Origin of the sequence: Rhodococcus sp. T7, from assembly GCF_009872365.1 — a bacterium.
GTDB lineage: Bacteria > Actinomycetota > Actinomycetes > Mycobacteriales > Mycobacteriaceae > Rhodococcus_F.
On sequence record NZ_WXYH01000209.1, the window covers coordinates 1 to 88,394 of the forward strand.

At 67.7% G+C, this 88,394-nt stretch carries 76 protein-coding genes, 3 tRNA genes and 1 pseudogene; 33 read left to right on the forward strand and 47 right to left on the reverse strand.

The genetic code is table 11. The features are described 5' to 3' along the window. The 4 genes from MLGJGCBP_RS19495 to MLGJGCBP_RS19510 form a co-directional block, all read right to left on the reverse strand. Positions 1-507, reverse strand: a 507-nt coding sequence (locus MLGJGCBP_RS19495) for a cutinase family protein (protein WP_160097675.1), incomplete at its 3' end; no start/stop codon positions are given. A gap of 181 nt (positions 508-688) precedes the next feature. Next, positions 689-2,140, reverse strand: a complete 1,452-nt coding sequence (locus MLGJGCBP_RS19500) for a glutamate synthase subunit beta (protein ID WP_087554979.1) — start codon at positions 2,138-2,140, stop codon at positions 689-691. Then, positions 2,133-6,731, reverse strand: a complete 4,599-nt coding sequence (gene gltB, locus MLGJGCBP_RS19505) for a glutamate synthase large subunit (RefSeq protein ID WP_160097632.1) — start codon at positions 6,729-6,731, stop codon at positions 2,133-2,135. Before gltB ends, MLGJGCBP_RS19500 begins: the two co-directional genes overlap by 8 nt. 306 nt (positions 6,732-7,037) lie before the next feature. After that, entirely contained in the window at positions 7,038-7,586 is a 549-nt protein-coding gene (locus tag MLGJGCBP_RS19510) for a TetR/AcrR family transcriptional regulator (RefSeq protein ID WP_160097633.1), read from the reverse strand. Positions 7,587-7,641: 55 nt separating this feature from the next. Here MLGJGCBP_RS19510 and MLGJGCBP_RS19515 point away from each other — a divergent pair, with 55 nt between their 5' ends. The 4 genes from MLGJGCBP_RS19515 to MLGJGCBP_RS19530 all read left to right on the forward strand — a co-directional run bounded on the left by MLGJGCBP_RS19515 (position 7,642) and on the right by MLGJGCBP_RS19530 (position 11,347). After that, positions 7,642-8,664 (forward strand): FAD-dependent monooxygenase, encoded by a 1,023-nt coding sequence (locus MLGJGCBP_RS19515; RefSeq protein ID WP_160097634.1) that lies wholly within the window; start codon positions 7,642-7,644, stop codon positions 8,662-8,664. A 289-nt stretch (positions 8,665-8,953) separates the two neighbouring features. After that, the gene (locus tag MLGJGCBP_RS19520) at positions 8,954-9,832 is read left to right on the forward strand and encodes a glycoprotein (RefSeq protein WP_236581212.1); all 879 of its coding nucleotides are present in this window, start codon (positions 8,954-8,956) and stop codon (positions 9,830-9,832) included. 70 nt (positions 9,833-9,902) lie between these two features. Continuing rightward, positions 9,903-10,574, forward strand: a complete 672-nt coding sequence (locus MLGJGCBP_RS19525) for a hypothetical protein (RefSeq protein ID WP_160097635.1) — start codon at positions 9,903-9,905, stop codon at positions 10,572-10,574. Further along, positions 10,571-11,347 (forward strand): hypothetical protein, encoded by a 777-nt coding sequence (locus tag MLGJGCBP_RS19530; protein WP_160097636.1) that lies wholly within the window; start codon positions 10,571-10,573, stop codon positions 11,345-11,347. Before MLGJGCBP_RS19525 ends, MLGJGCBP_RS19530 begins: the two co-directional genes overlap by 4 nt. Positions 11,348-11,465: 118 nt before the next feature. On the opposite strand, the gene MLGJGCBP_RS19535 is transcribed toward MLGJGCBP_RS19530, so the two are convergent. Then, the gene (locus tag MLGJGCBP_RS19535; RefSeq protein WP_179220063.1) at positions 11,466-11,861 is read right to left on the reverse strand and encodes an SRPBCC family protein; all 396 of its coding nucleotides are present in this window, start codon (positions 11,859-11,861) and stop codon (positions 11,466-11,468) included. Positions 11,862-11,974: 113 nt separating this feature from the next. On the opposite strand from MLGJGCBP_RS19535, the gene MLGJGCBP_RS19540 reads away from it, so the two are divergent. After that, the gene (locus MLGJGCBP_RS19540) at positions 11,975-12,370 is read left to right on the forward strand and encodes a VOC family protein (RefSeq protein WP_160097637.1); all 396 of its coding nucleotides are present in this window, start codon (positions 11,975-11,977) and stop codon (positions 12,368-12,370) included. Here the strand turns inward: MLGJGCBP_RS19540 and MLGJGCBP_RS19545 are convergent. From MLGJGCBP_RS19545 to MLGJGCBP_RS19565, 5 genes are all read right to left on the reverse strand, one after another. Continuing rightward, positions 12,360-13,043, reverse strand: coding sequence for a helix-turn-helix domain-containing protein (locus tag MLGJGCBP_RS19545; protein WP_087554970.1), 684 nt, complete (start codon positions 13,041-13,043; stop codon positions 12,360-12,362). The genes MLGJGCBP_RS19540 and MLGJGCBP_RS19545 overlap by 11 nt on opposite strands. Positions 13,044-13,082: 39 nt before the next feature. Continuing rightward, entirely contained in the window at positions 13,083-13,544 is a 462-nt protein-coding gene (locus tag MLGJGCBP_RS19550) for an RDD family protein (protein WP_087554969.1), read from the reverse strand. Beyond that, positions 13,541-14,194 carry a hypothetical protein gene (locus MLGJGCBP_RS19555; protein WP_160097638.1) on the reverse strand — a complete coding sequence of 218 codons (654 nt, stop codon included), beginning with the start codon at positions 14,192-14,194 and terminating at the stop codon, positions 13,541-13,543. The genes MLGJGCBP_RS19550 and MLGJGCBP_RS19555 overlap by 4 nt, the downstream gene beginning before the upstream one ends. A gap of 54 nt (positions 14,195-14,248) precedes the next feature. After that, a complete protein-coding gene (locus MLGJGCBP_RS19560; RefSeq protein ID WP_087554967.1) occupies positions 14,249-14,644 on the reverse strand; it encodes a DUF6292 family protein in 396 nt (131 codons plus the stop codon). Positions 14,645-15,027: 383 nt separating this feature from the next. Beyond that, positions 15,028-15,113, reverse strand: a tRNA-Leu gene (locus MLGJGCBP_RS19565). Between the two features lie 254 nt (positions 15,114-15,367). On the opposite strand from MLGJGCBP_RS19565, the gene MLGJGCBP_RS19570 reads away from it, so the two are divergent. The 7 genes from MLGJGCBP_RS19570 to pknB all read left to right on the forward strand — a co-directional run bounded on the left by MLGJGCBP_RS19570 (position 15,368) and on the right by pknB (position 25,122). Further along, the gene (locus MLGJGCBP_RS19570) at positions 15,368-16,666 is read left to right on the forward strand and encodes a DUF3662 and FHA domain-containing protein (RefSeq protein WP_087554965.1); all 1,299 of its coding nucleotides are present in this window, start codon (positions 15,368-15,370) and stop codon (positions 16,664-16,666) included. A gap of 256 nt (positions 16,667-16,922) precedes the next feature. Further along, entirely contained in the window at positions 16,923-17,387 is a 465-nt protein-coding gene (locus MLGJGCBP_RS19575) for an FHA domain-containing protein FhaB/FipA (protein WP_087554963.1), read from the forward strand. Further along, positions 17,384-18,874 (forward strand): PP2C family protein-serine/threonine phosphatase, encoded by a 1,491-nt coding sequence (locus tag MLGJGCBP_RS19580; RefSeq protein ID WP_087554962.1) that lies wholly within the window; start codon positions 17,384-17,386, stop codon positions 18,872-18,874. The genes MLGJGCBP_RS19575 and MLGJGCBP_RS19580 overlap by 4 nt, the downstream gene beginning before the upstream one ends. After that, on the forward strand, positions 18,874-20,328 hold the full coding sequence (locus MLGJGCBP_RS19585) for an FtsW/RodA/SpoVE family cell cycle protein (protein ID WP_087554961.1): 1,455 nt from the start codon (positions 18,874-18,876) through the stop codon (positions 20,326-20,328). Before MLGJGCBP_RS19580 ends, MLGJGCBP_RS19585 begins: the two co-directional genes overlap by 1 nt. After that, positions 20,325-21,812 carry a penicillin-binding transpeptidase domain-containing protein gene (locus MLGJGCBP_RS19590; RefSeq protein WP_160097639.1) on the forward strand — a complete coding sequence of 496 codons (1,488 nt, stop codon included), beginning with the start codon at positions 20,325-20,327 and terminating at the stop codon, positions 21,810-21,812. The genes MLGJGCBP_RS19585 and MLGJGCBP_RS19590 overlap by 4 nt, the downstream gene beginning before the upstream one ends. A gap of 2 nt (positions 21,813-21,814) precedes the next feature. After that, positions 21,815-23,203 carry a serine/threonine-protein kinase gene (locus MLGJGCBP_RS19595; protein WP_160097640.1) on the forward strand — a complete coding sequence of 463 codons (1,389 nt, stop codon included), beginning with the start codon at positions 21,815-21,817 and terminating at the stop codon, positions 23,201-23,203. Then, positions 23,200-25,122 (forward strand): Stk1 family PASTA domain-containing Ser/Thr kinase, encoded by a 1,923-nt coding sequence (gene pknB, locus MLGJGCBP_RS19600; protein WP_160097641.1) that lies wholly within the window; start codon positions 23,200-23,202, stop codon positions 25,120-25,122. Before MLGJGCBP_RS19595 ends, pknB begins: the two co-directional genes overlap by 4 nt. Positions 25,123-25,181: 59 nt before the next feature. Here pknB and MLGJGCBP_RS19605 read toward each other — a convergent pair whose 3' ends face one another. Both MLGJGCBP_RS19605 and MLGJGCBP_RS19610 read right to left on the reverse strand, forming a co-directional pair. Next, positions 25,182-25,835 carry an aminodeoxychorismate/anthranilate synthase component II gene (locus MLGJGCBP_RS19605; RefSeq protein WP_160097642.1) on the reverse strand — a complete coding sequence of 218 codons (654 nt, stop codon included), beginning with the start codon at positions 25,833-25,835 and terminating at the stop codon, positions 25,182-25,184. A 54-nt stretch (positions 25,836-25,889) separates the two neighbouring features. Beyond that, positions 25,890-26,591, reverse strand: coding sequence for a DUF881 domain-containing protein (locus MLGJGCBP_RS19610; protein ID WP_160097643.1), 702 nt, complete (start codon positions 26,589-26,591; stop codon positions 25,890-25,892). A gap of 119 nt (positions 26,592-26,710) precedes the next feature. Here MLGJGCBP_RS19610 and crgA point away from each other — a divergent pair, with 119 nt between their 5' ends. Next, positions 26,711-26,974, forward strand: a complete 264-nt coding sequence (crgA, locus tag MLGJGCBP_RS19615; RefSeq protein WP_005249082.1) for a cell division protein CrgA — start codon at positions 26,711-26,713, stop codon at positions 26,972-26,974. Between the two features lie 67 nt (positions 26,975-27,041). Further along, on the forward strand, positions 27,042-27,500 hold the full coding sequence (locus MLGJGCBP_RS19620; protein WP_087554955.1) for a PH domain-containing protein: 459 nt from the start codon (positions 27,042-27,044) through the stop codon (positions 27,498-27,500). Here the strand turns inward: MLGJGCBP_RS19620 and MLGJGCBP_RS19625 are convergent. Together MLGJGCBP_RS19625 and MLGJGCBP_RS19630 are read right to left on the reverse strand one after the other, a co-directional pair. Continuing rightward, positions 27,494-28,411, reverse strand: a complete 918-nt coding sequence (locus MLGJGCBP_RS19625; RefSeq protein WP_160097644.1) for a rhomboid family intramembrane serine protease — start codon at positions 28,409-28,411, stop codon at positions 27,494-27,496. The two genes, MLGJGCBP_RS19620 and MLGJGCBP_RS19625, sit on opposite strands and share 7 nt — an antisense overlap. Positions 28,412-28,424: 13 nt before the next feature. Continuing rightward, complete coding sequence (locus MLGJGCBP_RS19630; protein ID WP_087554953.1) at positions 28,425-28,952, reverse strand: peptidylprolyl isomerase; 528 nt, start codon at positions 28,950-28,952, stop codon at positions 28,425-28,427. Positions 28,953-29,052: 100 nt separating this feature from the next. Here MLGJGCBP_RS19630 and MLGJGCBP_RS19635 point away from each other — a divergent pair, with 100 nt between their 5' ends. Next, positions 29,053-29,592, forward strand: coding sequence for a hypothetical protein (locus MLGJGCBP_RS19635; protein ID WP_160097645.1), 540 nt, complete (start codon positions 29,053-29,055; stop codon positions 29,590-29,592). A 127-nt stretch (positions 29,593-29,719) separates the two neighbouring features. After that, complete coding sequence (locus tag MLGJGCBP_RS19640) at positions 29,720-30,184, forward strand: hypothetical protein (protein ID WP_087554951.1); 465 nt, start codon at positions 29,720-29,722, stop codon at positions 30,182-30,184. Here the strand turns inward: MLGJGCBP_RS19640 and MLGJGCBP_RS19645 are convergent. The 21 genes and pseudogenes from MLGJGCBP_RS19645 to dnaA all read right to left on the reverse strand — a co-directional run bounded on the left by MLGJGCBP_RS19645 (position 30,174) and on the right by dnaA (position 54,232). Then, positions 30,174-31,145 carry a helix-turn-helix domain-containing protein gene (locus MLGJGCBP_RS19645; protein ID WP_160097646.1) on the reverse strand — a complete coding sequence of 324 codons (972 nt, stop codon included), beginning with the start codon at positions 31,143-31,145 and terminating at the stop codon, positions 30,174-30,176. The genes MLGJGCBP_RS19640 and MLGJGCBP_RS19645 overlap by 11 nt on opposite strands. A gap of 50 nt (positions 31,146-31,195) precedes the next feature. After that, positions 31,196-31,786 (reverse strand): chorismate mutase, encoded by a 591-nt coding sequence (locus MLGJGCBP_RS19650; protein ID WP_160097647.1) that lies wholly within the window; start codon positions 31,784-31,786, stop codon positions 31,196-31,198. Positions 31,787-31,805: 19 nt separating this feature from the next. Further along, positions 31,806-32,639 (reverse strand): siderophore-interacting protein, encoded by an 834-nt coding sequence (locus MLGJGCBP_RS19655; RefSeq protein WP_160097648.1) that lies wholly within the window; start codon positions 32,637-32,639, stop codon positions 31,806-31,808. 93 nt (positions 32,640-32,732) lie between these two features. Further along, positions 32,733-32,805 (reverse strand) — tRNA-Ala (locus tag MLGJGCBP_RS19660). Between the two features lie 120 nt (positions 32,806-32,925). Then, a tRNA-Ile gene (locus MLGJGCBP_RS19665) sits at positions 32,926-32,999 on the reverse strand. Positions 33,000-33,130: 131 nt separating this feature from the next. Continuing rightward, a complete protein-coding gene (locus MLGJGCBP_RS19670) occupies positions 33,131-34,528 on the reverse strand; it encodes a DUF3566 domain-containing protein (RefSeq protein ID WP_160097649.1) in 1,398 nt (465 codons plus the stop codon). Continuing rightward, a complete protein-coding gene (gyrA, locus tag MLGJGCBP_RS19675; protein ID WP_087554946.1) occupies positions 34,528-37,050 on the reverse strand; it encodes a DNA gyrase subunit A in 2,523 nt (840 codons plus the stop codon). The genes MLGJGCBP_RS19670 and gyrA overlap by 1 nt, the downstream gene beginning before the upstream one ends. A 151-nt stretch (positions 37,051-37,201) precedes the next feature. Beyond that, entirely contained in the window at positions 37,202-38,059 is an 858-nt protein-coding gene (locus MLGJGCBP_RS19680) for an MHYT domain-containing protein (RefSeq protein ID WP_160097650.1), read from the reverse strand. 11 nt (positions 38,060-38,070) lie between these two features. Beyond that, complete coding sequence (locus tag MLGJGCBP_RS19685; RefSeq protein WP_087555308.1) at positions 38,071-38,622, reverse strand: GTP-binding protein; 552 nt, start codon at positions 38,620-38,622, stop codon at positions 38,071-38,073. A 13-nt stretch (positions 38,623-38,635) separates the two neighbouring features. After that, positions 38,636-39,010: a DUF742 domain-containing protein gene (locus tag MLGJGCBP_RS19690; RefSeq protein ID WP_160097651.1), complete on the reverse strand. Its 375-nt coding sequence runs from the start codon at positions 39,008-39,010 to the stop codon at positions 38,636-38,638. A 7-nt stretch (positions 39,011-39,017) separates the two neighbouring features. Continuing rightward, entirely contained in the window at positions 39,018-39,434 is a 417-nt protein-coding gene (locus MLGJGCBP_RS19695) for a roadblock/LC7 domain-containing protein (protein ID WP_005249096.1), read from the reverse strand. After that, positions 39,431-42,247: a sensor histidine kinase gene (locus MLGJGCBP_RS19700; protein ID WP_160097652.1), complete on the reverse strand. Its 2,817-nt coding sequence runs from the start codon at positions 42,245-42,247 to the stop codon at positions 39,431-39,433. Before MLGJGCBP_RS19700 ends, MLGJGCBP_RS19695 begins: the two co-directional genes overlap by 4 nt. A 425-nt stretch (positions 42,248-42,672) precedes the next feature. Next, a complete protein-coding gene (gene gyrB / locus MLGJGCBP_RS19705; protein WP_160097653.1) occupies positions 42,673-44,715 on the reverse strand; it encodes a DNA topoisomerase (ATP-hydrolyzing) subunit B in 2,043 nt (680 codons plus the stop codon). 197 nt (positions 44,716-44,912) lie between these two features. Next, positions 44,913-45,851: an alpha/beta fold hydrolase gene (locus MLGJGCBP_RS19710; protein WP_160097654.1), complete on the reverse strand. Its 939-nt coding sequence runs from the start codon at positions 45,849-45,851 to the stop codon at positions 44,913-44,915. Positions 45,852-45,892: 41 nt separating this feature from the next. Further along, entirely contained in the window at positions 45,893-47,011 is a 1,119-nt protein-coding gene (locus MLGJGCBP_RS19715; protein WP_160097655.1) for a PDR/VanB family oxidoreductase, read from the reverse strand. Continuing rightward, a complete protein-coding gene (locus MLGJGCBP_RS19720) occupies positions 47,008-47,916 on the reverse strand; it encodes a metal-dependent hydrolase (protein ID WP_160097656.1) in 909 nt (302 codons plus the stop codon). Before MLGJGCBP_RS19720 ends, MLGJGCBP_RS19715 begins: the two co-directional genes overlap by 4 nt. Before the next feature lie 125 nt (positions 47,917-48,041). Further along, positions 48,042-48,605, reverse strand: coding sequence for a DUF721 family protein (locus MLGJGCBP_RS19725; protein ID WP_160097657.1), 564 nt, complete (start codon positions 48,603-48,605; stop codon positions 48,042-48,044). Then, on the reverse strand, positions 48,595-49,827 hold the full coding sequence (recF, locus tag MLGJGCBP_RS19730; RefSeq protein WP_160097658.1) for a DNA replication/repair protein RecF: 1,233 nt from the start codon (positions 49,825-49,827) through the stop codon (positions 48,595-48,597). Before recF ends, MLGJGCBP_RS19725 begins: the two co-directional genes overlap by 11 nt. Then, positions 49,828-50,760: pseudogene (gene gnd, locus MLGJGCBP_RS19735) on the reverse strand (phosphogluconate dehydrogenase (NAD(+)-dependent, decarboxylating)); the annotation flags it as partial. 40 nt (positions 50,761-50,800) lie between these two features. Further along, entirely contained in the window at positions 50,801-51,985 is a 1,185-nt protein-coding gene (gene dnaN / locus MLGJGCBP_RS19740; RefSeq protein WP_087554935.1) for a DNA polymerase III subunit beta, read from the reverse strand. Positions 51,986-52,645: 660 nt separating this feature from the next. Continuing rightward, positions 52,646-54,232 (reverse strand): chromosomal replication initiator protein DnaA, encoded by a 1,587-nt coding sequence (dnaA, locus tag MLGJGCBP_RS19745; RefSeq protein WP_087554934.1) that lies wholly within the window; start codon positions 54,230-54,232, stop codon positions 52,646-52,648. A gap of 738 nt (positions 54,233-54,970) precedes the next feature. Here dnaA and rpmH point away from each other — a divergent pair. The 6 genes from rpmH to MLGJGCBP_RS19775 all read left to right on the forward strand — a co-directional run bounded on the left by rpmH (position 54,971) and on the right by MLGJGCBP_RS19775 (position 59,166). After that, a complete protein-coding gene (rpmH, locus tag MLGJGCBP_RS19750) occupies positions 54,971-55,114 on the forward strand; it encodes a 50S ribosomal protein L34 (RefSeq protein ID WP_005263481.1) in 144 nt (47 codons plus the stop codon). Positions 55,115-55,141: 27 nt separating this feature from the next. Beyond that, on the forward strand, positions 55,142-55,519 hold the full coding sequence (rnpA, locus tag MLGJGCBP_RS19755; RefSeq protein WP_087554933.1) for a ribonuclease P protein component: 378 nt from the start codon (positions 55,142-55,144) through the stop codon (positions 55,517-55,519). After that, a complete protein-coding gene (yidD, locus tag MLGJGCBP_RS19760) occupies positions 55,516-55,881 on the forward strand; it encodes a membrane protein insertion efficiency factor YidD (protein WP_160097659.1) in 366 nt (121 codons plus the stop codon). The genes rnpA and yidD overlap by 4 nt, the downstream gene beginning before the upstream one ends. 4 nt (positions 55,882-55,885) lie before the next feature. Further along, positions 55,886-56,989: a membrane protein insertase YidC gene (gene yidC / locus MLGJGCBP_RS19765; protein ID WP_087554931.1), complete on the forward strand. Its 1,104-nt coding sequence runs from the start codon at positions 55,886-55,888 to the stop codon at positions 56,987-56,989. A 19-nt stretch (positions 56,990-57,008) separates the two neighbouring features. Then, complete coding sequence (locus MLGJGCBP_RS19770; RefSeq protein WP_037234922.1) at positions 57,009-57,563, forward strand: Jag family protein; 555 nt, start codon at positions 57,009-57,011, stop codon at positions 57,561-57,563. A 1,198-nt stretch (positions 57,564-58,761) separates the two neighbouring features. Next, positions 58,762-59,166 carry a YybH family protein gene (locus MLGJGCBP_RS19775; protein ID WP_160097677.1) on the forward strand — a complete coding sequence of 135 codons (405 nt, stop codon included), beginning with the start codon at positions 58,762-58,764 and terminating at the stop codon, positions 59,164-59,166. Positions 59,167-59,534: 368 nt separating this feature from the next. On the opposite strand, the gene MLGJGCBP_RS19780 is transcribed toward MLGJGCBP_RS19775, so the two are convergent. Continuing rightward, complete coding sequence (locus MLGJGCBP_RS19780) at positions 59,535-59,801, reverse strand: hypothetical protein (RefSeq protein ID WP_160097660.1); 267 nt, start codon at positions 59,799-59,801, stop codon at positions 59,535-59,537. Positions 59,802-59,963: 162 nt separating this feature from the next. On the opposite strand from MLGJGCBP_RS19780, the gene rsmG reads away from it, so the two are divergent. From rsmG to MLGJGCBP_RS19800, 4 genes are all read left to right on the forward strand, one after another. Further along, entirely contained in the window at positions 59,964-60,647 is a 684-nt protein-coding gene (gene rsmG / locus MLGJGCBP_RS19785; protein ID WP_012690670.1) for a 16S rRNA (guanine(527)-N(7))-methyltransferase RsmG, read from the forward strand. A gap of 69 nt (positions 60,648-60,716) precedes the next feature. After that, a complete protein-coding gene (locus MLGJGCBP_RS19790; protein ID WP_087554928.1) occupies positions 60,717-61,730 on the forward strand; it encodes a ParA family protein in 1,014 nt (337 codons plus the stop codon). Further along, positions 61,727-62,821: a ParB/RepB/Spo0J family partition protein gene (locus MLGJGCBP_RS19795; protein ID WP_160097661.1), complete on the forward strand. Its 1,095-nt coding sequence runs from the start codon at positions 61,727-61,729 to the stop codon at positions 62,819-62,821. Before MLGJGCBP_RS19790 ends, MLGJGCBP_RS19795 begins: the two co-directional genes overlap by 4 nt. Positions 62,822-62,978: 157 nt before the next feature. Then, positions 62,979-63,677 (forward strand): GNAT family N-acetyltransferase, encoded by a 699-nt coding sequence (locus tag MLGJGCBP_RS19800; protein ID WP_160097662.1) that lies wholly within the window; start codon positions 62,979-62,981, stop codon positions 63,675-63,677. A 16-nt stretch (positions 63,678-63,693) separates the two neighbouring features. Here MLGJGCBP_RS19800 and MLGJGCBP_RS19805 read toward each other — a convergent pair whose 3' ends face one another. The 5 genes from MLGJGCBP_RS19805 to MLGJGCBP_RS19825 form a co-directional block, all read right to left on the reverse strand. Further along, positions 63,694-64,893, reverse strand: a complete 1,200-nt coding sequence (locus MLGJGCBP_RS19805) for an N-acetylmuramoyl-L-alanine amidase (RefSeq protein ID WP_160097663.1) — start codon at positions 64,891-64,893, stop codon at positions 63,694-63,696. Positions 64,894-65,056: 163 nt separating this feature from the next. Then, positions 65,057-65,380, reverse strand: coding sequence for a thioredoxin (trxA, locus tag MLGJGCBP_RS19810; protein WP_005249122.1), 324 nt, complete (start codon positions 65,378-65,380; stop codon positions 65,057-65,059). Between the two features lie 44 nt (positions 65,381-65,424). Then, complete coding sequence (gene trxB, locus MLGJGCBP_RS19815; RefSeq protein ID WP_087554923.1) at positions 65,425-66,408, reverse strand: thioredoxin-disulfide reductase; 984 nt, start codon at positions 66,406-66,408, stop codon at positions 65,425-65,427. Between the two features lie 111 nt (positions 66,409-66,519). Next, on the reverse strand, positions 66,520-67,707 hold the full coding sequence (gene nox, locus MLGJGCBP_RS19820) for a 4,4'-dithiodibutanoate disulfide reductase (RefSeq protein ID WP_160097664.1): 1,188 nt from the start codon (positions 67,705-67,707) through the stop codon (positions 66,520-66,522). A 32-nt stretch (positions 67,708-67,739) separates the two neighbouring features. Next, positions 67,740-68,711, reverse strand: a complete 972-nt coding sequence (locus MLGJGCBP_RS19825) for an NAD-dependent epimerase/dehydratase family protein (protein ID WP_160097665.1) — start codon at positions 68,709-68,711, stop codon at positions 67,740-67,742. 89 nt (positions 68,712-68,800) lie between these two features. Here MLGJGCBP_RS19825 and MLGJGCBP_RS19830 point away from each other — a divergent pair, with 89 nt between their 5' ends. Next, positions 68,801-69,370, forward strand: coding sequence for a TetR/AcrR family transcriptional regulator (locus MLGJGCBP_RS19830; protein WP_160097666.1), 570 nt, complete (start codon positions 68,801-68,803; stop codon positions 69,368-69,370). 3 nt (positions 69,371-69,373) lie between these two features. Here MLGJGCBP_RS19830 and MLGJGCBP_RS19835 read toward each other — a convergent pair whose 3' ends face one another. The 5 genes from MLGJGCBP_RS19835 to MLGJGCBP_RS19855 form a co-directional block, all read right to left on the reverse strand. Then, positions 69,374-70,123: a hypothetical protein gene (locus MLGJGCBP_RS19835; protein ID WP_160097667.1), complete on the reverse strand. Its 750-nt coding sequence runs from the start codon at positions 70,121-70,123 to the stop codon at positions 69,374-69,376. Positions 70,124-70,213: 90 nt separating this feature from the next. Next, complete coding sequence (gene sigM / locus MLGJGCBP_RS19840; RefSeq protein WP_005263510.1) at positions 70,214-70,795, reverse strand: RNA polymerase sigma factor SigM; 582 nt, start codon at positions 70,793-70,795, stop codon at positions 70,214-70,216. A 47-nt stretch (positions 70,796-70,842) separates the two neighbouring features. Beyond that, the gene (gene murJ, locus MLGJGCBP_RS19845) at positions 70,843-74,754 is read right to left on the reverse strand and encodes a murein biosynthesis integral membrane protein MurJ (protein ID WP_160097678.1); all 3,912 of its coding nucleotides are present in this window, start codon (positions 74,752-74,754) and stop codon (positions 70,843-70,845) included. Positions 74,755-74,867: 113 nt separating this feature from the next. Further along, complete coding sequence (locus MLGJGCBP_RS19850) at positions 74,868-77,264, reverse strand: DUF6049 family protein (protein ID WP_160097668.1); 2,397 nt, start codon at positions 77,262-77,264, stop codon at positions 74,868-74,870. A 2-nt stretch (positions 77,265-77,266) separates the two neighbouring features. Then, positions 77,267-77,842 carry an NUDIX hydrolase gene (locus MLGJGCBP_RS19855; protein ID WP_143542956.1) on the reverse strand — a complete coding sequence of 192 codons (576 nt, stop codon included), beginning with the start codon at positions 77,840-77,842 and terminating at the stop codon, positions 77,267-77,269. A 149-nt stretch (positions 77,843-77,991) separates the two neighbouring features. Between MLGJGCBP_RS19855 and MLGJGCBP_RS19860 the strand changes: the two genes are divergently transcribed. Further along, the gene (locus MLGJGCBP_RS19860; RefSeq protein WP_160097669.1) at positions 77,992-79,443 is read left to right on the forward strand and encodes a CCA tRNA nucleotidyltransferase; all 1,452 of its coding nucleotides are present in this window, start codon (positions 77,992-77,994) and stop codon (positions 79,441-79,443) included. A gap of 234 nt (positions 79,444-79,677) precedes the next feature. After that, positions 79,678-83,814, forward strand: a complete 4,137-nt coding sequence (locus MLGJGCBP_RS19865; RefSeq protein WP_160097670.1) for a bifunctional nitrate reductase/sulfite reductase flavoprotein subunit alpha — start codon at positions 79,678-79,680, stop codon at positions 83,812-83,814. An 18-nt stretch (positions 83,815-83,832) separates the two neighbouring features. Here the strand turns inward: MLGJGCBP_RS19865 and MLGJGCBP_RS19870 are convergent, their stop codons facing one another. Beyond that, the gene (locus MLGJGCBP_RS19870) at positions 83,833-84,975 is read right to left on the reverse strand and encodes a DUF3089 domain-containing protein (protein WP_236581214.1); all 1,143 of its coding nucleotides are present in this window, start codon (positions 84,973-84,975) and stop codon (positions 83,833-83,835) included. A 239-nt stretch (positions 84,976-85,214) separates the two neighbouring features. Here MLGJGCBP_RS19870 and MLGJGCBP_RS19875 point away from each other — a divergent pair, with 239 nt between their 5' ends. Genes MLGJGCBP_RS19875 through MLGJGCBP_RS19890 form a run of 4 tightly spaced genes read left to right on the forward strand, consistent with a single transcriptional unit; the run spans position 85,215 to position 88,310 of the window. Next, entirely contained in the window at positions 85,215-85,619 is a 405-nt protein-coding gene (locus MLGJGCBP_RS19875) for a TOBE domain-containing protein (protein ID WP_072942706.1), read from the forward strand. Beyond that, positions 85,616-86,431, forward strand: a complete 816-nt coding sequence (gene modA / locus MLGJGCBP_RS19880; RefSeq protein ID WP_160097672.1) for a molybdate ABC transporter substrate-binding protein — start codon at positions 85,616-85,618, stop codon at positions 86,429-86,431. The genes MLGJGCBP_RS19875 and modA overlap by 4 nt, the downstream gene beginning before the upstream one ends. Further along, positions 86,428-87,234: an ABC transporter permease gene (locus tag MLGJGCBP_RS19885; protein WP_160097673.1), complete on the forward strand. Its 807-nt coding sequence runs from the start codon at positions 86,428-86,430 to the stop codon at positions 87,232-87,234. Before modA ends, MLGJGCBP_RS19885 begins: the two co-directional genes overlap by 4 nt. Further along, complete coding sequence (locus MLGJGCBP_RS19890; RefSeq protein WP_160097674.1) at positions 87,231-88,310, forward strand: sulfate/molybdate ABC transporter ATP-binding protein; 1,080 nt, start codon at positions 87,231-87,233, stop codon at positions 88,308-88,310. Before MLGJGCBP_RS19885 ends, MLGJGCBP_RS19890 begins: the two co-directional genes overlap by 4 nt. Positions 88,311-88,394: the final 84 nt, after the last annotated feature.

Below are 88,394 nucleotides of genomic sequence, written 5' to 3' on the forward strand. Positions count from 1 at the left end.
GCCGACGAGGGCGTCGGTCGGCGACCGCCGCGGATCGGAGACGAGTCCGACGGCCGCGATCTTGTCGGCGGGGACGACGCCGAGGCCGGTGCCGATCTCCGAGGCGAGATCACCTGCGGCGTCGGCGCCCTGGCTGTAACCGATGATCGACAGCTTCGTGTCGGGACATTGCTGCGACATCGACGACAGCATGCCCTTGGCGTTGGTGACCGCCTGCGCCTTCGAGCGCCCGTACACCTCGGACTCCCACGGGAAGGCCGTGGCGGCGTACGTGACGTAGTCGGTGCGGATCGACGACGGCAGACCGTTCGTCACCGCGGACAGCAGACCCGGCGTCGGCCGGACGTTGTCCTTGGTGGACGTTTCCCACGTCCCCGGAATGGCGACGACGTACAGGCTCGGGCAGGGGTCCGCGTTCGCTACCGCGCTCGTACCCACCACCCCCGACGCCACCGGGATGGCCGCGGCAGCGGCCACTGCGGTCAAGAATGCGATAACCCGTCTCATTGCCATGGCATCAACCTGTTCTCCCCTTCGTCGTCCAGCAGACGGGATGCTGCCAGGACGACGTGACCTAAAGATGCACGATCGGTAAATGAACGTTACCGACCGAACGTGACCCCCGCACGATAAACCGACACCCCGGTAGGAAAACCTACCGGGGTGCGGGTTGAACTGGCGGTTACAGCTACCGCTGCGGGGCGGTGGTGGTCTCGATCGGAGACGGCAGCGCCGTCTTGCCCTCGAGGTACGCATCGACCGCGGCGGCCGCGGAACGACCCTCGGCGATGGCCCACACGATGAGCGACTGTCCGCGTCCCATGTCACCGGCCACGAAGACGCCGTCGACGTTGGTGGCCCACTTCGCGGAGCGGGCGACGTTGCCGCGCTCGTTGAGGTCGACGCCGAGATCGGTGAGCAGGCCCGGCTTCTCGGGTCCGACGAAGCCCATCGCCAGCAGCACGAGGTCGGCCTCGAGCTCGAAGTCCGAGCCCTCGACCTTCTCGAAGCGACCCGACTTCATCTCGACCTCGTGGGCCTTCAGCGCGGTCACCTTGCCGTCGGCACCGACGAACCGTTCCGTGTTCACGGAGAAGAGGCGTTCGCCGCCTTCTTCGTGAGCGGACGCGACGCGGTACATCAACGGGTACGTCGGCCACGGGGTGTGCTCGGCCCGGGTCTCGGGCGGTCGCGGCATGATCTCGAACTGGTAAACGCTCTCGGCACCTTGACGGTGCGAGGTGCCCAGGCAGTCCGCGCCGGTGTCGCCGCCACCGATGATGACGACCTTCTTGCCCTCCGCGGTGATCGTCGGCTGCTCCAGGTCGCCGAGCTGCACGCGGTTGGCGATCGGCAGGAACTCCATCGCCTGGTGGATGCCGTCCAGCTCGCGGCCGGGGATCGGCAGGTCGCGGGCCTCGGTCGCACCGCCGGCCAGGACCACGGCGTCGAACTGCTCGCGCAGTGCGTCCGCGGTGATGTCGACACCCACGTTGACACCCGTCTTGAAGACGGTGCCCTCGGAGTTCATCTGGTCGAGACGGCGGTCGATGTGCCGCTTCTCCATCTTGAACTCGGGGATCCCGTACCGCAGGAGCCCGCCGATGCGATCGGCCCGCTCGAACACGGTGACCATGTGCCCGGCGCGCGTCAGCTGCTGCGCTGCAGCGAGCCCCGCGGGTCCGGAACCGACGACGGCGACCTTCTTGCCCGTCGAACGCGTCGGGTGCACCGGCTTGACCCAGCCCTCGTCGAAGGCGCGGTCGATGAGCTCGACCTCGACCTGCTTGATGGTGACGGGGTCCTGGTTGATGCCCAGGACGCACGACGCCTCACAGGGTGCGGGGCACAGCCGCCCGGTGAACTCCGGGAAGTTGTTGGTCGCGTGCAGACGCTCGATACCGTCGTGCCACCGGTCCTTGTACACCAGGTCGTTCCACTCGGGAATCAGGTTCCCCAGCGGACAACCGTTGTGGCAGAACGGGATACCGCAGTCCATGCACCGGCTGGCCTGAGTCTTCAGGGTGTCCGACGAGAACTCCTCGTAGACCTCGTTCCAGTCGAGCAGACGCAACGGCACCGGCCTGCGAACCGGAAGTTCGCGTGACGTGTGCTTCAGGAAGCCGCTTGGATCACCCACGAGCTGCCTCCATCACTGCCTCGTCCACGTTCTTTCCATCCTTCTTCGCGGCCTCGATGGCCAAGAGCACCTTCTTGTAATCGCGGGGCATGACCTTCGCGAAATGATTGACCTGCTGCGACCAGTCGGAGAGGATGCGCGCGGCAACCTCGGAGCCCGTCTCGTCGCGGTGACGCTCGATCGCGGACTTCAGCCAGGTGAAGTCGTCACCCGTCAGGTCCTCGAGATCCACCAGTTCGGTGTTGAGGTTGTCCTCGAACGCCTTGTTCGGGTTGTAGACGTACGCGACGCCACCGGACATGCCGGCACCGAAGTTGCGTCCCGTCGCACCGAGGATCACGACCTTTCCGCCGGTCATGTACTCGCAACCGTGGTCGCCGACACCTTCGACGACGGCGGTGGCGCCGGAGTTGCGGACCGCGAATCGCTCGCCCACGACACCGCGGAGCAGAGCCTCACCGCTCGTGGCACCGAACAGGATCACGTTGCCGCCGATGATGTTGTCCTCGGCGACGAACCCGGGCGCGGTCTCCAGCGGCGGGCGCACCACGAGGCGTCCACCGGACAGGCCCTTGCCGACGAAGTCGTTGGCATCGCCGTGCAGGCGCAGGGTCATGCCCTTGGGGACGAACGCACCGAAGCTGTTACCGGCCGAACCGGTGAACGTGATGTCGATCGTGTTGTCCGGCAGTCCGTCGCCACCGTACGCCTTCGTCACCTCGTGGCCGAGCATGGTGCCGACCGTCCGGTTGACGTTGGTGATCGGCGACTCGAACGACACCTTCTCGCCCTTGTCGAGAGCGTTGCGGCTCTGGACGATCAGCTGCTGGTCGAGCGCCTTGTCGAGGCCGTGGTCCTGGGTGCCCGTGCAGTACAGGTCCTGGTCCATGAACGCCGACTCGGTCTCGTGCAGGATCGGCGACAGGTCGAGGTTGCCGGCCTTGCTGCCCTTCCAGTGCTCGAGCGCCTTCGTGGTGTCGAGGGCGTCGACCTGGCCGACGGCCTCGTCGAGGGTGCGGAAGCCGAGTTCCGCGAGAAGCTCGCGCACCTCTTCGGCGATGAAGAGGAAGAAATTCTCTACGAACTCCGGCTTGCCGTTGAACCGCTTGCGCAGCACCGGGTTCTGCGTCGCGACACCCACGGGGCAGGTGTCGAGGTGGCAGACCCGCATCATGATGCAGCCCGACACGACCAGCGGCGCGGTAGCGAAACCGAACTCCTCGCCACCGAGCAGCGCGGCGACCATGACGTCGCGGCCCGTCTTCAGCTGGCCGTCGACCTGCACGACGATGCGGTCGCGCAGACCGTTGAGCAACAGCGTCTGCTGGGTCTCGGCGAGGCCGAGTTCCCACGGGGCGCCCGCGTGCTTCATCGACGTCAACGGGGTGGCACCGGTGCCACCGTCGTGACCGGAGATCAGCACGACGTCCGCGTGCGCCTTGGACACACCCGCGGCGACGGTGCCGACACCGACCTCGGACACCAGCTTCACGTGGATCCGGGCCTGCGGGTTGGCGTTCTTCAGGTCGTGGATCAGCTGCGCGAGATCCTCGATCGAGTAGATGTCGTGGTGCGGCGGCGGCGAGATCAGCCCGACGCCGGGCGTGGAGTGCCGGACCTCGGCCACCCACGGGTACACCTTGTGCGCGGGCAGCTGGCCGCCCTCACCGGGCTTCGCTCCCTGCGCCATCTTGATCTGGATGTCGGTGCAGTTGGTCAGGTAGTGCGACGTGACACCGAAGCGTCCCGATGCGACCTGCTTGATCGCGGACCGGCGCCAGTCACCGTTCTCGTCCGGCGTGAAGCGGGCAGGGTTCTCGCCGCCCTCACCGGAGTTGGAACGGCCGCCGAGGCGGTTCATGGCGATGGCGAGAGTCTCGTGCGCCTCGGCGGAGATGGAGCCGTAGCTCATCGCACCGGTCGAGAAGCGCTTGACGATCTCGGTGGCGGGCTCGACCTCGTCCAGCGGGACCGGCTCGCGCACGCCCTTCTTGAACTCGAAGAGGCCACGCAGCGCAGCGAGGCGCTCGGACTGGTCGTCGACCAGCTTCGTGTACTCCTTGAACACCTCGTACTGGCCGGTGCGCGTGGAGTGCTGCAGCTTGAACACCGTGTCCGGGTTGAACAGGTGGTATTCACCCTCACGACGCCACTGGTACTCGCCGCCCACCTCGAGCTCGCGGTGCGCGCGCTCCTCGGGACGGTCCAGGTACGCGTTGGCGTGGCGGACCGCGACGTCGGCGGCGATCTGGTCGAGGCCGATGCCGCCGAGGCTCGAGTTGAGACCGGTGAAGTACTCGTCGACCAGGTCCTGCGACAGGCCGATGACCTGGAACAGCTGGGCACCGGTGTAGGACGCCAGGGTGGAGATGCCCATCTTGGACATCACCTTGAGCACACCCTTGCCCGCGGCCTTGATGTAGTTCTGGATGGCCTTGTCGAGAGAGACGCCCTGCAACTCGTTGTTGCGGACGGCCTCGTCGACGGTCTCGAACGCCATGTACGGGTTGACCGCCGCAGCACCGAAGCCGATGAGGAGCGCCATGTGGTGCACCTCGCGGGCGTCGCCGGCCTCGACGATGAGACCGACCTTGGTGCGGGTCTTCTCGCGCACCAGGTGGTGGTGCACGGCCGACGTCAGCAGCAGCGACGGGATGGGCGCGTACGTCTCGTTCGACTCACGGTCGGACAGGACGACGAGGCGCGCACCGCCGGCGATGGCCTCCGACACCTGGTAGCGGACGTCGTCGAGGGCCTTGCGCAGACCCGCTCCGCCCTCGGCCACCGGGTACAGACCGCGGACGATGACGCTGCGGAAGTTCGGGAATTCACCGTCGTCGTTGACGTGAATGAGCTTCGACAGGTCGTCGTTGTGCAGGATCGGCTGCGGCAGGAAGATCTGCCGGCAGGATTCCGCGGTGGGGTGCAGCAGGTCGTGCTCGGGGCCGATGGTGCCGCCGAGGCTGGTGACGACCTCCTCGCGGATGGCGTCGAGCGGCGGGTTCGTGACCTGCGCGAACAGCTGCGAGAAGTAGTCGAACAGCATCCGCGACCGCGAAGACAGCACGGCGATCGGGGTGTCGGTACCCATGGAGCCGAGAGCCTCGGCACCGGAGATCGCCATCGGCTTGACGAGGAGGTTGACCTCTTCGTTGGTGTACCCGAACATCTGCTGACGCAGAACGACGCGCTCGTGCGACATGTAGGTGTACGGGCGGTCCGGCAGGTCGTTCATGTGGGTCAGACCCTGGTCGAGCCACTCCTGGTACGGGTGCTCGGCGGCCAGTTCCGACTTGATCTCGTCGTCGCTGATGATGCGGCCCTCGGCGGTGTCGACGAGGAACATGCGGCCGGGCTGCAGCCTGATCTTCCTCACGACGGTGGCCGGGTCGATCGGCAGGACGCCGACCTCGGAGGCCATGACGACGAGGCCGTCGTCGGTCACCCAGAGCCGGGAGGGGCGCAGACCGTTGCGGTCCAGGACGGCGCCGATGACGGTGCCGTCGGTGAAGCACACCGACGCCGGTCCGTCCCACGGCTCCATGAGCGACGAGTGGTACTGGTAGAACGCCCGGCGTGCGGGGTCCATGCTCTCGTGCCGCTCCCAGGCTTCCGGGATCATCATCAGCACGGCGTGCGGCAGGCTGCGGCCACCGAGGTGCAGCATCTCCAGCACCTCGTCGAAGCGCGCGGTGTCGCTGGCGCCGTTCGTACAGACCGGGAAGATCTTCTCGAGCTGCTCGCGACCTCCGAAGATGTCGCTGTCGATGAGCGCCTCACGGGCACGCATCCAGTTCTCGTTGCCGGTGACGGTGTTGATCTCACCGTTGTGGGCCACGCGCCGGAACGGGTGGGCCAGCGGCCACGACGGGAACGTGTTGGTGGAGAAGCGCGAGTGCACGAGGCCGAGGGCCGACTCGACGCGCTCGTCCTGCAGGTCCAGGTAGAAACCCTTGAGCTGCGGGGTGGTGAGCATGCCCTTGTAGACGAACGTCTGGCTCGACAGGCTCGGGAAGTACACGGTCTCGCGACCGGGACCGTCCTTGCCTGCGCCTTCGCTGCCCAGCTCGTGCTCGGTGCGCTTACGGACGACGTAGGCGCGGCGCTCGAGATCGAGGCCGGTGAGGGCGTCGTTCTCGCTGCCGATGAAGATCTGCCGGAACGTCGGCATGGCGTCGCGGGCCAGGGCGCCGAGCGAAGAGTCGTCGGTCGCGACCTCACGCCAGCCGAGGACCTTCAGGCCCTCGCTCTCGACGATCTTCTCGACGGCGTCGGCGGCGCGCTGCGCGTCGGCCTTGCTCTGCGGCAGGAAGGCGATGCCGGTGGCATACGTGCCTTCCGCGGGCAGCGGAAAGTCGACCACGGCGCGGAAGAACTTGTCCGGGACCTGGAGGAGGATGCCGGCGCCGTCACCCGTGTTGGGTTCGGAGCCCGCGGCACCACGGTGCTCGAGGTTCACCAGCGCGGTGATCGCCTTTTCGACGATGTCCCTGCTGCGGCGGCCCTTCATGTCCACGACGAATGCGACACCACAGGAGTCGTGCTCGTTCGACGGGTGATACAGCCCCTGGGGGCCTGGAAGTTGCTTCATACCTAGCCTTCGTATGCCAAAAGATGCACCGACGACCAGCAGCGCTGATGGCCATCAACTTGCAATGCAGGTGCCGTCACGACGTGCTCGGCACCACCGATCGGCTATCGCCCTTTTGCAGCACGCTGGGTGTGGTCCTCGCACCAGGCGACGTGGCTTTTCGGTCGGGTCGGACTTTCGTGGGTCCAACGTGTAACGAAAACGATAATTCAGAACCCCTGACGAAACACAACTTAGGTTGGCCTATTAACCCTCTGAACTGGGCATTGTCGAGGGCGGACCTCGTCCGACTGCACTGAGTACATGTTAAGTGAGCGCGCGGAGGACCGCTCTAATTCCCGCAGTCGGATCGAAATCGAGATCCGGGACGGTCAGTTGGTGAAGGATCAGACCGTCCAGGTAGTCGGTGATCACGACGGCGTCCGAGGCGGGGTTTTTCGAACCCACACGTTCCAGCATGTCCGCGCCCCATTCCACGAGCGCGCGCCGTGCCGATCCGATCTTCGCGTCCAGCCCCGGCGTGACGGAGGCCTCCACGAACAGCGCGTAGCGCGCGCTCGTGCGGACCCGGTCCGGACCGGTGGAAAATCTCACGAACGCGACCAGCGCGTCGACCAGAGCATGTTTGCTGTCCGGGCGCAGGTGCGCGAACTTCACCCAGTCCTCCCGGTCACGTTCGACGAGCCGTGTGACGATCCCCTCGAGCAGTGCCCCCCGGCTGCGGAAGTAGTTGGACGTCGACCCCTGCGGCATTCCGGCCAGCTCGTCGACGCCGCGGTGCGTGAGGGCCCGGACCCCCTTCGTGCCGAGAAGCGCGATGGCGGCGTCGAGCACCTGCTCCCGTTTCTCTGCCATGACCCCGACACTACATCGGTAGTAAATTCACTACACCCGTAGTAGCGTGGTGGCCATGACGCACTCCGCAGCAGTCCTCGGCGGCGGCATCGGCGGACTCGCCGTCGCCGGCTACCTGCACCGCGCCGGCTGGCACGTCGACGTGTTCGAGCGGGCCGACGCCCTGCCCGCGTCGGGCACCGCGCTCGGCATGTGGCCGCAGGCCCTCGACGCGCTGGACGCGATCGGCGCGGGCGATCGGGTCCGCACCCTCGGGTCACCCCAGCACCGCGGCTCGCTCCTGCGCCCCGACGGATCCGTGATCGGCACCATCGACAACCGCGACCGCATCGCCTACCTGCTGTCGCGGCCCGCCCTGCTGGCCACGCTCGCCGGGACACTGCCCGACGGCATGATCTCGTTCGGCACCCCCGCTCCCGCCCTCGACGCGCTGACGGACCACGACGTCGTGATCGGCGCGGACGGTCTGCGCAGCCCGACCCGCACGCAACTGTTCGGCGACAAGTTCGAGCCACGGTATGTAGGAGCCACTGCCTGGCGCGGCTGGGTGCCCGGACACCGCGACAGCGTCAGCGAAACCTGGGACGCAGACGCACTTTTCGGCATCACGCCGCGCGACGGCGACCTCGTCAACTGGTTCGCGTGCATCCGCACCGACGCCGGGCAGCCCGGCGGCCTCGACTTCCTCCGGTCCCGGTTCGGGGGCTGGCACGCCGACGTCCGGGCCGTCCTGGAGGCAGCAACCCCCGACGCGATGCTCCACCACGACCTGTACGAGTCGCCGGCCCTCCCGTCGTACGTGTCGGGCACCACGGCGCTGCTCGGCGACGCCGCCCACGCGATGGCGCCGAACCTCGGCCGCGGCGCGTGCGAGGCCCTCGTCGACGCCGTCACACTCGGTCGATTCCTCGCCGCCGACACCGACATTCAGACGGCGCTGCGCCGCTACGACCGCACGCGACGGCCCGCCACCCGGCGGCTGATGCGCGGATCGCGCGCCATGTCCGCCGTCGCGATGACCGGCCGTCTCCGCCCACTCCGCGATCTGACGGTGAAGCTGGCCGCGGGCCTGGCCTGACCGGAATCCGGGAACGCGGGAACGGTTGCCCGTCTGGTACTTTGCCGCGGTAGGGGGAAGAGAAAGAACCGGGGGCGGTCATGGGGGCGATGAACGACGGCTGCGGCAGTGCGCCGGCAGCACGGACGGATCTCATCGGGGAAACAACACATCCACCGTGTCGGTGGAGGCATTCTGCTGTGCTCGCATCCCTCTTTCGGTGCCTCTGATCTGCATCTCTCTTGCGTTTGCTTCGTCAGCACCAGTCCGTTCGATCAACCATGTCCGTTCGACTTCAGGAGTCAAAGACTTGAGAATCCGCATGCACGCTCTGGCCGCCGCGATCTCGGTGTCCGCCGCCGCACTGCTCGGGGCCGCGACGGCACACGCCGCTCCGGCCACCCCGCCGTCGACGTCGCAGCCGGGCGTCACCGATCCCTCGACGGCGCCCACCACGTCGCAGCCCGGCGTGGCGGTCCCGTCCACGCCGCCGAGCACGTCCCAGCCGGGTGTCACCGACCCGGCCGCCCCGACCACGACGACGCCCGCTCCGCCGCAGGCGCCGCTGGCCGTCCCGGGCGCCGAGACGGCCGCACCCGCCGCGCCCGATCTGGCGAAGGACGAGGCTCCGGCGGAACCGGCACCCGCGGCGCAGTCCGTCCCCGCCGAGCAGGCCGCCCAGCCCGCGACCGTGTGGATCGACCCCGACGACATGCCGAAGTCGCACCAGGCGCCCGTCGCCCCCGCCCTGCCCGTGCCGAAGCCGGTGGTCGAGGTGAACGCGGCCGCCGACACGCTGGTCGGCGCGGTGCCGGTCGCCGTCAACGGCCGCCAGTACGGCAACCCCGAGGGGTACGTCGGGACCATCGGCTGGCGCGTCGGTGACGCCACCGGCACCGCGGGCATCGCCGTCGACCCGTCCTCGCCGACCGCCGCCACCGTCTCCGCGTTCTCGGCCGACTCCAACGCCGAGCACCCGACGAACTGGTCGGCGCCCGTCGACGTCACGCCCGTCGCCGCCGCGATCGCGGATGCCGCCGACCGGTACCCGGCGTTCGGGCAGCTGGTGCAGACGATCGCGTCCCTGCCCGCACCGCAGCTCCCGCAGCTGCAGTCGACCGACAGCGGTCCGGCGACCACGACGATCGCCGGCGTGAACGTGCGCAGCCAGGCGACGCTGCACGTGTGATCCGATTCCCCCGCGCGAGCCCGTCCGGGGTGGGCTCCGCGCGGGGGAATGAGGTGTGGAGGATTCAACTGTGACAGAACCGCCGAACCGGGCACCCCTCGACCGCTTCTCGCACTGGTACCCGCCCTTCCCGTCGGCCGCGGCACCGACGGTTCCCGTCGTGGAGCCCGAACAGCTGCCCCCTCCCCCCGCGCCGACGTGGCTGACGCCGGGCGACGAACCCGATCCCACCCCGCCCGTCCGGGACGGTCGCGGCAAGCGGAAACTCGCGCTCGCCGGAGCCGCCACAGCGGTGGTCGCCGTCGTCGTCGGTGTTGTCGCCGTATTCACCTCGACTTCCGGTGATGCGAGCGGAAACCCGGTCGCCGCAGGATGGTGCGCCGCGTCCCGCGACGGTTCGACGGTCGTCGGCAACGGTCCCGGCGGGACCTCCGACGGCGTCGCCGCGATCCTGGCCTTCGACCACGCCTACTACGTCGAACGAAGCGGCGCGAAGGCCCGCGAGGTGGTCGCCCCCGACGCGCCGCTCGGGTCCGCCGAGACCATCCAGGGCGGCATCGACTCGCTGTTGCCCGAAGGCACCGAGCACTGCCTCGCCATCACCGAAACCGAACCCGGCCGCTACGCGGTGACACTGTCGGAACTGCGACCGGACGGGTCGACGAAACGGTACGAGCAGGTCGTGACCACCGCGGACCGCGACAGTCGCACGTACATCACATCCATTGGAGACGCGAAGTGACCGACCAACTGCAGCAAGCACTTCCGGTGTCGACCCTGGTCCTCGGGGCGTGCGGAGGAGCAGGCGCCACCACGACGGCGCTGGGGCTCGCCAACACCGAGGCGGCGCGCGGCGGTGCGGTCGTCGCCGTCGACGCGACTCCCGCGGGCGGCGATGTCGCCGAACGCGGGGCCGACGCCGTGCTGTCCGTGAGCGGCCTGGAGCAGTTGGTGGCGTCCGCGGTCACGGGCCCGGTCGCGGACGACGTGTTCGACGGATACTGCTCCCGCACCAGTGCCGGGACTCGCATCCTGAACCGCATCGGGAACCAGACCGCGTCGGACCGTGAATTCCGCACTCTCACAGGCTCACTGCGCGCACGCCAGGTCAACACCGTCCACGACCTCGGCCACCGATTGCGCGCCGCGTACCTCGCGCCACTGCTGGCCACGCCGACCCCCATCGTCCTCGTCGTCCCATGCCGCGCCGATGCGTTCAACCGCCTCCGCTCCGCACTGCAGTCGATCGGTGACACGCTCGGCGAACCCGGACTCGCCCGCACCGTCGTCACCGTGTCCAACCAGGACGCCACCGGCTGGCAGGTCGACCTCGACCTGCTCCGCGAATACCTCGGCGGACAGGTGTGGGGCGTCGAGACCATCCCCTACGACGAACACCTCGGCATGGGAATCGTCATCGAACACGGCAAGTTGGCACCCGAAACCCGGGCGGCGTACCAACGTCTCGCCGTGGCCGCATCCGCCGTGGCCGAAGGTCGTGCGGAACGGGTCTGAGGACTCACTCCTCCTTCGGTGAGGACAGCGCACAACCACAGCCGCGCACGGATTTGCCACCTGCGCACGCAATTGCGTGAGCGTCTGACCAATCGGTGCGCGGATGTGCCCGCGCACCTCACGCCTCCAGCAACCCCTTCAACCGCTGGAGGTCGGCGGTGACGGCTGCGGCGTCCTGCGCGAATTCTTCGGCGCTCACGCCGTCGCGTCGGCGGATGGTGAAGAGGACTTCGCTGTCATCGCCGTCGGGGATGACGCGCACGGGGTTGTAGACGGTGTCGCCGTTCGGGAGGGTGACGTCGTGGTCGAGGATGCCGTAGTCGTTGGCGGGTGCGAAGGTCACGGCTACCTGGCCCATGGGGGAGTCGGCGAGCCAGCGGTCGCCGTCGCGGGTGATGGTGCTGCTGAGGCCGGCCGCCCATGCGGGGAGGTTGGCGGGGTCGCTCGCGTAGGCGTACACGTCGGCGGCGGTCCGGGCGATGAACACACTGACGTGGGTTGATTCGGTGGTCATGACTCCCAGCATTCCTGCTGCACGGCCCGGGTGATTGAAGAAATCGGACCCGCGTGCGCCCGATGTCCGAAACCTTCAATGCGGGTCCGCCCCAAATCGTTAGCGTTCTGGACATGACCGCAACATTCAGTGCCATCGAACTGGTCGTCCGCGACCTGCCCGCGTCGCTCGCGTTCTACCGGCGACTCGGACTCGACATTCCGGCCGACGCCGATCAGGCGCCGCACGTCGAATTCGAACTCCCGGGTGGGGTTCGCCTGCTGTGGGACACGATCGAGACCATCCGCTCGTTCACGCCCGACTGGGCCGAACCAACCGGCGGGCATCGCATCGCGCTCGCCTTCGACTGCGGAACCGCTGCCGGTGTCGACACACTCTTCGACGAGATCACGGACGCCGGCTACAACGGCAAGAAGAAGCCGTGGGACGCACCGTGGGGGCAGCGCTACGCCACCGTCGACGACCCCGACGGCAACTCCGTCGACCTCTTCGCCGCACTCACGCCGTGACCAGCTGACCGAAGGTGCGGCCCGTCAACTCCTGGGCCTCCCGGATCAGGTGGGCCTGGTCGGCGAACCCGGCCATGCCGGCCGCCTGCGCAGCGGGAATGGCCGAACCCACCAGCCCGACCGCCGACTGCAACCGAAGGATCCTGGCCAGCATCTTCGGCCCGTAACCGAACTGCCGTCGGCACAGGCGGTGCAGTTGGCGCTCGCCGACACCGATCCCGTCCGCGACATCGCGGACGGACGCCTGCTGCTCCAGAAGTCGCACGACCGCGGGGATCCTGCCGTCCGGTGGCGGCCCGAGGAGCCTGCGTGACCGCGCGAACTCCTCGAGTGCCCGGCCGGGGTCTGCGGCGTCGGCGATCCTGCCGAGGAATTCTGCGGTGGCGCGGTCGCTCAGCACATCGGCGAGCGGCACCCGCTGATTGATCAACACCTCCGCCGGGGTTCCGAGGAGGTCCGGCAGAGTGCCCGGGGAACAACGCAATCCGACGTAGCGGTCGCCCGCCCTACTGCGAGTGAGATACGGGCGGGAGTCGGGACCGGCCACGACGACGTCACCGTTCATCCAGATGAGGTCCATGCAGCCGTCGGGCAGGATTGCGGCCTCACCGCCGGACGTGGTCTTCTGCCACACGACGGCGCCGGGGAACACCGACCGCCGCTCCGTGTACATGACCCCATGCTAGGCAGCCGGCACGACATTCCGCAGCGGTCAGGCGCCCGGTTCACCGATGTGCAGATCCGGCTCCCAGTCGTAGACGACGGTGGTCCGCAGCAGGATGTCCTGCAGGGACCGGCGCCGGCCGTCGACCGCGGCCCACAGCAACCCGAACCCGAACATCACGCACAGCAGCGCCCGGAGAAGGGCGCGGAGCCAGCCGATCAGTTCACCGTTGCGGCTGACGACCCGCAGCCCCATGGTCACGGCGCCGACGGTGCGGCCGCTCACGGCCCAGCACGCCGTCAGGTACAGCACCGACACGCCGATGAACATGCTGACGGAGAGCAGGGCACTGGCGTCGGGAAACGTGAACTCCTGCGGGGAGAACAGCAACCGCACGAACAGTGCGCCCACGTAGATGCCGCCCATCACGGCCATGACGATCGCCAGGTCGATGCTGCTCGCCAGACCCCGGGTGACGATCCCGGCGGCACGATGCGCCGGCGCGCTCATGCATCGTCCGGTTCGTGCCCGCGCCCGAACAACTTGCCCACGAACCCGGCGACGGCGTCGTCGGCCTGCATGCCCTGGGTGCGCACCCCGCGGACCGCCTCATTCGACATCGAGTCGGTCGATTCACGGATGATGCGCGGGAGGTCGACGCCCTCGATCACGGTGTCGGCGAGCACCACCAGGTCGACGCGTCCGATGACGGAATCCACATCGACGCGGTCGACGATCGCGTCCACGTCGATCCGCGCGGCGACGGCGTCGATGTCCACGCGGTCGAGGATCAGCGGGATGTCGACCCGGGCGGCGATCGCGTCCACGTCCACCCGGTCGATGATCCGCTGGATGTCGATGCCCTCGGCGACGACGTCGAGGTCGACGTGATCACGCACGATCGCGGTGAGGTCCACCTCCTGAAGAGCGACCTGCACGACCTTCCGCAGCACCGCGTGCAGGACCCGATCGGCAAGTTCGTCGGCGCCGCGGAGTGTCTCGGTGCCGCGTTCCTCGAGGGTGACCAGTACAGGGTCGACTCCCGGCAGGCGTCGCGCCGTGTCGATGCCGAATCCGATCACGCGCTGCAACGCACTGCCTGCGGTCGCGGCGGCGCCGGCCGCGAGGCGCAGCGGATCGGGGGCTCTCCTGCCGTCCATATTCGCTATCCAAGCCGGTCGGCGCCGGGGCCGCACGGGTTCCCGCGAACTGGGTCACCCGCGAGGAGCGCCGGGGCCGTGCACGATTCGCAGGGCGGGCTTTCCGGTCGCTCGCTGAGGGGCCCAGTCGGCGAGTTCGGTGAGCATCTCGGCGACCCGATCCGAACACTGCGCGGGATCCGGTGCCGGTCCCAGCCCGAGTGCCTCGACCACCAGAACGTTTCCCTGAGAGAGTCCGTGGACTCCGAGCGACCACCCGAAGTGGCGGTTCCAGGCCAGGACCGCTTTCCGGCCGCGGTAGTAGGGGATCTCGCTGGAAAGGGTCACGACCACGTCGAACGCTGGGGTCAACCACCAGTCGACCGACAGGGCGTCCACTGTCGTCGCGACGGAACCGACGTATTCACCGACATTCGCCGAGCTGGTGGCCCGGACCTGACTGATGCTCATCTACAACCCACTCTCGACGTTCGCAGTAACCGAGCGGAAGAAGCCGGACGGCAGGTTCACACTCGAGTCATTCGTCACGAACCGCCGAGGGGACGGGTTCCGGTCCGGAGGGGCCGGAGGTTCGCGACGAGGCTTCCACTTCATCGTCGGCCCGCGCGGGCTGCCCGGGTAGGCACCCTGGGGTGGGGATGACGCCACCCCGGCGGGTCTTCGGCTAACGGAATCCGTACACGACCTGCGGACTGCAGGAGGGGATCGTCACGTACGTCAGCGTCGGCTGCAATCCGATCCGCCCCCAGTAGGCGCTGGGACCGCCGACGAAACGAGGCCACGAACTCGGTGGAGTTCGTGGCCTCGTTGTCGCGATTCCGGAGAATCGCTTGTGGTGGGCGAAGGGGGACTTGAACCCCCACGTCCCGAAGGACACTGGCACCTGAAGCCAGCGCGTCTGCCATTCCGCCACTCGCCCGAGCGACCCGGAAACATTAACACGAGGTCGCCAGAAATCACGATTCGTACAGGTCAGGCCCCGAAACGGCGACAAAAACACCCGTCCAGGCAAAGACCGATATCATGCAAGGGCGTGGACCCGTGTCTTGGCTCGAGGCAATGACAGTACCGTGGGATACGCGTACGGCAGCGGCGCGACACGGACATGTCTTGTCACAGCCACCACGCACGAGGACAGAAGGCCCGACCGACAGGCACCGTGAGGAGGTTCCGATGGGGATAGTTCAACGTTTCGAGCGGAAGCTCCAGGGAGCCGTGGGTGATGCGTTCGCCCGGGTCTTCGGCGGTGGTGTGGTGCCGCAGGAGGTGGAGGCCGCGCTTCAGCAGGAAGCCTCCGACCGGATCCAGCAACTGGACGGTGGGCACCTGCTCGCGCCGAACAGCTATGTCATCGCCATCAACAACTCGGACCACGAAGGACTTGCCGCCGACCGCGAGTTGACGGTCAAGGCCTTCGCCCGACACCTCGAAGACTTCATTCGCGACCAGGGCTGGCAGACGTATGGTCCCATTCATGTCGCGTTCGAACCGTCGCCTTCACTGCACACCGGGCAGTTCCGCACCCGGGGTTCGGTGGATCCGGACGCAGGCCGCCAGGGTGCGGCCACGCCGGGGCGACCCGAACCGCCACGCGGTCCCGCACCGCGACCACAGGCACCGTTTGTACCCGTCACGTCGAATCCAGGAGCTGGCCCCATGACGCAGAACTCAGGCTACGACCCCAGCCGCGAACCAGCGGGCAACCGCAATCCCGACCCGCAGTACGCGCGCAACGGTCATGCCCATGCAGGTCAGGACCAGCGGTATCCGCAGGGCTACCAGAACGGTTACGACCGCGGCGGCTACCAGCAGGGCGGCTACGACCAGCAGCAGTACCCCGACGACCAGCGCGGCGCGTACCCCCAGGATCAGGCCTACGGTCAGGCGTACGACCAGGGCGCGCAGGCTCCCGGCTACGAGCAGCCCGCGGACGCCGGCTACGACTACCAGCAGGGCGGCTACCAGCAGGACTACCAGGGCGGCTACGACCAGCAGGCTCCCGCGCGCTACCCGGACGGTTCCTACGCCGACGCCGGCTACCAGCAGCCGCAGGGCTACGACCAGGGTTACGACCGCGGCGGCTACCAGCAGGGCGGCTACGACCAGCAGCAGTACGACCAGCAGGGCTACGCCGACTACGACCAGGGCGGCTACGGCCAGCAGGCCTACGCAGCCGACGGTCACACGTTCACGGCGACTCTGCAGCTCGAGGACGGCAGCGGACGCCACTTCCAGCTGCGCGAGGGCAACAACATCATCGGTCGCGGCCAGGAGGCACAGTTCCGCCTGCCCGACACCGGTGTGTCGCGCCGCCACATCGACATTCGCTGGGACGGTCAGGTCGCGATGCTGTCCGACCTGGGTTCCACCAACGGCACTACCGTCAACGGTGCGCCGGTGCAGGACTGGCAGCTGGCCGACGGAGACATCATCCGGGCCGGTCATTCGGAGATCCTGGTCCGAATCCTCTGAGGCTCCACCGAGTTGGGACCCCGAGGACACATCGCCGATACCCGAACCCGAGCTCCCTCGCCGAGACACAACCGAGACGGCTTCGATACTGGACCGACATCGCGTCGGAGCCCGTGTCGGACGTAACACGGTGGGGACTCCGTATCGTTGTGGGCTGTCCGTATCCTGATCGCAGGGTGCGGGTTGCCCCTATGATGCTGCGAGAAAAAGACGCCGGAATCTCGACTGGTCCGGCCACAGAAGGAGGTGGACTGCCGTGCAAGGTTTGATTCTGCAACTCACACGAGCAGGTTTCCTGCTTCTGCTGTGGCTGTTCGTCTGGACCGTTCTGCGGGCGTTGCGCGGCGACATCTACGCCGGCTCCGGCGTCCGTGTGCCGCCCCGATATTCGCGCAGCGGCAATGTTCTGCCGTCGCTGGGCAAGACGAAGACGGCCAAGTATCTGGTGGTGACGCAGGGCGGCCTCGCCGGCACGCGCATCACGCTCAGCACCCAGCCCGTCCTCATCGGCCGGGCCGACGACTCCACGCTCGTCCTCACCGACGACTACGCGTCCACCCGCCACGCTCGGCTCTCCCCGCGGGGCGCCGACTGGTACGTCGAAGACCTCGGCTCGACCAACGGCACGTACCTCGACCGCGCCAAGGTCACCACATCTGTCCGCGTGCCGCTCGGTACCCCCGTACGGGTCGGCAAAACGGTAATCGAGTTGCGCCCGTGACCCTCGTACTCCGCTATGCCGCCCGCAGCGATCGTGGCCTCGTCCGTTCCAACAACGAAGATTCGGTGTACGCCGGGGCCCGACTGCTGGCGCTGGCGGACGGCATGGGCGGTCACGCGGCCGGTGAGGTCGCGTCGCAGTTGATGATCGCGGCCCTCGCGCATCTCGACGACGACGAGCCCGGCGAAGACCTGCTCGGCAAGCTGGAGGCCGCCACCCGCGAGGGCAACGACACCATCGCCGATCACGTCGAGGAAGACCCGGAACTCGACGGCATGGGCACCACGCTCACCGCAATCCTGTTCTCCGGCAACAAGCTCGGGCTGGTCCACATCGGCGACTCCCGCGCCTACCTGCTCCGCGACGACTCGCTCGCGCAGATCACCCGGGACGACACGTTCGTGCAGTCGCTGGTAGACGAGGGCCGGATCACCGCCGAGCAGGCGCACACCCACCCGCAGCGCTCGCTCATCATGCGCGCCCTCACCGGCAACGAGATCGAACCGACGCTGACGGTCCGCGAGGCCCGCGCCGGCGACCGTTATCTGCTGTGCTCCGACGGACTGTCGGACGTGGTCAGCGACGAAACCATCGAGAACACGATGCGGGAGGGCTCGCAGGACGAGTGCGCCGACCGGCTCATCGAACTGGCGCTGCGCAGTGGCGGCCCGGACAACGTGACGGTCGTCGTCGCCGACGTCATCGACCTCGATTACGGGCAGAGTCATCCCATCGTGGCCGGGGCCGCGTCCGCCGACGACGAGGAGGACACGCCGCCGCCCAACACGGCCGCGGGACGTGCCGCGGCGATGCGTCCGCCGCGTGCCACGCCGAAGCGGGTGGTCCCGCAGGTCGAGGAACCGCCGACGAAGAAGAAGCGTCACCGCATGTGGTGGGCTGCACTCGCGCTCGGTCTGATCGTCGTGGTCGCCGTCGCTGCCTTCGTGGGGCGGGCTCTGGTCCGCAACAACTACTACGTCGGCGCCGACGGCGAACGCGTCACCGTGCTGCGTGGAGTTCCCGGCTCGGTGCTCGGGTACTCGCTGCAGGAGGCGAATCTCGTCGGCTGTGTCAGCGATACCGGCGACCTGACGTTGATGTCGCCGACCGAGTCGCAGAACGGGTGCACCATCCTCGAGGTCGACGACCTCCAGCCGTCCGCCCGTGAGCAGGTGCGTGCCGGGCTGCCCTCGGGCAAGCTCGACGACGTCCGCAACCAGATGACGCGGCTCGCCCAGAACGATCTGCTTCCGGTCTGCGAGTCGGAATCGGCCACCACCACGACGACCACCCCGGCACCGAGTCCTGCGCCGACCCCGGCACCCGCGCCCGTCCCGGAGACCACGCCGCCGCCCGCTCCCGCACCCGCTCCCGCTCCCCCGGCAGCGTTGCCGGCACCGGAGACGCCTGCACCTCAGACCCCGACCGCCACCCCGGCGCCGACCGTGACCCAGGTTCCCGGTCAGAACTGCAGGACGGCTAGCTGATGTCGGTCGCAAGTGCATCACCGGGGGCGCAGTTTCCCAGTCCACCCGGCGGGTTCGCGCCAGCCCCCGTCCAGTCGACGCGCCGGGGCACCGAGCTGATCCTGATCGGTTTCGCGATCCTGATCACGACGATCTCGCTGGTGCTGGTCGAGGCCAGCCAGGAACAGAGCATCACCTGGGACCTCGCCAAGTACGCCGCCGCCTATTCGGCGCTGTTCCTGATCGCGCATCTCGCGGTGCGCCGGTTCGCGCCGTACGCCGACCCCCTGATCCTGCCGATCGTCGCGCTGCTCAACGGCCTCGGCCTGGTGCTGATCCACCGGCTCGACCTCGCCGACGCACAGTCCGCCGCCTACTTCGGGTTGCCCGTCCCGTCGCCGGACGCCAACCAGCAGGTGCTGTGGACGACGCTGGCCATCGCCGGTTTCGTGGCCGTGCTGGTGCTGCTCAAGGACTACCGCCTGCTCGCCCGCTACAGCTACACCCTGGGACTCGCCGGACTGGTGTTCCTCGCCATCCCGGCGATCCTGCCGTCGAGCTTCTCCGAGGTGAACGGCGCGAAGATCTGGATCCGCCTCCCCGGCTTCAGCATTCAGCCCGGCGAGTTCGCGAAGATCCTCCTGATCATCTTCTTCGCCTCCGTCCTCGTCGCGAAGCGCGACCTGTTCACCACCGCAGGCAAGCACGTGTTCGGCATCGACCTTCCACGCGCCCGCGACCTCGGGCCCATCCTCGTCGCGTGGATGGTGTCGGTGGGCGTGCTGGTGCTGGAGAAGGACCTCGGCACGTCGCTGCTGCTGTTCAGCACCGTGCTCGTGATGCTCTACATCGCCACCGAACGCGTCGGATGGCTGCTGATCGGCGTCGGGCTGCTCGGCATCGGTTTTTTCTTCGCGTACCAGCTGTTCGGCCACGTCCGGGTCCGGGTCAGCACGTGGCTCGACCCGCTGGGCGACTACAACAACACCGGCTACCAGATCTCGCAGTCGCTGTTCGGACTCGCGACCGGCGGCGTCGCGGGGACAGGGCTCGGCAGCGGCAGGCCCGCCCAGGTGCCGTTCGCGAAGACCGACTTCATCGTCGCGACGATCGGTGAAGAACTCGGACTCATCGGTCTCGCCGCCGTCCTGATGCTGTTCCTGATCCTCGTCATCCGCGGCCTGCGCACCGCGCTCGCCGTCCGCGACAGCTTCGGCAAGCTGCTCGCCGCCGGTCTGTCGTTCACGATCGCGGTGCAGGTGTTCGTGGTGGTCGGCGGCGTCACCAAGCTGATCCCCCTCACCGGTCTGACCACGCCGTTCATGTCGTACGGTGGGTCGTCCCTGCTCGCCAACTACCTCCTCCTCGCGATCCTCATCAAGATCTCCGACGCTGCCCGTGAGCCGGCCGTCCCGAAGAAGAAGGGGCCCGCACCCATCGCCGACGCCCCGACGGAGATGGTGCCGCGCTCATGAACACACCTCTGCGTCGCGTCGCGATCGCCGTCATGGTGATGGTCGTCGCCCTCCTCGCCAACGCCACCTACGTCCAGGTCATCAAGGCGGACAACCTGCGGGCCGATCCGCGGAACTCGCGTGTGCTGCTCGACGAGTACTCGCGGCAGCGCGGCCAGATCTCGGCGGCCGGGCAGGTGCTCGCGGCATCCGTTCCGACCGACGACCGCTACAAATACCTGCGCACGTACCCGCCGAACCCGGCGGCGCCGTCGAGCCCGCTGGCCAACGCACCGGTCACCGGTTTCTACTCCATGCAGTACGGCAGCACCGGACTCGAGCGGTCCGAGGACCCCGTCCTCAACGGCTCCGACAACCGGCTGTTCGGGCGTCGCTTCTTCGACCTCGTGTCCGGACGCGACCCGCGCGGCGGCAACGTGGTGACCACCATCAACCCGGTCATGCAGCAGGTGGCGTACGACCAGCTGACCGCGAAGGGCTACACCGGTTCGGTCGTGGCGATCGAGCCGAGCACCGGGCGCATCCTCACGATGGTGAGCACCCCGAGCTACGACCCCAACTCGCTCGCCAGCCACGACGGCACCGAGACCACGCAGGCATGGGAGGCGCTGAACGCCGACCCGGAGAAGCCGCTGATCAACCGCGCGGTGTCGCAGACGTACCCGCCCGGCTCCACGTTCAAGGTGGTGGTCACCGCCGCCGCTCTCGCCGCCGGAACCACCCCCGACACCCAGCTGACCGCGGCCCCGCAGATCACCCTCCCCGGCACGTCGACGACGCTCGAGAACTACAACGGCTCCACGTGCGGCGCCGCACCCACCGCGTCGCTGCGGGAGGCGTTCGCGCGGTCCTGCAACACGGCATTCGTCGAACTCGGCGTCAAGACCGGCGCCGACGCCGTCGGCGACGAGGCCAGTGCACTCGGCATCGGCGGGCAGATGCCCGGCGTCCCGTTCCCCGTCGCCGACAGCACCATCGGATCGATCCCCGACGACGCCGCGCTCGGCCAGAGCAGCATCGGCCAGCGGGACGTGGCGCTCACCCCGCTGCAGAACGCGATGATCGCGGCTACCGTCGCCAACGGTGGAGTGCGCATGCAACCACAGCTGGTATCGGAACTGCAGAGCCCGGACCTGTCCAACCTCGCGACCACCAACCCGGTGTCCGAAGGCCAGGCGATGTCGTCCCAGGTGGCGGCTACCCTGACCGATCTGATGATCGGTTCCGAGAACAACACCAGCGGCGAGGGCAAGATCCCGGGCGTCCAGATCGCGTCCAAGACGGGCACCGCCGAGCACGGAACCGACCCACGGAACACCCCGCCCCACGCCTGGTACATCGGATTCGCACCCGCCCAGAACCCGACCGTGGCCATCGCGGTCATCGTCGAGGACGGCGGAGATCGGGCACTGGCCGCAACCGGCGGCTCGGTGGCTGCACCTATCGGCCGTGCCGTCATCGCAGCCGGACTACAAGGGGGCTGATTGTGGCACTGAACAACGGCGCGCTGATCGCCAATCGATACCGCCTGATCCGGCTCATTGCCACGGGCGGAATGGGACAGGTCTGGGAAGCGACGGACAACCGGCTCAACCGTCGTGTCGCGGTGAAGGTGCTGAAGTCCGAGTTCTCGTCCGACCCGGAGTTCGTCGAACGGTTCCGCTTCGAGGCGCGCACCACCGCGCAGCTGAACCACTCCGGCATCGCCGGGATCTACGACTACGGCGAGGTCCGCGACGCCACCGGCGACTCCACCGCCTACCTGGTGATGGAACTCGTCAACGGTGAGCCGCTGAACGCCGTCCTCGCCCGGGTGGGCCGTCTCGCGGTGCCGCACGCACTGGACATGCTCGAGCAGACCGGGCGGGCGCTGCAGGTGGCGCACGACGCCGGAGTCGTGCACCGCGACGTGAAGCCGGGCAACATCCTGATCACCCCCACCGGTCAGGTGAAGATCACCGACTTCGGCATCGCCAAGGCCGTGGAGAACTCGCCGGTCACGCGCACGGGCATGGTGATGGGCACCGCCCAGTACATCGCCCCCGAGCAGGCGCTCGGCCAGGACGCGACCGCGGCCAGCGACGTGTACTCTCTCGGCATCGTCGGCTACGAGGCGCTGTCGGGGCGACGCCCGTTCATCGGCGACGGTGCCATCACGGTGGCGATGAAGCACGTGCAGGAGGCGCCGGCACCGTTGCCGAACGACCTGCCGCCGAACATCCGCGAGCTCATCGACATCACGATCGCGAAGGATCCGAGCACCCGCTACGCCAGCGGCGGAGAGTTCGCCGACGCGGTCGCCGCGGTCCGGGCGGGCAGGCGTCCGCCGCCGCCGGGTGTGTCGGGAACCGGGGCGGGGCGGGTGCTGCCCCCGCCGATGACCGGTGCAACCCAGATGATGCCGCCCTCACAGACCGCGTACGCGGGACCGGTCACCGGGCAGGTGCCGCCGGACGACCCGAACGGTGACGACAAGAAGGGCGGGTTGACCAGCGGCCAGAAGGCCGTGGCCTGGGGTGCGGGTGGTTTGATCCTGCTGGCGGCGATCATCGCGCTCGCACTCGTCCTGTTCGACGGTGGTGACACGAAGGAACCGACGTCGCCGGCGGTGACCTCGTCGCTGCGGACGATCACGACGACGCCGCGGCCGACGACCACGACGACGACCGAGGAAGAGACGACCACCACCGAGCCGACGTACACGACGACCACCACTACCGAGCCGCCGTACACGACGACCACCACCGCAGCACCCACCACGACGACGACAGAGCCGACGACGACTACCACCACGACCACCACCGCACCCACGACGACGACCACGACGACCACGTCGGAGAAGTCAGCTACTCCGACCTCACAAGGACTGCCATGACGACACCGCGCAACCTCTCCTCACGCTACGAGCTGGGTGAGATTCTCGGCTTCGGTGGCATGTCCGAGGTCCACCTCGCCCGGGACGTCCGACTCAGCCGCGATGTCGCGATCAAGGTCCTGCGTGCCGACCTGGCCCGCGACCCCACGTTCTACCTGCGGTTTCGCCGCGAGGCGCAGAACGCGGCGGCGCTGAACCATCCGGCGATCGTGGCCGTCTACGACACCGGCGAGGCGGAAACCGACGCGGGACCGCTGCCGTACATCGTGATGGAGTACGTCGACGGCGACACGTTGCGCGACATCGTGCGCGGCGAGGGCCCGATGGCGCCGCGCCGGGCGATGGAAGTCATCTCGGACGTGTGCGCGGCGCTCGACTTCAGCCACCGCAACGGCATCGTGCACCGCGACGTGAAGCCTGCCAACGTGATGATCAACCGTGCCGGTGCGGTGAAGGTGATGGACTTCGGCATCGCGCGGGCGATCTCCGACGCGTCCAGCCCCATGACGCAGACGGCCGCCGTCATCGGCACCGCCCAGTACCTCTCGCCCGAGCAGGCTCGCGGCGAGCAGGTCGACGCCCGGTCCGACGTGTACTCGCTCGGTTGCGTGCTGTTCGAGATCCTCACCGGCGAACCCCCGTTCAAGGGTGATTCGCCGGTCGCGGTCGCGTACCAGCACGTGCGGGAGGACCCGCAGACGCCGTCCGTCGTCAACCCGGACATTCCGCGTGAGCTCGACTCGGTGATCCTCAAGGCGATGAGCAAGAACCCCGCCAACCGCTACCAGACCGCCGCAGACATGCGCAGCGACCTGGTCCGGGTTCTCGGTGGGCAGCGCCCCAGCGCGCCGATGGTCATGAGCGACGAGGACCGCACCACGATCCTCGGTGCCGTCGACTCCGGCGCCGGGAACTACCGGCGCCAGCAGACCGCCACCCAGACCACGGCGTCGAAGACGGACGGTGGCGGCGAGCCCGACAAGAAGAAGAACCCGATGCGGTTGGCGCTGATGGCGCTGGGCGCCCTCATCGTCGTCGGCATCGTCGGCGCGTTCCTGTGGTCCGTTGGCCCGGGTTCGAAGGCCGATCAGGTGACCATGCCGGACGTCACGAACCAGGCGGCCGACGACGCCGAGACGACGCTGCAGAACCTCGGCTTCCGCGTCTCCCGGCAGCAGAAACCCGACGCCGTCGTGGCGACCGGCAACGTCATCACCACCCGGCCCGTCGGCGGAGTGCAGGTGGACGAGGGCAGCACGATCACTCTCGAGGTGTCGACGGGCCCCGAACAGGTGAAGGTCCCGCGGCTCGCGGGCCTGACCCAGCAGGAAGCCCAGCAGGAACTGAACGCGGTCGGTCTGCGGCTCGACACCGCCGTCGCCCGCGCACCGTCCGACGCGTCCGACGTCGACAAGGTGATCCAGCAGGACCCGTCCTCAGGGGCGAGCATCTCCCTCGACTCCGAGGTTGCCGTCACGCTCGGCACCGGGCCGGAGCAGATCCGCATCCCCGACGTCACCGGCCAGAAGGTCGAGGTCGCGCAGGCGAACATCGAGGGCGCCGGCTTCAAGGTGCAGATCCAGAACATCGATTCCGGTGTGCCGAAGGGCCAGGTCGTCTCCACCGATCCCGTCGGCGGCTCCACCGCCGCCAAGGGCGACACCATCCAGATCCGGGTGTCGAACGGCAACAACATCGAGATGCCCGACCTGAAGGGCAAGACGGTGTCGCAGGCGCTCGCGGAACTGCGCAGCGCCGGCTGGAGCGGGTCGTCGGCCTCGCTGAATCAGACGCAGACGTCCACGCTGGACCCGGAGATGGTCGGCAAGATCATCAGCCAGGAACAGCCGCCGGGATCGGAGATCACCAAGAACGCGGTCGTCTCGGTCGGTGTCGGCGCGCTCGGCATCCCGCGGTAGGCGCTCCGCGCCCGTGCGCCTTTTTGGTTGCTGTAGCGACCAGAAAGGCGCACGGGGGGTTACGCCCCCAATGCCTGCGCGACCTCGGCTTCGAGGGTGGCGACGAGGGATTCCTTCGGGGCGTCGCCGCAGACGGTGAGCCAGTTGGCGAGCATGCGGTGCCCACCCTCGGTGAGCACGGACTCCGGATGGAACTGGACGCCGTGGATCGGCAGTTCGCGGTGCCGCACCGCCATGACGATGCCGCTGTCGGTGTGCGCGGTGACCTCGAGTTCCTCCGGGATGGTGTCTTCCAGGACGGTCAGCGAGTGGTAGCGGGTGGCGGTGAACGGGTCGGGTAGACCCGCGAGAACACCCTTGCCGGTGTGGTGGACGACGCTGGTCTTGCCGTGCAGGAGTTCGGGGGCCCGGTCGACGGTCGCGCCGAACGCGGCGCCGATCGCCTGGTGTCCGAGGCACACGCCGAGGAGCGGCGTCCCGGCCGCGGCGCATGCCGTGACCAGGTCCATCGTCGCGCCTGCGCGCTGCGGTGTGCCGGGGCCGGGGCTGAGGAGAATGCCGTCGAACTCGGCCGCCGCGGCCGCGATCGCGTCGGGCCCGGTGAGGTTCGGGTCGTCGTTGCGCCAGACCACGGCCCGGGTTCCCAGCTGTCCGAGGTACTGGACCAGGTTGAACACGAAGCTGTCGTAGTTGTCGACGACGAGAATCCTCATGGGAGCAGGGTATTCTGCCCGCCCCGACCCCCGCACGGCCGGGGACCGTTCACATCAGTGGCCCGCGTAACCGGGCACGGACAATTGGCCGGACGCGGCCTCCGAGTAGCCGAGGCCGAACCGTGTCGCGTACTGCTTGAAGACCCGGATTCCTGGTTCGTTGGCGAGTGCCGCCTCCAGTCGCGCCGGATCCCCGATCGCCGACATCACGTAGGGCGGGCTGTACGTGCGGCCGTGCAGCAGCAGGGTGTTGCCGATGCAGCGCGGCGCGGACGTGTTGACGATCCGCTGGTCCTGCATGCCGACGGCCTCGGCGCCGCCCACCCACAGCGCGTTCAGCACACTCTGGACGTCCTGCTGGTGGACGACGAGATCGTCCGGGGACGCGTCGACGGGGTACTTGCCGTCGGCGTCGCGGGGGGCGTCGGTGAGCGTGACGGTAACGCCGGGACCGGTCATCGGCGTGAGTCCGGCGTCCGTGGCGAGCGCCTTGCTGTCGGCGAGCGCCTGCGCGACGCCGCTGTCGGACGCCGCGGCGTCCTGCTGCAGCGACTCGACCTGCGCCGCCAGATCGTCGCGGGTCTGGGCCACCTGGTCGGTCTCGGACTGCGCGTTCCGCACGAGGTCGGACAACCGGGTGGAATCACCGGCCCGGATCTCGTTGCCGTGCGACACCTGGCGGGTGGTGGCCACCAGCAGGCCGGCCACGAGACACACCACCAGCACCGCGATCCGCCAGAAGATCGACCTGGTCACCGGTGTTTCCGTCCCCTCGTCCTCGCCGCGCGAATCGCGGCTACGTTAGCGTGTACACACGCAGGTATTTCCGAATCTACCTGCCCACATTCCCGCAGAGCCGCACGAACGAGGACGTCATGCCGAAGTCGAAGGTCCGAAAGAAGACCGATTACACGATCAACCCTGCGAGCCGCACCCCGGTGAAGGTGAAGGCCGGCCCCTCGAGCACCCTGTACGTCTCGGTGATGCTCGGGTTCATGCTGGTCGGGCTCGTGTGGCTGCTCGTCTACTACCTGGCCGCCGACCAGCTCGAGTGGATGAACAACCTCGGTGCCTACAACTTCCTCATCGGGTTCGGCTTCATGGTGGTCGGGCTGATCATGACGATGCGCTGGCGTTGACGATCACAATTACACGCATGTCATTCATCCCCAATGTGGACAACCCCTGTGGATAGCCGCAGGTCGAGTGCCGATGTCTGCTGACGAGGCACCGCTGGAGTGGTCGACGCCGCTCGGGGCGGTGATCGCTCTGGCCGTGGGCGGGCTCGCATTGGGGGTCGCGGGACTTTCGGTGTCGATCGAGCCGGCGGGCCGTGTCCTCGTGTGTGTCGCCGCCCTCGGGCTGCTGCTGACCGCCGCGTCCGCTCTCCGGCAGCGCCCGCGCCTGGCCGTCGACAAGGAGGGCGGCGGGATCGTGGTGCACCGGCTGACGGGCCGCCACGAGTACTCCCGCTCGCAGATCGACCGGGCGCGTCTGGTCCGGTATCCCCGGCTGGGCCGCCGGGTGCCGATGCTCGAGATCGACGTCCGCACCGAGGACGGCACCGAACGCCTCCTGATCTTCGGCCGCTGGGATCTCGGCACCACTCCGGAGGACGTGTTCGATGCCCTCGCGGTGCACCGTCTGGTGGGCCGGGGTCAGTAACCGAAGCTCGCGCGGAGTTGCAGGGCGCGGACCGCGATGACGGCCAGCGGCACCAGCACCACGACGCCGAGGCAGATCCAGCCGACGGTGACGGCCTTCTCCCGGTTGTTCCCGGCGCCCAGCAGCTGAGGCCCGTAGAGGATGGCCGCGGTGGCCGCGGCTCCGGCGACCAGTCCGCCGAGATGCCCCCACAGCGAGATGCCGGGGATGGTGATGCTGATGATCACGTTGATGGCGATCACCGAGATCACCGGTGCCGGGCTGCGCTTCAGCCTCAGGAGGATGACCGCCTGCGCGCCCATCAGTCCGAAGACGGCGCCCGACGCACCCGCGGTGACCGCGTGCAGCTGGAACAGCATCACCGCGGCGGAACCGCCGAGGATCGACGCGAAGTACACCAACGCGTAGCGGGCACGGCCGAGGACCAGTTCGGTGTCGCGGCCGATGATCCACAGCGCGAACATGTTGACGGCCAGGTGGATGAGACCGAAGTGCAGGAATCCGCTGCCGATCACGCGGACGAGCTGACCGTCCACGACAGCGGGTGGGAACAGCGCCCAGTCCGCGAAGAGCGTCGATCCCGCCTGGTTCTGCATGATGCTGCGGGACTGCGCCGCGGTGATCAGGAAGATACCGACGTTCGCGGCCATCAGGATGTACGTCACCAGCGGCACCGCACGCTGCGTGGTCACGGCGCCGGCGACGTTGCGGACCGCGCGGACGTCACGCTGTCCGGCGGCGACGCAGTCGACGCACTGGTAGCCGACGGCGGCTTCGCGCAGGCATTCGGGGCATGCGGGGCGACCGCACCGATTGCACGACAGTGCGGTGGAGCGATCGGGGTGGCGGACGCACCGCGGCTGGGGCGGAGTGCCCTCGTTCGCGGCACCGCCCCAGCCGGGGTTGGTCATGTGCTGCGGTTCCCTACGCGATGGTGACGCTGTTGATCACGACCGGCTCGAGCGGACGGTCCGCGCGATCGGTGGCCGTGGTCGAGATGGCGTCGACGACCTTCTTCGACTCCTCGTCGACGACCTCACCGAAGATGGTGTGGCGACGGTTGAGGTGCGGCGTCGGGCCGGTGGTGATGAAGAACTGCGAACCGTTGGTTCCCGGGCCCGCGTTGGCCATGGCCAGGATGTAGGCGCGGTCGAACTGCAGTTCCGGGTGGAACTCGTCGCCGAACTTGTAGCCCGGGCCGCCGGCGCCGGTGCCGGTGGGGTCGCCGCCCTGGATCATGAATCCGTCGATGACGCGGTGGAAGACGGCGCCGTCGTAGAACGGTCCGGAGTTGGTGCCACCAGCGTTGGCGGTGCTGTAGTCCTTCGAACCGTCGGCCAGGCCGACGAAGTTCTCGACGGTCTTGGGCGCGTGGTTGCCGAACAGCGCGATCTTGATGTCGCCGCGGTTGGTGTGCAGCGTTGCGGTTGCGGTCTGATGAGGTGAAGTCACACCACCATGTTGCCATTGTGCGGTTCCGCGTGGTTCCGCCGCCGTGACTCGAGTACTTGGGATCGGTTCGTGCTGCCGGTTCTTGTGACAAAGTGGGGTCATGACACGAGCGACGGAGTCCCTCACGAATCTGCTTCCGACCGAACGCGCCGAGCACCTGCAGGAGCAGGTGTCCGAACGAGTCGAGACCGCGCTGGCCCACGTCGAGGATTCGGCTGTTCGGGTCAAAGAATCCGAGGCCGTGGATCAGGCCCTGCGCTGCGCGCGCTCCGCTGCGCTCGCCGCGGCCCGCGGCGCCGGGCAGGTCAGTGTGTTCCTCGGCAGGCAGGGGGCGTCGCTGGCGAAGAAGGGCTACGAACGCGCCCGTACCGTTCCGGTGAAAGAGGTCGCCCAGGACGTCATCCGTCCCCTGACCTCGGCTGTCGCGCCGGTCGAGGAGAAGAAGTCGCGGAAGGGCCGTCGCATCGCGATCGTCGTGCTGGTCGGTGCCGCCGTCGCCGGGGGCGCGGTGTTCTTCAAGAGCCGCCGCCGGGAGCAGCCGCGGGTGGCGTCCGCTCCCCCGAACCTGCGCGACCTCGACAGCGCAGACGCGAAGGATGCCACGCCGCCGACGGCGACGAAGCCCCTCACCGCCAACTGATCCGTCACTCCCCGGCCGGCACGCGGTGTCGTCCGGCGGGCGGTCATGTCTTCGTTTCACGGCTTGTACCACGGGTATCCCGCTGGCAGATGCGCACCAGCGCGAGGATCCGTTCCGAGGAGCAGACATGACCGCCACACGTATCGCCCACCGCATCGCCGTTGTCGCGTTTCCGGTCGCCGCCACCGCGGCCCTGCTGACGGCCGGGCCCGCCGGCGCCGACCCACCCCACCCCTTCGGTGGACCGGCCCTCACCATCGGATGTCCGAACCAGGGCAGTCTGATGTCGTTGACAGCGCTCACCGGGCAGTCCGGGCCGGAGGCGGTCCCGCCGATCGCCGACGGCGACATCCGGTTCGAGTCACACCCCGCCGCGCCACCGATCCCGGCAGCCGCACAGGTCACCGTCGCCTGGGTCAACACCGACAGCGGACGCTCGGGGATCGTGAACCTCGGCGGCGTCTACCCGTTCCTGTCCGCGACGGTGAACACCGGTGTCGGGAACGTGGTGGCCACGGCGTTCGGGTCGATCAACTTCGGCAGCAGCCCGATCTGCCAGGCGAATCCGGCCATCGGAACGTTCATTGCGTGAGTTCGGCTGTGTGGCAGCCGAACCGGCGCCGGTAGTCGCCGGGCGCGACGCCGACCACCCGGTTGAAGTGGTGGCGCAGTAGCGCACCGGATCCGAATCCGGTGCGTCTCGAGATGGCCTCGAGACCGAGGTCGGTGCCCTCGAGCAGCTGCCGGGCGTAGAGGACCCGCTGCGTCGTCAGCCATTTCACCGGGGTGGTACCCGTCTCGGCCGCGAACTTGCGCGCGAACGTCCGCGTCGACATCGACGAGCGGGCCGCGAGCTCGTCGACCGTGTGCGGCAAGTCGAGGTTTTCGCTCATCCACGCCATCGTCACGCTCAGGCTGTCCGACGTGCACGCGACCACCGGCTGCTCGATGAACTGCCGCTGACCGCCGTCGCGTTGCGGCGGCACCACCATTCGGCGGGCGATCGTGTTGGCCACCGCGGAACCGAGTTCCCGGCGGACCACGTGCAGGCAGGCGTCGATGCCGGCCGCGGTGCCTGCGCTGGTGACGAGGTTGCCCTCGTCGACGAACAGGACGTCGGGGTCGACCACCGCGGTCGGGAACCGGGCAGCCAGTTCCTCGACGTACCCCCAGTGGGTGGTGCACTTGCGCCCGTCGAGTAGTCCCGCCTCGCCGAGCAGGAACGCACCCGAGCACAGGCTGAGGACCGTGGCACCGGCCTCCGCGGCCGCGCGCACGGCGTCGAGCGCCTCCTCCGGGAAGCCGGACTGCGCCCCCAGCGGCGGGACCACGACGAGATCCGCGTCGCGCAGCGCGTCCAGCCCGTATCCGGCGGAGAGCGTCAGTCCCGGGGTGACCGACGTGAGTGGTTCGCCGGGGCGGATTCCGCAGATCCGGAAGTCGAATGCCGGCACGCCGTATTCGGTGCGGTCGATTCCGAACACCTCGCACACCACACCGAACTCGAACATGGACACCCGATCGAGGAGGAGTGTCGCGACCCTGGAGATCATGCCCCGAGTCTAGTTGGCGAAATTTTGCCGGACCATGTCGAAACGGCCAGTCATTCGCGGACGGCGCCGCAGATCGACACGAGCGCCCGGGCCAGCGTCGCCTGATGCGGCGCGTCGAGACGCTGTTCGGCCGCCACCGCGACCGCGGCGTCGACGAGAGCGGGCACGCAGCCCGGACCCGCGAGCACGTCCTCCTGTTCACGCAACTGCAGCAGGATGTCCGTGTTCTGGCGGTCGATGACCGGGCGGACCTGCGTCAGGTCGGGTCGGACCGTCGGCGCCGCACCGGGTGCGACGCTCCACCAGGAGAACAGCGCGCGCTGCACCGCCTTGTTGGCCTCGATCTGATCCCGGAAGATCTGCTGCACCCGCGGCGCGCTGAGGCCCTCGTCTGCTGCCTGGGTGGCGACCGTGCCGAGGACCTGCGCCTCGCGCGCGGGATCGTCGATCGGCGACGGCGTGCCCCATTTGGCGGACGCCACCGTGTCCGCCGTGGCGAGGCGCAGCGACACCGCCAGGGCGATCGGTTGCAGCGGGCGGGTCTGCGCACTCGCGGGCGCGGTACCGGCCGCCGTCAGCATTCCGAGCATCGTCGCGGCGACGACCGCTCGGCGGGCGAGTGCGGGCCGGACCGTCGTCATGGTGCGAGTGTAGGGCCGGTCAGTCGTCCAGACCGGCGACTCCGCGTTTCCAGTAGCCCGTAAACAGCGACTCCATCCGGTCCTTGCTCCACGCGCGCAGCGGCTTGATGTCGTTCGCCTCGCCGGCCGCGAACAGGAAGGTGCGGCCGCCCGGCAGCGTGAGCGCCTGCACCGTCGACGCCAGCGCGGACCCGCTGCCGTCGCGAACGAGCCACGTCACGCCCACGTTGGCGCGCGCGGCCAGCGGGTAGCCGTGCTCGACGGCGTCGTCGGTCTCGATCACGACGTGCGCCGACACGTCGGCCGGGGACTCGTCGAGCCACCGCGCGACCGCGGGCAGCGCGGTGGAATCGACCGCGAACACGTAGTGGTCGAAGTTGTGGGCGAACGCCTTCGCGCCGGGCGGGCCGGCGATGGTCACGTCGTCGCCGATCTCGACCGTCGTCACCCAGGACGACGCCAGCCCGCCCTCGTGCAGCACGAAGTCCAGGTCGAGTTCGCGGGCGTCTGAGTCGTAGCGCCGGACGGTGTACTTCCGGCTGGTCGGGAGCGGTCGCGGCCAGTCGAGCATCATGGCGTCGTTCACCACCGGGATGCGGCGGGTGCCGTCCGCGTCGGGGAACACGATCTTGACGTGATCGTCGGCCTGATAGGTGTGGAACCCGTCGAGTCCGGGACCCCCGATCGTCAGGCGCACCATGCGGGGCGTGACGTACTCGCGCGCGCGGACCGTGACCGTGCGGACTCCGATCGGGTAACCGATGCGCGCGGTTCCCTCCCCCGTCCGGTGGTGGGACGCCACGCGGCTGCGCGGGTCGAGGCGGTCACGGGCTCCGGGATCGAGTGCGGTCATGAAGTAAGGGTAACCTCACCCATTCCGGGTCCGCACAGCAGTGTGCCCCGGACTCTTCCGAATCCGGGGCACACCGTTACTTCTATTTTCTTGTGGAGCCTAGGAGATTCGAACTCCTGACATCTGCCTTGCAAAGGCAGCGCTCTACCAACTGAGCTAAGGCCCCGTTACCTCGTGCCACACCTCGTTGCCGCGGAGCAACTTGGTCAGTCCGATTGCCACCAGCACTCCGGCTCCCACGAACAGGAGGACCTTCATGCGACTGACCTTTCACCGGCACCAGGAGTGGGCCTAGGAGGACTTGAACCTCCGACCTCTTCGTTATCAGCGAAGCGCTCTAACCGCCTGAGCTATAGGCCCCTGAAGTCCGGAAACTCATCTCGCACAGTTCCCTGAACCGAGTCGGAAGATTACCCCACCGGACCGGCAAGTACCAAAACCGGTCCGGCGAGACGCTCTTTTCCCAGCTCAGTCCCTATCGGTTTTCGCGTTCAGTCCCGGTCCGCGAGCGTCACTTCGACGCCCCCGACGAGGTCCGAACACAGGTTGTAGATGAACGCGCCGATCGTCGCCAGCGCGGTGAACAACACCATGTTGGCGAGGCCGATGACGGCGGCGTATCCGAAGACCTGCCCGGCCGTCACGAGCCCGTCAGAGCTCGACTCCGCGACGATGTCGGTGAACGCGTTGTTCAGCCTGTCCCACACGCCCATCCCGTCCAGGACGACGTACAGCAGACCGACGGCCACCATCCACACGAAGAACAGTGACACCGAAATGACGGACGAGATCTTCAGCGTCGACCACGGGTCGATCTTGCGGACCTGCACCGTCGCACGGAGAGCCTCACCCTCCTCGACCCGTTGCGGGGCAACGGCGATCTTCGGCTGCTGACCGGTGGCCGCCGCCCCCGGCAGGGGGTGCTTGGCCTCGGACAGGTCCGGCATGTCCTTGGGGAGCACGTCCCGGTTGATGTGCCGGGTGGGTCCGTCGATCGCGGACGCCTTCGCCTTCGCGGACTCCCGCTGGGTCACGGCCCCGGCCGCGGCTGCACCGGACACCGCACCGACCGCCGCGGTGGCGGCCGTCGGGGAGGCTGTGCGCTTGGTCTCCTGCTTCTGCGCGGGCTGACCGTTGGCCGGCGCCGACGAGTTCGCTGCAGGCGACTTCTGAGTGGGGACGGCCTGCGTGGGCACTGCCTGGGTGGGAGCACCCGGATTCTGTCCGCCCTGCGGTCGCTGTCCCTGGGGCGCACCCTCGGGCTGCGACTTCTGCGGCGAGGTGGTCTGCGAACCGCCCGCAGCCTTCGCGGCCGCGGCACCCGCAGCCGCTGTTCCCGCGGCGGCCGGGTTCTGCCCCTCGGGGCGCGAGGCCTGCTTGGCTCCCGCCCCGCCCTGCAGGGGCCGCTTCAGGTTGGTCTGCGGCTCACGCTGCATTCCCCGCTGCCACGGCGGCGCCTGATTCCCCCGGATCGACTCGGTGGGCGCACCACCCGCGGGCGCCCGGTTGCCGGGAGCCTGCTGCGGCGGGGCCTGATGGCCGGGAGCCTGCTGGCTCGGAGCCTGACCCTGCTGCGGCGGCACGGACCGGCCCTGCGGGGTCTGCGTACGCGGACCCTGATGCTGGGGCGTCGACGGCGACCGGGCCGGATCGACCGGGGCCTGTCGATCCGGTCTCGCGTCGGGAGCACCGCCCGGCCGGGCAGCCGGCCCCGCCTGAGCGGGACCACGACCGGCTGACGCCTGCGGCCCCTGCGGCGCGGAACCCTGCTGCGGGTTCGGTCGCGCCGACCCGTTCTCGGGAGTGCGGGAGGCCTGCTGCTCGGATCGCGCCTGATTGGCGGAACCCGGGTTCTGCCGGTCACTGCCTGGCTGGTTGGGAGTGCTCACTAGGACTCCTTAGCTCCTTTGCCGCTGCTCTCGGCGTTGTCGTCGGGTTCGTCGGGTTCGTCGGCATTGCGCGCGATCGCGAGCAGGGTGTCGCCTTCCCCGAGGTTCATCAAACGAACACCCTTGGTCTGCCGACCGGCCTTGCGGACCTGCTTGGCGGCGGTGCGGATGACGCCACCGCCCGACGTGATCGCGTAGAGCTCGTCGTCGTCGTTCACGATGAGCGCTCCGACCAGGGTGCCACGTTTCTTGTCGTATTGAATCGTGAGTACACCCTTTCCGCCGCGACCCTGGACCGGGTAGTCCTCCATGCCGGTGCGCTTCGAGTAGCCGCCCGACGTCGCCACCAGCAGGTAGGTCCCTTCGCGCACCACATTGAGCGACAGCAGTTCGTCGTCGCCGTTGAACCGCATTCCCTGGACGCCGGACGTGGCGCGTCCCATCGGGCGCAGCGCCTCGTCGGTGGCGGAGAACCGGATCGACTGTCCCTGCGCGGAGACGAGCAGCAGGTCGTCGTCGGAGGAGCAGAGGACCGCGCCGACCAGTTCGTCCTCGCCGCGCAGATTGATCGCGACGATGCCGCCGCTGCGGTTCGAGTCGAAGTCGGTGAGCTTGGACTTCTTCACCAGACCGTTGCGGGTGGCGAGAACCAGGTAGGGCGCGTCCTCGTACGTCTTGATCTGGATGACGCTCTGGATGCGCTCGTCGGGCTGGAACGCGAGCAGGTTGGCCACGTGCTGTCCGCGGGCCGTGCGGCTCGCCTCCGGCAGCTCGTACGCCTTCGCCCGGTATACGCGGCCCTTCGTGGTGAAGAACAGCAGCCAGTCGTGGGTGGAGCTGACGAAGAAGTGCGAGACGATGTCGTCCTGCTTCAGCCCGGCGCCCTGCACGCCCTTGCCGCCGCGCTTCTGCGAGCGGTACAGGTCGGTCTTGGTGCGCTTGGCGTAGCCGGTCTCGGTGATCGTGACGACGACGTCCTCGCGGGCGATCAGATCCTCGTCGGCCACGTCGCCGTCGGCCGCGATGATGCGGGTGCGGCGGTCGTCGCCGTGCTTGTCGACGATCTCCTTCAGCTCGTCCCGGACGATGCGGCGCTGGCGCTCGGGCTTCTCGAGGATGTCCTTGAGGTCGGCGATCTCCCGCTCGATCTCGGCGAGTTCGTCGATGATCTTCTGACGCTCGAGGGCGGCGAGGCGACGCAGCTGCATCGCGAGGATCGCGTCGGCCTGGATCTCGTCGACGGTGAGCAGCTCGATGAGGCCGGCGCGCGCGATGTCGACGGTCTGCGACGCCCGGATCAGCGCGATGACCTCGTCGAGGGCGTCGAGGGCCTTCACCAGTCCGCGCAGGATGTGAGCGCGTTCCTCGGCCTTGCGGAGCAGGTACTCGGTGCGCCTGCGGATGACCTCGACCTGGTGGGCGACGTACAGCCGGATCATCTGGTCGAGGCGCAGGGTGCGCGGCACGCCGTCGACGATGGACAGCATGTTGCAGCCGAAGCTGGTCTGCAGTTGCGTGTGCTTGTACAGGTTGTTGAGCACGACCTTCGCGACCGCGTCACGCTTGACGGTGACGACGATGCGCATACCCGCACGGTCCGAGGACTCGTCGTGGATGTCGGAGATGCCTGCGATCTTCGCGTCGCGCACCTGCTCGGCGATTGACGTGATCAGGTTGTCCGGGTTCACCTGGTACGGCAGTTCGGTGATGACGATCGTGGTGCGCCCCTTGGCGTCCTCCTCGATCTCCACGACACCGCGCATGCGGACCGAGCCGCGGCCGGTGGTGTAGGCGTCGTGGATGCCCTGGCCGCCGACGATCAGCCCGTGCGTCGGGAAGTCGGGACCCTTCACGCGTTCCATGACCGCGGTGAGCGTGGACTCCTCGTCGGCTTCCCAGTTCTCCAGGGCCCAGTAGATGGCCTCGGCGACCTCACGCAGGTTGTGCGGCGGGATGTTGGTGGCCATACCGACGGCGATGCCGCCGGAACCATTGATCAACAGGTTGGGGATACGGCTGGGGAGAACTGACGGTTCCTGTGTACGACCGTCGTAGTTCGGGGTGAAGTCGACCGTCTCGTGGTCGATCTCCCGGAGCATTTCCATGGCCAGCGGAGTCAGCCGGCACTCGGTGTACCGCATCGCGGCGGCGCCGTCGTTGCCGCGGGAACCGAAGTTGCCCTGGCCGTCGACGAGCGGGTAGCGCAGCGACCACGGCTGGGCCATGCGGACGAGCGTGTCGTAGATCGAGGAGTCGCCGTGGGGGTGGTAGTTACCCATCGTCTCGGCGACCGGTCGCGCAGACTTCACATAACCGCGATCGGGCCGGTAACCGTTGTCGTACATCGCGTACAGAACGCGGCGGTGCACCGGCTTGAGGCCGTCCCGCACGTCGGGCAGCGCACGACCCACGATCACGCTCATCGCGTAATCGATGTAGCTGCTCTGCATCTCCTGCTGAATGTCGACGGGCTCGATGCGGTCGTGCCCCGGTCCCTCCGGCGGCAACGTTGTGTCGGTCATGAGCTCCTTCTTCTACTCGGCTTGACGTCTCCTCGCGGACTCGCGGTCCAGCACGACGTCGCGCAACCACCCGAGTCTATAGGTGCAGGTCAGCTATGAGGGTGAAGGACTCGGGTGCGCCCGGGAATCGTTGCCGCAGCAGTCGCCTCGACTACTGGAGTTCGAGCTCCCTGCCCTGCGTTTCGGCGGCGAGGGATTCGGCGGCGAGGGATTCGGCGGCGAGCATGTCGGCCTCGAGTTCGAGCTCGGCGGCGACACGGTCGGGCGCCATCAGCAGGGCGGTGATCGGGATGGTGACCACCAGCATGCCCAGCACGAATACGGGGAACAGGATCGAGAACACCTCGAGCCCGTCCGGGCGCGCCACGGACTGGTCGACGGTGACGCTGAGCCCGAACACGCCGGTGTAGTGCATGGCCACCAGTCCGACCGCCACGACCACCGACGCCACGAGACGCAGGGTGCGCGACTCGAGGGCGGAGATTGACCACATGATTCCGGCGCCGACGACGAGGCCGATCGCGGCCGAAGCCGTGGTCAGCACGATGTCGGAGTTCACCGCACCCTGGATTTCGAGGGAGGCGACGATCGCGAGGTCCATTCCGGTGAATCCGATGCCGAGGAGCACCGCACCGCCTGCGAGCCGGCTGATCTCCACCGACGTGCTCGGCCGCCGGTGTTTCGTCGGCGGCGGGCTGATGATCAGCAATGCCACCGCGGCGGCCGCGACGGGCACCACGAACGAGATCGCGATCCACAGGACGTCGTAGCGCACCACGCTGCCGTAGACCTCGAACCCGACCATCGCGATGTAGTGCGGCAGCCAGGCGCCGAAACCGCCGATGGACAGCGCGCCCCACGCCAGCCACAGGTACCGCTGCCTCGGGTTCGGAGCGGTCATCGCCTTGCGGGCGCTGGCGATGCCGACGAAGACGCCGATGAACGACGTGACCGCGGCGAGGGCGACGATCCAGGTGCCCATGGAGAAGTGCTGCAACTCGTCCGACATGTTTCGAATCCTCAGTACGCGGCCGTGTGGAGCTTGGTCAGTGCGTATTCGGTGATCGCGACCAGGGCGCGTTTCGCCGATTCCCGGTCACGCGCGTCGATCGGGATGATCGGCACGTCCTCGGAGATCGCGAGGGCCGCCCGAATGTCCTCGATGGGGTAACGCGGGGCGTCGTCGAACTCGTTGATCGCGACGAGGAACGGCAGCTGCCGGGCCTCGAAGAAGTCGACCGCCGCGAAACTCTCGTCCAGCCTGCGGGTGTCGATCAGGACGATCGCCCCGATCGCACCGCGGATCAGGTCGTCCCACATGAACCAGAACCGGTGCTGACCGGGGGTTCCGAACAGATACAGCACCAGGTCGTCGGCCAGGCTGATGCGACCGAAGTCCATGGCGACGGTGGTCGTGGCCTTCTGCGGCGTTGCAGCCAGGTTGTCGACGCCGTCGCTGGCGTTGGTCACGAGCGCTTCGGTGCGCAGCGGGACGATCTCGGAGACAGCTCCCACCAGCGTGGTCTTGCCGACGCCGAACCCGCCGGCGATCACGATCTTGGTCGAGGTCACCCGATTGCGGGGATCAGATTTCGCGAAGTCCACTGAGGACCCTTTCGATGAGTTCACGACGTTCGGAGTCGGTCGAGTCTTCCTTCAGGGTGGCCAGGATCTGAAGATGACCGGTCTCGACCAGGTCTGCGACCAGGACGCGTGCCACTCCGAGGGGCACACCCACCCGGGCGGCGATCTCGGCGACCGAAGGCGACTGCTGACACAACGCGACGATGGCCGCGTTGACGTCGTCGAGTTCCCACTGCCGGTCCACCGACTGCGGCAGTGCCTGAATCAACGCTTCGAGCGCGAGCTCGACCGCGGGCCGGGTCCGGCCCGACGTCAGCGAGTACGGGCGCACGATGTTCGGGCCCGGCCGCTCCGAGTGGTGGTCGTTCATGGGCATGGGCTGGTCAGAGACCCTGCGGGGTGCGGGCCGTGGCCTGCACCGATGCGCCGACGCGGTCGACCAGGATCGCCATCTCGTAGCCGACCTGCCCGATGTCGCACTCGGCGTCCGTCAGCGTCGCGAGGTGTGAACCGTCGCCGACGCTCATGAGCAGCAGGTACCCGTGCTGCATCTCGACCACCGACTGCAGCACGCCGCCGCCTTCGAACAGCCGGGACACACCGGCCGACAGGCTGGCGAGCCCCGACGTGACCGCGGCGAGCTGCTCGGCCCGGTCGATGGGGAGGTGGGCGCTGGCCGCCATCAGGAGACCGTCCGCGGACACCAGCACGGCATGCGAGACACCGGGCACGTCACTGGCGAAGTTCGACACCAACCAGTCGAGAGGTCGCGTGACGTCGGATCCATGAGCGGTGTTCATCGGTCTCCTTCAATGCTGCTGCGTTCCGCGAGCCTCGTGGCCCTGCCGTTTCGGACGCCCTGCTGGTGACGACTGAGATTGGCGCGAATTGTCTCAGGGTCGCGCACCCGGCGCAGTGTCCCCGTATTGTGCGCGCCCTCGACCGTGCCGGGAACCAGCCGGTCGCCGGGACGCCGCTTCGGCAGTCCGATCTCCGGGTCGACCTCGACGGGGGTCTCGTTGATCCGTTCCGCGGCGGACCATCCGGCGTCGCCGGCGGAATGCCAGACGCCGGGTGCGCCCTCGGTGCCGGTCGGATCGGTCAGCCAGTCGGACACCATGTCGGAGAAGATCGGGGTGCCGCCGCCGGGCCGCGGGGTGGCCTCGGCCGGGGGCGGATCGATCCGCGACTGGAAGAACGACGCGGTCTTCGCCGAGTTGGTGCGGTAGCGGTGCCGGACCGGGCTCTGATCGTCGCCGTTCGACGACGGGGGCGCCTCGATGCGGTTCTCGCCGCGTGGTGCGTGCGGTGCGTGCTGCGGCTGCGATTCCGCCGGTGCCGTCTCCGACTGGGATTCCGGGGTCGCGGCCTGCGGCCGCCGCACGGGCAGCTTCGGCATCGCTCCGGATCCGCGGACGTTGACGGTGTCCCGGGACTGTGCGGCCGGGGCAACGGCCGACGATCCCGCGCCGGCCGCGATGCCACTGGCACCGGGCTGCCGTCGGGGCAGGCTGGTGCCCGACGCCGTCGCCACGAGACCTGCGGGAGCCGGGCTCGGCGGCGTGGACGGGGTGCGGGTCGGCAGTCCGTTGCGGGTGGCCGGCAGCTGCGGGTTGTCCTTGCGCGGCGCGGGGGCAGCAGGCGCCGGGATGGCGGTCCGGACCGGTGCCGCGGGAATCTTCCGCTGCGATCCGGTGTCCTGCCGCGCCGCCTGCGACACGATCAGCGCATTCGGGATGTGGATGCTGACGGTCACACCCGGGTTGCGGGCGGTGTCGAACGTCGACCGCAGGCGCACGGTCAGACCGTGCCGCTTCGCGAGCCGGCTGACGACGAACAGGCCCATGTGACGGGCGGTCTCGGGACCGACCTCGCCACCCGACGCCAGGCGTTCGTTGACGGCGCGCATGTCGTCGGCGGGGATACCGATGCCGCGGTCCGCGATCTCGAGCAGCACTCCGCCGTCCACGGCGCGGGCGAAGCTGAACGTCACCGACGTGTCCGGCGGCGAGGCGCGCAGCGAGTTGTCGACGAGTTCGGCGAGCAGGTGCACGACGTCGGTGACGACGGTGCCGCTGAGTGCGCCTTCGGGGGTCGCACCCATCTGGACGCGCTGATAGTCCTCGACCTCGGAGATCGCGGCACGCAGCACGTCGCCGAGCGGGATCGGTGCCGCCTGCGACCGACGCACGCGGGTGCCGGCCAGAATCAGCAGGTTCTCACCGTTCCGGCGCATACGCGCGGCCAGGTGGTCGAGGCGGAACAGGCTCTCGAGCCGCTTCGGATCCTTCTCCTCGAACTCGAGGTTCTCGATCAGGCCGAGCTGCTGGTCGACGAGCGACTTGCTTCGGCGGGCGAGCGTTTCGAACATGTCGTTGATCTGCAGGCGCAGTTGGGCCTGCTCACCGGCGAGCTTGAGTGCCTGTCCGTGGATGTCGTCCACGGCGCGGGCGAGCTGCCCGATCTCCTCGGAGGAGTGCACGGCCACCGGCTCGAACGACAGTGCCCTCGGATCGTCGCTGGCCTTGATCTGCTCGATCGCGTCCGGAAGGTCGCGGCGGGCGGCCTTCAGGGCGCCGTACCGCAGTCGGCGGATCGGGCCGATCAGCGACCGCGACACGAGGAGCGCGAGGACGAGCGCGGCGAGCAGCGTTCCGAGGACGATCGCCGTGTCGCGCAGCGCGGCGGACCGGGTCTCGGCGGCGCGAACCTGCACGGTGGACGCGATGTCCTTCGCCGCCTCGCTGGTCAGTTCCTGGTAGACGTCGCGGCTCGCGATGAGGGAGGAACGCAGCTGCAGGATGGGCAGCACCCCGCCGCGCGCCGCGTCCGCCAGGCCCTTGTCGATGAGAGCGTTGCGGTCGTTGATGTTGTTCCGCAGCGTCTGGAGCCGCTCGTCGCCCTTCGGGTAGTACCGGTCGAGGACGTCGAGGAGGCTCGATTCGGCGCCGGCGGCCGCGACGACTGCGGAGGTGGGAATGTTGCCCGTACGGGCCTTCTCCCGTCCTTCGGGACTGGCGTACACGTCCTTCACGATGACGAGACCCATGGCCTGTTCGAATAGGCGGCGCTGCGCCTGCCAGGCGTTGGTCAGCTGGTAACCCTTGTCGACGACCTCGCTGTCCTCGATGGGACGGACGATGTCGTCGACTTCGCGGATGAAGTCCGCGGCGAACGCGCGCTGGCGTTCCGCGAGCAGATCGGTGGCGACACCCGGAGAATCCATCAGATTCAGGAGGGCCCGGCCGTCCGAGACGGTCTGGTTGATGGAACTCGCGACAGCGGGATCCAGTTCGGGGTTCCGGGCCTGTTCGGCCACGTCGTTCATCAGGGATTCCGCGGTCGCCCGGTCCTCCTTGGTGAGGGTGCCCGAGGCGTAACCACTGGTCACGGTACCCATCGAGGCCTCGAGGGCCACGATGTCCGGGACGACGACGATCTGGTCGGCGGCCTCGGTGAAGTGGACGGCGTTGCTCAGCTCGCCCTGCACGCGGAGCCCGCCGAGCACCATGGCGACGGTGACGGGAACTGCGAGTACCGCAGTGACCTTCCACCGCAGGCCCCAGCCCTCGATATCCCAGAACTTTGCCCGGGGCGGCGAATCGTCGCTCATCCCACGCTTCCTTTCCAACCACTCATAGCTTGTCGCTCTGTGCTCGTGACCCCGCCCGCGAGAGGGCAGCCGTACCGGATCGGACGACACGCGTCGACAGAGGAAAGTGATCGATCAGTTGCGCTGTGCGCAGCGCTGCCCGACGCACCGATTTCCGAATGTAACGAGTTCATCACATCCCCATGGGGAACGTTCTTACCACAGAAATTCCCCGATCCTTACTTCCAAGTAACATGCGCACCACTGATCCCAGACGTTGCCGCCACGGGGTGGATCAGCCGACCAGGCTACACAGAATCGCCGTTCACAGTCGAGGACGGATTTCTGCGTCACCCGGTCCCGCAAGCGGCCCACACGGGTGCAGCCACCGGGGTCTTTCGACCACCGGTGGCTGCAGCAGATCCGTATTCTCTTGTGCCCGATACCTAGACGTCGAGGAAGCGGACATCCTTGGCGTTACGGGTGATGAAGCTTCGCCGGGCCTCGACGTCCTCACCCATGAGGACGCTGAACAACTCGTCGGCCGCGGCCGCGTCGTCGAGCGTCACCAGACGCAGGACGCGCACCGCCGGATCCATCGTGGTCTCCCACAGTTCCTTGGCGTTCATCTCGCCGAGACCTTTGTAGCGCTGGATGCCGTCGTCCTTGTTGATCTTCTTGCCCGACTCGAGGCCGGCCTTGACCAGCGCGTCGCGCTCGCGATCGGAGTACGCGAACTCCGGGTCGGCGCGCTGCCACTTGAGCTTGTACAGCGGCGGCTGCGCCAGGTACACGTGGCCGTGCTCGACGAGCGGCCGCATGAAGCGGAACAGCAGCGTGAGCAGCAGCGTTGCGATGTGCTGGCCGTCGACGTCGGCGTCGGCCATCAGCACGATCTTGTGGTACCGCAACTTCGCGATGTCGAACTCGTCGTGGATGCCGGTGCCGAACGCGGTGATGATCGACTGGACTTCGGTGTTCTTCAGCACACGGTCGATGCGTGCCTTCTCGACGTTGATGATCTTGCCTCGCAGCGGCAGGATCGCCTGGTACATCGAGTCACGGCCGGACTTGGCGGAGCCACCTGCGGAGTCGCCCTCCACGATGTAGATCTCGGACTTGCTCGGGTCGTTGGACCGGCAGTCGGCCAGCTTGCCCGGCAGCCCGCCGAGGTCGGTGGCGCTCTTGCGGCGAACCAGTTCGCGGGCCTTGCGGGCGGCGACGCGGGCCTGCGCCGACGACACCGCCTTGTTCACGATGGTCTTCGCGTCCGCCGGGTTCGCCTCGAACCAGTGCGACAGGTGCTCGTTGCTCGCCTTCTGCACGAACGACCGGACCTCGGTGTTGCCGAGCTTCGTCTTCGTCTGACCCTCGAACTGCGGTTCACCTACCTTGACGGAGATGATCGCGGCGAGGCCCTCACGGATGTCGTCACCGGTGAGTTTCGGGTCCTTCTCCTTGAGGAGCTTCTTGTCCAGCGCGTACTTGTTGACCGTCGCCGTCAGAGCCGACCGGAACCCCTCTTCGTGGGTGCCGCCCTCGTGGGTGTTGATGGTGTTCGCGAACGTGTGGACCGACTCCGAGTAGCCGGAGTTCCACTGCATCGCGATCTCGAGTTCGTGACCGGTGCCCTTCGCGGTGAACCCGACGACGGAGTTGTGGATCGGCTGCTTCGTGCGGTTGATGTGCCGCACGTAGTCCTCGAGTCCGCCCGGGTAGTGGTAGACGCGGGTCTTGACCTTGTGGACGGCGGGCGCGTCGGCTTCGGCGTGCTCGTCCTCGGCGGTCTTCGGGGCGTCCGCGACCTGGCTGACGACCTCTTCGGTGACCTCGGCGTCGCTGACGCGTTCGTCGGTGAGGGTGATCGTGAGGCCCTTGTTGAGGAAGGCCATCTCCTGGAGGCGGCGCGCGACCGTCTCGAAGCTGTAGACCGTGGTCTCGAAGATGTTCGGGTCGGCCCAGAACGTGACCGTGGTGCCCGTCTCCTTGGTGGGCTCACCCTTGACGAGCTCACCCGGCTTGGAGTCGGTGTACGTCTGGTTCCAGCGGAAGCCGTCGCGCTTGATGTCGACGTCGAGCCGGGTGGACAGCGCGTTGACGACGGAGATACCGACACCGTGCAGACCGCCGGACACGGCGTAGGAGTCGGAGTCGAACTTGCCGCCGGCGTGCAGCTGGGTGAGGACGACCTCGACGGTGGGGACACCGGAGGCGTGCATCCCGACGGGGATGCCTCGGCCGTCGTCGACAACCTGGACGCCACCGTCTTCGAGAAGGGTGATCTCGACCTTGCTGGCGTAGCCGGCCATGGCCTCGTCGACGGAGTTGTCGACGACTTCCCAGATCAGGTGGTGGAGACCGCGTTCACCGGTGGAACCGATGTACATACCCGGTCGCTTACGGACGGCTTCGAGTCCCTCGAGGACGGTGATGGAAGAAGCGCCGTAGTCCTTGCTGGAGGTGCTTTTGTCTGACTTCTGGGCAGCCACGGGTGGGTAGCTCTCCTTCTCCGTCCAATGCCCGACGCAGGCGCCCACCGCCCTGGTCGGGCACGCGGGAGACGAGAATCGGGAATCTTGCCGCTAGTTACCTCGGCCATCTTACTGGTACGTCTGGCCCAGGAGCGGGCTATGACACCCCTGAGCGCCCCGTAGACGAATTTTCAGGGCGCTTCGGGAGTGAAAACCTAGGCCGACGCGCTCTCGGACGGCCCGTCCGGGACATTTCCCCGCTGCCGGTCCTCGACGTCCAGCACGAACTCCGCGGCGAGTTGCGCGATGTCCTCGGCGTGGGAGATCGGCGACCAGTGACCGGCGTCGACCCCTCGACGTCGCAGGTCGGGTGCCCACTTCTCGGTGTCCTCATAGCCGACGGGCCGCACCGCCTTGTCGTTCTTGTTCAGGATCAGCTGGACGGGAACGTCGGTGTACCGCTCACGCGGCCTGAACAGGCTGGTCCGGATGTTGGCCCGGTACAGCTTGAGACCGTTCACCATGTCGTCCGCGAGCGTCGGCGCCGGACGCACCAGCGCGGGGTCGAGGCGGTCGAAGAACTTCAGGAACGCCGGCCAGTGCCGGGAGAACCACAGCCGCAGCGGCAGCGTCGCCAGGCCCGGAATCTGGAACAGGACGGTGTAGCCGGACGCGACTGCCTGTGCGAGCGGCCCGCCGAACCGGCGGTCCGAGATGCGGCGGCGCATCCACTTGCCGAGGTGGTCGAGGTTCGGCCCGGAGACGGAGGTGAACGACGCGATCCGCGTGCGGGCGCCCGGTTCGCAGACCGCCTCCCACGCCTCCACCGACCCCCAGTCGTGCGCGAGCACGTGCACCGGCCTGCCGGGGCTGACGGCGTCGATCACCGCGAACAGGTCGCTCGCCAGTGCGGACAGCCGGTAGTCCTCGACCCGGGTGGGCACGGTGCTCTCGCCTGCGCCGCGGCTGTCGTAGCTGATCACCCGGAACCGTTCCTTCAGGAACGGCACGACCCGGCTCCACAGTTCGTGGGTGTCGGGCCAGCCGTGGACGAGCACCATCGTCTCGCCTGCGGGGTTGCCGTCCTCGAACACGGCGAGGTCGACGGAACCGTTGGCGATCCGCCGGGCGGTGCCGGACGTGGATGAAGTCATGGGTGTCCTCTGGTCGTCGTTCGGGTTCGGGAAGTTGTGGGTTACAGGTCGAGGACGAGACGGCCGCTGTCGGCGCGGGACACGCAGATCAGCATCTCGCTCTCCTGCTCGGTGTCGGTGAGCCGGGTCTCGCGGTGGTCCGGGGTGCCGGACAGCACCTTGACCCTGCACGTCCCGCAGAAGCCCTGCTGGCACGAATACCCGACTCCGGGCATCGTCTTCTTGATGACCGTGAGCGCGGATTCGTCGGCGGGCACCGTGAGTACTTCACCGGTGCTGACGAGCTGCACCTCGAATTCGGTTCCGCCCAGGACCGGCGGCGCCCCGAATCGCTCGAAATGCAATGCGGTGGCCGGGCTTCCGGGAAAGGCGCGGCGTACCGACTCGAGCATCGGGGTCGGCCCGCAGCAGTACACGGCGCCGCCGGGCGCGGCACGCCCCAGCAACTCCTCGGCGGTCGGCAGGCCGAACTCGTCGTCGGGACGGATGAAAACCCGTGACCGATCAAATGTTTCGATCTCGTCGAGGAACGGCATCGACTGCCGCGACCGGCCCGAATACACGAACTGCCAGTCCATCCCGAGTTCACGCGCGGCGCGCACCATCGCCAGGATCGGCGTGATGCCGATACCACCGGCGACGAAGAGGGCACTCCCCTCGCCCACGAAAGGAAATCCGTTGCGGGGACCGCGAACCGTCACCGACGCCCCCGGCTCGAGGGCGTGCATCTCGAGGGATCCGCCACCGCCGTCGGGGATCCGCCGGACGGCGACGCTGTAGCCCGTGCGGTCGGACGGGTCGCCGCACAGCGAGTACTGGCGTCGCAGCCCGGACGGCAGGTGGAAGTCGAGGTGCGAACCCGGCTGCCACGCAGGAAGTTCCGCGCCGTCCTCGGCCTCGAACCGCAATTGCACGACGTTGTCGTCCAATGCGACGACGTCCCGCTGGGAGACAACCACTGTCATCGCCACGTCAGGGTTGTGACCGGCCACGCCGGGGTCGTACTCGTACGCGGTGAGAACGCGGAGATACTTGGCGGCCATCGCCTCGGTGAGGCGCATGGCGCGGTCGGGGCGCGGACGGCCCTTGATGTCCGGCGGCGCGTCGTAGCGGGGCAGCCCCTGCCCGGCGAGTACCTCCCGAACCTGGGACAGCTTCATCGCTCGGCCGCCTGAGCCGCCGGCGAGGATGCCAGGTACTTCACGGCCTGCGCCGTCGAACCCTCGTTGCTCGGGTGGTACGCACGCGTGAAATACGTGGACATCCGCTTCCCGAGTTCCCATGCTGTGGGGAGGGTGCCGCGCTTGCCCGCCCCGAAGAAATCGGTCAGGTGCGGCTTGCGGCGGTGCGCTGACCACTGCGCGAGCTCCGGATCGTTCCGCATGAGGAATCGGGTGCCACGCACCCACAGCCACACGATGACCGGGGTCACGATCAGCTGGGTGCGGATCCGCCGGGACTCCCGCTTGTCGAAGTACCGCATCACGTCGTACGCCACCGACCGGTGCTCGACCTCCTCGGCGCCGTGCCAGCGCAGCAGGTCGAGCATCGTCGGATGCATTCCCACCCGGTCGAGGCCGTCGGCGTTGAGGACCCAGTCGCCGAGGAACGCGGTGATGTGTTCGATGGCGGCGATGACCGCCAGCCGCTCGATCAGGTAGTTCTTTTCACGCAGCCCGGTCAGCGGTCGCGGTCCGAGGATCTTGGAGAAGGTCCATTCCATCTGCTCGGTGAAGGGCGTCGGATCGAGACCCTTCTCCTTCAGGTGCACCAGCACGCCGGTGTGCGCGTTGGCGTGCATCGCTTCCTGGCCGATGAATCCGACGACGTCGTCGCGAAGCTGCTCGTCCTCGATCAGCGGCAGGGCCTCTTTGAACGTCTCGACGAACCACTCCTCGCCCGCGGGCAGAAGGAGGTGCAGGACGTTGAGGACGTGCGTGCTGAACGGGTCGCCCGGGATCCAGTGCATCGGGAGATTCGACCAGTCGAACTCCACGTTCCTGGCCTGCAACAGGATGTGGTCCGGTTCGGGGATCGTGGTCCGGGGTGCAGTCGGGGCGGACATCTCATTACTCCTTCGTGCCGGCGGCTGCGCCACGACGAAGGCTTGTGGCACAGTTCACTCGATGACTTGGAGTAACTGTAACACTGGGTAATAGACAAAACTAGGGACCGAACGCCCGCTCCGGCCTACCCGTAGGTGTCCCGCGGGCCGCGCCCCCGGATGTGCCGATCGCCTTTTCGCCAGCTCGGCGCGGTCGGACCGGTGATCCGGAGCGACTTCACGACGCCGTCGCCGACGGCCGCGGCGATCTTCGCGAGAATCTGCGACTGCATCATCCGGAGCTGGGTCGCCCAGGCCGTCGACTCCGCGGAGACGCTCAGAATCCCGTCCCGCAGCCCGGTCGGCTCGGCGTGCGCGGCGATATCCTCACCGACCACCTGCGCCCACCGTCCGAGGACCGTCCCCTCGGACACCTTGGGAGACCAGCCGCGTTGTTTCGCGAGCGCACTGGTCAGCGCACCGAACGGCTGGGGATCGCGGTCGTCGGGCCCCGGACCGGACCAGCCTCGCCGGCGCCGGGCGCGCAACGCCCGCACACCGGTCCCGGACCGGCGACCCTGCCCGACGGATTTTCCACTCGCCTTCGCAGCGGCCCGCGCCTCCTCGAGAGCACGCCGCGCGAGATCGATTCCCTTCACCTCCGGTTCGGGAGCCGCCGCGGACGCGGTGGGTTCGGCATCATCCGTCACGGCGGTCCTCCGTCTCTTCCAGGATGTGTGAAATACGTCCTCGATCGGTGTCGCGGGCCTCCACGCCGAATCGGACGGCGTCGAGTTCCTCTGGTACATCTTCCGGCACGGCGGCCGTGATCAGCACCTGTTCGGCGTCCAACGCCACCTTGGCGAGGGCGCTGCGTCGCTTGCGGTCGAGTTCGGCGAACACGTCGTCGAGCATGAGGACCGGATCGCTGCCGTCCGACCGCAGCAGGGCGAATCCCGCGAGGCGCAGCGACAAGGCGAACGACCACGACTCGCCGTGACTCGCGAACCCCTTCGCCGGGGTGTCGCCGAGTTGCAGTTCGAGATCGTCACGATGCGGTCCGACGAGGCACACACCCCGCTCGATCTCCTTCGAGCGCATCACGGACAGCTCCTGGAGGAACCGCTCCTCGAGGAACGCGATGTCGCCCGCCTCGGGTACTCGCGCCGGCTCGGTGAACTCCGGCGGCAGCGAGGACCCCAGACTGGAGCGGTAGCGGATGCTCGCGGGCCTCGACTCGGGCGCCAGCGACTGGTACGACTCGGCCAGGTGCGGCGCGAGATCGTGGACGAGGTGCAGCCGCCCGGCCAGCAGTTCCGCGCCGTGCGCGGCGAGATGTCCGTCCCAGACCTCCAGTGTGGCAAGGGCACTCGCGCCGTCCTCGCTCGGCTGACCGCTGCCGCGCGAAGACCGCCGCAACGCGCCGCCCGCGGTCTTGAGCAACGCCGACCGCTGTCGCAGCACCCGTTCGTAGTCGGCGCGGACCGCCGCCATCCGGGGGATCCGGGACGTGAGGAGTTCGTCGAGGTACCGCCGTCGATCCCCCGGGTCCCCGCGGACCAGCGACAGATCCTCCGGCGCGAACAGCACCGTCTGCAGAATTCCGAGAATCTCCCGCGGCCGCCGGGTGGGCGACTGGTTGATCCGCGCCCGGTTGGACTTGCCCTCGTTCAACTCGAGATCGACCGTCAGTTCCCGGCCGGCGTTGACGACGGTGGCCCCCGCGAACGCCTGAGCCGTGCCCGTCCGGATCAGCGGGGCGTCCGAACTGACCCGATGCGACGAGAGCGTCGACAGGTAGCCGAGCGCCTCGAGCACATTCGTCTTGCCGTGCCCGTTGGGTCCGACGAAAACGGTGCAGCCCGGACGCAGGGCGAGACCGAGAGCGTCCCAGGAACGGAAATCTCTGAGCGAGAGTGCGCGAACGAACACCTACGTTCCAGAACCGGCTTCTGCCTCGCCTGCCGCCTTCTTCACGGCGTGACCACCGAACTGGTTGCGCAGCGCCGAGACGGCCTTCATCGCGGGGGAATCGTCCTGACGGGACGCGAACCGCGCGAACAGCGCGGCCGAGATCACCGGCGCGGGCACAGCGTGGTCGATCGCCTCCAGTACGGTCCAGCGGCCCTCACCGGAATCGTCTGTGTAACCGGAGATCTCGGCGAAATCGGGATCCTCACCCAGCGCCTTGACGAGCAGTTCCAGCAGCCACGACCGGACGACGGTGCCGTTGGTCCACGCGCGCAGCACACCGTGGACGTCGGTGACGAGGTCTTCGGCCTCGAGCAGTTCGTAGCCCTCGGCGTACGCCTGCATCAGTCCGTACTCGATGCCGTTGTGGATCATCTTCGCGTAGTGGCCTGCGCCGATCGGACCTGCGTGCACGAAGCCGTCCGCACGCTCACCCTCGGGGCGGAGTGCGTCGAAGATCGGCAGCGCCCGCTCGATGTCCGCATCCGACCCGCCGGCCATCAGCCCGTAGCCGTTCTCGAGTCCCCAGACCCCGCCGGACACACCGCAGTCGAGGTAGCCGATGCCGTGGGAACCGAGCAGCTCACCGTGAATCTTGTCGTCGGTGTATCTCGAGTTGCCGCCGTCGATCACCAGGTCGCCGCTCTCGAGCACCGACGCCAGCCCGGTCACTGTGTCCTGGGTGATCTTCCCTGCCGGAACCATCACCCACACGACGCGCGGAGGCTCGAGTCGCTGGGCGAGTTCCTCCAGCGACGCCACATCCGTGACCTCGGGGCGGGGGTCGTAGCCGACCACCTCGTGCCCGTGCGCGCGCAACCGCTCGCGCATGTTGAATCCCATTTTTCCGAGCCCGACCAACCCGATCTGCATCGTGATCTCCGTCCACTCGTGAGATTTCTTTCGGCAGTACTGGTTTCGCTTCCGCGAATCGTCAGCCCGGCAGACGCACCGGCATCAGCAGGTACGTGTACGCGCTCTCCGGCGCCGCGAAGTTGCCGGAATCGTCGGGCTCGATCTCGTCCTCGGTGGCCGGACGCAGCACCGCGGGGCGGCTGGGGGTCGTGAAACCGAACAGCACCTGCTCGCTGTGCAGCGACGACAGCCCGTCGATCAGGTAGCCGGGGTTGAAGGCGATCGTGAGCGGCTCACCCTGGAAGACGGCATTCAAGCCTTCCTCGGCGCGACCGGCATCGTCGCCACCGGCGGAGAGCAGCAGGCCCTCGGTCGAGAACTGCAGACGGACCTGCGCACCGCGCTCGGCGACGAGGGCGACACGCTTGATGGCCTCGACGAGCGGGGCGATCTCCACGGTGGCCAGCGCCGTGTGCTCGGACGGCAGCAGCTGCCGGAACTTCGGGAACTCGGCGTCCAGCAGGCGAGTGGTGGTGCGACGGCCGTCGTGGACGATGCCGAGAAGGCCGTCGTTTCCGACCGCGGAGCCCGAACCGAGAGCCAGCTCGACCGGTGAAGTGGCATCTCCCGCAAGGGTTTTCGCCGACTCGGAGAGCGTCTTCGCGGGGATGAGGACGGCCGCGGTGGTGTCCGGGTTCGCCGGCGACCACTCGAGTTCGCGAACCGCGAGACGGAACCGGTCGGTGGCCGCGAGCACGATCGCGTTGCGTTCGATCTCGACCCGGATGCCGGTGAGCATCGGCAGGGTGTCGTCCTTGCCCGCCGCGACAGCCACCTGACTGATCGCCTCGGAGAACAGGTCCGCGGGAATCGAGCCGGTCTGCTGCGGCAACTGCGGAAGCTGGGGATAGTCCTCGACCGGCATCGTGGGCAGGGAGAACTTGGCACTTCCGCAGGTGATCAGCACGCGGGTGCCCTCGAGTGTCACGTCGACGGGCTTGTTGGGGAGCGACTTCGTGATGTCGGCGAGAAGCTTGCCCGAGACCAGGACCTGACCGACGCTACCGACCTCGGCCCCGACCCTGACCTGGGCCGACACCTCGTAGTCGAATCCGGAAACCGTCAACCCTTGCTCGGTCGCGTCCAGGAGTACTCCGCCGAGGACGGGCACAGGAGGCCGCGACGGCAGACTGCGAGCGACCCATGCCACTGAATCAGCGAATTCTTCCCGGGAGACACGAAACTTCAGGCTTCCAAGCTCCATCGCCGGGTTGTTCCTCTCGGTAGGCACGGTTGTTCGCCACGGTCGGGCCGTGACCACAGCACTGCAGTCTTTCACAGAGCGGCGATGCATAACCGTATGCCCTCGAGGACGAACTTGAAAGCGGAACGCGTCCGTCCTCGAGTCTCCGACGGAGGCCTGTGAACGGACGCGATCCCCAACCCTGTTTTCAAAGAGGTTTTTAGAAGAATTAATGAGAAGTACTATTAGGTCCTGTGGAATCTGTGGACGAACAGCTGTAGACGCTGGTCCCTCCGCTTACTCGTATGGGGAATTCTCGAGGACAAACTCGAGGACCGATTCGACACCCGTGTGGACTACTCGAGGTTGTTCAAAGTTCTGCACGTTCTGTCCACAGAGATTCCACCTCATCCCCACATTTATCCACAGGTGTGCATGCTTTATCGCAGGTCCCGGCGTCGGCGTGTTGCCCCGGTGTGTCGCGCCGACGGGGGTTCGCGCGGGCCTCGAGTAGGCCCTCGAGCGGTACCTCGAGGACCCGCTCGAGCTCACCCTCGAGGACCGGCTCGAGGAGCCCCTCGAGTTGTTCGAGGCGGCGGAGCCGGGCCACAACTCCCGCGATACGACCTGTGCCCCCGGTAGCCGAGCTACCAGGGGCACAGGAGAGGCAGAGGCGGGTGACTACCTCTTGGAACGCTGCTTGATCCGGGCGGTGAGCTCCTGGACCTGGTCGTAAACCTTCCGCCGCTCCGTCATCTCCTTGCGAATCTTCTTGTCCGCGTACATGACGGTGGTGTGGTCGCGGCCGAACGTCTGCCCGATCTTGGGCAGCGACAGATCGGTCAGCTCACGGCACAGGTACATGGAGATCTGGCGGGCGGACGCCAGCGGACGCGCCTTGCCGGGCCCGCACAGGTCGTCGATCGACATGTTGAAGTACTCCGCGGTGACCGCCATGATCGTCGCCGCATTGATCTCGAGACTCGACGAATCCGGCATCAGGTCCCGCAGCACCACCTCGGCGAGCGTGAGGTCCAGGGGTTGCCTGTTCAGGGACGCGAACGCCGTCACCCGGATGAGGGCACCCTCGAGCTCCCGGATGTTGCGTTCGATCCGGGAGGCGATCAACTCGAGGACGTCGTCGGGCACCTCGAGCCGGTCCATTCGGGCCTTCTTGCTGAGGATCGCGATGCGGGTCTCGAGTTCGGGGGGCTGAACGTCGGTGATCAGGCCCCATTCGAACCGGGTGCGCAGGCGTTCCTCGAGTGTCGCCAGTTGCTTCGGCGGCCGGTCGGAGGAGACGACGATCTGCTTGTTCGCGTTGTGCAGGGTGTTGAAGGTGTGGAAGAACTCCTCCTGGATACCTTCCTTGCCCTCGATGAACTGGATGTCGTCCACCAGCAGCACGTCGGTCTCGCGGTAGCGACGCTTGAACGCCACCTTGCGGTCGTCACGGAGGCTGTTGATGAAGTCGTTGGTGAATTCCTCGGTGGAGACGTACTTCACGCGCATCCCCGGGAACAGCCGCTGGGCGTAGTGGCCGGCGGCGTGCAACAGGTGCGTCTTGCCGAGTCCGGACGCGCCCCAGATGAACAACGGGTTGTATGCGCGCGCCGGGGCCTCGGCGATGGCGACCGCCGCGGCGTGGGCGAACCGGTTGGACGAGCCGATCACGAACGTGTCGAACGTGTACTTCGCGTTGAGGCTGTTCCCGCCCGTCGCCGCAGGTGTGGGGCCTGCGGGCGGCTTCGTGAAGTACGACGGCCAGGATTCGTGGACGCTGGCGAGGGCCTCGCTGTCGTCGTCCACCTCCTCGAAGTCCGTGGTGTCGGAGTAGGGCTGGTCTTCACCGGAGCCGAAGCGGCGCCTGCGGAACGTACCGGAACTGGTGACGGAAGACTCGAGGTGGCGGGGGGTGTGCACAGGTTCCGGCTCGGGCCTGCGCTCCCGGCTCGGGGCCTCGGATTCGGGTTCGTCGTCGACCGGGGCGGCGATGCGCACACCGAGGCCCTCGACCTGCTCACCGAGGTGCCGGCCGAGCGCGTGGAGGATCGGCTCACGCAGATCCCGTTCGATCGCTTCCTGCGCGAAGGGCGACGGAACGGACAGGAGCGCGAAGCCCTGTGCGAGTGTCAGCGGTTTGACGAGCGCCAACCACGCCTTCTGTCCCCTCGTCAACGGCGGCAGATCGCCGCCGGGCGAATCGGATGTGAGGTCGGCGACGACGTCGATCCAGATCCGTGCGAGCGCATTCGGATCGTCGTTCACGTGGTTCCTCCCCAGTGTGTTCGCGGACTCGGCGCGTGCGGTGCCGAGTCCAGTGTCGGTGCCGTCGTCGAGGCGGAAATGGGAGCTTCCCCGACCTGAGGATGGACCCCGTACGGACCTACGAATATGCCATCTGAACTGTGTTTCCACACAATTATCCACAGATGTGGACAAACCGCAGACGCCGTTTGTTTGGGCGTTGTGGCGCGGCGAGGAGTCCAGATTGAGCGCGCTGACCTGCGCTTATGCATACGAAATCTGGAAGAGCGGGTGCGGGGACCCGAGAAGTGAAGGGCGTCAGGAACCCTCGGGATGATCCGAAACGGGACACCATCTGTGCCCTGTGGATGAATTGTGGTGAATGTGCAGATGAGAACGGTGAAGTCGAGAGCTGGGCACTCGATCAGGGTTCATCGGCGAGACCATGCATCGACGCTAGCAACAGTGTCGGCAACCTCACAGCGGTTTGGCACATTGGAAGTTGGGGTGCAAGCATTTGTCAATCCTCGGCGTGTCGGTCAGTCGATTCGCGGGGGAATCGCAGGTGAGCGAGTTTGACCTGACCGGGAGTGGTAAGTACTCTCGAACAGTCACCCTGTGGTGAGGTGGCGGTTTCGTGCTGGCTCGAGTCCAGTTTCGGAGTCGTTCCATCCTCACCTGTGGATGAACACCTGAGTTTTCGCCAATGTTAGATCCATGACGCCGGGAGGCGTCGATGAACTTCGAGGAGTGTTGACCGTGGCCAAGGGCAAGCGGACGTTCCAGCCGAACAACCGACGCCGCGCGCGCGTTCACGGCTTCCGTCTTCGTATGCGGACCCGTGCGGGTCGTGCAATCGTTTCGGCGCGTCGCCGTAAGGGCCGCGAATCCCTCACCGCCTGATCCCGACACTGGGTTCGGGAGCTCGGGGTGTTGCCTGAGCCGCACCGATTGCGTCGTCATTCAGATTTTTCGTTGACTGTGCGACGTGGTCGTCGGATGGGTAGACGCGATCTGGTTGTGCACGCTTTCGACCGTGCGCAGGCAGATGAGCTGGTGAGTAGCGGCGGTCCGCGATTCGGACTGGTTGTGAGTAAGGCTGTCGGGCCGGCGGTGATTCGACATCGAGTCGCACGCCGGCTTCGTCATATCTGCATCGACCTCGTGGACGTGGTTCCACAGGGAACCGATGTGGTGATTCGCGCTCTTCCGGGAGCTGCGACTGCAAGTAGCCGGGACCTGGAGAAGCAACTCCGTGCAGGTCTCCTTCGATTGGACCTTCTTGCGCCCGTGAGTAACTCCACATGAAAAGCGCACTCCACGAGTCGCGCGCCGACACGGCCGAGGGAACCTCCTCGGCCTCTTCCGCGTGGCAGTCGGTCCGTGCGTTACCGGCACGCACTCTCATATTCTTCATCGAGCTCTACCGGACGTATGTGTCGCCCCTGCGGTTGCCGACCTGCCGGTTCATGCCGACCTGTAGCGAGTACGCGGTGGAATCCCTGCGTACCCACGGGGCGATCAAAGGCCTTCTTTTGACGGTGGTTCGGTTGGCGAAGTGTGCCCCCTGGCACCCTGGAGGGTGGGACCCGGTCCCTGCCCGTCACGACCGTCATGCGGGTAGCCGTCGTTGCTGTCCGGCGAACGTGGACGAACAGAGGAGTACATAGAGCCGTGCTCGACTTCATTTACTATCCGGTGTCCGGGATCCTGTGGGTCTGGCACAAGGTTTTCGGTGCCATTCCCTTCCTGGGTCCGGACAGCGGCATCACGTGGGCGCTCTCCGTGGTGTTCCTCGTGTTCACGCTGCGTGCCGTGCTGTACAAGCCGTTCGTCAAGCAGGTCCGCACGACGCGCCAGATGCAGGAACTTCAGCCGCAGATCAAGGCTCTGCAGAAGAAGTACTCGGGTGACCGCCAGCGCCAGGCCACCGAGATGCAGAAGCTCCAGAAGGAGCACGGGTTCAACCCGATCATGGGCTGCCTCCCGGTTCTCGCGCAGGCGCCGGTCTTCATCGGCCTGTTTCACGTGCTTCGCTCGTTCAACCGCACCGGCACCGGTATCGGTCAGCTCGGCATGTCGGTCGAGGCCAACGCGAACACCCCGAACTACTTCTTCAGCGTCGAGGACGTGCAGTCCTTCCTGAGTGCCCGCCTGTTCGGTGCCCCCATCTCGGCGTGGATCACGATGCCGAAGGCGCAGCTCGACGCGTTCGCCGCATACGGTCCCATTCCCACCGTGTTGAACATCGCGGTTGTCGCGGTCCCGCTGATGGTCATCGCCAGCATCGCAACGCACTTCAACTCGCGTGCCTCCGTCGGGCGCCAGAGCCCCGAGGCCGCCGCGAACCCCCAGTCGGCGATCATGAACAAGCTCGCGCTGTGGGTCTTCCCGCTCGGTGTGCTCGTCGGTGGTCCGTTCCTCCCCATCGCGATCCTCCTGTACTGGGTGAGTAACAACATCTGGACGTACGGGCAGCAGCACATCGTCTTCCGTCGCATCGACGCGGAAGAGGAAGAGAAGAAGCAGGCTGCCATCGCACGCCGCGCGGACAACGCTCCGAAGCCCGGCGCACGGCCCGATCTCACCAAGAAAAAGAAGAAGTCCGCGACCGCAACGGACGGTTCTCTCTCCGACAACGAACCGGAGATCGTCGAGGGCGTCATCGAAAGCGACGTCTCCGATCAACCGAGTGGTGACGGATCGGCGTCGAAGCCGAAGCCCGGTGCCCGCCCCCAGTCCAACCGCGGAAAGTCCCCCAAGCGCAAGCGGCGCTGATTCAGAAAAGAGAACGAGCATGGCTAGTGAGCCTGACATCGCAGTGGACGGAGATGAGACAGACGTGACTGCACCGACGCAGAACCCGGACACCGAGGTGGATTCCGATTCTGACGACTACTTGATCGAGGAAGGGGAAATCGCCGGCGACTACCTGGAGCAGCTGCTCGACGTACTCGACTTCGACGGCGACATCGACCTGGACGTCGAGGGCGACCGCGCTGTTGTCAGCATCGACGGTGGAGACGATCTCACCAAGTTGGTCGGGCGCAAGGGTGAGGTGCTGGACGCACTTCAGGAGTTGACTCGCCTCGCCGTGCAGCAGGCGACGGGCGAACGCAGTCGACTGATGCTGGACATCGCCGGATGGCGTGCCGGCCGTCGCGCCGAACTGACCGAGCTGGGTTCCTCGGCAGCACGTCGCGTCCTCGAGAGCGGCGAACGCGAGGAGCTTGCTCCGATGACGCCGTTCGAGCGCAAGATCGTTCACGACGCGGTCGCGAAGGTCGACGGCGTATCGAGCGAGAGCGAAGGCGCCGAGCCGTCACGTCGCGTGGTCGTCATCAAGGACTGATCCACACACGCACCACCTAGGCGGGGCTCCTGGATTCACCTCCGGAGCCCCGCCTTTTTCTATGCGTATGTCGCGGGAGTCGATGTCTCGGTTAGTCACTTTGGCGTCGTTTCGTTTCACGTGAAACACAGACCCCTCCCCTCCCCCACCAGGGGTCCGTGCCCGGCCACCGTCGCGCAGCAGATGTAGACGCGGTGGCACCCGAGAACTGAACGTCGTGTGGCATGCGGACTCGAGTATCGGTCGCACGCCCACATTCGGATCCGCATCGTCGACCCTGTTGCCGAACACTCACTTGCAGCGGCCTACGGCTCGTTCGAGTTGATGATCGACCCGGTGCATTCCTCGCGGCTCGAGACGAATCGAAAAGGCGGATTCGCTGCCTCCGCCTCAAACGTGTCGGCGACCCGTGATCTCGAGTTCGATCTCCCGCGCGCTGATCCCGACTCGAGTAGGTCGGGGGGGCGACGGGATGTCATGTGCGAATGGTCGGGCCGAGACTGCGCACCGGCGGACCGGGTCGAGATCGACTGGCACGTGATGCTTGCACTGCCGCCGGTGCCGCCGATCGCGGGACGACGCTGCTTGCCCGCAGTCACTACGCCCCGTCTCGAGTCCCACGACGATTAGGTGCACCCGTCGGTGATCGACCGGCGGATTCGCAGTCACGGCCGTGGCTGGGGTGCGGGTCGGCTGCACCGGCACCCTCGTCGCGGCAGAGGAGGTCGGTCGCCTTGTCCACCACGTCGTCGTTATTTCCCTCGAAGGCGATAGCTACCGCCTCAAGAGTTGCGACTCTGGCCGTGTGGTGGACTCGGCAGACATGTCACCGCGGAGGCGGCGGTCGCGAGCGGTATCCCGCCGACGATCATCCCGACAGGAGACAGAATCGGATCGCGGCCTCGACCGCCAGGTGGGTCTTCCGGTGCGGGGCAGTCAGTGAAGCAGCGCATTGTCTTTCGCGGGTCCCGAGACCGCGCGGCCCTGGCAAGTACTCGAGCCCCGCTCGAGTCCGCGGGCGTCGCCAAAAGTTTGAACTCCTCGAAAGGAAATACGGGCCGGACGTCGCGCCGGCGGACATGCTCTGCGCCGGGTGTCTACCCGACGGGTGCACCGAGTTTGGCGATGAGTTTCGACGCGTTCCGAAGTCCACACCATCCAAGGGGCTGAACCGGGGCCCGTCGAGTGGATGGAGTGACTGATGAGCGAGGACGAACAACAGATCCGGAATCTGATCGACCGCTGGGCCGAGGCCGTGCACAGTGGTGACATGGCTGGGGTTCTCGCGGACCACTCCGACGACATCGTGATGTTCGACGTGCCACCACCCTACGAAGGTGCTCGCGGGATTGATGAGTATCGCGAGACATGGCCACCATTCTTCGAGTGGCAGTCGAGTGGTGCCAGGTTCGAGTTGGTGTCATTGGATGTGACCGCGGGCGAGGATGTTGCATTCGCTCACGCGCTCCTCCGGTGCGGAACGGAAATGGAACTCGCCGACAATCCGGAGAACCGCCTTCGGCTCACCTTCGGGTTGCGGAAGGAGAATGGTCGTTGGCTCGTCGCTCATGAGCATCATTCCTTCCCCGACACCAGTGTCTGACGGACGGCCGATGCGGGTCGGCGATGGTCATCTTTTCGGACTTTTCGGACGAATTTTGGTTGTAGTTTCACCCACCTAACCACACCTGGGAGTTTCGTCACTGTGATGATTGTAAAATCGGGAATCATCGGTGCGACAGGGTGAGTCCGGTGGAAGCGTTGGTGGCAGTCGGAAACAGTATTCGCGCGACGCCTGTTCCACGTGAAACACCGCCCCGATGTTGCACGTGAAACTGCTCGCGACTCAACCGGGTCCTGTGAACCTCTTGTCGTCGAAGGCGAGGCGCGGCGGGACGGGTAGGCATGAGTCCGACGTGTCGCGCGTGTAGCGCCGCGATCTTGTCGCGTCAGGATCGACTGGCTCGTCCGCTATCTGGATGTCATCTCCGTCGCGGCGACAGTGCGAGGGGGCATCGACTTCCCGGCGGCTGCGCGCTCGCCCGGCGGTTCCACGTGAAACATCCCGTGGGCGACGTGGATGCGATGTCCGCGTGTCCCGTCCCATCCGGTCATTGCGAACACGTCACCGGTGAACGCGATCGACGTGGGAACCGCACAGAGGGCCGAGTGTTCGACGACGATCGTCTGTTCTTCGCCGTCCCGCCCGATCGTGGAGTCGACGGGACGGGAGGTCAAGGCCGGGTCGCCTGCGGAACGCCCAACCCCTCCCCTCCCCCACCGGAAGGGGTGCGGCTCGACACTGTCCGGCGTTGCGCGTTCGAGTTGAGGGACATAGTCGCGGGCGAGGGCGGATAATGGAGAGGCTGTGTTTGTTGATTTCGCGTCATTCGCGGGAGGATGTTTCACGTGGAACCGAATGCTGGAGAGCCGGCCGAATGGGACGAACAAGCGGCGGCACGCCAGGTGTTCGGTGAACGATTCGATATTGCGGAGCGCTACTACAAGTCGTTGGCGACCGACGGTGTCGAGCGGGGGTTGATCGGGCCGCGGGAGGTTCCCCGACTCTGGGAGCGTCACCTTCTCAACTGTGCCGTCGTCGGTGAGTTGATCGCTGAGGGTGAGTCGGTCGTCGACGTCGGAAGCGGTGCCGGGTTGCCCGGCATCCCCCTCGCGATCGCCAGGCCCGATCTCCGTATCACGTTGGTCGAGCCCCTGCTGCGCCGGTCGGTGTATCTCGCGGAGTTCGTCGAGTCGAACGGTCTGGACGTGCTCGTCGTCCGGGGGCGTGCCGAGGAGTCCGGCGTGGTGAAGGAAGCAGGCGGCGCGGACGTCGTCACTTCCCGGGCGGTGGCCCCGTTGGAGAAATTGGCCAAGTGGTCGCTGCCGCTTATCCACGAGCATGGGAGAATGCTCGCATTGAAAGGTTCGAGCGCCGCCGAAGAGATTTCCCGTGATCGCGCTTCCCTGACTCGGTTGGGTGCTGGCAAGCTGGATATCGTGGAATGCGGGGTGGGCCTGCTTCCTGTCCCCACCGTTGTCGTTCGGGCAGAACGTTTACCGAAACGCCGTCAGCGTCGATGACGATGAGCACGGTGGACGAGGGAGTGAGTATGTCGAGTAACGAGCGATTCCCAATTGAAGGAGTAGTCAATGTCGGGTGGGCCTGAATCCGCCGTTTCACGTGAAACAGTTTCACGTGAAACCGACCATCAATCCGACCAGGCGACGAGCTCCGGGAACGGAGACGACGGATTCACGGCCCCCTACAACGGAATCTCCGTCGAGGAGACTCCGATCGGTGCCGCCGCGCACCGCGCGAGCCAGGTGCTGCACCCGCACTCGGTATCTCTTCCGAAGCCACCCGAACGGCGAATCCTCACCATCGCGAATCAGAAGGGCGGCGTCGGCAAGACGACGAGTGCCGTCAACCTCGCGTCCGCTCTGGCGGTTCAGGGACTGACCGTTCTGGTGATCGACCTCGACCCTCAGGGCAACGCCAGCACCGCGTTGGGCGTCGCCCACCACTCCGGCGTGCCGTCCAGCTACGAGCTCCTCCTAGGTGAGGTGACGGCCGCGGAAGCGATCCAGAAGAGCCCGCACAACGACCGGCTGTTCTGCATTCCGGCCACGATCGACCTTGCCGGCGCCGAGATCGAACTGGTCTCCATGGTCGCCCGCGAGGGCCGGCTGAAGGGTGCGCTGTCCGAGAAGGCGCTCGGCGAGGTGGATGCCGACTTCATTCTGATCGACTGCCCGCCGTCGCTCGGACTGCTCACGGTGAACGCCATGGTCGCCGCCAAGGAGGTTCTGATCCCGATCCAGTGCGAGTACTACGCACTCGAGGGCGTGGGACAGCTGCTGCGGAATATCGAACTGGTGCAGGCGCATCTCAACCCCGACCTTCACGTGTCGACGGTCCTCCTCACGATGTACGACGGGCGCACCAAGTTGGCGGACCAGGTGGCCGAGGAGGTTCGCAATCACTTCGGGGACGCGGTCCTCCGCGCTGTCATTCCGCGCAGCGTGAAGGTGTCCGAAGCTCCCGGGTACGGGATGACCGTGCTCGATTACGACCCCGGTTCACGGGGGGCCATGAGTTACCTCGATGCGGGACGTGAACTCGCAGCACGCACCGCGCACATCACGAAGCAGGAGCAGCGATGAGTCAGACGCGTAAGGGTGGACTTGGCCGTGGACTGGCTGCGCTCATTCCTACCGGACCGACCACGACCGGCCCGGGGTTGGGGAATGCCGCCGCCGACGTCGTGATCGGGACGGACCGGCGTAGCGTCCTCACCGCTCCAGCGCCGAACTCGTCGGACTCTGCGACCGACGAGAAGACCGCTCCCGCGTCCAAGGGGAACAAGTCCAAGGGAAACAACGCAGGGAGCAACGGGGCCGACGGCGCATCCGGCAACGGTGCCCAACCCCTCCCCTCCCCCACCGGAGCGGTGTACCGGGAAATCGCTCCCGACCTGATCGTGCGGAACCCGAAGCAGCCGCGTCAGGTGTTCGACGACGACGCTCTCGCCGAACTCGTCCACTCGATCCGCGAGTTCGGGCTGATGCAGCCGATCGTGGTGCGCCCGCTCGAGGACGGCAAGTTCCAACTCGTCATGGGCGAGCGTCGGTGGCGTGCCAGCCAGGAAGCCGAGTTGGAGACGATCCCGGCCATCGTCCGTGAGACCGGCGACGACGCCATGCTCCGCGACGCACTGCTGGAGAACATCCACCGCGTCCAGCTGAACCCCCTCGAAGAGGCTGCGGCATACCAGCAGTTGCTCGAAGAGTTCGAGGTGACTCACGAGGAACTGGCGGCGAAGATCGGCCGCTCGCGTCCCGTCGTCACGAACATGATCCGACTATTGAAGTTGCCGATCCCCGTGCAACGACGCGTCGCGGCAGGTGTGCTGTCCGCCGGTCACGCGCGCGCCCTGCTGTCCCTGGAGGCGGGCGCCGACGCGCAGGAAGTGATGGCGGCGCGGATCGTCGCGGAGGGCATGTCGGTTCGCGCGACGGAGGAGGCGGTGACGCTCGCCAACCGCAACGACGACCAGGCGCAGCCCGCCCAGCGGCGCAAGCCGATCCAGATGCCGGGACTGCAGGACGTCGCCGAGCGGTTGTCCGATTCGTTCGACACGAGGGTCACGGTCAGCCTCGGCAAGCGCAAGGGGAAGATTGTGGTCGAGTTCGGTTCGGTGGACGATCTTCAGAGGATCGTTGGGATGATGGAGGCACAGAAGGCCGATTCGTGAGCGCCTGAGAGAGGCAGAAGTACCCGCGGATGATCCGTCACTGTGACAGCGGCCGCCGGCGGACCGAATCCGGCAGAACTATCGGGGGCGAAACACATTGAATACCAGAGGATGTCGAATGATCTGCGGTAGTGACATATGGAGGCTGAGCTAGCCAGTGTCGACTCACGTCACATCGCTCACTCTCGACGGCTTGGACAAACTCTCCGCCCATGCCCGTCGCTGTGTCTTCTGGGAGATGGATCCGGCGGCGATCCACAGTTCGCGCGGATTCTGCGACCAGGACTTCGAGAAGGAAGCCTGGCTGTCGATGGTCATGCTCGAATGGGGATCGTGCGGTCAGGTTGCCGTCATGGACGGGAAGCCGGTCGGCAGCGCCCTCTACGCTCCCCCACGGACCGTGCCCCGCGCGCAGCTACTCCCGACCGCCCCGGTCGGTGCCGACGCCGTCCTCCTCACGAGTCTCCGGCTCGAACCGGCCGGCGAAGAACAGAACCTCGGGACCACGTTGATCCAGGCCGTCGTGGCCGATCTGGTGCGCCGCGGTGTTCGCGCGCTCGAGGCGTTCGGGATCCGCAATACCGAGGGAACCGGGCCGGTCGACACAACGGGACTGGCCTCCGCCACCGCGGCCCGCGAGTGCTCCCCCGAGGAGTGCATGATCCCGGCGGACTTCCTCGAGGACAACGGTTTCGAAATCGTCGCGCCTCATCACCGGTTCCCGCGACTGCGACTCGAATTGAACCGAGACCACGGATGGAAGGAAGACGTGGAGGCTGCGCTGGAGCGTCTCATCCACTCCGCATCTGTGAGCCTGGTCGACATCGGTGAGCGGACACCCGTCGGAGCGCACTGAGCGCTCGGGCGGGAGATTAGAAGCGTTCGGAGGAAGACAGCTCTTCGGCGAGCAACTCTGCGAACGTGAACGTTCCGGTCGGCTGATCGTCCTGACCGAGCAGGTACAGACGCTTCACGGAAATCAGGATCGCCTCGGCGATGGCGTCGCGCGCCCGCGGGTTGGAGAGAACCGTGGCGTCCAATTCGTTGGTGAGGTACCCGAGGTCGATCTGCACGGTCGGCATGTTGGTCAGACGCAGCAGATCCCAGGTGCGGCCGTGGGTGCGGCAGTCCTGCAACGGCGTCCGCGCCACGATCTCCCGCTGGATGAACCCGGTGAGAACCTGACCGATCATCGACGTCGAACCGTGCGAGTTGCCGAAGTGGAAGCTGGCGACACCGTTCGCGGACGGGCTGGTGTTGCTGTCGCAACGCAGCGAGATCATCAGGTCGGCATCGAAGGCGTTCGACGTGGATGCGCGTTCGACGTCAGTCGGGTTCTCGTGGTGCGGGCGGGACAGGAACGTCTCCATCCCCGTGGCGGCCATGCGACCTTCGAGTCGGCTGGCGAGATCCCACAGGATGTCGGATTCCGAGATCGTGCCGTAGGGGGAACGGACGATGGTGCCGTAGGTGTTGCCGCCGAGGCCCGGATCGATGACGATTCGCTTGCCGCTCAGCTGCGGTCCGGAGCTACGGACCATTTCCTCTTCGCTCATCGCGTGCGGCGACCCACCGGTGACGCGGGTGCCGAGCAATTCGAGCGACCGCAGGGTGGCGGGACCACAGATGCCGTCGGCGACGATCCCGATCTCCCGCTGGAACGAGGACAGGGAGTCGTGGGTCTGCGGGCCGAAGAAGCCGTCGACGCGGCCGACGTAGAAACCGAGATCCTGCAGGCGGGTCTGCAGGGTGGCGACGTCGTCGCCGTAGAGCGGTGCGGACAGCTGGTAGATCAGCGTGCGCGCGCCCAGGCGGTACGACGCCTCTTTCATGGACCGGTAGGTGGCAGGACCCACGATTCCGTCGACGAGGAGCCCACGCTGCTGCTGGAAGGCCCGTACGGCGCTGTCCAGGTGATGATCGAACACGGCGTCGGGGGCGATCCAGTGAGATCCGTTGATGCCCTCACGCCGGGTGCCGGGCACACCGTTGTGCAGGAAACCGAGACCGGCCAGAGTGCCCCGAATCTCAGCGACGGCCGGACCATGGTCGCCGTGACGGAGTCGGTGCATGTTTCAGGGCCTCTCAGTCCGAATCAACGAGAAATACGAATCTCGGTACAAACAAAACGATCGATGTGCCCGGTCGGTCTAGCTGATGCGACTGGAGCACATCGATCGATTGTCTCAGAGATTCCCACAAAATCGGGAATCGCGCTGGGTGTTCGGGTGTCGATCAGAGAACGTCGGCGAGCTCTTTCAGCAGCGCAGCCTTGCCCTTGGTGCCGACGATCGTGTTGATCGGCTTGCCGTCCTTGAACAGGATCAGCGTGGGGATCGACATGACCTGGAAGTCGCGGGCAGCGCCCGGGTTGGCGTCGATGTCGAGCTTCGCGATGGTCAGCTTGTCGCTGTGCTCACCGGCGATCTCCTCCAGGACGGGGGCGATCATCTTGCAGGGGCCGCACCAGGTGGCCCAGAAGTCGACGAGGACGGGTTTGTCGCTGGAAATGACGTCCTGCTGGAACGAATCATCGGTGATGGTGACGGTATTCGACACGGGGATTCCCTTACTCGAGGTGGGTAGGTGTGTGGGTGGCCGGCTCAGGCGTCGACCGGTGAGCCGGCGGCGGCGACGGTGTTGGCGGTGATGTCGCCGCGCTCGGCCAGCCAGCGCTCGGCATCCATCGCCGCGGAGCATCCGGTGCCGGCAGCGGTGATCGCCTGCTGGTAGATGTGATCGACGAGGTCGCCTGCGGCGAAGACGCCGTCCACGGAGGTGGCGGTGGTCGGGTTCTGGACGATCACGTAGCCGGCCTCGTCGAGGTCGACCTGACCCTTGACCAGTTCGCTGCGCGGATCGTGACCGATGGCGACGAACATGCCGGTGACGTCCAGCGTGGACGTCTCACCGGTGACGGTGTCGCGGATCACGAGGCCGGTGACGCTGTTCTCCCCCAGCACCTCGACGGGCGCGGCGTTGGTCACGAACCGGATCTTCGCGTTCGCCTTGGCGCGCTCGAGCATGATGCGGGACGCGCGGAACTCCTCGCGGCGGTGCACGACGGTGACGCTGCGCGCGAAGCGGGTGAGGAAGGTGGCCTCCTCCATGGCGGAGTCGCCGCCGCCGACCACGACGATGTCCTGATCCTTGAAGAAGAATCCGTCGCACGTGGCGCAGGCGCTGACGCCGCGGCCGAGCAACTTCTCTTCCCCGGGAATCCCCAGGTAGCGGGCTGCGGCACCCATCGCCAGCACGACCGCGTGGGCCTGGTAGGTCTCGCCGTTCACGACGACCTTCTTGATCGGGCCGGTGAGGTCGAGTTCCTCGACGTCCTCGGTGCGGATGTCGGTGCCGAAGCGCTTGGCCTGCTCGCGCATCTGGTCCATCAGGTCGGGTCCCATGATTCCCTCGCGGAATCCGGGGAAGTTCTCGACCTCGGTGGTCGTCATGAGGGCGCCACCGAACTGGGTCCCCTCGAACTGCAGCGGCTCGAGTTCCGCGCGCGCCGCGTAGACGGCAGCGGTGTATCCGGCAGGTCCCGAACCAACGATGATGAGTTCATGAACCGTCGATGGAGTGGTCATGCGGGCCTTCCAGTAGTGAGGGGTGCTCAGTCGTATGGATCAACACAAGACTAAAGGGTGTTGTTCCCGGACTGCAGGTGATACCGGTCGCTCCCCTCGCAGGCCACGTGATCAGCGCAGAGTCTCCCGGATCACGCAGCGCGTGCCCGAGTAGATCGTGGGCATGCACTTGTTGCAGTGGATGCACAGTCCCTCGGCGACGTGCCGGTCGCGGAACTTGTTCACGAGGTCCGGGTCGCGGAGCAGGGCGCGGGCCATCGCGACGAACTCGAATCCTTCGCCGAGCGCGTTCTCGATGGTGTCGAGCCGATTGATTCCGCCGAGGAGGATGAGTGGCATCGACAGGGCGTCGCGGAACTGCCGGGCCATCGGCAGGAAGAAGGCCTCCTCGAACGGGTAGGTCGGAAAGATGCGCGGCCCGTACACCTTCAGTCCCCAGCCCACCAGTTTCGGCTGTGAGGCAACGAATTCCGCCATCGGAACCTCGCCGCGGAAGAAGTACATCCCGTTGAGCAGCGAGCTGCCGCCGGTGAGCTGCATCGCGTCGAGGTGCCCGTCGGCTTCGAGGAGCTGGGCGATGCGGAGACTGTCGTCGAGCCACAGCCCTTTCGGGACACCGTCCGTCATGTTGAATTTGGCGGTGACGGCCACCGAGTCGCCGACGGCGTGGCGCACTTGCTCGAGCACCCGGCGCGGGAACGCCGCCCGTCGCTCCAGGCTTCCCCCGTACTCGTCTTTGCGCCGGTTGAGGTTGGGGCTCATGAACGAGCTGAGCAGATAGTTGTGGCCGAGGTGGACCTCGATCGCGTCGAATCCGGCGTCGACGGCGTTGCGTGCCGTGTTCTCGAAGTCGCGGGTGACGTCGTCGAGTTCGTCCCGGGTGGCACCCTTCACGAGGCCCATCGCCGGCGGGCTGAGGCGAGTGGACGGCGCGAGGGTCTTGGTGCGGTTGGACAGCGTGTTCGCGACCAGACCGGCATGACCGATCTGGGCTGCGGCCAATCCCCCTTCGGCGTGGACGGCGTCGGTGAGCCGGCGCAGGTCGGGGACGCGGGCGCGGTCGAGCACCAGGGTGTTCGCGTGGACGCGTCCGCCGGGTGAGACGGCGCAGTACGCGACGGTCGTCAGTGCGGCGCCGCCGCGGGCGACCTCGGCGTGGAAGTCGACGAGCCGGTCGGTCACCCGGCCGCGCGGCATGACGCCTTCGAACGTGGCCGCCTTCACGATGCGGTTGCGCAGCGTCAGGGGGCCCAGGCGGGCCGGCTCCCAGATGCCGGGGTTTGGTGGTGGAACGGTCATGGTGGTCTGCCTTCGGGGGAAGTGATGGGTGTTCAGGCGAATGTCGCGGCCAGCGCCGCGCGGGCCGGTCGCCAGGTGAGTCCGAGTTCTTCGCGGGTTCTCGAGTCGTCCGTCGGGGTGGCCGAGGTGAGGAGCCAGGCCGCCTCGTAACCGAGCCCGGGGCTGAGGGGTGTGAGCCTGCCGATCACGTCGGCGATCCGCCCTATGGTGCGAAAGGCGCTGCCCGACAGCGGGATGCGTCGGATACGACGACCCGACGAGTGTTCGAGGACGTCGATGAGCTGATTGAACTCGACGAGTTCGCCGCCGCAGACGTACCGGCGTGGACCGCGGCCCGGGTGCATCGCGGCGGCGTGGACGGCCGCCACGTCCCGCACGTCGATCATCTGCATGCCGCCGTCGAGTCGAGGCGCCACCCCGCCGCCGACGATCGCGCCCCAACCTTGTTCGGTGACTCCCTTCGTGGTTCCGAGGCCGGGGCCGACGACGCTGGTCGGGTAGGTGATGACCACGGGGGCGCCCGCGTCCTGGAGCGCGCGGGCGATGCGGTCGGCGGCGGCCTTGGTGCGGCCGTAGGCGCTGCGGCCCGACGCCGTCGGGCTGTCCGGGCCGATGACGGCGTCGGGCGACGGAAACAGGGCGCTGAAACTCGCGACGTGGACGATCGGATCGAGTCCGAGGAAGGCCGCGCGGGTGAGGATCGCGGCGGTGGCCTGCGTATTGATCTCCCACATCAACTGTTCGCGGCGGTCGTCGGTGCCCACCACCCCGGCGGCGTGGAGGAGTGCGTCGCAGCCGTCGAGCAGGCGAGCCACCGTCTCGGCGTCGCGGATGTCGCCGACCACCGGTTCGATCCGTGCGGCGTCGGCGCCGGCCGCGGCGAGCAGGGCGTCGGGAGATTCGGTGGGGAGGACCAGCAGCCGGACCGTGTGCCCGTCGGCGAGCAGCGCCTGCGTGGTGTGGGCGCCGACGTAGCCGGTGCCGCCGGTGACCGCGATCTTCATGTATCCGCCTCGTTCGAATTACGGTGCCACTGGACTCGTAATTAGTACGATATAGCGCGGACGGCTCTTCTGTCCCACAATTCGAACCAATGAATGCAACCGGAACCGGCCGCCCCCGCGACCCTCGGATCGATACCGACGTCCTCGCGGTCACACGTGCGATGCTCGTGGAGTCGGGCTGGGAACAACTGAGCATGCGCGCCATCGCGACGCGGTCCGGCGTGAGCAGGGCGTCCATCACCAGGCGGTGGCCGTCGAAGGCGCACCTGGTTCTCGACGCCATCCTCGGCGCGACACCGGACCTGACGCCGTTCGAGGGCACCGATCGCGAGGGCTGGATCCGCTGGGTGGTGACCGGCAGCGCCGAACTGTTCTCACGACCGGAGGTGCGGGCGGCCACGCCGGGACTACTGGCCGCGATACGGGACCACGACGATCTCCGGACCGCGCTCTGGCGGGGATTCAGCGGGCCGAGTACTCAACTGTTCGGGGGCGCGGACTCCGGGGAGTCGAGCACCGCGACGGCCGTGCTGGTGCTCGCCGCAGGCGCGGCCCTGTTCACGAGCCTGATCGCGGTGGAGGACGACACTCCGGAACTGCGGGCGAAGATCCTCGAGTTGCTCATGCCGGTCGCCCGCTCGGAACCCGAAAAAGGCTGAGGATCAACCGATGTCGGTGACGGCGATGGTTGCCGGATCGCCCGCACCGCACTCGCGGCCGACCACCAGCGCGGTGATCTGCGGCGGAGGCGGCGCCGCCACCAGCAGCAGTACCCCGGGAACACCGTCGACGCGGACCTCACCGGAGCCGAGAAGGGCACGGTCCGAGTCGATGCCGTTGGCGCGCAGGCAATCTGCCAGCCGATCAGGATCCTCGAGCGGTCCGAGCTGCCGCGAACCGATCACGGTGAGGAGGCGTCCGGAGTCGAGGTCCGAACCCAGGTCGAGGACCGCCGGTGCCTGCGAGGTCTCGGAACCGGGCAGGGCAACGGGCGGCGGCTCGGATCCCCGGCCGTCCGGTATGACGACCGCGACGGCCACCACGACCGCTGCCGCCGCCGCGAACGTTCCCGCAGCCGCGGCAGCCCACTTCCGGCGCCGGGCGAGCGGCACGACGGTGGCCTCGGCGGGGGTGTCCCGTTCCGCGGCGAGCGCGCGGTTGATGCGGTCGGCGATGTCGGCGGGAATCGGGGTCGAGACGGAATGGTCGCGGCCGAGCGCACCGAGCTGATCGGTGACCCGGTCGAGGGCGTCGATGACGGCCATCGCCTGCGGGTCGTTGCGGACGAGCGGCCACAGACGATCGCTCAACGACTCGGGCAGCACCCCGGCGTGCAGATCCGCGAGTAGGTCCTCGGAGTAGGGAGGTTCGGGCAGCGCGGCATCGGACGGATCGGATTCACGGTCGGCCATGGCACCTCCTCACCGAGTCATCGTGATCCGGAACATGGTCCGGGACGTCAGGACACTTCCCCGCTCCTATCAGGGTTTGACGCCGCGGAGTCATGATCGGTTCCCCTCCACCCGAAAATATTCGAGAGAGGCGGCCAGTTTCTTCCGGCCGCGGGCGCAGCGGCTCTTCACGGTGCCCTCCGGGACCCCGAGAAGCGCCGCGGCCTCGCTGGTCGACCGGCCCTCGAGGTCCACGGCCACGATCGCGGTCCGCTGATCCGGCGGGAGCTGCGCCAGAGCGCGCTCGACCACCAGGCTGAGTTCCACCTCGGAGACGTAGTCGCGGGTGTCGCGCGGTTCGTCGTCCTCGTCGGCGGACAGGGACACCGCCGGACGGGCCTTGTTGCGGCGGATGCGGTCGAGGCAGGCGTTGACGACGATCGTGTGCAGCCAGCTCCGGACCGCGGCGTCCCGGCGGAACGAGCCCGCGTTGCGATGCGCCGACAGCAGCGCCTCCTGCAGGGCGTCCGCCGCGTCCTCGGTGGTGTAGCTGGTGCGTTTGGCGACGTGCCACAGGTGGTCGTAGTGCCGTCCGAGCAGGGTCTCGAAGGCGTGCCGATCGCCGGCGACATGCGCAGCCAACAGGTCGACGTCCGAGGGCTCACCCTCGGAATCCCCCCGGAAGATTCGCACCGGCGGATGTTAGCTCAGTTCGCCGGTCCGCGAGCATCTGGTGCCGACTACGTGGAGGCGTTGAAACCGATGTCGGCGATGGACGATTGGTTCGTGCCGCGGGAATTGCTCAGGCCGGTGATCCACACCAGGACGTTCTTGGTGGGTCCCTCCGACTTGACCGGGATCTCGGTGACGCCGTTGCCGAGGACCTTCGAACCGAGCACCTGCGTCTGGTCGAGGGTCGGGTTCTCGGACGGGGCGCTGCGGATCTCGACGTTGGTGCCCGGGGTCGGCGAGTTGATCCACACACTCGACAGGGTCGCCGGTTCGTCCAGCGTGACCATCAGGCCCACACCGTTCTTCAGCGCGGGGAACGGCTGGAAGTACGAGTCGGTGCTCCACACGGTGGACGTGTTGCCGTCGATGGCCAGCCGGGCGTTGGCGGCGGAGTCGGGTGTGCCCTGCGGCGAGAACACCGTCGCGCCCGAAGGCTTGATCGGTGCGACGTTCGCCGCCGGGGCGGGCGCGGCGGCGGGCGACTCCGGGTTCGGTGGGGCCTCGGCCGAGGTGGTGAGTCCGAAGTCCTGCTCGGTGAGCGGCGCGTCGGAACTGCTGCCCGTGAGGAACGTCGCGAGCCAGAAGCCCAGCAGCGCCAGCACGATGATCGTGACGACCGCCAGGCCGACCAGCGCGGCGATCATCCGGTTGGACTTCTTCTTCTCCGCCTCCAGCGCTTCCGGGTCGGCGAGAGCGTGACCGGACGGGCCGGGGGCCCGCTGCCCGAGCCGCAGTACGGGGATGAACTCGGTCTTCTCATTGACGACGGACGCCTGATCGAGGATGTGCTGCACGGTGGCCGCCGTGCGGATTCCACCGTTCGGCTCGAGCGAGCGCAGGGCCACCGCGGAGATCTCGAACGGCACCTCCGGCCGGACCACCCGCGGTCCGATGGGCTGCCCGCTGGAGTCGCGGTCGGCGAGGCGCATACCGCCGACGCTGCCCGGGCGCTGCGAACCCGACGGATCACCCGCGGGAGCGGACGGATCGCCTAGCGGCCAGCGGGCGGTGATGAGGGCGTAGAGCATGGCGCCCAGTCCGCGCACGTCGGAACTCGAGTCGGAGTCGGCGAGCGTGGCCGGGAACGCCAGCACGGCATCGCCGTTGATGCTGATCCGGACGCGGTCGGGATGGTCGATGGACAGTGCCCCGCCGGCCCGGTGCGCGGTCTCGGCGGCCGCGGCGAGTGCGCGGATGGCGCTGGCGGCGCCGATCGGAGACGGCTTGGTGTCGGCCATCTCCCGCAGCGAACGGCCCGGAGTCCACTCGGCGACGACGATGCCGCCGGAGCTTCCGCGGACCACGTCGAGGACGCGGGCGAGACCGGGCGAATTGATCCGGCCCAGTCGCAGGGTGCGCGACAGGATTGCCTGCGGGCCTTCGGGACCGGCCGAGGTGGAGCGCTGTTCGGCATCGACGAACGTCAGGGCGACCTCGCGGTCGAGCTTGACGTCCAGTGCCTGCCAGAACTGCAGTCCCCGCGACCCGCCGTGCGGGGTCAGCAGGCGGTAGCGACCACCGGCGACGGAGGCGCCGGGAATGAGCTTGGGGCCACGGGGAGTACGACGCGGGCCCGCTCCGGGCTCACGACCGGGTGCGGGTGTGATCGGGATCACGCCGGTGTCGTAGCTGAGATCCCGTGCGGGTGCGGAGCCCATGTGACGTGTGTCTCGACGCTCGTCCGCGGGCGACTCGCCCGAGTCCTCGGCGGGGGTCTTCGGCGGAGCCTTTTTCGCGGCGTCCGCCCCGGTCTCCTTGCTCTGCGCCGGTTTCGGAGTGTCGGCAGGGCCCGCGGACGCGTCGGCGGGCTTCTTTTGCGAGGTGTCCGCGTCTTTCCTCTGCGGTGTGTCGGCGCCGGCCTTCTTGTCGGACTTCGCGGAGCCGGTGGAGGCCGACTCGGACGAGATCCGGGTCGTCGGGGCGTCGACGCCGTTGGGTGCGGCGGCCGAATCGCGTTCGGACGCTTGCACCGTAGAACCTCCGGCTCTCTTGCTGCCGGCCACGTCGTCGTCGCTCACCCTCACTCCTTCATTTTCGAATGCCCAACTCCGACCGTTACCGGGCGGCGATCCGACCCGCTCGTGTCCAGGGTACGGGAGTCCACCGGGTCGTTCGATACCACGCGGCTGTCCTCCGACGTCGCGCGGTGTGGCACGGACCACGGGAATCAGTTCTGTTTCGGCGTCTGCGAGCGGGTCGACTTCCGGTTCCGGTGCGGCGCCGCGACCGCGCAGGGCGCGGACCTTACGGGTGACGGCGACGGTGATGGACACGATTTCGGGGATCTTCGCGAACCAGAGGATCGCGAACGTGACGACGAGCATCAGCACGCCGCTGATGGCGACGCGGACCATGGAACCCGGTCCGCCGAACAGTTCGCTGAGCCGGTCGAGTTGCAGCAGCCGGTCGGCGCCGAGCATCGCGAGGGCGCCCGCGAGGGACGCGAGGACCACCACCCACACGGTCTTGCCGACGTTCGCCATCTGGAGATTGCCGAGGCTGCGGTGCAGCAGGTACCCGCCGACGAGGGCGCCGGTGATGTAGCCGAGGCCGTTGGCCACGCCGAGCAGGATGACCACCTGGTCGTCACTGGAGGCGATCATCGGGGTGAGCGCGGACAGCGCGATCTTCACCGCGGTGATGCCGAGGACGATCCACGTGGGAGTCCACGCCTGCTCGCGGGCGTAGAAGACGCGGAGCTGGATCAGGACGAGCGAGTACGGAATGAGCGTGAACGCGGACCAGCTGACGGCCTCGCCGAGACGTTCGGCGTCGCCGGACCCGAAGTTGCCGTACCCGTACAGCGCCTGACCGATCTCCGGTCCGGCGAACGTGAGGAACGTGATGATCGGGATCAGGGAGATCATGGTCAGCCGGGTGGCGACCGACAGGTCGTCGACCACGGCGGGGGTGTCGTCGGCGGCGGCGTTGCGGCTGAGCCGCGGCATGATCGCCGTCAGCACCGTCACGCCGAGCACGCCGTACGGCAACTGCAGCAGCAGCCACGCGTTGTTGTAGATCGCGGGACCCGACGCGTCCGCGTGGGACGAGATGCGGGTGGCGACGATCATGCCCGCCTGGCTGATCAGCACGTACAGGATGATGGCGACGGCCATGCCGCCGAACTGCTTGAGCCGGTCGTCGAGGCCCCACAGCGGTTTCAGCGAGATGCCCTCGCGCCGGATCGCCGGCACCAGACTCATCGCCTGCACCACGACACCGAGTGTGACGCCGACACCGAGGACCAGCAGTTTCGGGTCGCTCATCCGGACCGGGTCGAGGGTGATCTCCCCCGGGGTGGCGTAGTAGATCACCAGCACCGTCAGCATCACGACGTTGTTCAGCACCGGAGCCCAGGCACCGGGTTTGAACACCTGCCGGGTGTTGAGGATGGCCGTGAGCAGCGCCGACAGTCCGTAGAACAGGATCGCGGGCAGCAGCAGATAGGACAGGGCTGTGGTGAGGGCCGTGTTCACCTTGCCGTCGGCCGACAGGAACACGTGCGTGGTGAGCACGGATGCCGCGGCCGTCGCCAGCAGCGCCGCCGTTCCGAGCAGCACGCACGTGGCGGTGAACAGGCGACGCACGAACGCGGCACCCTGGTCCGGGTCCTCGCGTTCGGCGCGCACCAGGACGGGCACCACGATCGCGGTGAGCACCGCGCCCAGCACCAGCTCGGAGATCATGTTCGGGATCTGGCTGGCGACGGTGAACGAGCTGGCCACCGACCCACCCAGCAGCGTCAGGACGAGCAGCTGCTTGGCGAACCCGGTGATGCGGCTGACGAGCGTCGCCACCGCGATCGAACCGGTGGACGCCAGCAGACGGGAGTTGCTCTGCTTCTGCGGCGCCGTCGACGGCCCGGAGTCCTGCACCGGAGGTGGCGGCGGCGGGTCGACCCGGATGGCCGCGAACTGCACCGTCGGTGCCTCGTCCGGCCGGATCTCCCGAGCCCAGTGGTCCCGCTCCCACGGCGCGACCCGGGGATGGGAGCGATCGGGAAGCCTCTGGCCCCTACTGGGCAAGTTCCCGGTCATGAACGTTCGTACCCTTCGTCAGCTGGATCCGGCTGGCCGCGGAATCGATGCCACAGCCGGCGGCCGGCGAGGAACAGCAGCAGAGCACCCGCGCATGCTGTCAGTATCGCCAACGCCTGCCCGTACGCGTTGGACCGTACCGTCACGCTGGTCGGCTCTCCCAGTTGCTGTCCATCGGCCGTGGTCAGAGAGAATTTGACGACGAGCTTGCGGGAGTCGTTGGCCTCGGTGGGAACGGTGAGCGTGCGACTGCCCCGCGGCGGCAGCGTGGTGGGGCCGATGTCGGTGATGGTCATCCCGGACGGCGCGTCGACCTGCAGACGGACCGTGATCCCGACCGGGAGGTCGTTTCTGGCGACCAGCAGCAGCGGGCTCTGTTCCGACGCCAGCGTGTAGACGCCGCCCGGCGACACGACGGTGACGGCCCCGAACATGTCGTCCATGGTTTCGGCCACCTCGTCGGCGCGCGTGTCGGACGCTTCTTCCGCGGACCGGCGTTCGTCGTCGCGGCGATGCGCGAGGCTCATCGACCGCACCAGGTCCTCGCGGAGCGGCGCGGTGAACCGTTCCGGCGTGAGTGGGGCCTGCGGGTCGTCGACCAGCGCCGCGTTCAGCGCCTCGATCCGGGGCATCTGCGTGGCGGCGGCGTCGCGGATGTGAGCGGGGACGCCGTCCTCGGCGGCCTGATCCGGGTAGTCCAGGCTCGCGACCTCGGGTGATCCGGGCTGACGGCCCAGCACCGCGGGCAACGGCCGGGGTGTCGCCAGCCCGGAGCGCATCAGCGACGACACCGTCGACAGCAGCGTCTTCGCGTCGTCGGCGCCGGCGGTCCACAGTTGCGGCGGCACCACCATCAGCGATCGGGGGACACCGGCGGCCCGGGCGGCCTCCGGTTCGAGGGCGGACCACGACACCGCCCCGAGCGCGTCCTGCAGCCGGGCGGTCTGGGAATCGTCCGAGAGGTCGTAGCGGGCGCGCTGGGGGGTATAGGACGGAGTCTGCGGAGTCGTCCCCATCGCGGCGAGCGCCGTGCCGACGGACGGATCGAACAGCAGCGCGTCGACGCTTCCGGTGGCCGTCGGTGTCTCGGTGGCCGCCGGGGTGGTGGTCTCCCCGTTCGCCGGGACGGGGGCTGCGGGCGGCGGTGTCGCCTCGATGACGTGGGCGCTGTCCCGGGGCGCGGTCGTGTCGACGGAGTTCGCGGCCACGAGTGCAGTCGTCGCGTCGTCTCCGCGGAGCATCTGCGCCGTCGCGTCGTCGAGTACCCCGGCGTCGCTCCACACGAAGTTGCGCAGCGACGTGACACCGAGCACGTTGTCGACGATGTCAGCGGGGGCGTCGACGGCGGTCGCGGTGAGGTCGGCGTTCCCGACCTCGCCGATCGCGGACAGGTCGGCCTGCGCGAACGGCACCGACGTGGTGCACATGGTCGCGGCCAGCGTCCGGGCGCGTTCGAGCCACGCCGACGCGGCGTCCTTGCCCGCACCCTGGTGCGCGGAACCGGTGGGGTCGGACGGGTCGTCCACCACCAGATAGCCGCGCGTCATGTTCTCGACGGTGATCAGCAGGTCCGGGTCCACCGCCAGGCACAGACTGTCCCGCAGCGTGTGGTCCCGGTCGACGCTCTCCCGGGTCGCGAACTCCGCCGCCCCGAGCAGTTCGTCGAGCCGGCCGCCGTCGTCCAGGGAGGTCGCGAGGTCGTCGTCGACGAGACGCACCGGTTCGGTGACGGAGCCGGCGACGCCCGCCGCCAGCCGGGGGCGGTCGGCGAGGGGCCACATCATGGTGACGGCGACGGGACTGGAGATGTCCGGGGGCACCGCCGGAGTGCCCGGGACCCCGAACACGGGCAGCAGGAACCGGGCGTCGTCGAGGCGGGCGGCGCCGCCGTACTCGGGGGTGCCGTTCACGTTCACCATCAGCGGATACACGCCGGGTTCGGTGATGTCGAGGGAGAGGTCGGTGTCGGAACGCAGCGGCAGCGACAGCGTGAACTGCTTGCTCTGGCCCTCGTCGAGGCGGCCTGCGACCGTGTCGAACATGCCGACCGTGTCGTAGCGGGACTGGTCGAGAGTGAGGGACGTACGGAGACCCTCGCTGCTCGCGACGGCGGGAGCGCGTTGCAACCGCACGCCGACGTCACGGACCGTGCGGTCGCCGATGTTCTTCACCGAGCCCGTGACGGTGACGATCGGGTCGCTGGTGGTGGTGACCGTGGACGGGGTGACGTTGTCGATGTGCAGTTCGAGGAACTCGGGGTCCTCGTCGACGAGCTGGGTCCCGGCGCTCTCCGGCGGCACGGGTTCCTGGGCCGACGCCACCACGGTGCTGGTGGGAGCCAGAACGACCGCGAGTGCGGTCAACGTCACGGCACCGACCCGACGCAAAGCCATCCTCATCCGGCGTCTGGCCCCTTCTGGAGCTTCAGGTCGGAAGTGGGCGGAGTGGTAGTCATCTTGGAGATCAAGTCACCGGCGATTTCTGCGAGTTTCCGTTCGTCTGCGTAGGCCAGGCGTGATCCCAGCTCGGCGAGCGGCACCCACGCTACCTCGGTGACTTCCACGTCTTCGTCCGACAGTTCCCCGCCGAGGCATCGCAGCAGATAGTGGTGGACGGTCTTGTGGACCCGGCGGCCCTCGGTGACGAACCAGTAGTCGATGCTGCCGAGCGACGCGAGCACGGTGCCCTGGATGCCGGTCTCTTCCTCGACCTCACGCATCGCGGTCTGTTCGGCGGTCTCGCCCTGCTCGATATGCCCCTTGGGAAGCGACCACAGCAGCCGCCCACGACGGTCGGTGCGCCCGATCAGCGCGGCGCACAGATTCTCCCGCGGTCCGCCGAGACCGTTGACGACGAGCCCACCCGCCGAAGTTTCCCGCACCGTCCTCATGTGGGGTTTCGCGGGTTTGCCGACGGCGCCGCGCCGCCGCGAGTTGCGGCGACTCCTGTTCGCACGTTCGGCAGCAGACACCCCATCGATAGTAGTTGGCTTTGCCGTTTCCACCGGAACGCCGCACCCGAACCGAGACGCTTCGTGACACACCTGTGGCGAACCGAACCGCGAGGTGACAGCGTGTATGCGTATCCCGCTATTTGCGCACCTCGGTAAGCTTCCTGGACGTGACTGCCCCTTCTCTCGACGACGAGCGCCGTACGCGACTGCTTGCCGGCGCCGCGGTGACGCTGCGCGAGCTGTCCGAAGTCCTGACGCCGCTCGGTGAGAAGTTCGCTTCCGCCGGTCACGAGTTGTACCTGGTTGGGGGCAGTGTCCGGGATGCGATCCTGGGTCGCCTCGGCACCGACCTCGACTTCACCACCGACGCCCGCCCGGAGCAGGTGCAGAAGCTGCTGTCCGGCTGGGTCGACAATCAGTGGGACACGGGCATCGAGTTCGGAACGATCAGCGCCGCCAAGGCGGGTCAGCAGATCGAGATCACGACGTACCGGGCCGACGCCTACGACCGGGTGTCGCGCAATCCCGTCGTCCAGTTCGGGACGAAACTCGAGGACGACCTGGTACGACGCGATTTCACGGTCAACGCGATGGCCGTCCGGATCGGTGCGGACGGCTCGCAGGACTTCGTCGACCCGCTGAACGGCATGAACGCGCTGCTGGCCGGGGTGATGGACACGCCGTCGGCGCCGGAGAACTCGTTCAACGACGACCCACTGCGGATGCTGCGGGCCGCCCGCTTCGTGTCCCAGCTCGGGTTCACCCTGCACGAGCGCGTGCACCGGGCCATCGCCGACATGGCCCCGCAGATCGAGCGGATCACCGCCGAACGCGTGCGGGCCGAACTGGACAAGCTGATCCTCGGCGAGTTCCCCATCGACGGCATGAACGTGATGTGCGAGACGGGTCTGGCCGATTTCGTGCTGCCCGAGGTGCCGCAGATGAAGCTCGAGATCGACGAGCACCACCAGCACAAGGACGTGTACTGGCATTCGCTGACGGTGCTGAAGCAGGCCGTCGACCTCGAGGACGGCGACCCCGATCTGGTGCTGCGGTGGGCGGCGCTGCTGCACGACATCGGGAAACCGGACACGAAGCGCAACGAGCCCGGTGGCGGCGTGAGCTTCCACCACCACGAGGTGGTCGGCGCGAAGATGGTCCGCAAGCGGATGCGGGCCCTGAAGTACTCGAAGCAGATGATCGACGACGTCTCGCAGCTCGTGTTCCTCCACCTGCGGTTCCACGGCTACGGCAAGGGGCAGTGGACCGATTCCGCGGTGCGCCGGTACGTGACGGACGCCGGGCCGCTGCTGCCGCGTCTCCACAAGCTGGTCCGCGCCGATTGCACCACCCGCAACAAGCGGCGGGCGGCCGCGCTGCAGGCGACGTACGACGACATCGAGGAGCGGATCGCCCGGATCGCCGAGCAGGAAGACCTTGCCCGGGTGCGCCCCGACCTCGACGGCAACGCGATCATGGAACTGCTCGGCATTCCCGCGGGACCGGAGGTTGGGAAGGCCTGGAAGTACCTCAAGGAACTCCGGCTCGACCGGGGTCCGCTCAGCCGGGACGAGGCGGAGGCCGAACTCCTGTCGTGGTGGGCCGAACAGCAGGCCTGACCGCTCCGCCGGTCGCTCGAGCGCTCCTCCCTGCACGCCTGAATCGAGTGATGACGGTCACAGGACTCGTCGTTGCCGCGCTGCCGACATCACCACCGCGCCCGCGGCCGGGTGCGAGAGACGTCATCGAACGCTCACCGGGGTTAATCCCGACGAAACACGCCGGTCGGCACCATTGATACAGGTCGTGAGCCAGGTGGACACGCGGCGACCGTGCAGGTGAGGAGCGAGTCGATGCAGCAGCAGAAAGCCGGGACTTCCACAGTGAAGACCGCGTGCTCGTACTGCGGTGTCGGCTGCGGCATGGTTCTCGAGATCGGGATCGATCCCGAGACGAATGCCCGCCGGGTGCTCAAGGCGTCCGGCGACAAGGACCATCCCACCAACTTCGGGCGGCTCTGCACCAAGGGTGCGACGAGCGCGGAGATGCTCGTGGCCGGTGGCCGCATGGAAACCGGGTACGTGCGGGACGAGCGCGGGGAGGCACCCGCCGCGGTGGACGTCGGAGCCGCCATCAGCGAGACCGCCCGCCGGCTGAAGGAACAACTCGACGAGCACGGTCCCGACGCCCTGTCCTTCTATGTGTCCGGTCAGATGTCCATCGAGGCGCAGTACCTGATCACCAAACTGGCGAAGGGTTTCGTCGGGACCAACCAGATCGAGTCGAACTCGCGGCTGTGCATGGCCAGTGCCGGCACCGGCTACAAGCAGTCACTCGGCGCCGACGGCCCGCCCGGCTCCTACCAGGATTTCGACAAGGCCGACGTGTTCTTCGTGATCGGCGCCAACATGGCCGACTGTCACCCCATCCTGTTCCTGCGGATGATGGACCGGATCAAGGCCGGCGCCAAACTGATCGTCGTCGACCCCCGACGCAACGCGACCGCCGACAAGGCCGGCCTGTTCATGCAGATCGCGCCCGGCACCGACCTCGCACTGCTCAACGGCCTGCTGCACCTGCTCGTGCGCAGCGGGCACACCGATCCCGAGTTCATCGCCGAGTTCACCGAGGGCTGGGAGGTGATGCCGGAATTCCTCGAGGAGTACACCCCCGAGAAGGTCGCGGAGATCACCGGCATCCCCGAATCCGACATCCGGCAGGCCGCCCAGTGGATCGGTGAGGCCGAGAACTGGATGAGCTGCTGGACGATGGGCCTCAACCAGAGCACCCACGGCACCTGGAACACCAACGCGATCTGCAACCTGCACCTGGCCACCGGCGCGATCTGCCGTCCGGGCAGCGGCCCGTTCTCCCTCACCGGTCAGCCGAACGCCATGGGCGGCCGCGAGATGGGGTACATGGGTCCCGGTCTGCCGGGCCAGCGGTCGGTGCTCGCCGCCGACGATCGGGCGTTCATCGAGGACCTGTGGGAGTTGCCCGCAGGCAGCATCCGCGCCGAGGTCGGCACCGGCACCGTCGACATGTTCGAGCGCATGGTGGCCGGTGACATCAAGGCCTGCTGGATCATCTGCACCAATCCCGTTGCCACCGTGGCCAACCGGCGGACCGTGATCGAGGGCCTCGAGGCCGCCGATCTCGTGATCACCCAGGACGTCTTCCTCGACACGGAGACCAACGGGTACGCCGACATCCTGCTTCCCGGCGCACTGTGGGCCGAGTCGGATTCGGTGATGATCAACTCCGAGCGCAACCTCACCCTCCTGCAGCAGGCCGTCGACCCGGTCGGCCAGGCGCTGCCCGACTGGCAGATCATCGCCCGCGTCGCCTGCGAGATGGGGTATGCGGACGCGTTCACCTACGAATCCTCGGAGGACGTGTTCGAGGAGATCAAGCGCACCTGGAATCCCAAGACCGGCTACGACCTTCGCGGCGTCAGCTACGACCGCCTGCGGGAGACGCCGGTGCAGTGGCCGAGCCCGCCCGGCAACCGCACCGACCGCAACCCGATCCGCTACGTCAACGACGGCGTCAGCCAGAACCTGCTGTCGGCTCCCGACGGTTCACTCCCCCGCCTCGCGTTCGCCACCGCGAGCGGCAAGGCCGCCTTCTTCCCGCGCCCGCACATGCTGCCCGCGGAGATGCCCGACGACGACTACCCGATGGTCCTCAACACCGGGCGCCTGCAGCACCAGTGGCACACCATGACGAAGACCGGCAAGGTCGCCAAGCTCAACAAGTTGAACTCCGGCCCGTTCGTCGAGATCAATCCGATTGATGCGCAGAAGCTGTCGATCTCCGAAGGCGACAAGGTGGAGGTCGCGTCCCGGCGCGGCCGCGCGGTGCTGCCCGCCGTCGTCAGCGACCGCGTGCTGCCCGGAGGCTGTTTCGCCCCGTTCCACTGGAACGACTCGTTCGGTGAATACCTCAGCATCAACGCCGTCACCAACGACGCCGTCGACCCCACGTCCTTCCAGCCGGAGTTCAAGGTGTGTGCCGTCTCCCTGACCCGGGTGGCCCCGGTGTCCGAGCCCGCGGTTCCGGAACCGACCGGGGCGCTCACCCTCGCCAGCGGCTCGCCCGCCGCCGAGATGAGCCACATTCTCGGACTGGATGATTCGGCTTCCCCCAGCTTCGACGAACACGAGCGCACGTACCTTGCAGGACTGCTGGCGGGTCTGCAGTCCACCGAACTGCAGGGCGTTCCGGTCCTTCCGCGCACCGCGCCGATCTCCGGGTCGAAGAGGGTGTGGCTGGACGGTCTGATGGCGGGGTTGTTCTCCCGCTCCGCCGTGCCGGACGGCTCCGCGGCGCCGGAGGCGAGTCCCGCGAACGCTGAATCGGTCCAGCATCCCGTGGTCGTGGTGTGGGCGTCGCAGACCGGCAACGCGGAGGAGTTCGCCGCCGAATGCGCCCGCCAACTCGAGGAGGCCGGCCACGGCACCCACCTCACCAGCATGGACGACTACGACGTCGCGGGCCTCGCCGACGTCCGCGATCTCCTGATCATCACCAGCACGTTCGGGGACGGCGACGCCCCCGACAACGGCAGCAGCTTCTGGTCCGCACTCAGCAGCGACGAGGCGCCGAGGCTGGCGCAGACCCGTTACGCCGTACTGGCCTTCGGCGACTCGAACTATGACGACTTCTGCGGGCACGGCAAGCGGATCGACGCCCGGTTGGAGCAACTCGAGGCGAAGCGGCTGACCGAGCGCGTCGACTGCGAACCCGACTACGAGGATCAGGCGAACCAGTGGCTGACCCAGGTGCAGAACCTGGTCCGCGAGCGCGCGGCCGTCGGCGGCGCCCCGGCCGCGCCGGCGCCTACCAGGCCCGCAGCGAAGAAGGCGGCCACGTTCACCCGGAAGTCTCCCCTGGTCACGCGCTTGACGAGGAACATCCCGCTCAGCGCGGCCGGTTCGTCGAAGGACGTGCGGCAGTTCGGCTTCGACGTGAGCGATCCGGAATTCTCCTACGAGGCGGGCGATGCGCTCGGTGTGTGGCCCACCAACAGCGACGGCGTCGTCGACGAGTGGCTGAAGGTCACCCGGTCGATCCCGGACACCCCCGTCACGCTGCCGGACCTGCCGGAGATGACCCTGAGGGAGGCGCTGCGCACGAAACTCGAGATCACCAAGGTGACCCCCGAACTACTGCGGTTCGTGCAGAGCCGCACACAGGACACCGAACTGGCGCGACTGCTGCGCCCGCACAACAAGATCGCGCTCCAGCAGTGGTTGTGGGGACGGCAGTCGATGGACGTGCTGGCGCAGTACGAAGTCGACGCGGACGCCGAGGAGTGGCTGGGCGTGCTCAAGCGCCTCCAGCCGCGGCTGTACTCGATCTCGTCGAGCCCCAAGGTGGATCCGGGTGAGGTGCAGCTGACCGTCTCCGCGGTGCGCTACAACCACGAGGGCAAGAACCGCTCCGGGGTGTGCTCGACGTTCCTCGCCGATCACTGCGACGACGCGGACGTGCCGATCTTCGTGCAGAAGTCCGCGCACTTCCGTCCCCCGTCGGCCGCCGACGCGCCGATGATCATGGTCGGCCCCGGCACCGGGATTGCACCGTTCCGCGGATTTCTGCACGAACGCAGGGAATTGGGTCACACGGGTAAGAACTGGATGTTCTTCGGTGAGCAGCACGAGGCTACCGACTTCTACTACCGCGAGGAGATGGAAGCTATGCACCGCGACGGATTTCTCACCCACCTCGATGCGGCGTTCTCCCGGGACCAGCGGCAGAAGATCTACGTGCAGGACCGCATTCGCGAGCACGGCGCCAAGCTGTGGGGCTGGATGCAGGAGGGAGCCTCGCTGTACGTGTGCGGCGACGCCAGCCGGATGGCGAAGGACGTCGACGAGACGGTCCGCGAAGTCGTCCGCACCCACGGTCGCCTCGACGAAGAGGACACCGAGCTTTACATGAAGCAGCTGTCCACCGACAAGCGCTACGTGCGGGACGTGTACTGATCGCTCGCCCCCGGAAGGTTACGTGGACGCGAGCCAGCTGTCGGTCTGCTGCTCGGCGATGGAGACGAGCCGGTCGTATCCGAGGTTGATGTCGACGAGATGGCTGTTGAACAAGGGCAATTCGTTCACGTGCTGGGCCGAGGGGTCGGTGAGGTGGAACTTGTAGTCGTGGTAACCGTTCACCTCGGTGCACCGGCCGACGGCGCGTTCGGCGCCCGTGGTCCACGTCGATGCCGACGTCGGTGCACCCTGCGGGAACGAGGTGTATCCCAGCAGCACCGAGATGATCCCGAACGCATAGGGGGCGCTGGGGATGGTGACGCCCACGGGATCGGGGTTTCCGCTCAGCACGGCGGGGTCGGTGCAGGCGACCTGATAGCCGGGCCCGCTGGGCAATCCCATCGCCGCTGAGAGGGCGTCGAAGGAACTGTTGCCGAACAACGACAGGGTGGGATCCGCCACCGCAGTGGAATATGCAACGACGCAGCCCGATTCACCCTGCCCGGTGCACACGGGAATGTTCTCGAAATCGCCGCCGACCGTGCTGCCGCGGGCGGTGAGGACGTTGCCGCCCATCAGGAATGCCCCCACGAGCTGCCGGCGGAGAGCGGGGTTCGGGTCGATCTGGTCGTGGATGAGTTTGCGCAGCATCATCGTGCCCTGCGAGTGGCCGATGAGGATGACGCCGCGCCCGTTGTTGTCGTGGGCGAGGTAGTCGTTCCAGGCGGCGAGCACGTCGCCGTAGCCGGTCTGGGCCAGGGGTGCGCCGGCGAGCCCGGCGGCGATGCCCGGCACGAGCGTCATCTGCCGGTAGATCGGGGCGAAGACACGGCACCCGCCGGCGAATCGCGCGGCCTGATAGCTGGCGATCGACTGCACCTCGGGCTGCGCCGTCAGGTCGGCGTTGAGGGCGAGCTGGTCACTGACGGTCGGGTAGACGTAGAAGCAGTCGACCGGCTTCTCCGCCTCGTCGCCCGGTTCGGGGGAACCCGTGACCTCCCCGGTGCCCAGGTCGGTGGTGTCCGAGGGGAGGTCGCACGGATCGGCACCGATGTGCGGGCTGCACAACCACTGCACCGGTGCAGGCGACAGGACGGGTTGCGCAGTCGACGGTGCCGCGAGACCCACCGCGCCGACACCGACCAGCAACGTCGCACTCACCGAGCACGACAGCCTTCTCCATACCGACACGGGTACCGCCTCACGTGATCCAGGTAACACTTCGACAGGGCCGACTATGTATACCAGCCGGTAACGTCTATTTGAAGACCCCCGGCCTACTCCCCGCCGTCCGCACTACCTTCCGCGAGCAAAGCCGCATTCTCGGAAGTTTCCGCTTGTTGGATCCGCATATGCCGACATAGCATGTCCGTTATGACGCATGCGCGGACGATCTCCGAATGACGGGAATTCGGATACGGCAGGCGGCGGAACTCCTCGGCGTCAGCGACGACACGGTCCGGCGGTGGATCGACAACGGCAGCCTCGCGGCGGACAAGGACGAGTCGGGCCGCAAGGTGATCGACGGTCCCGCCCTCGCCGAGTTCGCGCGCGCCAACGCGTCGAAATCGCCTGACCTGCTCGGATCGGAATCCTCGGCGCGTAACCGATTCACCGGCATCGTCACCGCGGTCGTGATGGACAAGGTGATGGCCCAGGTCGAGATGCAGTGCGGGCCTTTCCGTGTCGTTTCCCTGATGAGCAGTGAAGCTGTCCGCGACCTCGGGCTCGAGCCCGGCAAGGTCGCGGTAGCCGTCGTCAAGTCGACCACGGTGATCGTCGAAACTCCTGGAGGAATTTCATGAAGATGTCCTGGCGCCGGGTCACGACGGGGGCTGCCGCGGCCGCACTCGGTCTGGGCCTTCTCACCGGTTGTGGTTCGAACGACGACAGCGGCGCCGGCGCCTCGGGTTCGGCCGAGTCGACGTCCGCGGCCGCATCGGGCGGCGACATCACGGTGTTCGCCGCGGCGTCGCTGAAGGGCACGTTCACCGAACTCGGCCAGATGTTCGAGACGGCGAACCCCGGTTCCCACGTGGAGTTCAGCTTCGCGGGTTCCTCCGACCTCGCCGCGCAACTCGACCAGGGCGCCACCGCCGACGTGTTCGCGTCCGCCGACACGAACAACATGACGAAGGTCGTCGACGCCGGATTCGTCGCGGGAACCCCCGTCAACTTCGCGACCAACACGCTGACCATCGTGACGGCACCCGAAAATCCCAAGGGCATCACGTCCTTCGCGGATCTGAACCGTGAGGGCACGCTCGTGGTCACGTGTGCCCCGCAGGTTCCGTGCGGTTCCGCGACGCAGAAGGTCGAGACGGCTTCGGGTGTCGACCTCGCCCCCGTCAGCGAGGAGTCGTCGGTCACCGACGTGCTGAACAAAGTGACGGCCGGTCAGGCGGACGCCGGACTCGTGTACGTCACCGACGCGGCAGGTGCGGGCGACAACGTGACCGCCGTGGCCTTCCCGGAGGCCGCGCAGGCGGTGAACACCTATCCGATTGCCGCGCTGTCCGCTTCGAAGCAGCCGGAGGCGGCGCAGGGCTTCATCGACCTCGTCACCGGACCCGAGGGCCAGGCGGTGCTGGCGAAGGCCGGATTCGCCCAGCCGTGATCCGAGCGCCGAGGGTGAAGGTTCCGTCCGGGCTTCCGGGCTGGATCTTCGTGCCCGCAGCGGTGGGCGGCCTGTTCGTCGTCCTGCCGCTGTTCGCGATGCTGGCGAGTGTCGACTGGACGCGATTCTTCGAACTGGTCACGTCGGAATCGTCACTCGCGGCGCTGGAACTGAGTCTGCGCACCGCCGCCGCGAGTACTGCCCTGTGCATCCTGCTGGGTGTCCCGATGGCGGCGGTGCTGTCCCGCAGCAGCTTTCGCGGTCTCCAGGTGCTGCGGTCGCTGGTGCTGCTGCCCCTGGTGCTTCCACCGGTGGTCGGGGGTATCGCCCTGCTCTACACGTTCGGCCGGAAAGGTCTGATCGGGCAGCACCTCGAGGTCGCGGGCATCCACATCGCGTTCACCACCACGGCCGTGGTGCTCGCACAGACCTTCGTCGCGCTGCCGTTCCTGGTGGTCAGCCTCGAAGGGTCGCTGCGGACCGCGGGCAGGCGGTACGAGCACGCCGCCGCCACGCTCGGTGCGAGTCCCACCACCGTCTTCCGGCGGGTGACGCTCCCCCTGGTGCTGCCCGGACTCGTGTCGGGTTCGGTGCTCGCGTTCGCGCGGGCGCTCGGCGAATTCGGGGCGACGTTGACGTTCGCGGGCAGTCTGCAGGGCGTCACGCGGACCCTGCCGCTCGAGATCTACCTGCAGCGTGAGACGGACGCGGATGCGGCCGTGGCGTTGTCGCTGGTGCTGGTGATCGTCGCGGTCGTCATCGTGGTGGGTTCGCGGGGCTGGGCGTCGAGGGCGGCACTGTGACCGGCCTGAGCGTCGAGGCTCGGGTCGCCGCACGCGGCGTCGAGGTGGGATTCGACCTCGCCGAGGGTGAGGTGCTGGCCGTCCTCGGACCGAACGGCGCAGGCAAGTCGACGGCGCTGTCGGTGGTGGCGGGCCTCGTCCGCCCCGACGCGGGACGGGTCGAACTGAACGGCCGGGTGCTCACCGACACCGAGCGCGGCATCGCGGTGCCGCCGCACCGGCGCGGTATCGCGCTGCTCGCGCAGCAGGCACTGTTGTTTCCGCATCTGACGGTGGCCGCGAATGTGGCGTTCGCGCCGCGCAGTTCGGGCCGCGGACGCCGGGAGTCGCGGGCGGTCGCCGAGAAGTGGCTGGACGCGGTCGATGCGACCCAGTTCGTTGACCGCCGCCCGCACGAGTTGTCCGGCGGGCAGGCGCAGCGGGTCGCGGTCGCCCGCGCGCTCGCTGCGGAACCGCAGGCACTGCTGCTCGACGAACCCATGTCCGCCCTCGACGTCGCTGCGGCCCCCGCCCTGCGGGTGCTGCTCCGGCGGGTGCTGCGGGAGGGCGACCGGACAGCGGTCGTGGTCACCCACGACGTCCTCGATGCGCTGGCGCTGGCGGACCGGGTGATCGTCGTCGAGGGCGGACAGGTCGTCGAATCCGGTTCGGTGCGCGACGTGTTGACGCGTCCGCGCAGTGCGTTCGCCGCGCGGATCGCCGGACTCAACCTCGTTCCCGTGTTCGCGGCGCAGGACGGGTTCGAGACCGAGACCGGCGTCCGGATGCACGGCCTGCTCGACGCCGATTTCGTCGGGGGTGCGCCGGCCGTCGCGGTGTTCGCACCGCATTCGGTGGCCGTGCACCGGCGGTCTCCGGAAGGCAGTCCGCGCAACGTCTTCCAGGTGACCATCTCGGAGATCGAGGTGCGCGGACCGACGGTCCGGGTGCGCGCCGCCGAAGCCGGGGGCCGGCTGGAACTGAGCGCCGACGTGACCGCGGCGTCCGTTGCGGAACTCGATCTGGTGCCGGGCCTGGACGTGTATTTCGTCGTCAAGGCCACGGAAGTTGCGCTTCACACCGTGCGTACTTGTTAACGTCCGGCGGTTGATGTGATGGAAAAGGGGCGGGGGGCTCCCGCTCCTCATGGTTCCCAGCGGACGCTGGGGGTGTCAGACCCG

Bases quoted from the DNA above. Each gene is read 5' to 3' on its own strand.
- gltB (WP_160097632.1), bottom strand. From the start codon at position 6,731: ATGAAGCAACTTCCAGGCCCCCAGGGGCTGTATCACCCGTCGAACGAG.
- MLGJGCBP_RS19510 (WP_160097633.1), bottom strand. From the start codon at position 7,586: ATGGCAGAGAAACGGGAGCAGGTGCTCGACGCCGCCATCGCGCTTCTC.
- MLGJGCBP_RS19515 (WP_160097634.1), top strand. From the start codon at position 7,642: ATGACGCACTCCGCAGCAGTCCTCGGCGGCGGCATCGGCGGACTCGCC.
- MLGJGCBP_RS19535 (WP_179220063.1), bottom strand. From the start codon at position 11,861: ATGACCACCGAATCAACCCACGTCAGTGTGTTCATCGCCCGGACCGCC.
- MLGJGCBP_RS19540 (WP_160097637.1), top strand. From the start codon at position 11,975: ATGACCGCAACATTCAGTGCCATCGAACTGGTCGTCCGCGACCTGCCC.
- MLGJGCBP_RS19545 (WP_087554970.1), bottom strand. From the start codon at position 13,043: ATGTACACGGAGCGGCGGTCGGTGTTCCCCGGCGCCGTCGTGTGGCAG.
- MLGJGCBP_RS19550 (WP_087554969.1), bottom strand. From the start codon at position 13,544: ATGAGCGCGCCGGCGCATCGTGCCGCCGGGATCGTCACCCGGGGTCTG.
- MLGJGCBP_RS19555 (WP_160097638.1), bottom strand. From the start codon at position 14,194: ATGGACGGCAGGAGAGCCCCCGATCCGCTGCGCCTCGCGGCCGGCGCC.
- MLGJGCBP_RS19560 (WP_087554967.1), bottom strand. From the start codon at position 14,644: ATGAGCATCAGTCAGGTCCGGGCCACCAGCTCGGCGAATGTCGGTGAA.
- MLGJGCBP_RS19570 (WP_087554965.1), top strand. From the start codon at position 15,368: ATGGGGATAGTTCAACGTTTCGAGCGGAAGCTCCAGGGAGCCGTGGGT.
- MLGJGCBP_RS19585 (WP_087554961.1), top strand. From the start codon at position 18,874: ATGTCGGTCGCAAGTGCATCACCGGGGGCGCAGTTTCCCAGTCCACCC.
- MLGJGCBP_RS19590 (WP_160097639.1), top strand. From the start codon at position 20,325: ATGAACACACCTCTGCGTCGCGTCGCGATCGCCGTCATGGTGATGGTC.
- pknB (WP_160097641.1), top strand. From the start codon at position 23,200: ATGACGACACCGCGCAACCTCTCCTCACGCTACGAGCTGGGTGAGATT.
- MLGJGCBP_RS19605 (WP_160097642.1), bottom strand. From the start codon at position 25,835: ATGAGGATTCTCGTCGTCGACAACTACGACAGCTTCGTGTTCAACCTG.
- crgA (WP_005249082.1), top strand. From the start codon at position 26,711: ATGCCGAAGTCGAAGGTCCGAAAGAAGACCGATTACACGATCAACCCT.
- MLGJGCBP_RS19625 (WP_160097644.1), bottom strand. From the start codon at position 28,411: ATGACCAACCCCGGCTGGGGCGGTGCCGCGAACGAGGGCACTCCGCCC.
- MLGJGCBP_RS19635 (WP_160097645.1), top strand. From the start codon at position 29,053: ATGACACGAGCGACGGAGTCCCTCACGAATCTGCTTCCGACCGAACGC.
- MLGJGCBP_RS19640 (WP_087554951.1), top strand. From the start codon at position 29,720: ATGACCGCCACACGTATCGCCCACCGCATCGCCGTTGTCGCGTTTCCG.
- MLGJGCBP_RS19645 (WP_160097646.1), bottom strand. From the start codon at position 31,145: ATGATCTCCAGGGTCGCGACACTCCTCCTCGATCGGGTGTCCATGTTC.
- MLGJGCBP_RS19650 (WP_160097647.1), bottom strand. From the start codon at position 31,786: ATGACGACGGTCCGGCCCGCACTCGCCCGCCGAGCGGTCGTCGCCGCG.
- MLGJGCBP_RS19655 (WP_160097648.1), bottom strand. From the start codon at position 32,639: ATGACCGCACTCGATCCCGGAGCCCGTGACCGCCTCGACCCGCGCAGC.
- gyrA (WP_087554946.1), bottom strand. From the start codon at position 37,050: ATGACCGACACAACGTTGCCGCCGGAGGGACCGGGGCACGACCGCATC.
- MLGJGCBP_RS19680 (WP_160097650.1), bottom strand. From the start codon at position 38,059: ATGTCGGACGAGTTGCAGCACTTCTCCATGGGCACCTGGATCGTCGCC.
- MLGJGCBP_RS19690 (WP_160097651.1), bottom strand. From the start codon at position 39,010: ATGCCCATGAACGACCACCACTCGGAGCGGCCGGGCCCGAACATCGTG.
- MLGJGCBP_RS19695 (WP_005249096.1), bottom strand. From the start codon at position 39,434: ATGAACACCGCTCATGGATCCGACGTCACGCGACCTCTCGACTGGTTG.
- MLGJGCBP_RS19700 (WP_160097652.1), bottom strand. From the start codon at position 42,247: ATGAGCGACGATTCGCCGCCCCGGGCAAAGTTCTGGGATATCGAGGGC.
- MLGJGCBP_RS19710 (WP_160097654.1), bottom strand. From the start codon at position 45,851: ATGACTTCATCCACGTCCGGCACCGCCCGGCGGATCGCCAACGGTTCC.
- MLGJGCBP_RS19715 (WP_160097655.1), bottom strand. From the start codon at position 47,011: ATGAAGCTGTCCCAGGTTCGGGAGGTACTCGCCGGGCAGGGGCTGCCC.
- MLGJGCBP_RS19720 (WP_160097656.1), bottom strand. From the start codon at position 47,916: ATGTCCGCCCCGACTGCACCCCGGACCACGATCCCCGAACCGGACCAC.
- dnaN (WP_087554935.1), bottom strand. From the start codon at position 51,985: ATGGAGCTTGGAAGCCTGAAGTTTCGTGTCTCCCGGGAAGAATTCGCT.
- yidD (WP_160097659.1), top strand. From the start codon at position 55,516: ATGAAAAGCGCACTCCACGAGTCGCGCGCCGACACGGCCGAGGGAACC.
- MLGJGCBP_RS19770 (WP_037234922.1), top strand. From the start codon at position 57,009: ATGGCTAGTGAGCCTGACATCGCAGTGGACGGAGATGAGACAGACGTG.
- rsmG (WP_012690670.1), top strand. From the start codon at position 59,964: ATGTTTCACGTGGAACCGAATGCTGGAGAGCCGGCCGAATGGGACGAA.
- MLGJGCBP_RS19790 (WP_087554928.1), top strand. From the start codon at position 60,717: ATGTCGGGTGGGCCTGAATCCGCCGTTTCACGTGAAACAGTTTCACGT.
- MLGJGCBP_RS19795 (WP_160097661.1), top strand. From the start codon at position 61,727: ATGAGTCAGACGCGTAAGGGTGGACTTGGCCGTGGACTGGCTGCGCTC.
- MLGJGCBP_RS19805 (WP_160097663.1), bottom strand. From the start codon at position 64,893: ATGCACCGACTCCGTCACGGCGACCATGGTCCGGCCGTCGCTGAGATT.
- trxB (WP_087554923.1), bottom strand. From the start codon at position 66,408: ATGACCACTCCATCGACGGTTCATGAACTCATCATCGTTGGTTCGGGA.
- nox (WP_160097664.1), bottom strand. From the start codon at position 67,707: ATGACCGTTCCACCACCAAACCCCGGCATCTGGGAGCCGGCCCGCCTG.
- MLGJGCBP_RS19825 (WP_160097665.1), bottom strand. From the start codon at position 68,711: ATGAAGATCGCGGTCACCGGCGGCACCGGCTACGTCGGCGCCCACACC.
- MLGJGCBP_RS19830 (WP_160097666.1), top strand. From the start codon at position 68,801: ATGAATGCAACCGGAACCGGCCGCCCCCGCGACCCTCGGATCGATACC.
- MLGJGCBP_RS19835 (WP_160097667.1), bottom strand. From the start codon at position 70,123: ATGGCCGACCGTGAATCCGATCCGTCCGATGCCGCGCTGCCCGAACCT.
- MLGJGCBP_RS19850 (WP_160097668.1), bottom strand. From the start codon at position 77,264: ATGGCTTTGCGTCGGGTCGGTGCCGTGACGTTGACCGCACTCGCGGTC.
- MLGJGCBP_RS19865 (WP_160097670.1), top strand. From the start codon at position 79,678: ATGCAGCAGCAGAAAGCCGGGACTTCCACAGTGAAGACCGCGTGCTCG.
- MLGJGCBP_RS19875 (WP_072942706.1), top strand. From the start codon at position 85,215: ATGACGGGAATTCGGATACGGCAGGCGGCGGAACTCCTCGGCGTCAGC.
- modA (WP_160097672.1), top strand. From the start codon at position 85,616: ATGAAGATGTCCTGGCGCCGGGTCACGACGGGGGCTGCCGCGGCCGCA.